The sequence below is a fragment of the Allobosea sp. GW822-FHT03F07 genome (assembly GCF_058801345.1).
On sequence record NZ_JBXAND010000007.1, the window covers coordinates 115344 to 221709 of the forward strand.

Genomic DNA, 106366 nt, shown 5'->3' on the forward strand with positions numbered 1-106366 from the left:
ACGTTCTCCGCAGCCTGGATCGCCTGGGTGACGATGGTACGCAGCTTCTCCAGCATGTTCTCCAGCGAGATGCCCAGCGTGTCCTTGTCCGAGAGGCGCTTGGCCTCGACGGTCAGGTCGCCATTGGCGATCGCATCGGCGACGGTGGCGGTGGCGTTGAGGTTGGCCGTCATGGTGTTGAGCGAGGTCACGAGATCGCCGATCTCGTCATTGCTCTTGACGGCGATGGTCTGGCTGAGATCGCCGATGGCGACCGCGTTGGCGAGGCCGACCGCGCTCGACAGGCCGCGGCTGATGTTGAGCGCGATCCAGGTAGCGGCTGCGATGGCGATCAGCAGCGTGCCGAGGACGATCGAGATCAGCAGGTTGCGGGCGAAGGCGGCGCTATCCGCAGCTTCCTTAGCCGCCTCGGCGGCCGCGCCCTTGATGTAGTCGGTATATTCGTCGAGCAGGGCCATCATCTCGGAAGTGGCAACGGTGCCTTCACCCATCGACAGGTTGGCGGCGCGAATCGAACCGGCCTCCGCCGCGATCTGCGCGACCTTGGTGATCGATTCCAGCGCGCTCGAGAAGGCCGCAAGCGTCCTCTCGGTCGAAGTGCCCGCTTCGGCAATCGGACCGGCGGCCTTGGCGAGCGCGGCACGCACGGTCTGGATCTGGTCCATCGTCGCCTTGCTCAGACGCTGGACGTCCTCGGCGGTCGTGGCGCCGAAGAGCTGGGTCGCGGTGCGGGTCAGGCGCAGCCATTCGAGGCGGGCGTTCTGGAATTCATAGGCGGCAGCGAGCGCCGCCGGCGAGGAGCCCGGCTTGACGAGGTCGGCGAGCATCGCATTCGTCGTGGCCGTGATGTTGGCGATGCGGGCGTTCGTCTCGTTGGTCCAGAGCTCGAAGGCGCGGGCGCTGGAGTTCTGCTTGGCAAATCCGAGGACCTGGTCCTGAACCGAGATAAAGCGCGCGATCTTCGGCGCCATCGCGTCCCAGCGGCGCTTGCCGGCCTCGTCCGCATTGGCCTGGAGCCGGTCGCGAAGCTTCAGGGCCTCGGCGCGCGCATTGGTGGCGGTCTCGATGTTGGTGGCGATGTCCTTGTCGGCCGACGCCATCACCGCGTTCTTCTCGGCCCGGATCGAGCGGTTGAAGAAGGTGCGGATGTCGCCGATCAGGTCGAGCCGGTTGCTCCAGCGGATCAGAGTGCCCTGGGTTTCCGTCATGTTGGACAGCTGCTGGTACGACAACGCACCAGCGACCGTCGACAGGACGATGACGACTCCGAAGGCAGCGGCCAGTTTAGCCTTGATGGTGAAACGCATGACTTGATCCACGATAGGAGAAGATGATCGTCGAGATGTGGAGAGAGGGCGATGCCCCCTCCCGCAGGAAGGGCAGGCGGTCGTCAGGAGGCGCGACGGAACTGGGCGTCGTGCTCGTCTTCCGCCTCGTCGAGATCGAAGGCGAAGCCGCCCGTCTTGCCCTTGGGAGCGCGGGCAGGCGCGGCCTTGGCCTTCTTGGGCGCGGCGGCGGCCTTCATCTGCGCGGCCTTGGCCTTGAGCTTGCCGACGGCCTGGCCGATCCCCGCTTGCGTGTCGTCGATCCGGAAGAAGGCGATGGTGGACTGGAGCTGCTCAGCCTGGGCGGCGAGTTCCTCGGAGGTGGCCGAGACCTGCTCGGAGGCCGCGGCGTTCTGCTGGGTGACCTTGTCGAGCTGCTGGATCGCCTGGTTGATCTGGGTCGAGCCGACATCCTGCTCGCGGCAGGCCGCCGTGATCTCCTCGACCAGTTCGGCGGTCTTCTTGATGTCCGGCACCAGCTTGGCCAGCATCGCGCCGGCCTCCTGCGCGACCTTCACCGTATCGGTCGAAAGCGTGCCGATCTCGGCCGCCGCCGCCTGGCTGCGCTCGGCGAGCTTGCGCACCTCGGAGGCCACCACCGCGAAGCCCTTGCCGTGCTCGCCCGCACGGGCCGCTTCCACCGCCGCGTTCAGCGCCAGCAGATCGGTCTGGCGGGCGATCTCCTGGACGATGTTGATCTTCGCCGCGATCGTCTGCATCGCGTCGACCGCCTTGCCGACCGCAACGCCCGAGGCCTCGGCGTCCTTGGCCGACTGGCCCGCCATCTTCTCGGTCGTCGCCGCGTTCTCGGCGTTCTGCTTCACATTCGCCGCCATCTCCTCCATCGAGGACGAGGCTTCCTCCGTCGAAGAGGCCTGCTCCGTCGAGCCCTGCGACAACTGCTCCGCGCTCGCCGACAACTCCTGCGAACCCGACGAGACGTTCTCCGCAGCCTGGATCGCGTCACCCACGACCTGGCGCAACTTCTCGACCGTGCCGTTCAGCGCCATCATGAGATCGCCGACCTCGTCATTGGTGCTGGGCTTGACGGTGCGGGTCAGGTCGCCGGCAGCGACCGCATTGGCCAGCGAGACGGCGCCGGCAAGGCCCCGGCTGATGCTGAGCGCAATCCAGGTCGCGGCGGCCATGGCGATCAGCAGCGAGGCGCTGACGATAGAGATAAGCAGCGTCTTGGCGAAGGCTGCGGCGGAGAGCGCCGTGTCGCCGATCTCGCTCATGCGCTTCTCGGCGAAGTCGCCATAGGCATCGAAAGCGGCGATGGTTTCGAGCAGCGCCTTGCGACCCTCGCCCTTGCTGAGTTCGACCGCACGGATGTTGCCGCCCTCGCGCGCCATGTCGAGGGCACGCGATGCGATGGCAACAAGCTGCTCGGTGCGCGTTTCCAGCGTCTGCGTCGACAAGCCGAGCGGCCTGAGCGCCGCCGCCGTGCTCGTCAGCGAACGTTTCAGATTCTCGATCTGATTAAGCGCACCGCGACGCCGGCTGTCGAGATCGGCGATCGAGTCGGCCGTCAGCGTTTCGACGACAATGCGCAGCGTCCGCGCCGTCTCATAGCGCATCGTCATGAGCTGCCGGGCGGCTGCGACGCTCGCCAGCGAATCCGGGGTCTTGTCGAGATCAGCGAGCAAGCCGTCGAAGGTGCTGTTCTGGCCGGCGACGGCCGGGACGCCCTCGTTGATCCACAGGCCCTCGGCCCGGTTGCCGGAATTGAGCCTGGCCTGCTTGATCGTCTCGTCCTGAATCTCGTTCAGGGTCTTCATCCTGGCCGAAGCCTGGTCGAGCAGACGCTTGCCCTGCTCGCTGGCCGCGGCATGGATCTCGGACATCATCCGCGAGACGACGGCACGCCGCGTGGCGAGTTCGCCCGCGGCCGCCTCGATGTCCCTGTCGGCGGTCGACAGGATGACGTTCTTCTCCGCCCGGATCTGGGCCTGCAGGTTGTTCTGCAAGTCGCTGAGCTTGGCGACGCGCTGGCCCTGCTCGATGATCGTCTGCTCGGCCTGCGCCATTTCGGAGAGTTCGTAATAGGCGATGCCGCCCGCCGTCATCGACAGGGCGATGATGACACCGAATGTGGAAGCCAGCTTGGCCTTGATGGTGAATCGCATCTTCGTAGCCCCCAAAATAGAACGAGCGATCAGCCCAGGATCCGGGCCATGTCGGGAACGATGACGAATTCGTCGTTCCACTTGGTGATGAAGCGGATGAATTCGGGCCGCCAATGGCTGCCCAGGCGCGGCGTCTGCTGGGCGTGCCGGGTCGAGACCTCGGTAACCTCGTAGACCTTGTCGGCGAGCAGCCCGAGCGTGACGGGATCGCCGTCGATCTCGACCTCGACGACGACGATGCGGGTGTCGGCCGTCTGTTCGGATTTCTGCATGCCGAAGCGGATGCGCAGATCGGCGAGCGGGATGACGTTGCCGCGGACATTGACGAGCGCGGGCAGGAAGGCGCGGGCGCCGGCGACGCGCGTCACCGGGACGGGGTCGATGATCTCGCGGACCATATCGGTCTCGATCGCGAAGATCTCGTTGCCGAGCCCGACCATCAGCACCTGCAGGTCGGCCTCGGTCGCGGGCGACGGCATCGTGGCGGCCTGCCCGGACGTCGCTTGCATCTGAGCCTGGTTCATCACGCGGCCTCCGGCGTTCTGTCGCTCTCCGCCCGGGCCTGGCCGAGGGTGACGAGCTGGGCGACATCCAGGATCAGCGCCGCCGAGCCATCACCGAGGATGGTGGCGCCGGAGAACATGGTGACGTCCGAATGGAGCTTGGACAGCGACTTGATCACCGTCTGGTGGCTGCCGATGATCTGGTCGACGACGAGGCCGACGCGGGTGTCGCCGACCGAGGTCACGATCACCTTCTGGTGCGGATCGGCCTCGCCTTCAGCCTCGAAGAGGTCGCGCAGGCGCAGGAAGGGCACGAGCTCGCCGCGCACGTTCAGGAAGCTGCGTCCCTTGGCGCGGGCCTCGTCGGCCGCCGTCAGCTCGATGCATTCCTCCACCGCCGAGAGCGGGATGATGTAGCGGCCTTCGCCGACACGGATCAAAAGCCCATCGATGATGGCGAGCGTCAGCGGCAGGCGCAGCGTGACGGAGGAGCCATGGCCGGGAATGGTGGTCAGGTCGATGGTGCCGCGCATCGCCTCGATGGTGCGCTTGACCACGTCCATGCCGACGCCGCGGCCCGACAGCGCCGAGATGGTCTTGGCGGTCGAGAAGCCCGGATGGAACAGGAACTGGTGGATGTCGTGTTCGCTCAGATTCGCGCCCGGCTGGATCAAGCCGTTCTCCTCGGCCTTGGCGCGGATGCGGGCGGTGTTGAGGCCGGCGCCGTCATCCTGGACGGTGACCAGCACCTGCGCCCCGACATAACGCGCCGCGAGCTCGATGCGGCCCGTCGCCGATTTCGACGTCTTCGCGCGCTCCTCGGCGCCCTCGATGCCGTGGTCGATGGCGTTGCGGATCAGGTGGACCAGCGGATCGGCGAGGCGCTCGATCATGGTCTTGTCCATCTCGGTGTCCTCGCCGACGGTGACGAAGTCGACCGGCTTGCCGAGATCGCGCGACAGGTCGTGGACGAGGCGGCGGAAGCGGCCGAAGAGCGAGCCCATCGGCACCATGCGGACGCCCATGGTCGAGTCACGCAGGCCCGACGCCAGGCGCTCGATCTCCTCGGCGATCGCCTTGATCGCGAGGTCGGTGCCGGAATGGGCGATCTGGCTGAGACGGGCCTGAGCGATGACGAGTTCGCCGACACGGTCCATCAATTCGTCGAGACGCTCGGCCTGGACGCGAACGGTCGAGGTCTTGTCCTCGGCGCGGCGGTTCAGCTCGGTCTTTTCGGGGGCGGCCGGGGTGGAGGGGCGCTCGGGCACGGCGCGCGGCGCCAGCGTCACCGGCGCGGCGGCGACCGGTTCGAGGGCGACATCGGGCATCGACATGTCGAGTGCGGCGAAAGCCGGCGAAGCCGTCTCGCCCAGAGCCGAAATGACGAGCTTCATCTCGTCGCGGACGAACATGAAGACGTCCTCGATCTCGTCCTTGGAGCAGGCGCTCTGCAGCGTCACCGTCCAGGTGATCAGGCAGCTTTCCGGATCGAGCGCATCGAGCTCGGGGACCTTGTCGAGATCGGCCAGGACCGTGCAGGGGCCGAGCGCCCGCAGATCGTCGAGCAAGACGAGCGGGTTTGTGCCGTTGCGCAGGATGTCGGGCTCGAAGGCGATCTCGATCGTCCAGCCCGCCTGCCGCGGCTCGGGCGGCGTGGGTTCGTCGACGCTCTGGACTCCGGCAGCCGGCGCTTCCGCGCGCGGCGCGGTGGCACCCGCACCGATCAGGCGCTGGAGCTCCTCGACGATGGCATCGCCGATGATCGGATCGGTGGAATCGGGATCCTCGATCAGCGTGCGGATATAGTCCCTGGCCGAGAGCGAGACCGTGACGATGTCGTGGTTCGCATCGATCTTGCCCTTGCGGATCAGGTCGAAGGCGGTCTCGAAATCATGGGTGAAGGCCGCGACCTTGTCGAAGCCGAACATCGCGCCCGAGCCCTTGATCGTGTGCAGCGCCCGGAAGGCGGCGTCGATCAGGTCGCGGTCCCGCGGGGTCTGGCCGAGGTCGAGCAGCACGGTCTCGAGCGAGTCGAGCAGTTCCGAGGCTTCCTGGCGGAAGGTTTCGGTGGGATCGAGTTCCATCAGCTTCTCACCAGCTTGGCGACGACAGCGAGAAGCTGCTCGGGCTTGAACGGCTTGGTGATCCAGCCCGTGGCGCCGGCGGCCTTGGCCTCCTGCTTCACCGCTTCGTCGGATTCGGTGGTGAGGAAGACGATCGGCACGCCCATGAAGCTGGGCAACCCGCGCAGCGCCTTGATCATCTGCATGCCGTTCATCACGGGCATGTTGAGATCGGTGATGACGAGGTCGAAGCTCTGCGCCTTGGCCTTGGCGAGCCCCTCGGAGCCGTCGCCGGCCTCGACGACATTGTGCCCGGCCGGCCCGAGGACGAGCTTGATCATCTGCCTGACGCTCGGGGAATCGTCGACGGTAAGGATGTTGGCCATGATCAGTTCCCGGACTGTGCGAAAGGCGCTGCGCCGGGCAGCGTCACCCCGGCGCGCTCGAAGGCGGAACGGACGCTCTCCGTCACCGCAAGCATGGTGAAGGGCAGGCCACGCGCGGCGAAGCTGCGCTGAGCGCTGACGATGGTCTGGACGAAGGTGATGTCGGCCTGTTCGATTGCGGCACAGTCGATCTCGACGCCGGCACCCGAATTAACCACGCCGACCAATGAAGCCGTCACGAACCTTGAATTTCGAAGCGTACAATCTGACCCTAGGTCAACTTTTGTGACAACTTCAGCGCCCATATTGCTCATATTGACCGCACCAAAACTCGAACAACACAACAATTACGATCTTCCCTCCAAGATATATAAGCATATTCACTTATAATTCACTTAACGCCCAAATCTATCCCATTTAGATATTGTTGATTATCATGCGTACCTGGAGTCGGCCTTGCGCTACGCGAGTCATCGCAGCTGCGCCCGGCAGCACTCCGGTAACCATAACCGGCCGCATTGGTTATTTTGTTGCTGCAGCGCGATAGCCGGGTCGCTCGGCCCGGCTATCAGCGCCTCCGCCGCGTCTGGGAAGGCTGCTCGCCGAAGGCCTGGCGATAGTCGAGGGCGAAATGGCCCCGGTTGACGAAGCCCCAATGCCGCGCGACCGCCTCGATCGGGCGTGCCGAGAGCGGGTCGAGCAGCTCCGCTCGAACTCCGTTCAGCCGCGCCCGCTTGATGTAGTCGTGCGGAGACATCTGCTTGTGGCGGCGAAAGCCCTCCTGCAGCGAGCGCAGGCCGATGCCGATGGCCTCAGCGACGTCCTGCACCGTGAGGGGGCCTGTCGTGTGCCCGTCGATGAAATCCACCGCGCGCCTGACCTGCCAGGGCGCGGGTGCCGCCGGCTGCCGGTCGAACCAGGACGAATAGCGATGCGGCACGCTTTCCAGGATGAGCATGATCAGAGCGTTGCGCAGCATCTTCGCCGCATGCGGCGCCCGCGCCAGCGCAGCATCGCCCTGAAACCCGGCGGCAATGGCCGCCATGATGCCGGCGATCGCCGCGCCCGCGGCCGAGCCGGCATCGAAGGCCGTCGCGACATCGAGCCGCTCGGTCACCGGGCGCTCGAAGGCATCCTGGAGCGTCCGCGCGACCTCCTCGGCATGGAGCGTCACGGTCGAATGGACGCTCCCTTCGGCATATTCGCCGCTCTGGGCCAATGCCGTGTTGAGAATCAGGCCGTGGCCGGGAACCGCAGCCAGCGTCTCGCGGCCGACCGAGTAGAGCGTGCCGCCGGCTCTCACCAGACGAATGGTCAGATTGTCGTGCGGCTCGCCGCGCCGGAGCCTCATGCCGCCGAGGTAGGCGGCCTGGACGAGATGGGCGCAGGCGAAGCCGTGCGCCGTCAGGCGGGCCTCGAAGCCGGCCCCCCCGAGCGGTTCGAGCACGAGGTCGCGGCGCAGCAGATCGATGAGCCAGGCCTGCGTCTGCCCGACATCGCGGCTGACGAAGTCGAGGCCGGCCGGCACCGGGCCAGGCCCGGCCTTGCGCTTCTCGAGGAGCTTCGACGCGGGCCTCTTCATGTAACCATCTGAGGCTCGGCCGTGCGGCCGATCAAGAGGGCTGAGCGACGTGCCGGCCCTCAGGCACCGACATATTTGAAGTGCGAGCCGATGCTGCGATAGGACGCCTCGAGCACATCGACGCCACCGGCCAGCTTCAGCGCCTCGGCCGTCGCCAGGCCGAGTTCGACGGCCTCGGCGCCCGGCCGATCGAGCGTCGCGGTCAGCCGCTTTGCGCCGTCGAAGGATGTGATCTGGCCATGCAGGTGAAGCCGGTCGCCCTGCCAGACCGCGCTCGCCCCGACCGGCAGGCTGCAGCCGGCGCCGAGCGCATGCAGCATCGCCCGCTCGCCATCGACCTCGGCGCGCGCCTTCGGATCCTCGATATCCTTGAGCATGGCGAGGATATGCGCATCTGCCGCGCGGGCCTGAACGCCGAGCGCGCCCTGTCCGATCGCATAGGGGAACAGCATGGGATCGAGCACTTCGGAGGTCGCGCCTTCAAGGCCCAGCCGCTGCAGCCCGGCCTGCGCCAGGATGACGGCGTCGAGCCCGTCATCGCCGTTGATCTTGGCCAGGCGCGGGCCGACATTGCCGCGGATCGGCACGATCTCGACATCGGGCCGCAGGCTCAGCATCTGCGAGCGCCGGCGCAGCGAGCCGGTGCCGACGCGGGCGCCCTGCCGCAGCTCCGCGAGCGTCGCGCCGCAGAGCACGTCGCGCGGATCGGCGCGCTCGGGGACGGCGGCGAGCACGAGCCCCTCGCGCAGCGTCGTCGGCAGGTCCTTCAGCGAATGGACGACGATGTCGACTTCGCCCGAGACGAGCTGCTCCTCATGCTCGGTCGAGAACACGCCGATCATGCCGAACTGATGGAACTCGGACTTCCGGTCCTTGTCGGCGATGGTGGCGATCGTATGCAGCTCGAACGTGGTGTCGGGATGTTTCGCCTTGATCAGCCCGGCGATGTAATTCGTCTGGGCCATCGCCAACGGGCTGCGGCGCGTGCCGATTTTCAGGAGCATCGAAGAACAACCTACCCCGGAGGCCGTGTCGCCTCCTCATTCGCACGGGTCTATATCAGCGGATGGCCCTTGCCGCGAGTGCGGCGTACCACCACTGCGGCGGGACGCCTTGGCCTGGATCAAGGATACATCGTCCATTCGACGGCGGCCGACGCTCTGCGCCGCCGCCGCGAATTGAACACAGCGCCTGCGGCATGGTCGTGCCGCGGCGGGCAGAGGAGATCAGGGATGATACTCGAAGTCGCGGAGAAGCCGCAGCGCATCGTCCCGGTCACGGCGGAGACGGTCGTCGATTTCTGGCGGGATGCCGGCCCCGAGCGCTGGTTCAGGAAGGATGCGGCCTTCGACACGCTGTTCCGCGAGCGCTTCCTGCCGCTTCATTTCGCAGCGGCGCGGCGGGAACACGACGACTGGGCGCAGACGCCGATCGGCTCGCTCGCCTTGATCATCCTGCTCGACCAGTTCCCGCGCAACAGCTTCCGAGGGACGGCGCATATGTATGCGACCGATCCGCTCGCGCGGCATTTCGCCCGGCGGGCGCAGGGATCAGGCCATGGCGAGGCGATCGATGCGGAACTGCGGCTCTTCCTGCACCTGCCCTTCTGCCATTCCGAGGATATCGCGGACCAGGATCTGTCGGTCGCGCTCAGCACGCCGCTCGGCGGGCCGGCGCGCGAGCATGCCGAGGGGCATCGCGAGATCATCCGCCGCTTCGGACGCTTCCCGCATCGCAACGCCCTGCTCGGCCGCGAGACGACGGCGGAGGAGCAGGCCTTCCTGGCCGAGGGCGGCTTCGCCGGCTGAGGTCAGCCTTCGGGCATCAGCGCCGGTCCCTCTCCCGCCTCGAGCGCGGCGTCGCTGTCGTCCTTGAGATCGACGCCGGTCAGCGCGCGGCGGAAGCCCTGGTCGATCAGCCAGGCGAGCTTGAAGGCGGCGTGCTGGAAGCCGAGGCCGCCGGGGCGGATGTTCGAAATGCAGTTGCGCGCGGCGTCGGTCAGGCCGCGCCGCGGGGCGAAGGTCAGATAGGCGCCGAGCGAATCGGGCGAGGACAGGCCGGGGCGCTCGCCGATCAGCACCACGACCATCCGCGCGCCCAGCGCTTCCGCCGCCTCGTCGCCCAGCGCGACGCGCGCCTGCGAGGCGATGACGAGCGGCGCCAGCATCAGCTGCTGGCGCCGCAGGAAGGGCAGCAGCGCCGCGATGAAAGGTACGGCATTCTGCTGCACGGCGGTCGAGGACAGGCCGTCGGCGACGATAATGGCGAGATCGTAGCCACCGCGACGCGCCGCCAACACAGCCCCGCTCTCCGGCGAGAGGCTGCGGCCGAGATCGGGACGGCGCAGATAGTCCTCGCGCGAACGGGCCGCGCTTTCGACCAAGAGCGTCTCGATCCCGAGGCCGGCCAATCCGGCCGCGACCTCCTCGGGATGGAAGGGCGCGTGCACCGCGTCGCGAGCCTGGGCATGGGCGAGGCCGAAGCGCAGCACCTCGCGCATCGGCAGGGAGGAGCCCGAACGGCCGAGCGCGATGCGCGCCGGGGTCAAACGCGCGAGTTCGGCGAAGCGGGTCGCGACCGGGGGCTTGTCCGACGTGCTCATGGGCTTCTCTCTGAAGCCGGATCGATGTGAACGGGCGCCGCGTCATCCCGGACAAGCGGCAAAGCTGCGCCGATCCGGGATCCATCGTAAGGCTCCGGCGCCCTCCGATGGATCCCGGGGCAAGCCCGGGATGACGGCGCGAAACGGCAACTGTTCGAAAAATCGCCTATGCCGCTCATGCCGCGCGGTCCTGCATCGCGGTCAGCAAGGCCTGTCCGCCCTGCCCGGCGCTGAGCCGACCGGCCGCATCGACGATGTCCATCCGCCGGAGCCAGTCCTCGAATTCCGGCGCGCGCTTCAGGCCGAGAACCTCGCGGATATAGAGCTGGTCGTGGAAGGAGGTCGACTGGTAGTTCAGCATCACGTCGTCGGCGCCCGGAACGCCCATGATGAAATTGACGCCGGCCGTGCCCAGCAAGGTGAGCAGCGTGTCCATGTCGTCCTGATCGGCCTCGGCATGGTTGGTGTAGCAGATGTCGCAGCCCATCGGCACGCCCAGCAGCTTGCCGCAGAAATGATCCTCGAGCCCGGCGCGGATGATCTGCTTGCCGTCATAGAGATATTCCGGGCCGATGAAGCCGACGACCGTGTTGACCAGCAGCGGCTGATAGGCCCGGCAGACCGCATAGGCGCGCGCCTCCAGCGTCTGCTGGTCGACGCCGTGATGGGCTCCTGCAGAGAGCGCCGCGCCTTGGCCCGTCTCGAAATACATCAGGTTGTCGCCGACCGTGCCGCGCTTCTGCGAGCGGCCGGCCTCCAGCCCCTCCTGCAAAACGGACAGCGTGACACCGAAGGAAGCATTGGCCGCTTGCGTTCCCGCGACCGACTGGAAGACGAGATCGACCGGCGCGCCCTGCTCGATCAGCGCGATCGAGGAGGTGACATGGGTCAGGATGCAGGCCTGCGTCGGGATCTCGAAGCGAGCGATGACGCCGTCGAGCAGGTGCAACAGTTCGCCGATCCGCTGCGTGCTGTCGGAGGCCGGATTGATGCCGATCACCGCGTCGCCGCAGCCATAGCTCAAACCGTCGATGGTCGAGGCGAGGATGCCGGCGGCATCGTCGGTCGGGTGGTTCGGCTGGATGCGGACGGCAAGGCGGCCGGGCAGGCCCAGCGTATTGCGGAAGCGCGTGACGACCCGGCATTTGCGCGCCACGAGAATAAGGTCCTGGTTGCGCATCAGCTTGGAGACGGCCGCCGCCATCTCCGGCGTGATGCCGGGTGCGAGCCTGGCCAGAGCCTCCGTCGTCGCGACCTCCGAGCAGAGCCAGTCGCGGAACTCGCCAACGGTCAGGGAGGCGACGGGCGCGAAGGCCGCGGCGTCATGCGTGTCGACGATCAGGCGGGTGACCTCGTCCTCCTCGTAGGGCACCAACGCCTCGTGCAGGAAGCTGCGCAGCGGCAGATCGGCCAGTGCGATCCTGGCCGCCATCATCTCCTCCATGCTGCCGGCGGCGAGCCCGGCCAGCCGGTCGCCGGAGCGCAGCGGCGTCGCCTTCGCCATCAGTTCCTTGAGGTCGGCGAAGACGTAAGACTGCCTGCCGACGGCGACGCGATACCCCATCAACCCTCTCCCGGACGCGGGCCCGATACGTCCTGCGCCATATCAACCGCTCGGCGCGGCGCAAGCAAGGCGCGGGCCGATATCGCTTTCGGGGCTCTCCCCTCGCAGAAATTACGCTGTCATCCCGGACGGAGCGAAGCGCAGATCCGGGATCCATGCCGGAGCGCGTGCCGGAAAGGTTCAGGCATGGATCCCGGGTCGCCCTGCGATCGCCCGGGATGACCCGCGCATGATGACGCAGTTCCGAGCCTGATCAGCGCTTGAGAGCGTGAGGGGCCGCGCATACGCCTTTTGCAGCCACGCGGCATTGCCGCCACACCCCGCGCCCCTTATCCCCTAGCTGACGAGAGCGGGGCCACACCCGCCGCCACGAGCAGGGAACGCCATGGCTGAAACAGACGATACCGGACGCCGCACGATCGGCACTTACGACTATGTCGTAATCGGCGCCGGGTCGGCCGGCTGCTTGCTCGCCAATCGGCTCTCCCGCAACCCGAAGAACCGCGTGCTGGTACTGGAAGCCGGCGGGCGCGACGACTGGATCTGGTTCCACATCCCGGTCGGTTATCTCTTCGCCATCGGCAACCCCCGCGCCGACTGGCTGTTCCAGACCGAGCCGCAGGCCGGGCTCGGCGGGCGCGCCCTGCCCTATCCGCGCGGCAAGGTGCTGGGCGGCTCGTCTGCGATCAACGCCATGGTCTATATGCGCGGGCAGGCGGCGGATTATGACGGCTGGCGCCAGCTCGGCCTGACCGGCTGGGGCTGGGACGACGTGCTGCCCTATTTCCTGGCGCATGAGGACCATGTCGGGGCCGGCGACGGCCGCCTGCACAAGGCCGGCGGGGAATGGCGCGTCGAGAATCCGCGCGTGCGCTGGGCCATTCTGGACGCGATCCGCGAGGCGGCCGCGGCAGCGGGCATCGCCAAGATCGACGATTTCAACACCGGCGACAATGAAGGCTCGTCCTATTTCCAGGTGAACCAGCGGCGTGGCCGGCGGCTCAGCACCTTCAACGCCTTCCTGCGGCCGGTGCTGGACAAGCGCGAGGATCATCTGCGGCTCGAGATGGGCGTGCTTGTCGAGCGCGTCGTGGTCGATGGCGGCCGGGCCAAGGCGGTCGAATTCACGCATGGAGGCGAGAAGCTGCGCGTCGAGGTCGCGGGAGAGGTCGTGCTCAGCGCCGGCGCCGTCGGCTCGCCCGCCTTGCTCGAACGCTCCGGGATCGGAGGCGGCGCGCGCCTGCAAGGCCTGGGCATCGCAACCGTGGCGGACCTGCCCGGCGTCGGCGAGAATCTGCAGGACCATCTCCAGATCCGCCCGGTCTACAAGGTCGAGGGCGTGCGCACGCTCAACAGCGACTATGCCAAGCTCTGGCGCCGGCCGCTGATGGCGCTGCAATATGCGGCGCTGCGCAGCGGCCCGCTGACGATGGCGCCCTCCCAGGTCGGCGCCTTCGCGAAGTCATCACCCGAGCAGGCGACCGCGAACCTGCAATATCATTTCCAGCCGCTCTCGCTGGATTCATGGGGCTCCGGCTTGCATCCCTTCGATGCCTTCACAGCCAGCGTCTGCAACCTGCGCCCGACCAGCCGCGGGCATATCCACATCAGGACGCCGCATGCCGCGGACGCGCCGGCGATCTCGCCGAATTATCTCGACACGGAAGCCGACCGACAGGTGGCGATCGACGCGATGAAGCTGACGCGACGGATCGTGTCGCAGGCGCCGCTCGCCCGCTTCCGGCCGCAGGAGCACATGCCCGGCCCGGCAGCGAGCAGCGACGCCGAGCTGCTGGATGCTGCGGCGAAGCTCGGCACGACGATCTTCCACCCGGTCGGCACGGCGAAGATGGGTCGCGCGGACGATGCCCGCGCCGTGCTCGACGAGCGGCTGCGGGTGCGCGGCATCGTGGGCCTGCGGGTCATCGACGCCTCGGTGATGCCGGCGATCACCTCCGGCAACACCGCCAACCCGACGATGATGATCGCGGAGAAGGGCGCGGCGATGATGCTGGAGGACGCACGGAGCCGCTGACGGCCGTCGCGGCGGCCGGCGTGGTCAATGCGATGAAACGAGGCGTCATCCCGGACAAGCTGCGAAGCAGCGCCGCTCCGGGATCCATCGTAAGGCGCCGGAGCCCTTCGACGGATCCCGGGACAAGCCCGGGATAACGGCACAGGGGCGAGAAAATTCCGCGCCTATAGTGCCGGATGGCTGAAGCGGGCGACCTTGGCGCCCTTCATCAGGTTCCGGAAATCCGGTCCGCTGACACGCACCAGCGTCTTGTGATCGCCGCCCTCAAAATAGATGTCGCTGGCGTTGCCGAGGCTCTCGTCCAGGATCACCGGCACGTCATAGGCCGATCCGATCGGCGGGATCGCGCCAAGATCGCAATCGCTGAACAAGGTGCTGACCTCGTCCTCGGAGGCGAGGCCGAGCCGCTTGTTCATGACGTCCTGCAATGCAGAGAGCTCGATCCGGTGCGTGCTCGGCACGACGGCCAGCGCGTATCCGGTCTCATGATGCACGACCACGGATTTGGCCAGGCTGTTGCCGGAGACATGCGCCGCTATCGCCGACTGGTTGCTGGTCCGCGTGCGGTGATGCGAGACGGTATCGTAGGCGATGCCCTCGCCGTCGATATAATCACGAAGTTTCTTTGCAATCGTCATGGTAGGCGCCCCCTCTGCTGGTGGTGACGCATCGACGAGATCATCCTCCTCTCATCATCGGCGAAGTCAACGGCGAAAGGACAGGGTAGAGGTGGAGGAAACCGGACGGGACCCAAGAGCCATGCCGCAACCCTCGCAGCCCAACGGCGATCGAGGCTTCCTCGCCCGCATTCTCTTCGCGATCCTGCGCGGCGTTCTCACGGTGCTGATCGTCATCGACGAGATCGCGCGGCCGCTCTACCGGCCGCTGATCCGCTGGCTGTCGTCATTGCGCATCATCCAGCGCATCGAGATGGCGATCTCGCGGCTGCCGCGCCTCGCCATCCTGATCCTGCTCGCCATCCCCTTCGCCATCGCCGAGCCCTTGAAGCTGCTCGGCCTGTGGATGATGGCCGATGGCCGGGCCCGGACCGGGCTCGTCGTCTTCGCCTTCGCCCATCTGGTCAGCTTCCTGCTGGTCGAGCGCATCTACCATGCCGGCCGCGACAAGCTCCTGACCTATGGCTGGCTCGCCTGGGGCATGGGCTTGCTGGACCGGCTGCGGCGCCGGGCGCTGGACTGGGTCAGGACCAGCGCGGCCTATGCCTTCGCGCTGCGCAGCCGGGACGCGGCGCGGCAATGGTGGCGCTCGCTGCGGGCTTGACGGCGAGAGGAATCAAGCCTGGCACGGAAACGCGTCGTCATCCCGGACGAGCCGCGTAGCGGCGCTGCTCCGGGATGACGGTGCGTCTCGGGTCGACCGTGGAGCCTAAACGACCTGATTGCGCAGGGCATTCTCGCCACGTCCCAATCGGCCGAGATTCTCGACCAGCAGATCGACGACATTGGTCTCGTAGGCTCGCGTCTCGCCGGCGCTGTGCGGGGTGACGATGACCTGCGGCATCGCCCAGAGCGGCGAGCCCGCGGGCATCGGCTCCTCATGGAAGGTGTCGAGCCCGGCGCCGGCGATCCGGCCCTCGCTCAGGGCCGCGATCAAGGCCTGCTCATCGACGACCTTGCCGCGCGCGACATTGATCAGCAGCGCCGTCGGCTTCATCGCGGCGAGCGCCTTGGCGTCGATCAGGTTCTCGGTCTCCGGCGTCAGCGGGCAGGTCAGTGCGACGATGTCGGCCTGCGCCATGACCTCGTGCAACTGGTCGGGCCGCACGATCGCATCGATGCCGGGTTGCGGCTCGGGGCTGCGGCGCACGCCGATGACGCGCAGATCGAAAGCGGCGGCGAGCTTGGCCAAACGCAGGCCGATGCGGCCGAGGCCGACGATGACCAGCGTCTTGCCAGCGAGTTCGTCCTCGCGCCTTGCGCGGTTGCCGATCATCGGGCGCCAGCTCTTCGCCGTCTGGTTGTCGCGGGCGAGGTGGATCTGGCGGGTGAGGCCGAGGATCAGAGCCATGGCGTGCTCGGAGACGGCGCGCTCATTGGCGCCCTGCGCGCTGGCGAGTCGGATGCCGGCCGCGGCGAAGGCCGCCTTGTCGTACTGATCCGTGCCGGCGCTGACCGACTGGACGAAGCGCAGCTTCGGGCTCGATGCGATCAGTTCGTTACGCCAGAGACCGGAGACCACCACCACATCGGCCTCATGGGCGCGGGCCTTGAACTCGTCGAGCGAGCGGACCTCGAAGCTCTTCGCTCCATGTCCCCGCGTCGCAAACTCGGCCTGCAACTGATAGGCGGCATGGGCGAAGCAGATGGTCAGATCGCCTTCCGGCGGCAATGCGGGCATGTCTGTCATTCCCCTTCAGGCAAGGCTCGTTCTATCTCGATTGGTCTCAGGTTAGCGGGCGGCGCCAGAGCTGTCCCGGCATCGCGCGCATGCGGGACCGGCGCGCATGCAAGACTTACGCACTCCGCCAAGGCAAGGCGGCCGACGACAGCGCCGCCTCGAGCCGCTGCCATGCAGCCGCATCGCCTGGCAGCCCGAAGCGCAGCCATGTCGCCTCGTTCCGGAAACGCCGGACATAGATGCCGTGGTGGCCGAGATGGGCGAAGAGTGCCTCTGCGTCGGGCGTGGCGAGCAGGCGAAACAGCGCGGTGCCGCCAACGACCCGGCCGAGCGGCGACAGCAGGGCATCGAGCCGGGCCGCGTCGGCGGCGCGGGCCGCGCCCGCCGCTGCCAGCCATTCGGCATCGGCCAGCGCCTGCGCCCCGATGGCCAGCGCCGGGCCGGCCACGGCCCAGGGGCCCATCGCAGCCTGCAAGGCAGCGATGGGAACAGCCTCGCCGATGGCGAAGCCGAGCCTGAGACCCGCCAGCCCATAGGTCTTGCCGAAGGAACGCAGCACGATCGTCGCAGGCGGCAAGACCGGAAGCAGGCTCGATTCCGGCGTGAAATCGGCGAAGGCCTCGTCGAGGATCAGCATGCCGCCGCGGGCAGCGCAGCGCGCGGCGAGCACGGTGAGATCGGCTGCCGGAAGGCTGCGGCCGTCGGGGTTGTTCGGGTTGACGACCACGATGCTCGCAGCATCCGCCGCTTCGGCGGGCGAGGCCGCCTCCGTGACATCCGCTCCTGCCTTCCGCCAGGCGAGCGCATGCTCGGCATAGGTCGGCCCGAGCACCGCGACGCGGCCGGCCGCGAGGATGGCCGGCAGCACGCGGGGCAGGAGGTCGATCAGGATCTGGGTGCCGGGCGCGGCGACGATTCCCGCCTCGGGCGGCACGCGATAGGCGTTGCGGGCCGCAGCCAGCAGGGCCGCCTCGTCATCGGCGCCGGGCAGGCGCTGCCACAGGCTTAACGGCAGCTCCGGAAGCGGATAGGGGATGGGATTGATCCCGGTGGAGAGATCGATCCAGGGCAGCGGCGTATCCGGAAAGAGCGCCCTTGCCCTGGCGAGATCGCCGCCATGCCAGATGCCCTCAGTCACGCCCCGCCCCGCACGTTTCGCCCCGCCCGCACATCGCCCTGACCATGGCCCTGCCCGACACCTTGCTTCTGTTGCTGGCCGCGCTCGTCGTCGAGGCAGCGGTCGGCTATCCGCAGCGCTTGTATGCGCTGATCGGCCATCCCGTCACCTGGCTCGGCGCCCTGATTTCGTGGCTCGATCGCGCGCTGAATTCGGAAGCCGCGGGATTCGGCGCCCGCAAGGCGGCGGGGATCGCCGTACTCACCATCCTGCTCGCAGTGACGCTGGTCGCCGCGGTCGCCTTGACGTCGCTGTGCGGGATGCTTGGACCGCTCGGCCTGCTGCCACTCGCGCTGCTGTCTTCGACGCTTCTGGCGCAGCGCAGCCTGTTCGAGCATGTCGCGGCCGTCGCCGAAGGGCTGGAGAACGGGGGGCTCGCGGCAGGGCGCAAAGCCGTCTCGATGATCGTCGGGCGCAACCCCGAAAGCCTGGACGAAGCCGGCGTGTCGCGCGCCGCGATCGAGAGCCTGTCCGAGAATTTTTCCGACGGGGTGGTGGCGCCGGCGTTCTGGCTCGGCGTCGCCGGTTTGCCCGGCATCATCATCTACAAGGCGATCAACACAGCCGATTCGATGATCGGCCACAAGACGCCGCGCCACCTCGCCTTCGGCTGGGCCTCGGCGCGCCTCGACGATCTCGTCAACCTGCCGGCCTCGCGGCTGACCGCGCTGCTGCTGATCGCCGCCGCCGCGTTCGACCGCGAGGCCGATGCGGGCGCAGCCTGGCAGGCGGTGCGCCGCGACGCGGGCAAGCACAAATCGCCCAATGCCGGCTGGCCGGAGGCGGCGATGGCAGGCGCGCTCGGCCTGCGGTTGGCGGGGCCGCGGGTCTATGGCGAGGTCGTCGTCGAGGATGGCTGGATGGGCAATGGACGGGCCGAGGCCACGGCACCCGACATCCGGCGCGCACTGCGGCTGTACCGGCGGGCCTGCGGCCTGCTGTGGGGCCTGGCGGCGGCGGGCGTCGCTGCTGGAGTGATGCTCCAGGTATGATTTCAGTCTCTTAAACGTCCAACTCAAGCGCGTCGTCATTCCGGGCGCAGCGAAGCGCAGACCCGGGATCCACTCCGGAACGCTGCTTCTGAAAGGCTCAGGCATGGATCCCGGATCGGCGCCGCTGACGCGGCTTGTCCGGGATGACGGCGTGGGCACGATTAGCCGGACAACCAGCGCCCTTCAGAACTCGATCCCCTGCTGCGCCTTCACCCCCGCCGCGAAATGGTGCTTCACCAGCGTCATCTCCGTCACGAGGTCGGCAGCCTCGATCAGTTCCGGCTTGGCGTTGCGGCCGGTGACGACGATATGCAGGTCCGGACGGCGCGCCGCGAGCGTCGCCACGACCTCGGCCAACGGCAGGTAATCGTAGCGCAGCGCGATGTTGAGTTCATCGAGCACGATCAGGCGGATGCTCTCGTCCGCCATCAATTCCTTCGCCTTGTCGAAGGCGCGGGTCGCGGCGGCGATGTCGCGGGCCTTGTCCTGCGTCTCCCAGGTGAAGCCCTCGCCCATGCTGTGCCAGGAGACCTGGTCGCCGAAGGATTCCAGCGCCTTGCGCTCGCCGGTCTCCCAGGCGCCCTTGATGAACTGCACAACGCCGATGCGCCAGCCGTGGCCGAGCGCGCGCAGAGCCAGCCCGAAGGCCGCCGTCGACTTGCCCTTGCCCGGACCGCTGTTGACGATCAACAGGCCCTTCTCGAGCGTCTTGGAGGCGACCTCGGCGTCCTGCACCGCCTTGCGCTTTTCCATCTTCGCCTTGTGGCGGGCGGCCTCGTCCGGAGTGCTGGTCATACTCGATCTCGCTTCAGGCCTTCATTTCCGGTCTTCACTTCACTTGCATCGGCAGGCCGGCGACCATGAAGACCACGCGGCCGGCACGGGCGGCAATGGCCTGATGCAGGCGGCCGGCCTCGTCACGGAAGCGCCGCGCCAGCGCGTTGTCGGGGACGATGCCGAGGCCGACCTCGTTGGAGACCAGCACGATGGGCCCCGACGCCTGCTCGCAGGCCTCGATCAGGGCGGCGCCCGCCGCAGCCGTATCGCGCTCCGCAAGGATCAGATTGGTCAGCCAGAGCGTCAGGCAGTCGACGAGGATCGGGCGGCCCGGCGGAACACTGCGAATCGCTTCGGGCAGGTCCAGCGGCGCGTCCCACGTAATCCAATTGGCCGGCCGGCGCGCCCGGTGCTCGGCGATCCTTGCGACCATCTCGTCATCCCAGGCCTGCGCCGTCGCGACATAGGTCCAGGGCGGCGGCAGCGCCTCGATCAGCCCCTCGGCATGGCGGCTCTTGCCGGATCGCGCGCCGCCGAGGACCAGGGTGAGGTGGGGAATCGACGATGCCTGCATCGCGACGAATATCTCCGCGTCAGCCCGGCCGGAGCGAAGCGTAGAGCCGGGATCCATGCCTGAGCCTCTGTCGGAAAGGTTCCGGAATGGATCCCGGGTCTCCCTGCGGTCGCCCGGGATGACCCGCGACGACGTTTCGAAGCACGCACTGCATTGCACAGCGCCGCCCGGATGGCTAATGATCTCAGCCGACGGTGCCTCCGCGAGGAGGTGAAAAGGGAACGCGGTGAAAATCCGCGGCTGCCCCCGCAACTGTAAGCGGCGAGTTCTGCGCCATCGGCCACTGGGAGCGATCCCGGGAAGGCGGCGCAGGATGCCTAGACCCGCGAGCCAGGAGACCTGCCGTCGTCCGATCCGCACTTCCAACAGGCCGCCGGCGGGGCGGCCAGGAGACACATGATGACGACGACCTCCGTTTCCAATCAGCAGGCCAGCGTCTCCGAACGCGCCAAGGCCGTCGCTGCCGCGCTCGCGCTGGGCTTCGTTCTGATCTACACGGTGGGCTTTGCCGCCTCGGCCAGTGTGCACAACGCGGCTCACGATACGCGCCACGGCCTCGCTTTTCCCTGCCACTGAGGGAAACAGCACATGGTCAATCGGGTTCTCACGGTCAGTCTTCTGGCCGGGCTTCTGGCTGGGCTCGTCATCGCCGCGCTCCAGCATGTCACCACCACCCCGCTGATCCTCAAGGCCGAGACCTATGAGGCGGCGCTGCGCGCCGTCGCGCCCTCGCAGGCCGCCTTCTCCGGTGAAGCGAAGGTCTTTGGAGAAGCGAAGATCTTGCTCGCCCATGGCGGCGAGGCTCACGCCGACCACGCCGAATGGAAGCCTCAGGACGGCCTCCAGCGCACATTCTTCACCTCGCTCGTGACGATCGCGACCGCGATCGGCTTCGCGGCGCTGCTGCTCGCCGGCATGATCGCCGCCAACGAGACCATCGACGAGAAGCGGGCGCTGAGCTGGGCTGCCTGCGGCTTCCTCGCCTTCGGCCTCGTGCCGGCGACCGGGCTCGCGCCCGAATTGCCCGGCGCCGCATCGGCTGCGCTCGAACAGCGCCAGCTCTGGTGGCTCGTCACCGCGCTCGTCACGGCCGGCGGGCTCTTCGTCTTCCTGCGGATGGAGGCGCCCTGGCTGCGGGCACTGGCGGTGCTCGCGATGCTCGTGCCGCATATCGTCGGCGCGCCGCATCCGGCAGCGCCGGAGAGCAAGGTCCCGGCCGAGGTCGCCGCCCATTTCGCCGCGCTTTCGCTCGCGATCCAGGCGGCGCTCTGGCACGCGACCGGCTTTGCCGTGGGCAGGCTCTGGCCCTGGTTCACGCGCCGCGCGGAAACGCGGTGAGCGTGGACGGGAACACCGGCATCATGTCCGAAGGTGATCTCACCATCCATGTCTGCACGGCCTGCAGGCGCATCCGCGAGGATCTGCCGGATGGTTTCGACCAGCCGGGCAGCGCCCTCGCGGAAGCGCTGTCGCAGCGCCTCGCCGGACAGGCGAACGGCATCACGGTCGTCACGGCCGACTGCCTCGCCGTCTGCAAGCGGCCCTGCACCATCGCGCTCACCGCCGACGGCAAGTGGACCTATCTGATCGGCGACCTCGACACCGACACCCATCTCGACGACATCGTCAGCGCGGCGGAAGCCTATGCCGCAAGCGCCAACGGCATCGTCCCCTGGAAAGAGCGCCCGCCCTGCTTCCGCAAGGGCGTGGTCGCACGCGTGCCGCCTTTGCCGGCGCGCCAGCTAAGGATGACATCATGAACGCCCCGCAGAACCCTTCCCTCGGAAAAATCCCCTGCACCATCGTCACCGGCTTCCTCGGCGCCGGAAAGACGACGCTGGTGCGGCACCTCCTCGAGAACGCGGAAGGAAAGAAGCTCGCCGTGCTCGTCAACGAATTCGGTGATCTCGGCTTCGACGGCGAATTCCTCAAGGGCTGCGGCATTTCCGGCTGCACCGAGGAGGACGTGGTCGAGCTGCCGAATGGCTGCATCTGCTGCACGGTCGCCGACGATTTCGTGCCCGCGCTGGAAAAGCTCCTGAACCGGGCCGATCCGCCCGAGCACATCCTGATCGAGACCTCCGGGCTGGCGCTGCCGAAGCCGCTGGTCCAGGCCTTCAACTGGCCGGCGATCCGCGCTCGCGTCACCGTGGACGGCGTGATCGCCGTGGTCGACGGGCCGGCTGTCGCCGAGGGCCAGTTCGCGGATGATCCCGAGGCGCTCGCGGCGCAGAAGGCGGCCGATCCTAACGTCGACCACGACAACCCGCTAGAGGAGGTGTTCGAGGACCAGATCCTCTGCGCCGACCTCATCCTGCTCAACAAGAGCGATCTGATCGACGAGGCCGGGCGGGCGCGCGTCAGAGCCGAGATCGCCGAGCATCTGCCCAAGGCGATCAAGATCGTCGAGACCAGCCATGGCAAGGTCGAGCCGGCCCTGATCGTGGGCCTGGGCGCCGCCGCCGAGGCCGACCTCGCGGCGCGGCCATCGCATCACGGCGAGGGCGAGCACGATCACGACCATGACGATTTCGACTCGGTCGCGCTGCCGCTGCCGGCCGGCCTGTCGCCGGAAGAGCTGTCCGGCCGCGTCGCCAAGGCCGCCGAGGCCGAGGGCGTGCTGCGGCTGAAGGGTTTCGCTAGCGTTCCCGGCAAGCCGATGCGGCTCGTCGTGCAGGGCGTCGGCCGGCGCGTCGGCCATCATTTCGACCGGGCCTGGGGCGAGAACGAAGCGCGCGACGGGCGCCTCACCGTGATCGGGCTCAAGGGCTTCGACGTGAGCGCCGTGGAGGCCGCGCTGGCGGGCGCCTGAGGCGGGCTGCTTACATTTCGGAACCACTCCGTCATCCCGGGCCTGCCCCGGGATCCATCGGAGGGCTCCGGAGCCTTGGATTCCGGAGCGGTGCCGCTTCGCGGCTTGTCCGGAATGACGGCGCCTCTTTTCAAGGAAGCACGCTTCACGGCGGTGCGTATTGAAGGAACGGCATGCATCTGCTCCCGACCAGCGAGATCAGGCTCGACGACGGCGAGGACGCCGTCGATCTTGGCTTGGCCGCGGGCGACGTGCTGGTGCTGTCCTATGCCGACAGCGATCTCTCGGCGCTGGCGGCGGCTACCGGCACCGAGCTCTCCCTCCGCCTCGCCTCGCTGCGGCGGCTGCGCCATCCGCTTTCGGTCGACCTGCTGATCGAGAAGACGGTCGCGAGCTGCCGTTTCGTGCTGGTGCGCTGCCTCGGCGGCCTGGATTACTGGCGCTATGGCATCGAGCAGCTCAGCGAGGCCTGCCGCGAGCGGGGCATCGCGCTTGCGGTGCTGCCCGGGGACGACAGGGCCGATGATCGGCTCGTGGAATATGGGACGGTCGAGGCCGGCTTTGCGACAGAGCTGCTCGGCTATTTCCATGCCGGCGGCGGGACCGAGAACATGCGGCGGCTGCTCGCCTGCATCGAGGCCAGTCTCGACGGTCACGGCGCCCCCTCATCCGACCCTTCGGGCCACCTTCTCCCGCGAGGGGAGAAGGGCGAGACGGCAGCCGGGCTTCCCTTCCCCCCTCGCGGGAGAAGGTGGCAGCGCGAAGCGCTGACGGATGAGGGGGCGCCGTGCGCGACCCTACTTTCATCGCCGCCGCTCGAGCTTCCACCCTTGTTCGCATTAGCCCCGGACGCGACCCCGCTTCCCTGGCGCGAGGCCCTCGCCGCACTCGCCGCCGACAAACCGCTCATCCCCATCCTCCTCTACCGCTCGGCGGTCAGCGCCGGCGATACGGCGATGGGCGAGGCGATCGCCGCCGCCCTCGCAGCGCGCGGCCATGCGCCGCTCATTCTCGCGCTGACCAGCCTGAAGGACCCGGCGGTGACCGCCGATCTCGCGGCGCTGATCGCGACGCGCAAGCCGGCGCTGATCGTCACCACCACCGCCTTCTCGGCGCGCGAAGGCGCGGATTTCGTGCTCGACGCCGCCGACTGCCCGGTGTTGCAGGCGATGCCGGTCGGCAGCGCTCGCGAGGCCTGGGCTGCCTCGCCGCGCGGGCTCTCGGCCGCCGACCTTGCCATGCAGGTCGCGCTGCCGGAATTCGACGGCCGGCTCGGAGCCATCCCCGTCGCCTTCAAGGCGGAGATCACCGACGCAGCGACCGGGCTCTCGATCCGCCGACTCGTGCCGGACGCGGAGGGTGTCGCCGCGCTAGCCGATCTCGCCACGGGCTGGATTTCGCTCGCCGCAAAGCCTGTCGCCGAGCGGCGGCTGGCGCTGGTGATGTCGGACTATCCCGCGCGTGGAGGCCGAGCGGGATTTGCCGTCGGCCTCGACACGCCGGCGAGCGTCGCGGCGATCCGGGCACTGCTGGAGGAGGCAGGGTATGAGGTCGGACCATTGCCCTCGCCGGTCATCCCGGGCGACCGAAGGGAGACCCGATATCCATTCCGGAACGGATCCGATGAAGGTTCAGCCATGGATTCCGGATCGGCGCCGCTGACGCGGATTGTCCGGAATGACGGCGAGAATTTGATCGACGACACAGTGCTCATGGAGTGCCTGACCAGCGGCCCAGCCGGGTTCGCGCTCTCGCTCGACACCTACCGAGCCTGGCTAACAACTATCCCCGCCGAAGCCCGCGAGGCTCTGCTCGCCGTCCATGGCTCGCCCGAAAACGACCTCGCCTGCAGCGACGGCGCCTTCCGCTTCCGCACCATTCGCGATGGGAATCTCACCATCGCCCTGCAGCCGCCGCGCGATGCGACGCCGGATCGCAAGGCGCGCTATCACGATCCCGATGTGCCGCCCGGACATGGCTATCTCGCTTTCTACCTGGCGCTGCGCGAGACGGCCGGTATCGACGTCCTGATCCATCTCGGCACGCATGGCACGACCGAATGGCTGCCGGGCAAGGCTGTGGCGCTGTCCTCCGCCTGCTGGCCGCGCCTCGTCACGCAGGGGCTGCCGGTGATCTACCCCTATGTCGTCGACGATCCCGGCGAGGCGGCTCCCGCCAAGCGCCGGCTAGCGGCAATCACGCTCGGCCATCTGCCACCGCCGCTGGCGGAGATCGAAGGCGCGGGCGAGGCCGCCCTGCTGCGCGACCTCGTCGAGGAATTCTCGCAGGCGCAGGTGCTCGACCCGCGCCGGGCCGACATCGTCGCCAGCGAAATCCGCTCACGGGCCGAGGCGAGCGGGCTCGCGGCCTCCTGCGGCGTGACGCCGGATCTTTCGATGAGCGAGGCGCTGACACGGCTCGACGCCCATCTCTGCGACATCACGGAAATGCCTTTCCGCGACGGGCTGCACGTCTTCGGGCAATCGGATCCCGACCCCGCCTCGGCCCGAGCCGAGCGCGACGGCCTGCTGCGGGCGTTGAACGGGCGCTTCGTCGCTCCCGGCCCCGCCGGCTCGCCGCATCGCGGCCGGCCGGACGTCCTGCCGACCGGGCGCAATCTCTCGACGCTCGATCCGCGCGCCATCCCGACGCGGGCGGCGGCGCGGCTGGGGGCGCTAGCGGCAAGGGCTGTGATCGACCGGCACCTTCAGGACCATGGCGACTATCCGCGCCGCATCGTGATGGATCTCTGGGCCTCGCCGACCTTGCGTTCCGGCGGCGAGGACATCGCCCATGCACTGACGCTGATGGGCGCCCGGCCGCTCTGGGACGCTGCCTCGACGCGGATGACCGGGTTTGCGATCATTCCGCTGCCGAAGCTCGCCTGCGCGCGGGTCGACGTGACCATGCGCATATCCGGCGCCTTCCGCGACACCTTCCCGCAGCAGGTCGCGCTGCTCGATGGGGCTGCGCGCGCCGTTGCTGCGCTCGACGAGCCCGACGAATGGAACGAACCGGCTGCCGCGCGACGGCGCGGCCAGGCGGGGCCGCGCGTCTATGGCGCCGCGCCCGGGCGCTATGGCGCGGTGATGGCCGACTGGGCGCTCGACGGCGGGTGGACGAGCCGGGCCGAACTCGGCGCCGCCTATCTCGGCGCCTCCGACCATGCCTATGGCGGGCCGGAGGGGACAGGCAGCCTCGACGCCGGCTTCGCCGACAGGATCAGGTCGGCCGATGCCTTCATCCATGTCAGCGACACGGCCGGGCGCGACATCCTCGAGGCGTCGAGCGCGGCCGACGTCATCGGCGGGCTGGCGGCGGCGGCGAAGTCGCTCGGCGTCGAGCCCGCCCTCTACAGCCTCGACAGCTCCAATCCCGAAGCGCCCAAGGCGCGGACCCTCGCGGAGGACATCGCCCGCATCGTCCATGGCCGGCTGACGCATCCGCGCTGGATTTCCTCCCATCTCGCCCATGGCTGGCGGGGCGCGGCCGAGCTGGCCGAGGCCCTCGACACGCTCTTCGTCTTCGCGGCGAGCACGGATGCGGTTTCGGACGGCCTGCTCGACGCGGTGTTTCAGGCCTGGTGCGCCGATACGACCGTCTGGAGCGCGATCGAGGCCGCCAATGCGCCGGCCGCCGCATCGATCCGCTCCCGGCTGGCGGAAGCGGCGCGGCGGGGCCTGTGGACCAGCCGTCGCAATTCGGTCGGGGCTTTCCTCGCCGGTGCACCTGCTGCGCGTGAGGCGGCCGAATGAACGCGCCGTCAAAGGACGAGCTGCGGCGCGGCTGGTGCCCGAGCACGCTGCGGCCAATGGAGACCGGCGATGGCTGGCTGGTGCGGCTGCATCCGCCGGGCGCGAGGCTGACGCCGGCACAGCTCCAACGCATCGCCGCGCTGGCGCGCGAGCACGGCAACGGGCTGATCGAGATCTCGGCGCGGGGCAACATGCAGTTGCGCGGCGTGACGGCGGATAGTCATCCGCGGTTGGTCGCGACGCTGCTGGCCGAGCGCCTCGTCGACGAGCATGACGGCGACGGGCCGCAGCGGCTGACGCTGACCTCTCCGCTGGCGAGTGGCGCCGAAGCGCTGATCGACGCCCTCGCCCACGCCTCGGAGATCGAGACCCTTGCGCGGCACATCCCCAGCCTCCCCGCCAAATTCGCCATTGTCATCGATGATGGTGGAGCTTGCTCGCTCGATGCCCTCGCCGGCGATCTGCGCGTCGTCGGGACCGCACCGGGCATCGCCGTGATCGCTCTGGCGGATCGCATCTGGCTGGGGCCGGTGGCGGCCGAACGGATCGGAGAGGTCGCCGCAGGCGTGCTCCAGCGTTTTGCCGCGCATCGGGCGCAAGCGCCCGACCGCATCCGCCGGCTGCACGATCTCCCGCCGGATGTGCTCGCCGGGCTGAGCGACTTGCCTCAGGCACCATCGCCTGCGCCGCGCACCCACCCTCGCCGGGCCGGGCTGTTCGCGCTCGGCTCCGGGAGCTTCGCGGCGCTGGTTGGCCTGCCGTTCGGGCGCGCGGACGCCAAGACGCTGGACGGGCTCGGCACTGCCGCGGGGGCGCATGGCTGCACCGCGATGCGCCTATCACCCTGGCGCGGGATCGCCTTTCGCGGACTGGCCGAGGCGGGAGCGACCGCGCTGCTCAACGTCGCCAGCTCGCTCGGTCTGATCACTCGTGACGACGATCCGCGCCTGTCCGTCCAGGCCTGCGCCGGCGCGCCGGCCTGCCTGCGTGCGGAGACCCCGGCCATGGCGGATGCGGCGCGGCTGGCGGAAGCGATCGCGCCCCTGTTGGCCGACGGCCTGACGCTGCACGTCTCGGCTTGCGTCAAATCCTGCGCGCGGCCGGGCCCCTCCGACCTGACACTGGTCGGCCACGAGGGACGCTACGGCGTCGTCATCGGCGGCACGGCGCGGGACAGCGCCGTCGCCGAGCTTGACCTTTCCGGGATGATGGCGCGATTGCAGCCCGGACAGGAGATTCACGCCCGCCTGATCGCGGCGGGCCGGCTTTCAGGATCACGGGTTTGAAGACGGCTTACGACTACATCAAGGACGGGGCGGCGATCTATGAGCGCTCCTTCGCGATCATCCGGGCCGAGGCGGATCTCTCCCGCTTCTCGGGCCGGGCGGCGCATGTCGTGGTCAGGATGATCCATGCCTGCGGCATGACCGATCTTCCTCAGGACGTGGAAATGTCGCCCGATTTCGCGGGCGCCGCCGAGGCCGCGCTGAAGGGCGGAGCGCCAATCCTGTGCGACGCCAGGATGGTTTCGAACGGGGTGACACGGGCACGGCTGCCTGCCGGCAACGAGGTCCTCTGCACGCTCGACGATCCCCGCACGCCCGCGCTCGCGGCCGAGATGGGCACGACGCGCTCGGCCGCGGCGATGGAATTGTGGCGGCCGCATCTGGCGGGTGCACTCGTCGTGATCGGCAACGCGCCGACCTCGCTGTTCCGGCTGCTGGAAATGCTCGATGCCGGCGCGCCGAAGCCGGCCGCGGTAATCGGCATCCCCGTCGGCTTCGTCGGGGCGGCGGAATCGAAACAGGCGCTGGCGAGCGACGGGCGCGTGCCTTTCCTCGTGGTGCATGGCCGGCGCGGCGGCTCGGCGATGGCGGCAGCCGCCGTCAACGCGCTGGCGCAAGAGAAGGAATGAGCCGGTGAACAGCGAACCGGCAACCGCCAAGACCCTGCTGTTCGGCGTCGGCCTCGGCCCCGGCGACCCGGACTACATGACCGTGCGGGCCCGCGACCTGATCATGACCGCCGACCGGCTGGTCCATTTCTGCAAGCGCGGCCGGCGCGGCAATGCCCGCGTCACAGCCGACGCGATCGTGCCGCCCGATCCAGGCCGCGAGATCGAGCTCGCCTTCCCGGTGACGATCGAGGTGCCGGTCGAGGACGAGGGCTATAGCGGCCCGATCGCCGCCTTCTATGACGAATCCGCCGCGCGGCTCGCGGCCGAGATGGAGGCCGGACGGACGGTCGCCGTGCTCTGCGACGGCGACCCGTTCTTCTACGGCTCCTTCATGCATCTGTGGCGGAGGCTCAGCCCGCGCTTCCCGACCGAGGTGGTGCCGGGTGTTACGGGCATGGCCGGGGCCTGGACGCGCGCCGCCGCGCCGATCACCTGGGGCGACGACATCATGACCGTGCTGCCCGGCACCCTGCCCGAGGCCGAGCTGACGCGGCGCCTCGTCGACACCGACGCCGCCGTGATCATGAAGCTCGGCCGCAACCTGCCGAAAGTGCGCCGCGCGCTGCGGACGGCGGGGCTGATCCACCGGGCGATCTATGTCGAGCGCGCCACCATGGCCGAGCAGGTCGTGGCGAAGCTCAGCGACAAGGCCGATGACGAGGCACCGTATTTCTCGATGGTGCTGGTGCCCGGCGAGGGGCGGCGGCTGTGAGCGGCTCCCTCACCATCGTCGGCCTCGGCCCCGGCGAGGCGCATTGGCTGACGCCGGCGGCGCAGGCCGCGCTCGATGCCGCCAGCGACCTCGTCGGCTACGGCCCCTATCTCGACCGCATTCCGGCCCGCGAGGGCCGGACGAAGCACGCCTCGGACAACCGCGTCGAGATCGACCGCGCCGGCCATGCGCTGCGGCTGGCGGCCGAGGGCAGACAGGTCGCCGTGGTCTCCGGCGGCGACCCCGGCGTCTTCGCCATGGCGGCAGCCGTGTTCGAGGCACTGGAAGCCGGCGATCCGGCCTGGCTTTCGCTGCCGATCACGGTCGAGCCCGGCATCACCGCGATGCTGGCCTCTGCAGCGAAAGCCGGCGCACCGCTCGGCGGGGATTTCTGCGCGATCTCGCTCTCTGACAATCTCAAGCCCTGGGAGGTCGTCACCCAGCGGTTGGAGGCGGTGCTGCGCGCCGATTTCGTGATCTGCCTGTACAATCCGATCTCGAAGGCCCGGCCCTGGCAGCTTGGCGCTGCGCTGGAACTGGCGGCCCGGCATCGCGATCCTGATACGCCGGTGATCTTCGCGCGGGCCGTTGGGCGCGCGGATGAGAGCCTGCGCATCCTGACCTTGTCGGAGGCGGTCGCTGCGGCGGCGAGCGCCGACATGGCGACGCTGGTGACGATCGGCGCATCGGGCACGCGGCTGATCGTGCGCCCGGACGGAGCAGCGCCTTACGTCTATACGCCGCGCTCGGTGACGAAGAGCCCCTGCGCCACCAGCCAGGGCAGGACCTGATCGACATGGGCGACGGTCTCGACATCGGGCTTGGGCGGGCGCTCTACCATGACCACCGGCAGGCCGAGACGGCGCGCCGCAATGAGCTTGCCGGCTGTGGCGTCGCCGCCGGAATTCTTGCTGACGAGAATGTCGATGCCCTCGCGGCGCATCAGCGCCTCCTCGTCATCGGCCATGAAAGGCCCGCGCTGCAGGATCACCGTGACATGCGGCACGGGCAGGCGGTCGCCGATCGGCTCGATGGCGCGAACGAGGTAGTGATGCTGCGGCGCATCGGCGAATTCCGGCAGGTCGAGCCGGCCGATGGTGAGGAAAACGCGTCGCGGCACGCGCCCGAGCGCCGCGACGGCGGCCTCGATGTCGGGCACGCTCTTCCACTTGTCGCCGGGCTGCGGACGCCAGGACTCGCGGCGGATGGCGAGCAGCGGCACGCCTTCCGCCTTGCAGGCATGCTCGGCATTGAAGGGCATGATCGCCGCGAAAGGATGCGTCGCGTCGATGACGGCGATGATGCCTTCCTCGCGCAGATACTGCCTGAGGCCTTCGATGCCACCGAAGCCGCCGACGCGAACCGGCAGGTTAGACGGACGGGGATCGACTGTATGGCCGGCAAGCGAGATGATGGCGCGAATATCGGGAGCCTGCTCAGCCAGGTGCTGATCAAGCGCCGCCGCTTCACTGGTTCCACCAAGGATGAGCACGGTCATGTCAGTAGTTATGCTTGAAAACGACGGGCTGTCGAGCGGTAGCGAAGCTGCGCCGTCCGGCGCGTACGCCCCCTGGCTCTCCCTGATCGGCCTCGGCGAGGATGGCCCCGCCGGCCTCTGCCCCGAGGCGAAGGCAGCACTCGAGCAAGCCGAGATCGTCTTCGGCGGCGAGCGCCACATCGCGCTGGTGGGAGCCGTTCCCGGCGAACTCCGGCCCTGGCCGCAGCCCTTCCGCAACGCCCTGCCGCAGATCCTCGCCGAGCGCGGCCGCAGGGTCTGCGTACTCGCGACCAGCGACCCGTTCCACTACGGAATCGGCAACAGCCTCGCCCGCGCCATTCCCGCGCAGGAGATGAAGATCATCCCGCAGCTCTCCTCCTTCTCGATGGCCTGCACGCGGATGCGCTGGCCGCAGGAGGAATGCGCGCTGGTCTCGCTGCATGGCCGCACGCTCTATCGGATCGTGCCGCATCTGCAGCCGGGCGCGCGCATCCTCGCCTTGTCCTGGGACGAGACGACGCCGCGGGCCGTGGCCGAACTGATGACGGCGCGCGGCCTCGGCGCCAGCCGCATCGTCGTGATGGAACAGCTCGCGGGACCGGATGAACGTGTCCGCGAGAGCCGCGCCGACGCCTTCGCCTTCGACGACGTCGTGCCGCTGAACCTCATCGCGGTCGAGGTGGCGGCCACCCGCGATTCCCGCATCATGCCGCTGGCGCCGGGCCTCGACGAGGAGTGGTTCGCCCATGACGGGCAGATCACCAAATCGGAAATCCGCGCGATCACGATTTCCGCGCTCGCCCCGCGTGGTGGCGAACTGCTCTGGGATGTCGGCGCGGGCTCGGGCTCGGTCGCGGTCGAATGGTGCCAGCGCCATGTCCGCAACCGCGCCGTCGCCTTCGAGGCCAAGCCCGAGCGGGCGCACCGGATCAGCAGGAACAAGGTCGAGCTCGGCGGCCTCTCGGTCGAGGTCGTCGGCGCGGCGCCGGAAGGCTTCACCGGGCGCCCTGCCCCGGATGCGGTCTTCATCGGCGGCGGGCTGACGGTGGACGGGCTGTTCGACGCCGCCTGGGCGGCGCTGAAGCCGGGCGGGCGGCTCGTCGCCAATGTCGTCACGATCGAGGGCGAGGCGAAGCTCGCCGCGCTGCATGCCGAGCATGGCGGCTCGCTCCGGCGCATCTCGATCGACCGGCTCGCCCCCGTCGGCGGCAAGCATGGCTGGCGCCCGGCGATGCCGGTGACGCAATGGCGGGTCGAGAAGCCTTGAACCCTTCTGCCATCCTGACCGTCATCCCGGACGAGCGGCGAAGCCGCGCCGCTCCGGGATCCATCGTAGAGCGCAGTTCCCTACGATGGATCCCGGAGCTCCGTTTCGCTGCATCCGGGATGACGGCGAGGGTGGGATTAGGGGATTTGCCATGACCGGCCGTCTCGTCGCCGGGCTGGGCCTGCGTCCCGGCACCAGCGAAGCGGACATCCTGGCCTGCCTCGATGAGGCGCTGGCGATCGCGGGGCTCACGGCTGAGATCACGCCGCGCATCGCGACGCTCGCGAGCCGGAGCGGCGAGCCCGGGCTCGCGGCCGCCGTCGCGAGCCGCCGCGCCGAGCTCGTCGCGGTGCCGGACGAGGCGCTGAAGGGATATGAGGCCGCCTGCGCCACGCGCTCGACCCGGATCGCCTCGCTCTACGGCGTCGGCTCGGTGGCGGAGGCGGCGGCGCTCGCGGCGGCCGGGCCGGGCGGGACACTGGTGCAGCCACGGATCGCGACGGCCCGCGTCACCTGCGCGCTGGCCAGAGCAACATCATGAAGTGCACGGCATGACGATCCACTTCATCGGCGCCGGTCCCGGCGCGCCCGACCTCATCACGCTGCGCGGGCGCGACCTCATCGCCGCTTGCCCCGTCTGCCTCTATGCAGGATCACTGATTCCGAAGGCGATGCTCGACTGGTGCCCGCCGGGTGCGCGGATCGTCGATACCGCCCCGCTCGATCTCGATGCCATCGTCGCCGAGATGCAGGCGGCCCATGAGGCCGGGCAGGCCGTGGCCCGGCTGCATTCCGGCGACCTCTCGATCTGGAGTGCCACGGGCGAGCAGATGCGCCGGCTCGATGCGCTCGGCATTCCCTACAGCGTCACGCCGGGCGTCCCGGCCTTCGCGGCCGCCGCCGCCACGCTGAAGCGCGAACTGACGCTGCCAGGCCTTGCGCAATCGCTCGTTCTGACCCGAACCTCGGGACGGGCCTCGGCCATGCCGGAGAAGGAAAGGCTCGCGACCTTCGCGGCCTCCGGCGCGACGCTCGCGGTTCATCTCTCGATCCATGTGATCGAGCAGGTCGTGGCGGAGCTGACGCCGTTCTATCGGGCGGATTGTCCGGTCGCCATCGTCTTCCGCGCCTCCTGGCCGGATGAGCGGGTGCTGCGCGGGACGCTCACGACCATCGCGGAGCAGGTTCGCGAATCCGGAGTGGAGCGAACGGCGCTGATCCTCGTCGGGCCTGCGCTGGCGGCCGAGGATTTCGGCGAAAGCGCGCTCTACTCCACCGGCTATGATCGCCGCTTCCGGCCGGGAGGCGGGGTATGACCGCGCGCGGACTCCTGATCGCGGCGCCACGTTCCGGCTCGGGCAAGACCACGATCACGCTCGGCCTGCAGCGCGCGCTGGCGCGGCGCGGCTTGACCGTGCGCGGGCTGAAATGCGGGCCGGACTATATCGACCCCGCCTTCCATGCCGCGGCGACGGGCGCCCCCAGCGCCAATCTCGATTCCTTCGCCATGCCCGACGCCCTGCTCGGGCAGATCGCGAGCGGTGCCGCTGAAGGCTCCGACATCGTCATCGCCGAAGGCTCGATGGGGCTATTCGATGCCGTGCCCGGCCCTGAAGGCCATACCGGCGCGAGCGCCGATATCGCGGCTCTGCTGGGCTGGCCGGTCGTGCTGGTGATCGACGTTTCCGGCCAGGCGCAATCGGCCGCCGCCATCGCGCTCGGCTGCATGCATTACGATCCGCGCATCCGCATCAGCGGCGTCATCCTCAACAAGGTCGCGAGCGAGCGCCACCGCCGGCTGGTGGTGCAGGGCATGGAGCGCATCGGCCTGGCCGTGCTCGGAGCCCTGCCCCGCGAAGCGAGCCTGATCCTGCCCGAGCGCCATCTCGGGCTGGTGCAGGCCGGCGAGACGGCGGACCTGCATGCGCGGCTCGACGCCCTCGCGGATGCGGTTTCGGCCGCCGTCGATCTCGATGCGGTGGTGGCCGTGGCCGGGCCGACCGTCCTGCCCGAAGGCGCGACATCCGTCACCCCGCTGCCCGCGCCGGGGCGGCGCATCGCCATCGCGCGCGATGGCGCCTTCAGCTTCGTCTATCCGCATGTCGAGGCCGGCTGGCGCGCCGCAGGCGCGGAGCTGGTGCCCTTCTCGCCCTTGGCCGACGAGCCTCCTCCGGACGATTGCGATACCTGCTGGCTGCCCGGCGGCTATCCGGAACTCCATGCCGCGCGGCTGGGGGCGGCGACGTGCTTCATGACGGGGCTACGCGCCTTCGCGGAGGAGCGGCCGGTCCATGGCGAGTGCGGCGGCTACATGGTGCTGGGAAAGACGCTGGTCGATGCCGACGGCGCCTCCCATGCCATGGCCGGGCTGCTCTCGGTCGAGACGAGCTTCGCCAAGCGGAAGATGAATCTCGGCTATCGCCGCGCTGTGCTGGAGGTCGACGGCCCGCTCGGCCAGACCGGTACCGCGCTGACGGGGCATGAGTTCCACTATGCGACGGTGGTCACCCAGGGCGAGGACCCGCCGCTGGCTGTTGTCACCGACCCGCACGGCTCGGCACCGGCTCCCGCCGGCAGCCGGCGCGGGCTGGTCACCGGCTCGTTCTTCCACGCGATCGCGGTGGCGGGGTGAGCGGTTCCCCTCCCCGTTTCAATGAGGCCTTCGCGGCGCAATTCGCGGAGCTTCTGGCCTGGCGGCGCGACGTCCGGCGCTTCAGGCGCGAGGCGTTGCCGGAGGGGCTGCTCCAGCACCTGCTGGCGCAGGCGGAGCTTTCGCCCTCGGTCGGACATTCCCAACCCTGGCGCTGGGTGCGCGTGACCGATGCGGCGCAACGCGAGGCGGCGCGGGAGAGCTTCCAGCGCTGCAATGCCGAGGCACTGGCTGCTTACGAGGGCGAGCGGGCGCGGCTCTATGCCAGCCTGAAACTCGAAGGGATGCGCGAGGCGCCCGAGCAGATCGCCGTGTTCTGCGACCATGGCACCGACCAGGGACATGGGCTCGGCCGCCGGACGATGCCGGAGATGCTGGATTATTCGGTCGTCGCCGCAATCACCCAGTTCTGGCTCGCGGCACGGGTCGCAGGGCTGGGCGTCGGCTGGGTCTCGATCCTCGAGCCGGAGGTCGTACGCGAGGCGCTTGGCGTGCCGCCGGAGTGGAAGCTGATCGCCTGGCTCTGCGTCGGCTGGCCGGAGGAAGAGAGCGACGTGCCGGAACTGGTGCGGGCAGGATGGGAGAAGGGACGGAGGGTTTAGACCAGCAAGCGCGGGGAACCCTCTCCTGTAGGGAGAGGGTTCCCCGCGCCTTCTCGTCGATAGATGCCCGGGTCGAGCCAGAGCATGACGCCGGCTCTTACACCGCCACCTTGAACTCGGCGTCGGTCTTCGCCTTGATCTCGTCAAGGGTGACGCCCTCTGCCAGTTCGATCAGGGTCAGGCCGCCGCCGTTCTCGTCGATTTTGAAGACGCCGAGATCGGTGATCACCATGTCGACGACACCGGCGCCGGTGAGAGGCAGGTCGCAGGCCTTGAGCAGCTTCGGCGATTCCGAGCCGTCCTTGTTCTTGGCGACATGCTCCATCACCACGACGACCTTCTTGACGCCGGCGACGAGGTCCATGGCGCCGCCCATGCCCTTCACCATCTTGCCGGGGATCATCCAGTTGGCGAGGTCGCCGTTCTGGGCCACCTGCATGGCGCCGAGGATGGAGAGGTCGATATGGCCGCCGCGGATCATGCCGAAGGAATCGGCCGAGGAGAAATAGCTCGTGGTCTTCAGCTCGGTGATGGTCTGCTTGCCGGCATTGATCAGGTCGGGATCCTCGTCGCCCTCGAAGGGAAACGGGCCCATGCCGAGCATGCCGTTCTCCGACTGGAGCTGAACGCTGACGCCATCGGGGATGTAATTGGAAACGAGCGTCGGGATGCCGATGCCGAGATTGACGTAGAAGCCGTCCTTCAGCTCCTTGGCGGCGCGGGCGGCGATCTGTTCACGGGTCCAGGGCATGTCGTTCTCCTCAGGCCGCGCGCTTGCGGACGGTGCGCTGCTCGATGCGCTTGACGCTCTGGGGCGTATGCACGATGCGCTTCACGAAGATGCCCGGCGTGTGCATGTGATCGGGGTCGATCTCGCCGGCCTCGACGAGGTTCTCGACCTGCGCGACGGTGAAGCGCGAGGCGCTCGCCATCATCGGATTGAAGTTGCGCGCCGTCTTCCGGTAGACGAGGTTGCCTTCGGTGTCGCCCTTCCAGGCATGGACCAGCGAGACATCGGCGAAGATGCCGCGCTCCATGATGTAGCGCTCGCCGTCGAATTCGCGCTCCTCCTTGCCCTCGGCGACCAGCGTGCCGACGCCGGTCTTGGTGAAGAAGGCCGGGATGCCGGCGCCGCCGGCGCGGATGCGTTCAGCCAGCGTGCCCTGCGGGGTGAATTCGAGCTCGAGCTTGCCGCTGAGATAGAGCTCGGCGAAGAGCTTGTTCTCGCCGACATAAGACGAGATCATCTTCCTGATCTGCCGCGTCTCGAGCAGGATACCGAGGCCGGCGCCATCGACGCCGGCATTGTTGGAGACGAAGGTCAGGTCCTTCGCACCGCTCTCGCGCACCGCCTCGATCAGGACGTCGGGAATGCCGCACAGGCCGAAGCCGCCGGCCATGATCGTCATGCCGTCCTTGATGGCGCCGGCGAGCGCCGCCTTGGCGTCAGGGAAAACCTTCTTCATCGCATCGCCTTTTGCCGAGAAATGATGTCGCCGAAGGGCGCGCTACAGAACTAGCCGAGCGGGCGGCGCGGTGGCAACACGCCATTGTGCCAATAAGAAAGCCGGCCCCTCGCGGGACCGGCTTGCCCTGGGCTCGCTGCCTTGGGCTCGTGTCGCCACGGACCGGCGTCAGCGGCGGAAGCCGCCGCCGAGCACGCCGCCGATGGCGCCACCGACGATCGTGCCGAAGATGGCGGCTCCGGCCGCATCGCCGGAGTTGTTGCCCCGGCCGGCGCGCTCGCGCTCCAGGTCGCGACGGATCACCGGGTCACGCTCGTATTCGGGTCCGCGCGCGACGCCGCGGGTCGAGCCCTGGCCGGCTGGCTCGCGGGCGGTACGGGTACGCGGCGGCGCAGCCTTGGCTTCCTCGGCGAGCGCGCGCTGATAGGCCGGCTCGGTCTGGGCACGCAACGCCTTCAGTTGCACCGGCCCCAGGAAGCCGGTCGAGGCGATACCGCGCGTCGTCTGCCATTCCTTGATGGCGGCGCGCTGACTCGGGAGGAAATTGGCGTTGGGCTTGCCGGGCTTGAAGCCGGCGAGGACCAGGCGCTTCTGCAGTTCGCGGCGATCCTGCCCCGAGAGCTTGAGCGCGGTTTCGGTCGCAGCGCTGCCGACCTCGGCCTTCAACGCGTCCTCGTTCACCGCAGTGGACTGTGCGGTGTCGCGCGACGCGACCGGAGCGACCGGGGCCGCCGGCTCGAGCTTGGCGAGGCGGTTCTTGGCGAAAGCGGCGAACTGGCCGGTCGGGAAGGCGTCGAGATAGGCCTTGTAGTCGCCCGGCGAATTGCCGCGCTCGGCCGTCTCCCACATCCTCACGTCCATCTGGGCACGGTCGAGGCCGACCGGGGCAGGGGTGGCGGGCACCGGCACGGCGCCGTCGATCGCCTTGATCGTCACGGAGGGATCGACCGCGGCGAGCTTCAGCGTCGGGTTCATCTTGAACTCGCCGATGATCGAGGAGTTGGTCCAGGGCTTCTGCTTCTTGCCGGTCGATTCCCAGACATCGGCACGAACGCGGTCCATCACCGTCGTGATCGACACTTCCGGCGTCTCGATATGCTTCAGCAGCGCCGCGGTGAACGGGCTGTTGCCGTCCTTCTCGCCGTCGAGCGCCGTGGCGCGCGGGTCGGTGGCGAAGGCGATCAGGATGCCCGAGGCCGACTGCGTCTCGATCGCGGTCAGGCCGCGCGCGACGGAGCGCGACTTGGCGGCGAGCTGCGTCGCGAAGGGGTTGTCGCGGCAGGCGTCGAGAATGAGGATGTTGACGCGCTCGTCGCGCTGCATCTGGCGCAGCACGAGCTGCACGTTGACGGCCCGGAAGTCGAGATCGGCTTCCGACTTCAGCGAGGCGTCGACCGGGATAAGATAATTCTCGTCTCCGACCGCGATGCCGTGACCGGCATAATAGACAACGCCGGCCTTGGCGCCGTCGAGCTTCTGCGCGAACTCGCGCACGATGCCCGTCATCTGGTCCATCTTGAGGTCGTAGCCCTCGACGACCTCGAAGCCGAGGCGCTTCAGCGAGGCGGAAATCGCCGTCGCGTCGCGCTGCGGGTTCGCCAGCGGCGGAACGGAGGTATAGGCGCTGTTGCCGATCACCAGAGCGACGCGGCGATCGGGAGCGGCCTCGGCCGGAAGCACAGAGGCCAGCACAGCCACACCGAGCACACCGGCGCCGACAGCGCCGAGCACGCCCTTGCCGGCGGCGGCGGCGAAGCGGGCGCGGAACGCCAGACCCAAAGACGCGAAGCTCAAGGTACCCTCCCCTGATCGGTCCGCCGCTTCCTGAAGGCCCGGCCTCGCGCGGGCGGATGCGCGCGACCAGCGAATGCTGCCACAGGAATGCCCAATGATAGCCGAGAAATAGACAGATACATTAGCCGAAACCGCCTCGGGCCGTAAACCGGCTTTTCCCAACGGTCATCAAGCTTCCCTATCGTCGATTCCGACATTTCGAGCGATCCTGCACATCGTAGCAGATACGCCCGGCACCAGACCCTTACGTCATTCATTTGCATGAGGCGGGATCGACCTGAGTCGCGCCTACGACCAAGGTATGAGCAAGCCTTCACAAGGCCGTTTTGAGCAGTTGCGACATTGACTTATGCCATGGGCGCGGTGCAGCATGCCATACAAGGGAGATGAGCAATAACAAGAAAGAACAAGATGACGATCGTAAGTGATCTGCATGCCTGAGGACGTTATTCTATCCACCTCGGGACTAACGAAGGATTTCGGCGGCTTCACGGCCGTCAATGGCGTTGACCTCCAGGTCAGGCGCGGAACGATCCATGCGCTGATCGGCCCCAACGGCGCCGGCAAGACGACCTGCTTCAACCTGCTGACCAAGTTCCTTGCGCCCACCAAGGGCTCGATCGTCTATAACGGCCGCGACATCACCCGCGAGAAGCCGGCCGAGATCGCGCGGCAGGGGCTGGTGCGCTCGTTCCAGATCTCGGCGGTGTTCCCGCAGCTCAGCGTCAAGACCAATGTGCGGATCGCGCTGCAGCGCAAGCGCGGCGACTCGTTCGATTTCTGGCGTTCGGAAGACGTGCTGAAGCCGCTCGACGAGGAGGCCCTGCGGCTGGTCGACGCCGTCGGCCTCTCCGCCTTCGCCGAACTGCCGGCGGTCGAGCTCTCCTATGGTCGCAAGCGCGCTTTGGAGATCGCGACGACGCTGGCGCTCGACCCCGAGATGATGCTGCTCGACGAGCCGATGGCCGGCATGGGGCGCGAGGATGTCGAGCGCATCGAACAGCTGATCCGCAAGGTCTCGCAGAACCGCACCATCCTGATGGTCGAGCACAACCTCTCCGTCGTCGCCTCGCTCTCCGACCGCATCACCGTGCTGGCGCGCGGGCAGGTGCTGGCCGAGGGCGACTATGCCCAGGTCTCGAAGGATCCGCGCGTGATCGAAGCCTATATCGGCTCGGGGGTCGGCCATGCTCACTGAGGCTGCGCCCGCCCCCGCGAAAACCTCCGCCGCCGCGCCCATGCTCAAGGTGCGCGGGCTCGAGGCCTGGTACGGCGAATCGCATGTGCTGCACGGCATCGATTTCGACGTGGCGCCCGGCGAGGTCGTGACGCTGCTCGGCCGCAACGGCGCCGGCAAGACGACGACGCTGAAATCGATCATGGGCGTCATCGGCAAGCGCAAGGGCTCGGTCGTGCTGGAGGGCACCGAGACGATCTCGCTGCCTTCGCGCGCGATCGCCCGGCTCGGCATCGGCTATGTGCCGGAGGAACGCGGCATCTATTCCTCGCTCAGCGTCGAGGAGAACCTGATGCTGCCGCCGAAGATCCGGGACGGCGGCCTGTCGCTGCCGCAGATCTTCGAGCTCTTCCCCAATCTGAAGGAGCGCCTGCGCAGCCAGGGCACCAAGCTATCCGGCGGCGAGCAGCAGATGCTGGCGATCGGGCGCATCCTGCGCACGGGCGCGCATTTCCTGCTGCTCGACGAGCCGACGGAGGGCCTTGCCCCGGTGATCATCGACCAGATCGGCGCGACGATCCGCAAGCTGAAGCAGGAGGGCTACACGACCATCCTGGTCGAGCAGAACTTCCGCTTCGCCGCGACCGTCGCCGACCGGCATTATGTCGTCGAGCAGGGCAAGGTGATCGACATGATCGAAAACGACCAGCTCGATGCCAACATCGACAAGCTCCACGGCTATCTCGGGGTCTGATCCCGCCTCCAGGCGGAATCGAAGGCCCCCAATCCGATCCATATCGGACAACACGTCGAAAACGACACCATTCCAGGGAGAGAGAAGATGAAGCTCAAGACCTTTCTGACGACGACCGCGTTCGCCGCGCTGATGGCCGCGCCGGCGCTCGCCCAGCAGATCAGCGTGAAGGCCGGCGTCCTCAACGACCGCTCCGGCCTCTATGCCGACCTCTCCGGCGAGGGCTCGGTCATCGCCGCGCGCATGGCGGTCGAAGACTTCAAGGCCGCCGACAAGGGCATCAAGGTCGAGATCGTCTCGGCCGACCACCAGAACAAGCCGGATGTCGGCTCGACCATCGCCCGCACCTGGTACGATCAGGACGGCGTCGACATCATCCTCGACGTGCCGACCTCCTCGGTCGCGCTCGCCGTCAACCAGATCACCCGCGAGAAGAACAAGATCCACATCAATTCAGGCGCGGCATCGTCCGACCTGACCGGCAAGGCCTGCTCGCCCAACACGGTGCACTGGACCTACGACACCTATGCGCTGGCCCAGGGCACCGGTGGCGCGATGGTGAAGGCCGGGGGCGACTCATGGTTCTTCATGACCGCCGACTACGCCTTCGGCCATGCGCTGGAGCGCGACACCGCGGCAATCGTCACCAAGAACGGCGGCAAGGTGCTCGGCGTCGTGCGCACCCCGTTCCCGGGCACGGATTTCTCGTCCTTCCTGCTGCAGGCGCAGGCCTCCAAGGCCAAGGTGATCGGGCTGGCGAATGCCGGCGGCGACACCATCAACTCGATCAAGCAGGCGGGCGAATTCGGCATCACCGCCGGCGGCCAGAAGCTCGCAGGCCTCCTCGTCTTCCTCACCGACGTGCATTCGCTCGGGCTGGCGACCGCGCAGGGGCTGGTGCTGACGGAATCCTTCTACTGGAACACCAACGACCAGACCCGGACCTGGTCCGATCGCTTCGCCAAGCTCAATGGCGGCAAGAAGCCGACCATGGTGCAGGCGGGCGTCTATTCCGGCATGCTGCATTATCTGAAGGCGATCGAGGCGGCCAAGAGCAAGGACTCGGCTGCCGTGATGGCCAAGATGAAGGAGCTGCCGACGGACGATCCGCTCTTCGGCAAGGGCTCGGTGCGCGCCGACGGCCGCAAGATGCACGACATGTATCTGTTCGAGGTCAAGAAGCCAGCCGAGTCGAAGGGGCCGTGGGACTACTACAAGCAGATCTCGGTTCTGCCGGCCGAGCAGGCCTTCCGCCCGCTCGCCGACAGCGAGTGCCCGCTCGTCAAGAAGTGAGCCCTTGATGCCCGGCTCGGCCGGGCATCAAATCCTCCGGCGTCATTCCGGACCAGCCGCGAAGCGGCGCCGATCCGGAATCCATCATAGCGCTGTCGCGTCCTACGATGGATTCCGGGTCTCCGCTTCGCTCCGCCCGGAATGACGGTCGAGGTTTAAACGACCCTTCGACGTCCAGAACGATCTGAGCCCCGCATGTTCGAACTTCTCGGCATTCCCCCGCAAGCCCTGTTCGGTCAGGTCCTGCTCGGCCTGATCAACGGCTCGTTCTATGCGATCCTCAGCCTCGGGCTGGCGGTGATCTTCGGGCTGCTCAACATCATCAACTTCACGCATGGCGCGCAGTACATGATGGGCGCCTTCGTCGCCTGGATGGCGCTCAACTATCTCGGCGTGAACTACTGGGTCGCATTGCTGCTGGCGCCGCTCGTCGTCGGCGCCACCGGCGTCGCGATCGAGCGACTGCTGCTGAAGCGCATCGCCCATGTCGACCATCTCTACGGCCTGCTCTTGACCTTCGGCTTGGCGCTGATCATCCAGGGCCTGTTCCGCAACGGCTACGGCTCGTCCGGCCTGCCCTACCAGATCCCGGCGGAACTGCGCGGGGGCGTCAATCTCGGCTTCATGTTCCTGCCCTGGTATCGCGGCTGGGTCGTCGTCGCCTCGCTGGTCGTCTGCCTTTCGACCTGGTTCCTGATCGAGAAGACCAAGCTCGGCGCCTATCTGCGCGCCGCGACCGAGAACCCGACCCTGACCCAGGCCTTCGGCATCAACGTGCCGCTGCTGGTGACGCTGACCTATGGCTTCGGCGTGGCGCTGGCGGGCTTTGCCGGCGTGCTCGCCGCGCCGATCTACTCGGTCAATCCGAACATGGGCGCCGACCTGATCATCGTCGTCTTCGCGGTCGTGGTGATCGGCGGCATGGGCTCGATCCTGGGCGCCATCGTCACCGGCTTCGGTCTCGGCCTGATCGAGGGGCTGACCAAGGTGTTCTATCCGGAGGCGTCCGCCACCGTGATCTTCATCATCATGGTGCTGGTGCTGCTGGTGCGGCCGGCCGGCCTGTTCGGACGGGCCGCGTGATGGCCGCCCGCAACGAGACGAGGATTTGACCATGGCCGACATCGCAGCCTCCGACGCATCCTCCGCGATCCTGCCGGGCGAAACCGACAAGGGCACGCTGCGCCTGCACCGGGCGATCATGATCGGGCTCGCGGTCGCGCTCGCGATCGCGCCCTTCGTGGCCTATCCGGTCTTCGTCATGAAGGTTTTGTGCTTCGCGCTGTTCGCGCTCGCCTTCAACCTGCTGCTTGGGTACGGAGGGCTGCTTTCCTTCGGCCACGCCGCCTATTTCGGCATGGCGAGCTATGTCAGCGCCTATACCGCCAAGCATTGGGGGCTGACGCCGGAGCTGGCGATCCTGTCCGGCACCGCCATCGCCGCGCTGCTCGGCGCCGCCTTCGGCTCGCTCGCCATCCGCCGGCAGGGCATCTACTTCGCCATGATCACGCTGGCGCTGGCGCAGATGGTGTTCTTCTTCTCGCTGCAGACGCCGCGCTTCACCGGCGGCGAGGATGGCATCCAGGCCGTGCCGCGCGGACGGCTCTTCGGCCTGATCGACCTCGCCGACGACCGGACGCTGTACTGGCTGGTGGCCGCGATCTTCATGGCCGGGCTGCTGGCAATGTACCGCATCATCCACTCGCCCTTCGGCCAGGTCTGCAAGGCGATCCGCGACAACGAACCGCGCGCGATCTCGCTCGGCTACCGCGCCAACCAGTACAAGCTCGCGGTCTTCGTGCTCTCGGCGACGCTGGCCGGGCTCGCCGGCTCGACCAAGGCGATCGTGTTCCAGCTGGCTTCGCTGACCGACGTGCACTGGTCGATGTCGGGCGAGGTCGTGCTGATGACGCTGGTCGGCGGCCTCGGCACCGTGTTCGGGCCGATCGCCGGCGCGCTCGTCATCGTCTCCATGCAGAACTACCTCGCCAGCCTCGGCGCATGGGTCACGGTCGTCCAGGGCGTTATCTTCGTCATCTGCGTCATGACCTTCCGCGAAGGCATCGTCGGCGTCATCGCCAAGTGGATCAGGAAGCCGCTGTAGCGCCTCACTTCACCAGCTTCAGCACCTCGCGGAAGCGGGGATGGCGGGCGCTCTTCAGCCATTCGAAAATCACCATCTCGGTGGTGACGATCTCCGCGCCGTGGCTTTCCAGCCGGCGCAGCGCGACTTCCTTCGATTCCTGCAGGCGCGAGCCGGTCGCGTCCTGAACCACCGCGACGCGGCGGCGATGGGCGAGCAACGAGAGTGCAGTCTGCCCGAGGCAGACATGCGCCTCGCAGCCGCAGAGCACGAGCCGGCCATCTCCCGCGAGCGCTTCGAGGAATGCGGATTCCACGCAGGCATCGAAGCTCATCTTGGTGACGACCGGCCCGGCGCCCGCCAGCTCCGCGACCGTGCCGCCGAGGCCGGCCGGGTTCTGCTCGGTCATCAGGACCGGCACCGAAAGCAGGCCGGCCGCGCCGACGAGCCGCTGTGCGTTGGCGACGAGGCGCGGACCGTCATGGATGGCGGGCATCAGCCGCGCCTGGAAATCGATGATCACCAGGGTGGAATGGCCGGCGTTGAGCAAGGGCATGGAGGCTGAGCCTTCCCGAAGCAGGGCGCGAACCGCACGAAATCCTTTATAGGGCTCGCCAGCACCGCACCGAAAGCCCCGTCCGGCCACATGGCCGCGGGGTTTCTGGCGAATGCGTATCCAAGGGGATGCGCGGGGCCTGATGGCGTCGCAGCCGACGGCTGCGTGCCGAATGTCGATGTCGAATGTCGATGTCGAAGCAGCGCCGACAGGCGCCACCCGACCCCGCGCGCGGTTCTCGTCTGGTTTCGCTCGCCGCCATTGAGGTCGGTCACGACCGGGATTGCTGAAGGCCCGGGCGACGAGCGGTCCCTCCGTGAAGCAGGGCCCGCAACGGCCCCGTCCATGAACACCGCAACCCCGCCCGGCCGCACGATGCCTCGCGACAGCCCCCTTGGTCGGGCGGAGCGAGGGCAGATTAGGCAAGGGGCGATGGGGCGGGGATAAGATTTCGCGAGAACCGCGACGCCTCTACCCTTCTCCCGCGAGGGGAGAAGGGTTCGCGCCTTTCGGGCGATGGCATCGACAGCCGGTCCCATCCGGGGAGAGCATGGCCGCCAGACCCTCACTGCTCGCCCCGCCTCTGGCACATGAATTGGCCGCCTTCTAGTCTGAGCCTGGACGACGACGCACAGGCAGGCGCATCAATTCATGGACAAGCGGGTCGACACTCACGCGCAGCACGCGCCGGCGACCCATGCTTCGACGCAGCATGCGCCGCTGAGTCATGAGGACATCCGCAGCATCCTCTTCGGCATCATGCTGGCGATGTTCCTGGCGGCGCTGGACCAGACCATCGTCGCCACCGCCATGCCGACGATCGGGCGCGAGCTCGGCGACGTCACGCATCTCTCCTGGGTGGTGACGTCCTATCTGCTGGCCTCGACCGCCGTGACCCCGCTCTACGGCAAGCTCGCCGACATCCATGGCCGCCGGATCGTGCTGCTCTCGGGGATAGCCGTGTTCATGCTCGGCTCGGTCGCCTGCGCGATCGCGCCGTCGATGTGGCTGCTGGTGGTGGCGCGCTTCGTCCAGGGGCTGGGTGGCGGCGGGCTGATCGCGCTGGCGCAGACGATCGTGGCCGACATGGTCTCGCCGAAAGAGCGCGGGCGTTATCAAGTCTATATCGCCAGCGTCTTCATGGCCTCCTCGCTGCTCGGGCCGGTGCTCGGCGGCGTCATCGCCGAGCGACTGCACTGGTCGGTGATCTTCTGGATCAACCTGCCTCTCGGCATGGCGGCCTATTGGATGACGAGTTCGGCGCTGAAGCGGCTGCCGCGCCATGAGCGGCCGCACAAGCTCGACGTGCTCGGCGCTCTCCTGATCACCGCCGCGACGATGACGCTGCTGCTGGCGTTGTCCTGGGGCGGAACCGCCTATCCCTGGCGCTCGGCGCCGATCGCGGGTCTCGTCGGCCTGTCGCTCCTGCTCTGGATCGCTTTCGCCTGGCGCCTGCGGACGGCGGACGAGCCGCTGATCCCGCTCGACGTCCTCGCCAATCCCGTCGTGCGGATGGGCACGATCGCGGCCGGCTTCGGTATGGGGACCTTCATCGGGCTGACGATCTATCTGCCGATGTATTTCGAGAGCGTCGCAGGCCTGAGCGCCGCCCATTCCGGACTCGGGCTGCTGCCGCTGACCTGCGGCACTGTGGTGGGTGCAACGACGTCGGGGCGAGCGATGACGCGCCTGACGCATTACAAGCGCGTGCCGGTGGTCGGTCTTGCGCTGGCGCTGTGCGGCATGGTGCTGCTGACGATCTATGCCGGGCGGATGCCGCTGGTGCCGTTCTGCGTGCTGCTCGGCCTGATCAGCCTCGGGCTCGGCACGATGCTGCCGGTCGCAACCGTCTCGATCCAGAACGCGGTGCTGCCGCATCAGCTCGGCACGGCGACGGGCACCGCGAACTTCTTTCGCCAGATCGGCGGCGCGCTGATCGTCGCCGTGTTCGGGGCGATCGTGCTCGGCGGCGTCGGCGTCTCCGGCGCGGGGATCTCGCACGAGACGCTGAAGCTCGAAGCCGTCGATCGCGAGACGATGGTCAGGCTGTTCCAATATGTCTTCGCCGCGACCGCGATCGGCTTTGCCTGCGCGCTGTTCTTCCTGCTGCGGATGAAGGAACTGCCGCTGCGCAGCAGCGCTGCCGAGGCAGCGAAGGCATTGGCAGGAGATTGACGCAGGTCAGGACAGCCATCGCGCTTTGGGCTAGCCTGACACAGGGTCGTCGCAGGACGGGCCCCATTCTCTATCTGTGACCTTGCATCGGCTTCTTCCGAAAGCCGCACTCCACTTTTCGGGCCGATGCGCAGCAATAGCAGGAGAACCCCATGTCCGATCTCGTCGTCATCGTCTATCCGACCGAAGCGCGCGCCGAGGAAATGCGCCAGAAACTGTTCGGGCTGCAGAAGGAATATCTGATCGAGATCGGCGATGCCGCTATCGCGGTCATGCATGAGGACGGCAAGGTCAAGCTGAACCAGCTCCTCAACACCACGGCGATGGGCGCGGTCTCCGGCTCGTTCTGGGGGCTGCTGATCGGCGCGATCTTCCTGATGCCGCTGGCCGGCGCGGCGCTGGGCGCGGCCTCGGGCGCACTCGGCGGCGCGCTGACCGATTACGGCGTCGACGACAAGTTCATGAAGGAATTGTCGGCCAGCCTACAGCCGGGCAACGCCGCGCTGTTCGTGCTGGTCAAGCGCGTCACCGGCGACAAGGTGCTCGAGGCCCTCAAGGGCACCGGCGGCACCGTTCTGAAGACCTCGCTCGACCATACCCGCGAGCAGGCGCTGCGCGATGCGCTGGCGGGGGCAACGGCCGCGGCTTCGGACGCCGGCGCGCCGACGCCGGTGGGGTGAGCAAACCCCACAGTCCAAAGTCATTCCGGGCGGAGCGAAGCGGAGACCCGGGATCCATGCCGGAACGGCTCAGGCATGGATCCCGGATCGGCGCCGCTACGCGGCTTGTCCGGGATGACGGCGCGGTTGGATGATCAATCCCGCAGCAGCTCGTTGATGCCGGTCTTGGAGCGGGTCTGGGCGTCGACCGTCTTGACGATGACGGCGCAGGAGAGCGAGGGGCCGGGGGTGCCGTCCGGGAAGGGCTTGCCCGGCAGCGAGCCCGGCACCACCACCGAATAGGGCGGCACCTTGCCGACATGGACGACGCCGGTGGCGCGGTCGACGATCTTGGTCGAGGCCGAGATGAAGACGCCCATCGAGAGCACCGAGCCCTCGCCGACGATGACGCCCTCGACGACCTCGGAGCGGGCGCCGATGAAGCAGTTGTCCTCGATGATGGTCGGGTTGGCCTGGAGCGGCTCGAGCACGCCGCCGATGCCGACGCCACCCGACAGATGGACGTTCTTGCCGATCTGGGCGCAGGAGCCGACCGTCGCCCAGGTGTCGACCATGGTGCCCGAGTCGACATAGGCGCCGATATTGACGAAGGACGGCATCAGCACGACGTTCGGCGCCAGGAACGAGCCCTTGCGCGCGGCAGCCGGCGGCACGACGCGGAAGCCGGCGGCGCGGAACCGGTTCTCGCCCCAGCCCTCGAACTTCGACGGCACCTTGTCCCAGAACACGCCCTCGCCCGGGCCGTTGGCGATGATCATGTTGTCGGTGAGGCGGAAGGAGAGCAGCACCGCCTTCTTGAGCCACTGATGCACGACCCACTCGGCGCCGACCTTCTCGGCGACGCGGGCCTCGCCCGCATCGAGCATCTCGATCGCCCGCTCCACCGCCTCGCGCACCGCGCCCTTGGTGTTGATGCCGATCTCGGAGCGAGCCTCCCAGGCGGCGTCGATGGTGGCGGCGAGATCTGTCAGCGACATGGCGCGGCTCCGGCGTTTACAAAAGCCCGGGAGCGATGGCGGAAGGCAGCGGCGGCGTCAAGCGCGACGCGCGGGACGGGCAGGCGTCCCGCCGCGCCCGGAGGGGGAACGACGGTGCCCACGCCGTGTTAGGGTGGCATCGCGGACGCCGTTTTGCAGGAGGCCACCATGAAGCGTATCGCCCTGTCCCTGATGCTGGTGCTGGCGGCCGGCGAAGCGCTGGCGCAAGCGCGCCCCTCGACGCCCAACCGGACCTGCGCCGCCAACCGCCAGAGCGTGCTCGCCAATGGCGCGATCGTGCTCGGCACCGGCGGCCAAACCTATGACCGCTTCGTCCGCGACCTCGGCTTTTGCGCGCATGGCGAATTCCTCGAGCCGGCCTGGGTACCCAGCCGCGATACGCCGCAATGCTTCGTCGGCTATCGCTGCAAGGTGGACTGGCCCTGGGATTGAGGAGAAGACATGCGGCTGTGGATCAAGAACCCCCTCGGCATCGTCGCCGAGGGCGCGGGCGGCGGCGTGGTCGTCGACGAAGCGTTCATCGTCGAGCTGGTCGCGGCAGGATCCTCACCTGCAGCGCCGGTGGACGGGGTTTTCGACGCCTCGAACCATGTCGTGCTGCCTGGCCTGATCAACACCCATCATCACTTCTACCAGACGCTGACGCGGGCCCATCCGGCCGCGATCGACCGCGAGCTGTTTCCCTGGCTCACCGCGCTCTACCCGCTCTGGGCGCGGCTGATGCCGGAGGATCTGCGCCTGGCGATCAGGGTGGCGCTGACCGAATTGCTGCTGTCTGGCTGCACCACGGCGGCGGACCACCACTATCTCTATCCGAAGGGGCTGGAGAACGCCGTCGACATCGCCGTCGAGGAAGCGCGCACGCTCGGCATCCGCGCGACAATCTCGCGCGGCTCGATGAACCTGTCGCAGAAGGATGGCGGGCTGCCGCCCGACAGCGTCGTGCAGGACGAGGACACCATCCTCGAAGACAGCGAGCGCGTGCTCGGCCTGTTCCATGATCCGACTGAGGGCGCGATGATCCAGATCGCGCTCGCGCCCTGCTCGCCCTTCTCGGTGACGCCGGCGCTGATGCGCAAGAGCGCGGAGCTGGCGGCCCGCTTCGATGCGCCGCTGCACACCCATCTCGCCGAGACGAAGGACGAGGTCGCCTATTGCCTCGAGGTCTATGGCAAGCGCCCGCTCGACCTGCTGGAAGAGACCGGCTGGATGCGGCAGAAGACCTGGTTGGCGCATGGCATCCATTTCTCCTGCGAGGAATGCGAGCGGCTGGGGAAGGCGGGCGTCGGTGTCTGCCATTGCCCGACATCGAATGGCGTGCTCGCCTCCGGCTTCTGCCGCACGCGCGAGCTTGAAGCGGCCGGAGCGCCTGTCGGCCTCGGCGTCGACGGCTCCGCCTCCAATGACGGCTCGAACCTGATGGAGGAACTGCGCCACGCTTTGCTGATCAACCGGCTGCGCTATGGGAGCGCAGCGGCTGTGACGGCGCAGGACGTGATCCGCTGGGCCACGGAAGGTTCGGCACGCTGTCTCGGGCGCTCCGACATCGGCCGCATCGCGCCCGGCCTGCAGGCGGATCTCGCGCTCTACAGGCTGGACGAGCTGCGCTTTTCCGGCGCGCATGATCCGGTCGCGGCTCTCGTGCTGTGCGGCGCCAGCCGCGCCGACAGGGTCATGGTCGCAGGACGCTGGCGCGTCATCGACGGGGCGGTTCCGGGGCTTGATATCGCGGCGCTGCGACGGGCGCATGGCGCGGCGTCGCAGCGCTATGCGTGAAACGCCTTCGCAATCTCGACGCAATTGCGGCATTGTCTCGGGCGGATACGCCGACCAGCCGAAGGATGCCGGAGATGAAGATCGCGCTTTTGGCCGCGCTCGCCCTCACGATCACCGCCGGGGGCTGCATCACCGCGCAGGAGCAGAGGGCGCTCGATGCCGAGAAGTGCCGTGGCTATGGCTTCCGCGCCGGCACGGACCCTTTCGCGCAATGCCTGCAGGCCATCGACCTCAACCGCTCCGCCAACATGCGTGCCTGGGCCTATCGTGACTTCGGCGGCCCCTATGGCGGGTTCGGCTATGGCTATTACGGCTACCGGGGCTGGTGATCTAACTTCCTATTTTAGCATCGGCTTTTCCGAAAGCCGCATTCCACTTTTCGGGCCGATGCCCTAGCCCTCGCCGCCCTCGTCCGGGCGAAAATCGCGCAGTTCCGGCAGCTTGGCATGGAGCCTGCGCAGGAAGTCGGTGAACTGCGCCCGCTCTTCCGGCGTGAAATCCTTCAGCATCATCCGCTCGCGGGCGAGGGCGAGCGCGATCAGCCGGTCGTGCAGGGCGTAGCCGCTTTCGGTCAGCGCCAGGATCTGGCGGCGGGCGTCGCGGCCATCCGCTCCCTCCGTGACATGGCCGGCCGCGACCAGCGCAGCGACGCCGCGGCTGACCGCGCCCTTGTCGAGCCCGATGACCTCGCAGATGCGCTGCGCCGGGATACCGGGCTCGATGGCGAGCTGGGAGATCACGCGCCATTCGGTGACGCCGACGCCGAAGCGTTCCAGATAAAGCCGCGAGGAGCTGCGCGACCAGGTGTTGGAAATCGCCGTCAGGAAATACGGGACATAGCCGCCGAGATCGAGAACCTCCCGCTCGCCGCCGTCCCCGGCAGCCCTGTTGCGCTTCGTCGAAGGCATCGCTCGTCCTGACATCCGTGACCTGCATTTCACATGCGGTGACGGGACGGGGCAAGCCGCCATGTCCCGGCGGCAGCCGGACGCCGCCATTCGCCCGGTGCAGAACGCCTAATATCGGCGTGGCCGCATCGCCGAGGCGAGACAGGCGAGCGAGAGCGTCATGGCAGCGACCGCGATGCCCGCGCAGATCACGCCGGCAGGCGTGATCCTGGCGCTGCCCTGCAAGGTGACGTGCTTGCCCAGCCGCAACTCGAAGGCCGACCTGATTTCCTCGGGATGCGAGGGAGCGGATGTGGGCTCTGCTTCGATGACGGACATGCTCGACCTCCGGCCCGGATGGCCGACATTCGCATGACGACCGGCAGCGCCGCCAGAGAGTCGCGGGCGTCAGCCGCCGACCGCCTCCCGCCGCCGCAGCAGGTAGGTGTCCATGATCCAGCCATGCCTCTGGCGGGCTTCGGCGCGGACCCGCTCGATCTTAGCGGCGACATCGGCGAGGCGACCTGTGATCAGGATTTCATCGGCCGTGCCGAGATAGGCGCCCCACCAGATGTCGAGGCCTTCCGGCGCGATCCGCGCGAAGGTCTGCTCGCCGTCGAGCAGGACGACGACGCTGTCCTGGCCTTCCGGGAAACCCGCCGCGAGCTTGCGGCCGGTCGTGATCATGACCGGCTCGCCGATGCGGTTCAGCGCGATCGCGTGGCGTGCGGCGAGCACCTGGACGCTGCTGATGCCGGGGATGACCTCCCAATCGATGGCGAGGCCGCCCGCGCGCACGCGCTCGACGATGCGCAGCGTGCTGTCATAGAGCGCAGGATCGCCCCAGACGAGCAGGGCGCCATGTTGCCCCTCGGCCAGCTCATCCCTGAACAGGCGTGCGTAGTTGTCGGCGATTCGCGCATGCCAGTCATCGACGACGCCGCGATAATCGGAGCCGGCGGGGGCGCGCTGCGGCGTGCCGACCGTCACCATCCGGCAGGGCTTCTCGATGAAGCGTGCGCAGATCTCCTCGCGCAAATGGCGCAGCGCCGCCTTCTCCTCACCCTTGTCCGGCAGGAAGACGACATCGGCCCGGTTCAGCGCCTTGATCGCCTGGACCGTCATCTGGTCCGGGTCGCCGGCGCCGATGCCGATGATCAGAAGTTTGCGCATCCCCGCCTCGCCACCCGCTCCGGAGCGCGGCATGTAGCATGGCGGCCGGCGCGAAGGGATAGGCTCCAGACTTCAGTGATTTCAGCCAGTCATCAACGCGCGTCATCCCGGGCGACCGCAGGGAGACCCGGGATGACCGCGCAGGAGGCCCAATGGGTGAGCCGACTGACATCATCATGCATGACAGACCGGCCCCTCAAGGCGAGGGCTCACTGTCCCAAACAGCCGCTCAGGCGCGGCCCGCGACCTCGGCGCGGGCGAGGTCGATGCCCGGCGGCGGCACGACGCTCAGCGCCAGGGACGCCTGCAGCGCCGCCAGGTCCTCCGCAGGTGACGGATGCCAGCCGCAAGGACAGGGATGATCACCGAGATGAGCATCCGCGACCTCCCTGTAGACGGAGCCGACGGCCTCGGCCGCGAGTTCCAGAACCGCCATCGGCGACAGCCGCGACCCATGCAGGATGCCGCAGAAGGCGTTCATCATGGCCTGCCGGATTTCGGCGCGGGCCTCGTCGAGCGAGGTCTCCCTATCGGGATCAGGCCGCATGGCGCGACTGTCCATCCCGACGATGGCCCTGACGGCCGGCGCTTCGACCCCGTTGCTGCCGCTCGGGCTCCGGCAGCGCCACCATCAGCAGGTCGACCAGGCGCTGCATCCGTGGCGGCAGCTCGCGCCCGGCTTCGACGCCGAACGGCTGCTTCACCAAGACGAGCGCGCGCCGCAGTTCATGGCGGCTGGCTTCGGTGCGGACGACCTCGCGGATGATGATCTCGTCGATGCGGCCGATCGCGGCGGCGACATCCGCTTCACTCACTCCGCTCATCGGCCATCTCCATCCGCGCTGGTTGAATCGGGGCGAGCGGACAGATAGGCGCGAATGGCAGAGTCATCAAGCCTTTGTTTTTATTGAATAAATAGAACTATTCGAATGTAGGGGGGCGACTCGAGCCGCCACCGGCATCACAACGCCTTGACGATCTCCAGCCTGGCGCCATGGGCCAGAGCGCGGTCGAGGCAGCGATCGGCCGGGCCGAAAAAGGAGATCGCATAAGCGCCCTGCCCGCGCCGGCCGAGATGGCGCGTCAGGCTCTCGCAGGCATCGCTGCGCGCCTCCGTCAGCGACAGCACCTGCCGACCGAGGCGGAATTGTGCAAGGCCGAAGCCGAGGCCGGGCACCGTGCCGCAAGCGACGGGTTCCAGCCCGGTCAGCGCCCGATAGCGCGCGACCGAAGCGGCAAGGTTGCGCACCGCCACCGTGACGCCGGCGACGCCGGTCACGCCATTGGCGTGCTTGCGGGCCTTGCCCTCGGGCACGCGCAGCGCGCGCGGCGTGACATCCTCGCAGATGAAGGGGATGTCGGGCTCGGGCGGGCGGGCCGAGCGCCAAGCGATGCGCGTGCCATCCGGCTGCAGGCGCTCGCCATCGATCGGCCCGTCGATCTCGATGCCCGCAGTGCGGGCGCGGGCGAGATCGACATCGAGCGTATCGGCCGGCAACAGGGCGTAATCGACGAGGCCGCTGCCGGCCTCGTCCAGCACCTTCCACCAGCGGAAGTCCGGGACCGGCCGCGAGAAGGCGATGATCTCGAGATAGGCGCCATCCGCCAGCACGACGAGGGCATTGCGCGAGCCGCGCGGATGCTCGCCTCCCTCAAGCACGGTGAAGCCCAAAGCCTCGTAGTCGCGCAACGCCTGGTCGAGATCGGCGACGGCGATGACGATGTGGTCGATGGACTGCGGCATGAAGGCGGTTCTCCGGAGACAGACGGGACGGGCGGCTCAGGCGCTGGCGGCGATGGCCTCGATCTTGTCGAGACCGCCGAGCCTCGGCGCGAAGGACGTCCAGACCTTGCGGGCGCCGGCCTCCCAGGCGGGACGGTCCTCGGGCTGCGCGATCTTGCCGCCCTCGGCCGCAGCCCTGGCCATCGAGGCCTCCTCGTCGGCGACGATCAGCTCGTCGAAATAGGCCGTGCCTTCGGCGGCGGCGGATGCGAGCGCCGCCTTCTCCTCGGCGGAGAGCCCCTTCCAGAAGGCGGCCGAGACCATGACGACGCCGCTCGCCCAGATATGGCCGGTCTCGATCAGCCAGGGCACGACCTCATATAGCCGGAAGCCGACATAGGCCGATTTGGTCAGGTCCATGCAGTCGACAACGCCCGTCTTCAGCGCATTGTAGGTCTCGGGGATCGGGATTGGCGTCGGATAGGCGCCGAGCCCCGACCAGAGCTCGGTATGGAGCGGGCTCTGGATGACGCGGATACGCTTGCCACGGATCGCGGCCGGCGTGGTCAGCGGCTCCCTGGCGAGGAGATGGCGCGCGCCATAATTGATGAAGCCGAGCACGACGAAGCCCTGCGCCTCGTATTTGCCCTTCAGCTCCGTGCCGAGCGGCCCGTCCAGCACGCGGCGCAGATGCCCGCGGTCGCGGAACAGGAAGGGCAAGTCGAGGAGCTGACCCTCCGGCACCCAGCCCGAGAGCGCCGAGATCGTCGAGAGCGACGCCTGCACCGAGCCGAGCCGCATGCCTTCAGCGACCTCCTTCTCGCCACCGAGCGCGGCATTGCCGACGACGCGCAGGTCGAAGCGGCCAGGCGCCGTCCGTTCGAGCGTCTGCGCCATGCGCCGCCAGATCTTCGTCTCCGGTTTGTCCTCGCCGAAGAGAGAAGCGACCGTCACGGGCCGGCCGGCGGCGCAAGCGCCGCGAGCGGCGAGGAGCGCCGGGGCGGCCAGCAGGCCGGCACCGACCATGCGGCGGCTCGGAAACATCCTTCCAGAACTCCTTTTCGGCGCTGCTTCATGCCTCGGCCGGAATGCGCATTCCCGCAAGACGGGCCGGCGCATCGCCGGAATGTAAGGATGCAGCTTGACGTCAGCCATCCCCAGCCAAAACAGGCGCGAGGGCACCCCAAGGGCAGCGGCGCGAAATCTCGTATTGATACGATTCCCGAAGAGTAGATACGCTGAAATCACTGATTCGCGTTGGCGTTCCCGAAGCTCCTCAGGCGCGATTTTCGAGGCCATCACTTGAACGCCCTCCCGGTTGCCTGTTCGAACGATTGGCTGGGCCCGTCAGCGCGCCTGGAGGAACAGCCCATCGCTGCGGCAGCGCTTCGCCACCCACCATCGCATCTCCCACCGGAAACCGGCCTGATCGCGCCGGATGTCGACCCGACCCAGAGGCTTTCACAGGCACAGCAGGGCTTTCTCGAATTGCGTCTCGAGGCTGCGCTGGGTCGTCTGGCGGCGATGGAGACGCTGCTCGCGGCCGAGCGTCTGCAACTGCGCGAGACGCAGGCCGCACTGGCCATGGCCGAACGCGCCCTGCAGCGACACCGCGAGACGATCGCCGCCTCGGACCTGCGTCGTCAGGACACGGCCGGCGAGATCGAGCGGTTGAAGCAGGGCCTGCATGAAGCCGCGCTCGAAAAGGCCCGGCAGGGACACCAGATCGCCGCGCTCGGCAACACGCTCGCCGGCAAGAGCGCCGAAATCGAACGGCTGAAGGAAGCCGGCGCCGGCATCGAGGCCGAGCTGCGGGCGGCTCGCAGCAAGCAGAACGTCGCATCGGACGCCTTGCAGCGGGAGTGCCTGCGGCTCGAGGAGGCCTTGCAGGGCGAACGTCGCGACAAGGTGCTGCTCCAGCGTGCGCTCGATCTCGCCCGCGCCAACCGGCGCGCGCTGCAGGAGCAGTTGCAGCAGCCGCCAGCCGCCCGGCCGCCGGACCACAGGATCGCGCTTCGCCTGCCGTCCGGCTCCAGCGCCATGCCCTTGCGCATCGAGGGGCCCTTGCGCATCGAGGGGCCCGCACGCGCCGAGGATAACACTTTGCCGGGCATCGCATTGCCTGCGACCGCATTCTTGCCTGCCGCCGTCCTGCCTGCTGCCCCATCCCTCGTCCAAACCATCGAACAGGAAGGGCCGATCCAGCCATCCTGTCCGGCGCTCACGGAGCACCTCCATGCAGCCTGCCATTAGCGACCTCGCCACCGTCACCAGCCTGCGCCAGAGCGGCCCGGCCTCGGAGCCGTTCCCGGGCGCCTCGGACAAGATCACGGCGTTTCCGGCGGCGCCCGCCCAGCAGGACGCGGCGCGGCCCGTCGCGGTGCCCGTGCCCGTGCCGGCGCCTGCTCCCGCCAGCCAGCAGCGCGACTGGCCGTCGGCGCTGGCGCTGATCGAGGAAACCAGCGAGGCGATCCGGATCAGCGACCTGCGCTATGCGCAGCTCGAGGAAAGGCTGCAGCAGACGATCTCGCAGGCGGCGGTCAATATGCGCGAGCTGGAAGCGCAGATCGCCACCGCCAACGAGATGCTGTGGCGCTCCGAGGAGCGGGCCCGGCAGGCCGAGGCGCGCGCCATGGAGGCGGAAGCCTGGCTCGCCCGCCTGCACGACGCCGTGACCACCTCCTTCTCGCAGGCCAACCGCCCGCAGTCGCGCGGCTGACCGTGACGCAGGAGGCTCCCAGTCTCAGCCGCGCCATGCTCCGGTCGCCGGGCTGGAGAGAGGCTGCCGAGCGGACCGAGGCTGGTCCGGCGCCCGCGCCGCAGCGCGCCCCTGCGCGCCGCAACGCCGGCAGGCCGGATCCCCGGGAGACGCTGGCGCTGGTGGAGAGCGCGGGCGCAGCCTTCGAGACGCTGCAGTTGCAGGTGCTGGGCGTCCTGCAGAAGGCGAAGGGTTCGCTTCAGGATGCGGATCGGGAGAAGGCCCAGCTTCAGGACGAGATCGAAGCCCTGGCGCGCGAGAAGGACGACTGGAGCCAGCGCGCCCAGAAGGCCGAGGCGACGCTCGACCGCGCCAACCAGGTGCTTCAGACCCAGCAGAGCGTTCTGGAGAAGGCTCTGCTGCGCGAGCGCGAGGCGGTGCAGCGCGCCTATATGCTCGAACTGAAGCTACGCCAGACGGGGGCAGGCGGGCGGCCGGGCTGACCTCCGCATCGATGCGGGGCGCGTCGTCACGCGCCTGCAGCAATTCCGGCCTTCCCGAGCAAAAGAAGTTGTTCGCAACTCTTCAAAGCCGATCTTCGGATGTTGCCAGGAATCACCGCGCGCCCTCTGCTGGCAGAGCGTTTCCAGCGCGGTCCTGAACATGTCAGCCGGGCTGCCGGCAGCGGCTACGTCCCGCGTCGATGGGGGGCAAGGTGGGGTGGCTTCGATGATCGGTGCAAGTCTGAGGCGCCTGATGGGCGGGCGGAGCGAGGAGCCGGAGCTGCGGCTGCCCAAGACCCTCGACGCGCCTGCCTTCGACGCGCCCGCGCTCTCCGCCAACGAGCCCGGCGAGCCGCCGGCGCCAGTTCCCGCGCCTGTGCACGAAACTCCGCCGAAGCCCGGCAGCTCTCACGAAGTCGGCCAGTTGATGGCCGCGATCAGCGACCAGTCCAACGAGCTCCAGACCGAATTCGCCAAGATCTCGAACTGGTCCGTCCAGCTCGACCTGCTGATGACGCGCACCGCGACCATGCAGCAGATCCTGCCCAAGTTCATCCAGACCTCGCAGGACCAGGCGGCCCAGATCGAGGAACTGACCGGACTCTGCAACCGGCAGGACCGCGAGATCAACGGCCTGCAGTTGGAGCTGGGCCACTACCGGCCGCTGGCGATGCGCTATGAGGAAGAGCTGCACCGCAGCCGCGCGGCGCTCGACCAGACGCAGAACTCGCTGTCCATGCTCGAAATCGAGCACGCCAAATTGCAGGGCGAGATCAACGGATTGCTGCAGCGGCTCTCCAGCACCGATTCGCGGGTGCAGCGCCTCTCGGAGGAGCGCCAGGTCGTCGAGCAGAAGCTGCTCGAGAAATCAGCCGCGGCGCAGAACCTGTCGCGCGAGGTCGCGATGCTGCGCTCCGATCTCGTGGCCTCCAGCGGCGAGAACCAGCGCCTGCAGCGCGACATCGCCGCGCTGACCGAGAAGATGAGCGGCGAGCGCGAAGCCTCGAACGAGGCGGCGAGCCAGGCCCAGGCGCGCATCACCGCCGCCCTGCAGACGATCAAGGAACTCGAAGCCCAGGCCGCGGCGGCAGCTGAGCGCGAGCGCAAGCTGGTCGACGACATCGCGCAGCGCGACAAGAGCGTCTACGACCTCGACATCAAGCTCTCGGCGCTGCAGTCGAAGGCCGACTTCCTGACCGGAGTGAACCACCAGCTCCGCAACGATCTGCGGCACCATATCGACCATGTCGGGACGCTGGAGCACTCGAACCGCCAGCTCATCGAGGCGATGTCGCGCAACCGCCAGGCGACCGAGGCCATCGGGCCGGACGGCTACGACGTGCCCCCGATGAAGGCCGCCAGCGGCGAGTGAGGCCGGGCCAAGGTTCGGGCCTGCCGCCTATTCGAGGAACCTCTGGGTCATCCCGGACAAGCCGCACAGCGGCGCAGCTCCGGGATCCATCGTAGAGCGCAGTTCCCTACGATGGATCCCGGAGTTCCGCTGCGCTCCATCCGGGATCACGGCGGAGGATGATGCGATCAGCCCGCTCACCCAGCCGCAAACGCCGCGTTGATGATCGCCTGTGCGTCTTCCTGGATGCGGCGCAGATGGGCGTCGTCGCGGAAGCTCTCGGCGTAGATCTTGTAGACCTCCTCCGTGCCCGAGGGGCGGGCGCAGAACCAGCCTTCAGCCGTCACGACCTTGACGCCGCCGATCGCAGCGCCGTTGCCGGGCGCTTCGTTGAGGACGGCCGTGATCGGCTCGCCGGCGAGCGTGTCGGTCGCGACCTGCGCGCGCGACAGCGTCTTGAGCACGGCCTTCTGCTCGCGGGTGGCAGGCGCATCGACGCGGGCATAGAGCGGCGCTCCCAGCTCCTTCGTCAGCGCGATATAGCGCTCGCCAGGGTCGGAGCCGGTGACGGCGGCGATCTCGGCCGCGAGCAGGCCAAGGATCAGGCCGTCCTTGTCGGTCGACCAGCTCGTGCCGTCGCGGCGCAGGAAGGAGGCGCCGGCGCTCTCCTCGCCGCCGAAGCCGAAGCTGCCGTCCGAGAGCCCGTCGACGAACCATTTGAAGCCGACGGGAACCTCGACCAGCCGGCGCCCGAGCCTGGCCGCGACGCGGTCGATCATCGCGCTGCTGACGATCGTCTTGCCGATGCCGGTATCGCTGCGCCAGCCGGGACGGTGCGTGAAGAGATAGTCGATCGAGACCGCGAGGTAGTGGTTGGGATTCATCAGCCCGCCGCTGCGGGTCACGATGCCGTGCCGGTCGGCGTCGGTGTCGTTGGCGAAGGCAACGTCGAAACGGTCCTTCATGCCGATCAGGCTGGCCATCGCATAGGGCGAGGAGCAGTCCATGCGGATCTTGCCGTCCCAGTCGGCGGGCATGAAGGCGAAGGTCGGATCCAGAGTCGTGTCGACGACGGTCGCGTTCAGGCCGTAGCGCTCGATGATCGGCGCGTAGTAGTCGAGCCCGGCGCCGCCAAGCGGATCGATGCCGATGCTGACGCCGGAGGCGCGAATCCTGTCCATATCGACGACCGTGGCGAGGTCTTCGACATAGGCCGGGAGATAGGCGTGTCGCCGGACGAAGTCCGAGGCCAGCGCCTTCGCATAGGGCATGCGCCTGATCTCGGCGAGCCCGCCCGCCATCAGCTCATTGGCCTTGCGCTCGATCCAGCCGGTCGCGTCGGTATCGGCCGGGCCGCCATGAGGCGGATTGTATTTGAAGCCGCCATCGGCCGGCGGGTTGTGCGAGGGCGAGATCACCACGCCATCGGCGAGACCCGTGCCGCGGCCGCGGTTATGCGTGATGATCGCATGCGAGACGACCGGGGTCGGCGTGAAGCGCAGCTTCTCGTCGACCAGCGTGGTCACGCCATTGGCGGCGAAGACCTCGAGCGCACTCTCGAAGGCCGGGCGCGACAGCGCATGGGTGTCGATACCCATGAAGAGCGGGCCGTCGATCCCCTTCTCCTTGCGGTAGAGGCAGATCGCCTGGGCGATCGCCAGGATATGCGCCTCGTTGAAGGAGAGCAGGAAGGAGGAGCCGCGATGGCCCGAGGTGCCGAAGGCGACGCGCTGCGCCGCCTGCGCCGGATCGGGCCGGTCGAAATAGGCTTTGGTCAGCTTGGCGACATCCACGAGGAGGCTGGGATCGAGCGGCTTCCCGGCGAGCGGGCTCACGGTGGACGTCATCAGGTTTCCTCGGCAACGAAACGAAAAGCTCGGTTCACGACGTCCGGATGAAGCCTGTGTTCCCATCCGTCAATCATGTCCGCCGCCTCCGGCCGCAAAACCCGGGCCAGACGCGGCGACGTGCGCTCACTGGCTCAGCAGAGCGTCGATCTTGTGACGCAGAAAAGCCCGGTCGGCGGCAATGTGGATCGGGTTGCCGGCCCGGTGGCCGTAGATCGACGGGATCGGGCTGAGCTCGGCCGAGCGTGCATTGACCAGCAAGGGCAGCTCGGCCTCGTTGTCGGCAACCTGAAAATAGCTGTCCGTCCGGCCCGGCAGCAGCAGGACCCGCGCGGTGACGGCGGAAAGCGCAGCCGCGAGATCCCCGCCAAACGCGGCGCAGCGGCTGACATCGCCGTCCTGCCAGGTCACGATCTGGGCGAGAAGGTCGTTGGCGTCGCGCCGCGCGAAGGCGCCGTCCCAGGATCGCGCCAAGAAATCCTCCAGCGTTTCGAAACCGAGGCCGCGCCACGCCTCCTCGCGATAGAAGCCGTGCGACAACGCCCAGCCTGCATAGACCCGGCCCATCGCCCGCATCCCTGCGACCGGCGACGCGAGGAAGCGGCCGTTCTGAAAGGCGGGATCGGCGGTCAGCGCCGCCTTCACCCCTTCGAGGAAGACATGATTGAACGGCGCGCAGCGGGCACTGCCGCAAACCACCGCCGCGCGCTCGACCATGTCCGGATACAGCGCCGCCCAGTGATAGGCCTGCATGCCGCCCATCGACCAGCCATAGACCAGTGCGAGCCTGTCGATGCCGAGTTCCTCGAGCAGCAGGCGATGCTGGACCGCGACGGCATCATGGTAGCTGACCAGCGGGAAACGGCCATCGATCCAGGCCGCCGGCGCGTTCGAGGGCGAGGAGGACAGGCCGTTGCCGAAGAGGTTGGGGATGACGATGAAGTAACGCTCGGGATCGAGAACGCCATCGCGCGAGACCAGCCACTGCGTATCATGGTGCTGTGCGCTGAAGGAGGTCGGATAGAGGATGACGTTGTCGCGCGCGGCGTTCAGCCGGCCGAAGGTCTTGTAAGCCAGCTTCATGTCCGGAAAGACGATGCCGGACTGAAGGGTGACATCGCCAGCCGCGAAAACCGCGTGATCTTCGGTATCAATCATGCTCGCTGCTCCGGCCACTTGTACCTGCCCAGGGCTCGATCAACCCGTACGATCGGCGCGGGCGATGATGGCGTGCAGCAGAACGTTCGTCCCGGCCGCCGCATCCTCGCGCCGGCAATCCTCGAACTCGCTATGCGAGATGCCGTCCTTGCAGGGCACGAAGATCATCTGCGTCGGACAATAGGGCGCCATCCGGATGGCGTCATGGCCGGCTCGCGAGCGCAGGCGCATCGTGCTGAAGCCCTGTTGCGCGGCGATCTCCTCGATCAGCCCGGCGAGAGCGGGATCGAAATCGACCGCCTCGCGATCCGGCGACGCCTCGACCTCGATCGCGATACCCGTGCGCCGGGCGATCGCGGCGGCGGCCCCGGCGATCTCGCGCCGCATCGCGGCCATGCCGGCACGGTCAGGATGCGTGCCGGAATAGGTAAAGACGACGCGGTGGGGGATGTTGATCCGGTTGTTGGGCCAGAGCCGCAGAGAAGCGACGCCGGCCGATCCGACCGGCGCATTGCGATGGCCGATCGCCTCGATCGCCGTGATCAGCTCCGCCGCGGCGGCGAGCGGATTGCGGCGCTGGCCCATCGGCGTCGCCTGCGCATGGGCGTTGTCGCCGAGCAGGGTCACGTCCGCGAAGCAGTTGAACTCGCCGCCCTCGACCACGCCGATGACGTGCCCGGCCTCCTGCAGGCGGTCGCCCTGCTCGATATGCAGCTCGAAATAGCTGTCGACCGGCCGCTGCAGCGGCGCATCACCGAGTTGGCGGATACGTGCCAGCGCCTCGGCGACGGAAACGCCGGAAGGGTCCTTCGCGGCATGGGCCGCAGCCAGCGGAAGCTGGCCGGTGAACACCGCCGAGCCCATCAGGCCGGGCGCGAAGCGGGCGCCCTCCTCGTTCGTCCAGTTGACGATCTCGATGGGATGGCGGGTCCGCAGGCCCACCTCGTCCAGGGCGCGGATGCAGGCCAAGCCCGCCACGACGCCGAGCACGCCGTCGAACTTGCCGCCCGGCGACTGCGTGTCGAGATGGCTGCCGACGAAGACCGGCGGCAGGCGGGGTTGCGTTCCCTCGCGCCTCCCGAAGACATTGCCGATCGGATCGACCGAGACGCTCAAGCCCGCCTGCTCGAACCAGTAGCGCAACAGGCTGCGAGCGGCGCCATCGGCTTCCGTCAAAGCCAGGCGGTCGCAGCCTCCGGCCGGCAAAGCGCCGATCTGCGCGAGCGTCATGATGTCGGACCACAGGCGCTCGTCGTCGACGGCAAGGCTGGGCAAAGGCTTTTCTCCGTGTCGGGCGCCGCTTGGTCGGGCGGGCCAGCCTGCCCCGTCGAACGCAGAGTATGCAACGCTCAATGCATCATGGCCGAGCCGACCGCGACGCGCCTCCTGTGCAGATGATCAGCCGAGCAGGCTGCGGACGATCAACATGAAAACGGCCCCCCCGAGGTCGATCAGGGCATCGGGAAGATCGAAATCGGACCTGTGCCGATGGGGCGAGTTTCCCGCTGGCGCCATGCTTCTCCCGCCATGCCCCCCGGATGCGAGTGAAGTGCGGCGCAAAACTTCGTTAAGACAGCGCCTGTAGAGCTCTTAACCATCGGATCGGATCACAGAACCGGAACGTCGCCCGGCCCGGATCGCGGGCTAAGCGATCCAAACCGGTCGGGGCGGCCAGCGCCCCATGAAGCGACGATGGGGAAACGGCCGACCGCCTGCCTTCGACGCAAGATCGAACCGAGCCTGTCCCGCCGTTCCGCAACGCCCCACCGCCGAAAGCTGACCTGCCATGCTGAAGCACGCCTCCATCGTGTCGAAATCCATCGGCGTCGTCGCCGTGATGAGCGTCGTCGCCATCGTCATCGCGCTCGTCGGCTGGACCGGGCTGACCCAACTCAAGCGCTCGATGCTCGATGTCGAGCAGACCGGCGGTATCGCGCGCGAGGCGATGGATCTGCGCATCGACATCATCGCGATCAGCCGGATGACCTACCAGCTCGCGCGCCAGCCCGAGAAGCACGCGGATTTCGCGACCGAATCCGAGCGGCGCATGAAGGAGATGCTGGCGAGGCTGCCGATCCTGGAAGCGATGGCCGATGCCGAGGAGAAGCGGCTGATCGGCGATGTCCGCGCCAAGCTCGGCAGCTATTTCGACAAGATCCGCGCGATGGTGGCGGCGTCCCGGAGCGCGACCGGCGATCGCTCGGCGGTCGAGGCCGCGCTCGCCGCCTGTCTCGACGGCCAGAAGGCCGTGACCGACGCGGTCAAGGCCTACACCACCTATTCCGGCAAGGCGATCGAGGCGACACGCGACAGCGCCTTCGCCGCAGCCGATCGCTTCCTCATGGTGCAGGTCGTCGTCGCCGTCATCGGCATCCTCGGCGGGCTTCTGCTGAGCCTGTTCGTGGCGCGCCGCGGCATCCTGCTGCCGCTGCGCGGCCTCAACGGCACGATGCACCGTATCGCCGACGGCGATCTCGACAGCGCCGTCGAGGGCACAGACCGGCGCGACGAGATCGGCCAGATGGCCGCCTCGCTGCAGATCCTGCGCGACAATCTGCAGAAGATGCGCGCGCTCGAGCAGCAGGAGCGCGAGGCGTCCGCACGCCGCCTGCGCGCGGCGGAGAGCATGGCCCTGGTCGTGACGGATGTCGGCGCGGTCGTGTCTGCTGCGGCAGCGGGTGATTTCTCGGCGCGTCTGCAGATCGAGCAGGCCGACGAGCAGATGCAGAAGCTGGTCGCCGGGATCAACGAGATCAACGCCGTGGTCGATTCGGCGACGAGCGAATTCGCCAGGGCGCTGTCGGCGGTCGCCGGGGGCGATCTCACCGTACGGGTCGATTCGGCCTATCGCGGCAAGTTCGCCGAGCTCAAGGGCGCGATCAACGAGACCGTCGACCGGCTGTCCTCGACGGTGCGCACGATCCAGGTGACCTCGGCCGATGTCGGCCTCGCCGCCCGCGAGATCAACATGGGCGCCGACGACCTGTCGAAGCGCACCGAGGAGCAGGCGTCGAGCCTGGAAGAGACCGCCGCCACGACCGAGGAGCTCGCCGCTTCCGTCAAGGCCTCGGCCCAGGCCTCGAAGGATGCAGCCGCCATCGCCACCGAGGCGATGCAGGCAGCTCAAAGCGGCGGCGCCATCGCCGGCCAGGCGGTCGAGGCCATGGCCCGGATCGAGAGCGCCTCGCAGAAGATCTCCGACATCATCCGGGTGATCGACGACATCGCCTTCCAGACCAACCTGCTGGCGCTGAACGCCGCGGTGGAAGCGGCGCGCGCGGGCGATGCCGGCAAGGGCTTCGCCGTCGTCGCCTCGGAGGTGCGCACCCTGGCACAGCGCTCCAGCGCCGCCGCCAAGGACATCTCCGGCCTGATCTCGTCCTCGAACCTGGAGGTCGGCGAGGGCGTCAAGCTGGTGCGCCAGGCCGGCGAGCAGCTCGACCAGATCCTGGCCTCCTCGAAGAAGGTCGCCGCCACCATCGCCGACATCTCGGCCGCCGCCGGCGAACAGGCCAACGGCATCGACGAGATGAGCCAGGCCGTCGCCCATCTCGACGAGATGACGCAAGCGAACGCCGCGTTGTCAGAGCAAAGCGCCGCATCCGCCGCCTCCCTCTCCTCCCGCATCGGACAGCTCAACGACCTCGTCGCAGCCTTCAGGACAGGGCAGGAGGGCGCCGCCGCCCACCACCAGCCGGCAGCGCCCGCCGCCTCCGAGCCCGAGCGCCTGCGCAAGCTCGCCGAGGCCGCCTTCGTGCAGGCCAAGGCGGCCGCGCCCCGCACGCCTGCCGCCGCGCCTGCCCCGCGCGCGCCGGTCAAAAAGGTGGCCAACGGCCGCGCTGGCGATGCCGGATGGGAAGAGTTCTGAGCCGGCGCAGCCAGCTGAAACGAGCCCGAACATTTCGAGGCCAGCACCACGTATTCGAGTGCGCGTCATCCTGGACGGAGCAAAGCCCAGATCCGGGATCCATGCCTGAAGCTTGATCAGGAACATTCCGGCATGGATCCCGGGTCAAGCCCGGGATGACACCGCGTGGGTCCGCGCACACTCAGCTTGCGCTATCCGGGCTTCCCGAGGATCGTCGCAACCTCCTCCGCATCGATCCGCCGCCGCTCGGACAGTACCCCGGCGATCTTCTTCTGCGCCGCGATCATGCGGGGCGCATAGAGGATGGCGGTGGCGGCCCTGGCGCAACGGTCCCGAAAGGCCGCCTCGTCCGGCGGGCGTAGGAAGGCGATATAGGGCAGCATCTGCTCGATATCGTCGGCGTGGGACTGGATCGCGCCGGGATACCATTTCACGCCCTCGCCCTGGTTCCAGTAGATCATCTCGCCGCAATATCCGGCAGAGAGGATCACGACTTCCGCCTCGGCACGGGCGGCATCCTCCGACCGCCCGGCGCGAAAACCGCGCTCATAGGGCAGGAAGCAGGTTTCACCGGTGACGCCATAGGGCGGCCGCAGCCAGGCATGGCTGATGAAGCGCCGGTGATGCCAGCCGACGACGATATGGCCGGCCTCGTGGAAGGCGCAGGCGGCGCGGCGGATGTCGACGGGGATGGCGCTCAGGTCGACGCGCGGTCTCATGCTTTCTCCTGCTCGCGCGCTACGTCGTCATCGCACCCGCCATGCCCAGCCCCGCCAGCTTCCCGATGGGCCGTCATCAAGCCAGCACGTCGGCTCAGTCGGTTCGGAACGAGATTTACGGCGGCACGAGCCAATTGCGAAGGCGGGAGCTTTGCGGTGCCGGATTGGAGAGTGGCCCGCGATGGTATAAGAACAATGAGAAAGACTGCGCGGCTCCGTCGCCGGTCTGCCGGAAAGATCGCCTCCAGATGAGAGGGGAGATATCCGATGGCGCGTTGGACCGTACTCGCCCTGTCGCTGCTCGCGGCATGGCCCCCTTCAGCCCGAGCGGCCGGCGACCCTGCCGCGGGCGAGAAGGTCTTCCTGAAATGCCGCGCCTGCCACCAGATCGGCGAGACGGCGAAGAACGCCGTCGGACCGAAGCTGAACGGGCTCCTCGGCCGGCCGGCCGGATCGATCGAAGGCTACAGCTATTCTCCTGCCAACAAGAACTCCGGCCTCGTCTGGGACGAAGCGACCTTCCGCGACTACATCAAGGCGCCGCCGGCGAAAATCCCCGGCACCAAGATGGTGTTCCCGGGCCTCAAATCGGAGACCGAAACCGACGACATCGTCGCCTTCCTCAAGCAATTCGACGCAGACGGAAAGAAAAAATAACCGGATCGCCGCGCGATTTCAGATCGCACGCGGCCTGACGCGGCCCGGCATCAATTGACAAGGATCGCGAGCGGGACGACAACATTCGACGACTATGGCTGCCGGGCCTGAATGCCTCGCGGCGAGTGCACGTGCTTCGGGCCAGGATTGGCCCTCCAGGCGAGCCGAGGTTCGGCGATGGCTAGGAGAAAGCAACGTTCCAAACCCGCGGGCGCGCTCCGCCGAGCATGCGCCCCACGGCCTCCATGTGCCGCGCCTCCCTTCGCCGTTTCCCAACTTTTCGCCGGCGAGTTCCGCTGCCGGCCGTGCCGTTTCAGCGTTTTCATACCGAGCAGGAGTTCGTCTTCGTAGCGTCGCGATGCGGCCCTCGCGCCGCGACGGCTCCTGGATGCTGTTCATCGTTGCCCGGCAAGGGATGACAGGGGATGGCTATCGCGATCGCACTGGCTCTGGTGGTCATAGGCTCGGTGGTGTTCCACTTCGTGAGCCCGTGGTGGTGGACGCCGATCGCCTCCAATTGGGGCTATATCGACGACACCCTGATCATCACCTTCTGGATCACCGGCGTCGTCTTCGCCGCGGTCGTGCTGTTCATGGCCTATTGCGTCCTGCGCTTCCGCCATCGCGAGGGCCAGCGCGCCGCCTATGAGCCCGAGAACAAACGTCTCGAATGGTGGCTCGCGATCGGCACCGGCATCGGCGTCATCGCCATGCTCGCACCGGGCCTCGTTGTCTGGAAGCAGTTCGTCACGGTGCCCGCCGATGCCGCGACCGTCGAGATCGTCGGCCAGCAATGGCAGTGGAGCTACCGTCTGCCGGGCGCGGACGGCCGGCTCGGCGCGACCGATGTCGCGCATGTCACCCCGGAGAACCCGTTGGGTCTCGCCCCGAACGACCCGCACGGGCAGGACGACGTCATCATCCAGGGCGACCAGCTCCATCTGCCGCTCGGCAAGCCGGTGAAGCTCCTGCTGCGCTCGCTCGACGTCCTGCACAATTTCTACGTGCCGGAATTCCGCGCCAAGATGGACATGATCCCGGGCGTCGTCACCTATTACTGGCTGACCCCGACCCGGACCGGCACGTTCGAAGCGCTCTGCGCCGAACTCTGCAGCACCGGCCACGCCTTCATGCGTGGCGGCGTCGTGGTCGAGCCGGGCAGCAACTACCAGGCCTGGCTGCAGCAACAGAAGACCTTCGCCCAATTGCAAGCGCCGTTCAGGGCGCAGGCGAGGAACTAGGGAAGAACGAGGAGCGGATCCGGGACGAGCCCCGAGACGGGCCGTCGGATCCGGCAGGGAGCGGAAGGGTGTCCTGATGGCGGACGTGACGCATGGCATTGGAGGAAAGGCTGGCGTGGCAGGCCCGGCTTCCGTGGTGGGGCACGACGATGTCGAGCTCTACCATCCGAAGAGCTGGGTCACGAAATACGTCTTCTCGCAGGACGCCAAGGTCATCGCCATCCAGTACTCGCTGACCGCACTGGCGATCGGGCTGGTCGCACTGGTGCTGTCCTGGCTGATGCGGATGCAGCTCGCCTTCCCCGGCTTCCTCGCCTTCATCGACGCGGATTTCTACTACCAGCTCATCACCATGCACGGGATGATCATGGTGATCTACCTGCTGACGGCGCTCTTCCTCGGCGGCTTCGGCAACTATCTGATCCCGCTGATGCTCGGCGCGCGGGACATGGTCTTTCCTTACGTGAACATGCTGAGCTTCTGGATCTATTTCCTCGCGGTCATGGTCCTCGTCGGCGGCTTCTTCGTTCCGGGCGGGCCGACCGGCGCGGGCTGGACCCTCTACCCGCCGCAGGCGATCCTCGCCAATACGCCCGGCCAGCAATGGGGCATCGTGATCATGCTGGCCTCGCTGATGCTGTTCATCATCGGCTTCACCATGGGCGGGCTGAACTATGTCGTGACCGTGCTGCAGGGACGCTGCCGGGGCATGACCCTGATGCGCATGCCGCTGACGATCTGGGGCATCTTCACCGCCACCGTCATGGCGCTGCTCGCCTTCCCGGCGCTCTTCGTCGGCGCGGTGATGATGACGCTGGATCGGCTCATCGGCACGAGCTTCTTCATGCCCTCGATCGTCGCGATGGGCGAGCGGCTGGCCTATCGCGGCGGCAGCCCGATCCTGTTCCAGCACCTGTTCTGGTTCTTCGGCCACCCGGAGGTCTACATCGTCGCGCTGCCGGCCTTCGGCATCGTCTCCGACCTGATCAGCACCCATGCCCGCAAGAACATCTTTGGCTATCGCATGATGGTCTGGGCGCTGGTCGCGATCGGGGCGCTCAGCTTCGTGGTCTGGGCGCACCACATGTATGTCAGCGGCATGCATCCGGCCTTCGGCTTCTTCTTCGCGACGACGACGCTGATCATCGCCATCCCGACCGCGATCAAGGTCTACAACTGGGTTCTGACGCTCTGGCGCGGCGACATCCACCTGACCGTGCCAATGCTGTTCGCGCTCGGCTTCATCGTCACCTTCGTCAATGGCGGGCTGACCGGGCTCTTCCTCGGCAATGTCGTCGTCGACGTGCCGCTCTCCGACACGATGTTCGTCGTCGCGCATTTCCACATGGTGATGGGGGTCGCGCCGATCCTCGTCGTCTTCGGCGCGATCTATCACTGGTATCCGAAGATCACCGGGCGCATGCTCAATGACGCGCTCGGCAAGCTGCATTTCTGGGTCACTTTCCTGGGCGCCTACGCGATCTTCTTCCCGATGCACTATATCGGGCTGATGGGCGTGCCGCGGCGCTATCACGAGATGGGTGCGATGAGCTTCGTGCCGCCCTCGACCGTGGACCTCAACATCTTCATCACCGTGGTCGCGCTGATCGTCGGCGCGGCGCAGCTCGTCTTCCTGTTCAACCTGTTCTGGAGCCTGAAGCGCGGCCAGCCCTCGGGCGGCAATCCCTGGCGCGCGACGACGCTCGAATGGCAGACGCCGCAGACGCCGCCCGCCCATGGCAACTGGGGCAAGGAACTGCCGGTGGTCTATCGCTGGGCCTATGACTACAGCGTGCCCGGCGCCGCGCAGGACTTCCTGCCGCAGAACCAGCCGCCCGAGCCGGGCGTCACGGAGGGAGCGCGGGCATGATCGTGATCGTCACCTTCATGGTCGTCCTGGCGGGCTTCGCGGGCTGGTGGCTGCTGCGCCAGGGGCTCGCCAGCAAGCCCTGGCTCGAGGTCGGCGTCTCCGGCGAGGCCGCATGGACCGGGCCGGCGCCCAGGCCCACGGCGAGGCTCGGCCTCATGGCTTTCCTCACCGTCGCCGGCTCGCTCTTCGCGCTGCTCGTCAGCGCCTATTTCATGCGCATGGGCATGGCCGACTGGCGCGCGCTGCCGATGCCGATCGTGCTGTGGTTCAGCACGGGCCTGCTGATGCTGAGCAGTCTCGCGCTGCAGACCACGGTCACCGCCGCGCGCCGCGCCGAACTCGACGGCATTCGCTCCGGCCTGCTCGCCGCGGGGGTGTCGGCGCTGGCCTTCCTCGCCGGCCAGTTGCTGGCCTGGCGCGAGTTGGCCGATGCGGGCTATTTCGCCGCCTCGAACCCGGCCGGCGCCTTCTTTGGCCTGGTCACCGCGATCCACGGCCTGCACATGCTCGGCGGTCTCGTGGCGCTGTGGCGCGTCACGGCGAAAGCCTTCGCCATTCCGATGGGCAGCACGCCCCAGGCGATCGGCGCCTTGCGGCTCAGCGTCGAGCTCTGCGCCACCTACTGGCACTTCCTGCTCGCGGTCTGGCTCGTGCTGTTCGCCCTGCTGATGCGGTGGGCGGACGAGTTGATCGAGATCTGCCGTGCATTGGTGACCTAGAGCCAAGGATCGAGAGCATGATGTCGTCCGAAATCCGGCTCCCACTTTTCGGCATCATGCTCCAGCGAGGTTGCGAGCGATGAACGAGGTCCTGCCATCGACGGCTCATTCCGAGGCCGCCCCATCCGCCGGACTGCCCGGCCTCGTCTCGGACTGGTCGTCTGACCGGCGGGCGTTCAAGGACGTCTCCTGGGGGAAGGCCATGATGTGGGTCTTCCTGCTCAGCGACACCTTCGTCTTCGCCACCTTCCTGATCTCCTACATGACGGCGAGGATGTCGACGACCGTGCCCTGGCCCAACCCGAGCGAGGTCTTCGCGCTCGAGATCGCCGGGCACCACCTGCCGCTCATCCTGATCGCGATCATGACCTTCGTCCTGATCAGCAGCAGCGGCACGATGGCGATGGCGGTGAACTTCGGCTACCGGCGCGACCGCAGGAAGACGGCGATCCTGATGCTGGCGACCGCCCTGCTCGGCGCGACCTTCGTCGGCATGCAGGCCTTCGAATGGTCCAAGCTGATCTCGGAGGGCGTGCGTCCCTGGGGCAATCCCTGGGGCGCGGAGCAGTTCGGCGCGAGCTTCTTCATGATCACCGGCTTCCACGGCACGCATGTCACAATCGGCGTGATCTTCCTCCTGATCATCGCCCGCAAGGTCTGGCGCGGCGACTTCGACAGCGGCCGGCGCGGCTTTTTCACCAGCCGCAGGGGCCAATACGAGATCGTCGAGATCACCGGGCTCTACTGGCACTTCGTCGATCTCGTCTGGGTCTTCATCTTCGCGCTGTTCTATCTCTGGTGAGAGGGGCCGCCATGTCGCACACCACCGGCCACGCCGAAATCCAGCCCGCGACGCAGAGCGAGGGACAGCACCATCCGATCCGGCTCTATCTCGTCGTCTGGGTCTGGCTGTTCGTCCTCAGCGCCTGCTCCTACATGGTCGATCTCTTCCACCTCACCGGCTATCTGCGCTGGTCGCTGATCCTGCTCTTCATGGCGTTGAAGGCCGGGCTGATCATCGCCGTCTTCATGCACATGGCCTGGGAGCGCCTGGCGCTGAGCTACGCGATCCTGCTCCCGCCGACGCTGCTGCTGGTCTTCGTGGGGATCATGATCCTGGAATCCGACTACACGCTGCTGTCCCGGGCGACCTTCTTCACGGGCGGCTCGTGAGCCGGCGATGTTCTGGAGACGGGCATGACTTCCCGGCTCGCCATGCGGGCCGCACGATCATGCCCCGCAAGCTTGCGACCGTCAGAGGAGGGTCCGACCCATGGCTGCCAAGGAGCTGAAATTCTCGTCGGAAGCGCGCGACAAGATGCTGCGCGGCGTCGACATCCTCGCCAATGCCGTCAAGGTCACGCTGGGGCCGAAGGGTCGGAACGTCGTGATCGAGAAGAGCTTCGGTGCGCCACGCATCACCAAGGACGGCGTCGCGGTCGCCAGGGAGATCGAACTCCCCGACAAGTTCGAGAACATGGGCGCGCAGTTGGTGCGCGAGGTCGCCTCGAAGCAGCATGATGCCGCCGGCGACGGCACCACGACCGCGACCGTGCTCGCCCATGCCATCGTCCGGGAAGGCGCCAAGGCGGTCGCCGCCGGCATGAACCCGATGGACCTGAAGCGCGGCATCGACATGGCGGTCGACGCCGTGGTCGCCGATTTCAGGAAGAACGCCAAGACGGTGACGGCCAACAGCGAGATCGCCCAGATCGGCACGATCTCGGCCAATGGCGACGGCGAAATCGGCCGGATGATCGCCGCGGCGATGAAGAAGGTCGGCAATGAGGGCGTCATCACCGTCGAGGAGGCCAAGACCGCCGAGACCGAGCTCGACATCGTCGAGGGCATGCAGTTCGACCGGGGCTACATCTCGCCCTACTTCATCACCGATCCCGAGAAGCTGCGCGTCGAGCTTGAGGACGCCTATGTCCTGATCCACGAGAAGAAGCTCTCCTCCCTGCAGGCCCTGCTGCCGCTGCTCGAGGCGACGATGCAGTCCGGCAAGCCGCTGCTGATCATTGCCGAGGATGTCGAGGGCGAGGCGCTGGCGACGCTCGTTGTCAACAAGCTGCGGGCCGGCTTGCGGATCGCAGCCGTCAAGGCACCGGGCTTCGGCGATCGCCGCAAGGCGATGCTGGAGGACATCGCGATCCTGACCGCCGGGCAGATGATCTCGGAGGATCTCGGCATCAAGCTCGAGACCGTCACGCTGCAAATGCTCGGCCGCGCCAAGAAGATCACGATCGAGAAGGAGACCACGACGATCATCGACGGCGCCGGCAAGAAGAAGGACATCGCGGACCGGGTCGCCCAGATCAAGGCGCAGATCGAGGAGACCACCTCCGACTACGATCGCGAGAAGCTGCAGGAGCGCCTCGCAAAGCTCTCCGGCGGCGTCGCGGTGATCCGCGTCGGCGGCGCGACCGAGGTCGAGGTCAAGGAGAAGAAGGACCGCGTCGACGACGCCATGCATGCGACCCGCGCGGCGGTCGAGGAAGGCATCCTGCCGGGCGGCGGCGTGCCGCTCCTGCGGGCGCTCAAGGCGCTCGGCGGCCTCAAGCCGGTCAATGGCGACCAGAAGACCGGGGTCGACATCGTGCGCCGCGCCCTGCAGGCCCCGGCGCGCCAGATCATCGAAAATGCCGGCGCGGACGGCGCGGTCGTGGTCGGCAAGCTGCTCGAGGCGAACGACTACAACTGGGGCTATAATTCCGCGACGGGCGAATATCAGGACCTGGTGGCGAATGGCGTGATCGACCCGGCCAAGGTCGTGCGCACGGCGCTGGAGGACGCCGCCTCGATCGCCTCGCTGCTGATCACCACCGAGGCGCTGGTCGCCGAACTGCCGAAGAAAGAAGCGCCGCCGGCCATGCCGGGCGGCATGGATTTCTAGGCGACGATCATCGCAGGTCGATCGTCGTCTCGACGACGTGCCGCAGCGCCGGTGCGTCCTCCGAGGTCAGCGTCATGCGAAGCCGCAGGCTGTGTCCCGGCAGCGCGCCTTCCCGCGCCGTGCGTTCGATCTCGCGTTGCGAGGTCACCCCGACCTCCTTCAGGAACTTGCGGACGGCCATGTTGAAGCGGTCCTCGTCCATGATCGACCTCCAGAGTTGCCGGCAGGGCTTCCGACGGCGCTGTCAGGCGGAGCGCCGGAGCCGTGCGGCGATGTCGGGGCGATGCCGATTGAGCCAGGCGGTCGCGGCGGCGCCGTCGACGCGACACTCGAACGTCGCCCAGGACGGGTCCTCCCGCGTCTCGATCTCCAGCCGGTCGCGGGCGTAGCGGATCAGTTCGTGCAGCGCCTCATAGCCGGGGCGCGCCTCCAGCCCATCGGCGACCCAGGGCACCGACCAGTCCTTGCCGGCGAGCAGGATGATCACGCGGGCGTCGGCAACCTCGAACCAGGGCGTGGCGTCGAACGCGACCCGCATCGCCTCATCGGCCGTGTGGCACTGTGCCTGGATCATGATCCGCTCCTGCCGACCGGACAGCGCCCCGCATGATAGCGCAAAGCGAGCGGCGATGCGCGCGCCATGTGACCACCCCCGCCCGCAAAATGCCGCAATGCAGCATAATGATAAGCCTGCTTATAATAAGGACACTTCCCTTGGCCCCGCGTCCGCCACGCCGCGAATTGATCTTCCAGCTCGTCGAGACGGCGCGGCTCATGCGCGGCCATGTCGACCGGCGCGCCCGGGAACGCGGGACGACGCGGGCGCAATGGGGCGTGCTCACGCGGCTGCGCCGCAACGAAGGCATGCGGCAGGCCGAACTCGCCGAACTGCTCGACATCCAGCCGATCTCTGTGACACGCATGATCGACAGGCTGGAACAGCAGAATCTGGTCGAGCGTCGGCCCGACCTGAGCGACCGCCGCGCCTATCGCCTTTTCCTGACGAGCGACGGGCATGCGCTCGTGGACGAACTGGACCCGTTGCGTCAGGACATCGCCGATCACCTGCTCGCCATGGTCGACGACGCCACGATCACCGTCATGCTCACCGCACTGGCCAGCATCCGCGAGCAGGCCCGGCCAGCGGACGCGGAAACCACCCCCGCCATCGAAACAGCCGCGTGACGAAGAAGCCCATGAAGACCTCGAAACTCCTGCTCATTTCCTGTGTTGTCGCGGCAATCGCGGGCGGCATCTGGTTCGGCCGTTCGCACGGGGCGGTCGAGCCCTCGCCGCGCCAGGTTCGCGGCGCCGAAGGCTTTCCGGTGGCCGTGGTCACCGCGGCGGCCGAGGCGGGCGACATGCCCGTCGTGAAGCGCTCCATCGGCTTCGTCGAAACGCCGGCGAGCGTCGTGATCCGCTCCCGCATCGACAGCCAGATCGTCGAGCAGCACATCGCCGACGGCCAGTTCGTCAAAAAGGGCGACCTGCTCTTCACGCTCGATGACCGCGACATCAAGGCCCAGATCGCCAAGGACGAGGCGGCGGTCGCGCGCGACGAGGCCCTGCACACGCGCAGCGAGGGCGATCTCTCCCGTTATCGGCAGCTTCTCGCCCGCAATGCCGGCACACAGGCGCAACTCGACCAGGCGACGGCCGACGAGCGCTCGAGCGCGGCCACGATCCAGTCCGACAAGGCGACGCTCGAGGCGGACCGGCTGAAGCTCGGCTATACGCGCATCCTCGCGCCGATCGACGGCCGGGCCGGCGCCGTGCAGGTCACGCCCGGCAACCTTGTCTCCGCCAATGCCTCCGGCACCGCCCTGGTCACGCTGACGCAGATGAAGCCGCTGCGCGTCAGCTTCACCCTGCCCGAACGCGATCTTCCGGCCCTGCAGGCCGCGCTTGCCCGCGGCGCGCCGGTGCCCGTGCTCGCGCGCCTTCCCGACGCGGACAGGGCGGTCGCCCGAGGCGTTCTGAACTTCGTCGACTCCGTCGTCGACACGGCCTCGGGCACGATCAACGCCAAGGCCGCCTTCGCCAATGACGATCTCTCGCTCTGGCCGGGGCAATATGTCGAGGTCGAGGTCGATGTCGACATGCTCAGGAACGTCGCGCAGATCGCCACCGTCGCGGTGCAGCCCGGCCAGAAGAGCCCTTACGTCTACGTCGCCAAGGATGACGGGACCGTCTCGCTGCGGCCGGTCAAAATCGCACTGAGCGATGGCGGGCGCACCGCGCTGAGCGAGGGCGTGAAGCCCGGCGAGCGCGTCGTCGTCGACGGGCAAATGCGGCTGAAGGACGGCGCGAGGTTCCGCGAGCACGACCCGCAGCAGCCCGCCGTGCCCCCCGTCGCCGCAGCCGTTGCCGAAAGAAGCGCGCCATGAACGTCTCGGCCTTCTGCATCCGGCACCCGGTCGCAACGATCCTCATGTCGGTCGCGCTTGTGCTCGCCGGCGCCTTCGCCTATCGCGTCCTGCCCGTCGCGGCGCTGCCCCGCGCCGAGTTCCCGGTGGTCAACGTCTCGGCGCAACTGCCCGGCGCATCGCCCGACACGATGGCGACCTCCGTCGCGACGCCGCTGATCAAGCAATTCGCGACGATCGCCGGCATCGACAGCATCTCGACGACGAACTCTCAGGGCGCGACCTCGATCGCGATCCAGTTCGTGCTGAGCCGCAACATCGACGCGGCCGCAGCGGATGTTCAGGCCGCGATCGCCCGCGCCCAGCGGCAATTGCCGCAGGAGATGACGACCGCGCCGAGCTATCGGAAGGTCAACCCTGCCGATGCCCCGATCATCCTGATGGCGCTGAAGAGCGACGTCATCCCGCTCTCGCAGCTCGACGCCTTTGCCCAGCAGGTGATCTCGCCGGCGCTCTCGACCGTCGACGGCGTGGCGCAGGTGCTGATCTTCGGCAGCCAGAAATATGCGGTGCGCATCCAGATCGACCCGGTGGCGCTCGCCTCGCGCGGCATCGGCGTCGACGAGCTGCAGGCCGCGATCACGGCGAGCAACGCCAATACGCCGGTCGGCACGCTGCAGAACAGCGCGCAGCAGCTGACGATCCAGGCCCGCACGCAGCTCGCCGACGCGCAGCAATTCGCGAACGTCATCATCGCCACCCGCAACGGCAAGCCGGTGCGGCTCGGCGACGTCGCCAAGGTGATCGATTCCGTCGAGAACGCGCAGACATCGAGCGCCTATGACGGCACGCCCGCGATCGTGCTCGCCGTGCAGCGCCAGCCCGACGCCAACACCGTCGAGGTGGTCGATCGCGTCAAGGCGATGCTGCCCTCCTTCAGCGACCAGATGCCGGCGGCAGCCTCGATCTCGTTCCTGAACGACCGCTCGACCTCGATCCGCGCCGCCGTCGAGGACGTGCAGTTCACGCTGGCGCTGACCATCGGGCTCGTGGTGATGGTCATCTTCGTCTTCCTGCGCCGGCTCGCCGCGACGTTCATCCCCGCCATCGCCGTGCCGATCTCGGTCGTGGCGACGCTGGCCGCGATGTATCTCTTCGGCTTCGCCATCGACAACATCTCGCTGCTGGGCCTGACGCTCTCGGTCGGCCTCGTCGTCGACGATGCGATCGTGATGCTCGAGAACATCGTGCGGCATATGGAAGAGGATGGGCTTTCGGCTTTCGACGCAGCCCTGAAGGGCTCCTCGGAGATCGGCTTCACCATCGTCTCGATCTCGCTGTCGCTCGTCGCCGTGTTCATCCCGGTGCTGCTGATGGGTGGTGTGATCGGCCGAATCTTCAACGAATTCGCCGTCGTGGTGACGGTCTCGATCCTGGCCTCGGCCTTCGTCTCGCTGACGCTGACGCCGATGCTGTGCGCGCGCCTGCTCTCGGGATATGGCGCGCATCACCGGGAAAACGCGGTCGGGCGCGCGCTGGAACGCGGCTTCTCGGCGCTGGTCGCCGGCTACGACCGGACGCTCGGCTGGTGCCTGCGGGTCAAGCCGCTGATGCTCCTGTGCTTCTTCGCCACCATGGCGGGATCGGTCTGGCTGGTGCAGACCGCGCCCAAGGGCTTCTTCCCGCAGGAGGATATCGGCCAGCTCCAGGTTACGACCGAGGCGCGCCAGGACATTTCCTTCGGCGCGATGAAGGAGCTGCAATCCAGGGTCGCCGAGATCTTCCGCAAGTCGCCTTTTGTGGCCCATGTCGTCCAGAGCGTCGGCGGCAGCGGGGCTGCTTCCTCCGCGCTCAATTCGGGCCGCCTCTTCGTCGAGCTCAAGCCGAAGGAGGAGCGGCCGGCCCTGCCCAGGGTTCTCGCCGATCTGCGCCGCGAACTCGCAGGGGTCGCCGGCATCACCGCCTTCATGACGCCGGTGCAGAACCTCAATATCGGCGCGCGCTCCTCCAAGAGCCAGTACCAGCTCGTCGTGCAGGGGCTCGACCAGGCGCTGATGAACGAGTGGGCCGTGAAGCTCGCCGACGCGATGGGCCAGGACCGCGCCCATTTCATCGATGTGGCCACGGATCTGCAGAACAGCGCCTCCGAGGCGACGCTGGTGGTCGACCGCGACAAGGCGAACCAGCTCCGGATCGGCGCCGACGTCCTGCGCTCGACGCTTTATTCCGGCTTCGGCGTGCGCCAGGTCTCGACGATCTATACCGCCGGCGACAGCTACCAGGTCATCGTCGAGTTCGATCCGCGCCATGGCTGGTCGCCGGACAAGCTCGACCAGATCCGCATCCGCGCCGGCAACGGGCAATTGGTGCCGCTGGGCGCCTTCGCCAGCGTCCAGCGCACCGTCGGGCAGCTTACGGTCAACCAGCTCGGCCAGATCCCGGCCGCGACGGTCTCCTACAACCTGCCGGCCGGCGTTGCGCTCGGCGACAGCGTCTCGCGCATCGATGCGCTCAAGAGCTCGCTCGGCTTCCCGGCCACGCTCTCGACGACGCTCGCCGGAACAGCCAAGACCTTCCAGGATTCGCTCGGCAACCAGGGCATCCTGATCGCGGGCGCGATCCTGACAATCTACATCGTGCTCGGCATGCTCTATGAGAGCTTCATCCACCCGCTGACGATCCTGACCGGCCTGCCCTCGGCCGCGATCGGGGCCCTCGGCGCGCTCCGGCTCTTCGACCTCGACCTCTCGGTCATCGCGATGATCGGGCTCCTGATGCTGATCGGCATCGTCAAGAAAAACGCGATCATGATGATCGACGTCGCGCTCGTGCTGCAGCGCGAGGGCGCGAGCGCGCAGGACGCGATCCACCGCGCCTGCGTGATGCGGTTCCGGCCGATCCTGATGACGACGCTGGCTGCGCTGATGGGCACGCTGCCGATCGCGCTGGGCGCCGGCGCCAGCGCGGAACTGCGCCAGCCGCTCGGCATCGCCGTGGTCGGCGGCCTGCTGATCAGCCAGGTGCTGACGCTCTACATCACGCCGGTGCTGTTCCTCTATCTGGACAAGCTGGGCGGGCGGCTCTCCGGCAAGCGGGCGAGGACGCCGGCTCCCTTCCCCGCCCCGGCGGAATGACGAGCGGTTCGAGCGCCGAGCATGCGCGACCTCGGCCCCTCGGCAGATGTGGGCGCGCCGCAGAAGGCCGTTGATCGCGATCAAAGCGGTCGCGGACGGATTTGGCCTATATTAGGCGCGTGTCGCGCAGGTGGAAGCCCACATCCTGACGCAGCGGCCTTCTCCAACGAGGGAGCACGGCAACGATGACGGCGATCGGGATCAGACGGCGGAAGCGAGCACTTGCGTTTCGCCGCGGGCTGGGGCTGCTCGCCCTCGAGGCCGCCCTGCTCGCGTCGGGGGCCGGCCGGGCGCAGGGTGTCGGCGATGCGCGCGCAGGCCGGGAGGTCGCAACGTCGCTTTGCATCCAGTGCCATCAGATCGACGGCGCCGGTCGCGATCCCAGCCGAGTTCCGCCCGGCTTTGGCGCGATCGCCGACATGGCCTCTCAGACAGCCCTTTCGCTGCGCGTCTTCCTGCAGACGCCGCACGGCAACATGCCGCGCTACCAGCTCACGAGGGACGAGACCGACGACGTCATCGCCTATATTCTGAGCCTCAGAGCGCGCTGAGTGACGACAGGAGCGACGACGTCGCCCGAACGCCGCACTATGGGCTGCGGCCGGCGCCCCTTCAGGCGGCGTCGACGACACGCCACACGGGCGGCGCGTCCGAGACGTATCGGGCCTGTGGTCTTTCGCCCGCCGCGCCCTTTGCCGCGTCGCGAAATCCCGCATTGCCGAAGCAGCGGCAATCAGCTATCCAGCCTGCACGGTTAGCGCCCGTAGCTCAGCTGGATAGAGCGTTGCCCTCCGAAGGCAAAGGTCACACGTTCGAATCGTGTCGGGCGCGCCATATTTTTCAATAGCTTACGGCGACCGGCCGCCGTCTAGTGAAATATCCGTCAAATAAACCGTCTGTGGAGGTTTGCGGACGCTCGAGGATGCGGGCGGACCTACAACGGGGTATACAGCACATCAACGTGCCATTGTGCTGCGCGCCCATCCGACGAGAGGATTTTATGTCGCTTCGTCCGTCGCCCGTGGGCTTTATTAGTGTCCTTGATGCTCTCGTTAGGCTCCTGAAGATCCAATTCAGCAAGCAGCTTGAAAATTTGCACCGAAAGCAAAAATCTACAATCGATATAAGCATAGCGCGCTTAGGTCGCAAATTTCCCGACGGTTTCGTTGAATATGCACTGCGCGATCCTCGATTTGATGATCATGAAAATTTTGCACCGATCGAACTTCTTCCGGAATTCAGAGAGTTGTGCTCTTACGCGTGCTTTACATTCCAAAATTTAGTTGTTGAAGGAAAATTTAATATAGATGGAGATTCTATTATAGATCAATTATTATATAGAATTACAAATAAAGAATTTCGTAGATTAATTCCTCATGAATTCTGTCACGAATATATCGCGACGCGCGGATTCATAACAAATTTTCGAGTGAGTGAATCAGAATTTTCTGAAGCAGCTAAAATTTATACAGAAGTTTTTATTTCTGATCGTGCTAAATTTTCTTCACTGCGGCCAATGGGAACTGTCAAGGTACGGGGACGCCCTCCCGAAAAAACCAACGGAGTGAAGGCGCGTCTCCGCAAACTGCCGATTGAGGAATTTGTCGTTTTGCAAACCAGGACGGAAGAAGCGTCCGCCAGCGAATACGGGGTATCGAGAGCCACTTTCAGGCGGGCATATGCCGAGGTTGAACGGGAAAGGAATTCCTCGGAGGCAATTTCCGACAATTCCTGACTTTATGGAAATGCGGGAGATTAATTTCGGACAAGGAACAAATAGCGACCGCTCAAAGAATCGATTTGAACTTGTTCGGTGGCCTACCAACGTCACTGGACAAGGAAAGCAGATCATGACCGAGAAAGTCGCCTTTCGAATTCAAGAGTTAGTAAAATCCGGACCGTTGAGCCGATCAGCGCTATACGATCTAATTAAGACGGGCCACCTTCCAGCAAGGAAATGCGGGCGCAGCACAATCATCTTGGCCGCGGATTGGAACAACTTTCTTGCGAGCCTGCCGATGCGCATAAGCGCCGACGTGAATGTCGAGCCCCCGGAAGTCGACGCCCCTTATGCGTCCGACGCCGCCTGATTCCAGCGGCTTTCGGCCAGTACCCGTCGCGCAACTGCGCGCACTCATGAAAATTTGCTCCACTCATGCCGATCCTGGCGGCCTTCGAAGGATCGAGCTCGGAAAACCTCGATAGCAGGAGGGGCCTTCCCCGGCCAAATGACGACCTATGTCGAAAATCAGCTTGAATCACTGCCGCTCCAAACATGAGCCGCTGATAAGAGCGTGCGCGCAAATGCTGTACGACACCATTGGCCGCGGCAAAGCTCACCCGTATTTCCTGACTCTGACATTCGACCGTTACGACGACCGTTACCACGTTGGCGGCGGATGCCACACGGCACCCAGCAGGGCAGAGGTTCTTGGCGGTCTCACACGGAAGATGCCGCCTTCAGCAGCTCTTGATCGGCGCCAAGCGGATATCCGACGCTTCTATGTCCGGCTCTGCCGCCCGCTCTTGGGGCGCGACTGGAGCGCAATGGGCGACCTGCAACCGCGTGGGATTGGCTGGCTCGACCGCCCTGCCTACAAGGGCGCCAAGAACAGGAGCCCTCTTGCACGCCAGCCTGGTGACGTCTTCCAGCATGCTCACATTGTGCTCGCAGTTCCGACGCTGACGCCGTTGGGGCGCGACACCGCGATCAATCATCGTTTCGAAAAGTTGTACGCCAACGGGATCCTGGGATTGATCTGGCACAACTTCCAGAGAGAGGGGGAGGTTCACGTCAAGCCCAGTTGGGACCCACACGGCGCCCTCGACTACATCGCAAAGAGCGCGAAGAGGGACGGCAGCTTCGAAGACGACATGATCATTCTCCCTGCTCGATAGGCCCCCTACCCCTCGTGCACGTGCACGTGCGCGCGTGCAAGGGGGGTGCCAAGGTGAAGGCTGGCGAAATCGGGCCGCTCTCGGTGCTTTGCTCTCGCAAAAATAGGACGCGGTGGGGGAGGACCTCCCTCACATGAGCTGGCATAGCGCGGGGGAGGGACGCTGCGGTTCGGCTGCAGCCATTCGCCACGGGTCACAGCGGGGTCAAACGGGGCACGATTTTCTGTGAACCGGTCTCAGAATATCAGATACTTAGCGAAGATCATGCTCCAATGCTGAAGCGCAAAAGGGGTCTTCAGACGTATCAATTCATTGGCAGCTTCCTGTCGCTAATAGCCGATCGCAGCGTTAGTTCGATTGTAGATAACCCCGCTTTCGCGGCATTCCGTGCGAACTTCGGCGGAACTGGGATGACGGACGCAATCAAAAGCTGCCCGGGCTCGGCTGCTGCAACTGCATCGTCCTCTGACTGCGCCGTTGCGCCAGTGCCGCCTCGTACTGCGCATCAACGAGTTGCTGCGCTTGCGCCCGACGTGTCACTTGCGCGGTCAAGTCAGCATTGACCTTGGCGAACTCGAGTTCGGCCTCGGCCTCGGTCATCTGTTTGCGGTCCGTCTTCTCGGCAATGACCAAGCGCGATTGCATACGCACCGCTGCCAGGTCGGCGCCCCAAACCTCACCAAGGCGCCCCTCAGCGGCGTTATGGCATCGTGCCCTTTCGACGTTGCTCTTGAAGGTCTGCTGCCGACAGGCACCGCGCTTTGACTCGATATCTGCAGCGACCCGATCGGCGGCGCGGATGCAGCCGCCTAGTGTCAGAACCAACCTCATCGCGGCGGCAAGATGCCCGCACCCGCGCGCCTGCCGCCTGCCGCCTGCCGCCTGCTAGCCAGCCACGTTTCGATCAGCGAATCATGCGAGCCATCAGTGAGGCGGACGCCAGCTGTCATCGACATTGAGAAGACCCCGACAATAGGAAGGGAAAGAACTCGGTTCACGATCAACTGACAGAGAACTCCCGCTCCATGGCATCGGCACGCGGCGCAGGCGCGCGGTCGCTATTGTTCGAGAGGGGCATCCGATCGGAAGCGATGGCTTTGCGCAGCCCCCACCGCGACATCAGCGCGGTGAGATATCCACCGAGCATCCAGCTTCCAAAAAATCCGGTGAGGTATCCTAGGTCTCCGAATCCGACGGCTCCCACAAACAGCGGTGTGGCTTTCCGCCAACCGAACAGGACGTCGCCGGCGAGAATAATTGCCCCGAGCAAAATCGAACCCGTCAGCCAGTTCGGCACGATCCGAGCCGCTGCGGAAGATGCGTTCAGCGCGAACGGCCCCATCAGGCTATAGCGCGCCCAAACCCCACAAAGCCCCCCGACGACTGCGGAGCCAAGCGCAACGAGTATCAGCCCTACGAGCATAAAGTTTGCGAAGGCGGTATCGCCTGTTGGCATCAGCGCGATGGCCGAAGGTGCCGCCAGCAATCCTCCCCCGACTGCGGCATTGCGCGCCCATCGATGTGGGATGCGCTCAAGCCAAGCTTCCGCATGGCTTTGGTAAGTAGCCTCGGATCGTATCGATGATGGCGATGCTCGCGAGCAACTTGGCTCCGAGGGCTCGACTTTCACAGTAGGGGCACTGAAGCCCCTCGCAACCCAGAACACCGCGGAAATGATAAGCCCGATGAACATGCCGGGGCCAAAGAGGATCGCCAAAAAGCGCGGCATGTTGAGATGGCGCGGGTACGACGGGGCGTTGGTCCGGGGAATATCGTCGAAGAGCGGAGCGAGTCCCGTCGTAACCCGCGTTCTGGGAAAAAGGCCGCAGTCGCGGTTCCATCTACGCGTTCCGAAGGAGTCGAGCGCATAAACAGGTTCTGCGCAGGTAACAAGTCCGTCGTCATGCTCCCCCTGGCTGCCGTGATACTCGAGCACAGCGAAGCTAATGACACCGACCGTCCATGCGACGGCCATGACGATCGAGAGCCGCTGCCATCCATTCAACACCGACCTAACCTCCTCATCGACACGGCCACGCCCGATCGCAGCTGACGCCCGGAAGACGCAGCTCTCGACCGCTCGCAAACACGAGTTCCTCGCCGAGCTGAATAGCACGAGAAACAATGAATCGGAATGATCGTTCCTGGATCGATCGTTCTTGTTCCCCGCCTTTGGCGTGCATGGATCTCAAGGATGTCCTGGCTACCAATCTTCGCCGCCTTCGCCGCGAGCGAGGACTGACGCAAGAAGATCTCGCTGAACATGCCGGGATCAGCAGTCGCTATGTTGGAGCCGTCGAGCGCGGAGACGTCGCCGCCAGTGTTACCGTTCTGGGACAGCTTGCGGCTGCGCTCTCAATCGAGCCGAGTGAGCTCCTGGCGGCAAAACAGGCCACTTCGCGCGACACATAGCGGCAAGGACCGAATGAACCTGTTTGGCCGATACCGTTGAAAAAGTCGCTGTTGCTGGGGGCATCAAGTCCTGATTCAGTCTTCCTCGGCGGAGGGTGGCGCGATGATGTGCGAACTGCGGGTGGCGCAAGAGGCGCTGTTCTACGAGTTCAGCCTGGAGCGGCATGTGCCAGCCGGTCACTGGGTGCGCGCCATCGATCGCTTCGTCGATCTCTCGAATATCCGCGCGCATCTGCGACCGTTCTACAGCGAGATGGGGCGGCCCTCGATCGATCCGGAGCTGATGATCCGGATGCTGCTCATCGGCTATTGCTTCGGCATCCGCTCGGAGCGGCGCCTTTGCGAGGAAGTGCATCTCAACCTGGCCTATCGCTGGTTCTGCCGGCTCGGGCTCGAAGGCGACGTCCCGGACCACTCGACCTTTTCGAAGAACCGGCATGGCCGCTTCCGCGAGAGCGATCTCCTGAGGGAGCTATTCGAGACGACCGTCCGGCGCTGCATCGCGGAGGGGCTCGTCAGCGGCGAAGGCTTTGCAGTCGATGCCAGCCTGATCAAGGCCGACGCCAACAAGCAACGTTCGGCGGAGGCTTCTGAGCCGGTCGACTGGGACGATCTCGCTCGGACACGGCGCTCGGTGCGCGAGTATCTAGACACGCTCGACGAGGCCGCCTGGGGCGCAGCCAGCGAGGCCAAGCCGAAGTTCGTCTCCCGCTCCGATCCGGCGGCGCAGTGGACGGGAGCCCTGAAGGGCCATGCCTTCTTCGCCTATGCGACCAACTATCTGATCGACCTCGACCACGCCGTCATCGTCGATGTCGAGGCCAGCCGCGCGATCCGGCAGGCCGAGGTCGGATCGGCCCGCACCATGCTCGACCGGACGCAGGAGCGCTTTGGGCTCTGGCCGGCCCGGCTCGCCGCCGATAGCGCCTACGGCTCGGCCGAGAACCTCGCCTGGCTGGTCCACGAACGCGGGATCGAGCCGCATATCCCGGTCTTCGACAAATCCCAGCGCAGCGACGGCACTTTCAGCCGCTCCGACTTTGCCTACGATCACGGCCGCGATCTCTACATCTGCCCGGGTGGGAAGGAGCTGAGGCAGCGCCAGAAGGCCTATCGAACGGAGCGGCCGCTCGTCGATGACGAGGGCATGATGCGCTACCGCGCCAGCAAGTTCGACTGCGACGCCTGCCTGCTGAAGCCGCAATGCTCACCCAACATACCCGCTCGCAAAATCCTACGCTCGATCCACGAGGGCGCCCGCGACATGGCCAGGCACATCGCGCAGACCGACGCCTATGTCGTCTCACGGCGCGAGCGGAAGAAGGTCGAAATGCTCTTCGCCCATCTCAAGCGCATCCTCAGGCTCGACCGGTTGCGACTCCGCGGCCCCAATGGTGCCAGAGACGAGTTCCACCTCGCGGCAGCAGCCCAGAACCTCAGGAAGCTCGCGAAACTCCTGCCGAACGGACCTCAGATCAGGCCGGCATGAGAGGCCGAGCCTCGATCGGCCAAATTCCCTACGCGGCAGCTGCGCTCAGATGGCCGACTTTTTCAACGGTATCGGTGGGAAGCGGCCCTTTAGCCCACGCCCCGGCCCTCGCCTCCAACGAGCGCCCTTGTGCAGAGGCGTCGCTAGGTAGAGATTGATCGCGCCGTCGCATCCAGCCCGGGCGCATCCTGAGACCCGGCCGGGTCGAGTCGACCGCAGAAGCGGGAGATGACGTCATGAAGTACATGATCAGCTGGTGGGAACGTCCACAAGGTTCAGCCATTGAGTACGAGAATGCGCAAAAGCGTATACTTGAGGTTTTTCGTCAGTGGAAGGCACCTGAAAACTTCAAGATTGAGCTGTTCGTAGTACGAGTAGGAGACTGGGGAGGTTACATGTTGGCGGACTGCGACGATCCACTGACCGTCCATAAGTTCTGTTCTATGCTCCCCGCTTTCGAATTCCAGGCGAGACCCGTTATTCCGGTCGAGGACGCCGTGCGCGGTGAACTCGAGGTCATTGCCTGGCGCGAGGGTTTGACGAGCGCCTGAACGCAGGAATCCTCTCGTCCGGTTCCTCCAATGTCGGTTCAGATGTCTGTTTGGGGCTGCCCGAGTGGTCGGGCCGCACAGTCATTTCAAAGGCGCAACGGCCTCGGCCAAGCTCTTCGACTGATGGATTCCGGTCAGCCGGGGATGCCTAGCAACAAAATTCTTCAGGCTAAGTTGAGCATTTTGCTCTCTCCCGCGTTTAGCTGGCGGGAGGAGGAAAGACCGATGCGACACGATCTTACAAATCACGCATTTGCGGCCGTCCTTGCCTTGATCGCGACCTCGCCAGGCTGGGCACAGGATCAACGCCCTGCCGGATCAAGCCAGTCGCTCACGTGCAAATTCAGCCGCGATCATGAGGAATCGCGGATCATCCTGAATGGAAGCTGCTCTGGCGCGCTTGACTTCAGCATCTCCGTCCGGGTCGAGACCCGGTCCGCTTCGCGGACGGGGGGGTATGAAAGAACTTTCCGCGATGGCACAGGCCCCGTTGCCGATCTGTAGGGCTCCCGTCAGGGCCAGACGCATTCGTGAGCAAGATGTCGGTCGGCTGCTCAAGGCTCAGTGAGCAGGCCGTTGGTCTGCTCTAGCATACGCGCGATTGCCGCCACGTCCTGCCCGAGGGCGGTCAGTTCGAATTTCTGCTCAGGGTGGGAAGCGGTCATTGTCTTCCAAGACGAGCATGTCGGCTATGCCGCAACTTGCCCGGGCGAGCGGCTGGTGGTTTTGGCCCATTCCGGACGCTCGGAACGTCCGCTCGCTGGCTCGTTAGCTAAACAGCTGGCGATAGGACCGGAGTCGACCCATTATTCACGACGGACAGGCCGCCTTGCTCAGGTCGGCGAAGGGGCGCGATCTAGTTGTCGGAACTGTTGCTTAAGCAAGATCACTGCCTCCGGCCCTCCGGCATTCCTATGTTCTGACTTCGTGTGTTTCGACCGTCGGTGTAGGTAGCCCGGCAATCCGTGCGCAGCAAAAAGGAGACTCGATGTTCCTCCGCGCCAGAGACAGAAATCGTGGCGCTGTCGCGGCCTTCGCTTCCGACTGCAGCAAGCGTTTGTGCCAAGCGCATCGCGGCGCATGATCATTCTTCGGCCCCTTCTCCCCCACATTGAGGTCGTGGTGCTCGTCGCGGCGGCCACGGCACTCGCGGGTGTCATCGTTTGGCTCACACCACTCGACAGCGTGTCTGCGATCTACATGCTGCCGGTGCTGATCGCGGGGGTACGACACGGCACCGGCTCAGCCGTCTTCGCCGCCCTGCTCGGCGCCTTCATGACGTCGCTGTTTTATCCGCCGCTTTTCAGCCCGCTGGTCTTCCAGCCGTCCCAACTCATCGACCTCGTCACCTCTCTCGCCGTCGCGTTGACGGTCGGCCCGCTCGTAGGCCGGTTGCGACTCCAGTCGCGCATTCTCGACGAGCACCGGTTGCGGGAGCGTACCGACGAACTACGAGACATTCTGGTCGAGTCGGTTTCCCATGAACTGCGCACGCCGCTCGCCGGGATCATGGGCGCGGCGAGCGTGCTCACCAGTGCTCCCGAACTCGCTGGGCGCGAGCCGTTGCTTTCCCTGACAACTGGCATCGAGCAGGAGGCCGGCCGGCTCGACCGGCTGATCCAGGACGTGCTCGATCTCGGCCGCATCCGCGCCGGCGCCCTGCAGCCGCATCTCGACACGCTCGACCCCTGGGACATCGTCAACGACGCGCTCGCCACCGCGCAGGACCGCCTGCGAGCCAATGACGTGCGGCTGGAACCCGCCCACTCGCTGCCGCTGGTGCGAGTCGACCCGGCGCTGACCGCCCAGGCCCTGGTCAATGTCCTGGAGAATGCCGCGAAATACACGCCATCCGGCGGTTCCATCCATGTCTCGGCGAAGGCCGCGCCAGGCTCGGTCGCTATCGCGGTGCGAGACGAGGGTGCCGGCCTTGAGGCCGGGGAGGACTGGCTGATCTTCGAACGCTTCCACCGCGGCGAGCGCCATGCCGACATCGCCGGCGGCAGCGGGCTGGGCTTGACGATCGCCCGGGTTTTCGTGGAGGCCAGCGGCGGGCGCATCGTGGCGCTCAGCGCGGGACCGGACCGGGGCACAACCCTGCGCCTGATCCTGCCCGTCGCGGAAGCCAGGGAGGGCGATCATGACGACGACTGAGGCCGCTTCCGGCGCGACAGTCAACGAACCGCTCGTGCTCGTCGTGGACGACGAGGCCGCAATTCGCCGCTTCCTACGGACGGGGCTGGAGATGCACGGCTTCCGCGTCGTCGAGGCCGAGACGGCCCGGCAGGCGAAGGAGCTCGCCGTGATGCGCCAGCCGGACCTCGTCGTGCTCGACCTCGGCCTGCCCGATGCCGACGGCGCCACCGTGGTCGAGGCGCTGCGCGGCTGGTCGCATGCCCCGATCATCGTGCTCTCCGTGCGCAAGTCGGAAGCGGAGAAGGTCAGGCTGCTGGAGGGCGGCGCCGACGACTATATCGTCAAGCCCTTCGGCATGGCGGAGCTCCTGGCCCGCGCCCGCGTCGTGCTGCGCCGCGCCGTGCGGCAGGAGACTCCCGAGCCTGTCATCCAGGTCGGCGGGCTTTCGATCGATCTCGCACGCCGCCTCGTCAGCCGCGACGGCAGCGCGATCATACTTTCGCCCAAGCAATTCGCGCTGCTGCGCATTCTGGCGGTTCACCACGGCAGCGTCATGACCCACCGACAACTGATGCGGGAACTCTGGCCGCAGGAGCCGGACGAGGATGTGCAGTATCTGCGTATCCTGGTGAAAAAGCTGCGTAATCGCATCGAACCCAACCCTGCGCGGCCGATCTATGTGGTGACCGAGCTCGCCGTCGGCTACCGCCTGCGCACCCAGGAGCAACTCGACGCCTCTGGTTATGCCGCGGCTATGCAGTAAGCCGACCCACATCATGGAACGGATAAGAGCGTAGCTGCTAACGGCGGCGTTCGGGGAAACGTCGCTGTCGCGCGGGGATTCATGTTCAAGCTCTGGCTGGCGGTCGCCACCATCGGCGTCATGGCGGGCGTCGTGGCGATCGCCTGGTTCTTCTGCCGTCAGCTCATGCCGCTGGCGCGCTTCATCGATCGCATCAGCAGCGTACTCGGCGTCATCGCGAGCTGGCTCGTGCTGCTGGCCTGCCTCATCAGCGCCGGCAACGCCACGATCCGCTACCTCTTCTCCTACAGTTCGAATGCCTGGCTCGAACTGCAGTGGTACATGTTCGCCGGCATGGTGCTGCTCGGCTCGGCCTATACGCTGCGGGTCAACGAGCATGTCCGCGTCGACCTGCTCTACGGCGCCGTCTCCGACCGCGTCCGCCACTGGATCGACCTTCTCGGCGGCGCGATCTTCCTGCTGCCGATGTGCCTCGTGATGATCTGGTTCACCTGGCCGTGGTTCGTCCAGTCCTGGACGCTGAACGAAGCCTCGAACAATGCCGGCGGCCTGATCCGCTGGCCGGTCATCCTGCTGCTGCCGGTCGGCTTCGTGCTGATCCTGCTCCAGGGCATCTCCGAGATGATCAAGCGCGCCGCAGCGCTGCGCGGCTTCCACCAGCACGAATACGCTTACGAGAAGCCGCTGCAATGATCGACACGATCCGCGACAACCTCGGCCCCATGATGTTCGGGGGCGTCGTCCTCTTTTTGCTCATCGGCTACCCGGCGGCCTTCTCGCTCGCGGCGGTCGGCCTGTTCTTCGGCTTCATCGCGATCGAGATGGGGGTGATCGCGCCCCAGTACATGGGCAACCTCACCTTCCAGCTCTATTCGATCATCTCGAACGACCTGCTGCTCTCGATCCCGTTCTTCACCTTCATGGGTGCGATCCTGGAGCGCTGCGGTCTGGCCGAGGACCTGCTCGACTCGATCGGCCAGCTGTTCGGCAGCATCCGCGGCGGCCTCTCCTATGCGGTCATCTTCGTCGGCGCGATCCTCGGCGCCATCACCGGCACGGTCGCAGCCTCCGTCATCGCCATGGCGGTGATCTCGCTGCCGGTCATGATGCGCTACGGCTACGACATGAAGCACGCCACCGGCGTCATCGCCGCGTCCGGCACCATCACCCAGCTCATTCCGCCCTCGCTGGTGCTGGTCGTGCTCGCCGACGTCATGGGCCGCTCGGTCGGTGACATGTATGCCGGCGCCATCGGCCCCAGCATCGTCCAGGTCGCGCTCTTCTGCATCTGGGTGGCGATCCTCAGCATCATCAACCCGGCCGCCGTGCCGGCCCTGCCGCCGGAGGCGCGCACGCTGAAGGGTTGGGCGCTGGCGTGGAAATGCGTCCGCGGCATCGTTCCCTCCGCGGTGCTGATCTTCCTCGTGCTCGGCACGATCTTCATGGGGTTGGCGACGCCGACCGAAGCGGGCGCGATGGGCGCCGTCGGCGCCCTGGCGCTGGCGGCGATGTACCGCACGCTGACCTGGAAGCTGACCTATCAGGCGATGTCCTCGACCATGCGCATCACCGCCATGGTCACGATGATCCTGATCGGCGCGCGCGTGTTCAGCCTCGTCTTCCAGGGCGTTGGCGGCGGCAAGTGGATCGAGCACATGCTCACCGGCTTGCCGGGCGGTCAGGTCGGCTTCCTGACCTTCACGATGATCTTCATCTTCTTCATCGCGTTCTTCCTCGATTTCTTCGAGATCGCCTTCATCATCATCCCGCTGCTGACGCCGGCAGCCGAGAAGCTCGACATCAACCTGATCTGGTTCGCGCTGCTGATCTGCGCCAACATCCAGACTTCGTTCATGCATCCACCCTTCGGCTTCGCGCTGTTCTACCTGCGCGGCATCGCGCCACCGACGGTGAAGAGCCGCGACATCTATCTCGGCTCGATCCCCTGGATCGTGCTGCAGCTGATCCTGGTCGCGATCATGATCGTCTTCCCGCAGATCGTGACCTACTGGCTGGACAAGCCGGTGACGCTCGATCCGGCGGCGCTGGAGAAGCAGCTCAATTCGATGCCCTCCTTCGGCACGATCGAACTCAACGGCCTGACACCGCCCCAGCCTTGACGTAGGCGGTCAGTCGCCTTTTTGGCACTTCACTAGAGCATATCCATTGATCGTTGAATCGATTGTGAAGTGACCGGAGCCGCGGTGTCTGATTCAACCTGCCGCGCAAGGGAGGTAGGCAATGGCGCGGGCTCTAAGTGACGATCTTCGTGTGCGTGTCGTGAAAGCTTCGACGGCTGGTTGATCCGAGCCCTTAAAGCTGGATCGCTTTGAGCTAGAGTTTTCCGCGTCGTGTCCCTTGGGCTGGGAGGAGCGGAAGACGATGAAGGATTCGAAGTTCTCGGACGCGCAGAAGGCGTTCATCCTGAAGCAGGGGAGACCCAATGACCGCTTCTCGTGACCTCTCGCGCCATCCTCGTTGGCCGGCTTCGGGATTATGGCGGGGCGCTCCGCTTGCCGCCGTGGCATTGGTCGTCGCGGTCCCCTCTCGCCGCTTGCGCCGAACCGCACTCGGAACGTCGCCGCGGGCGGCAATGGCCTGCTCCGCATGACGGCCGCCCAGCAACGGCCAACGCTTAAGCTGATGCTCGGCGCGACCGGTGTGGTGTTCGGCGACATCGGCACCAGCCCTCTCTATGCGTTCCGCGAGAGCTTCGTCGGCCACCACCGGCTGCCGCTCGACAGCTTCCACGTGCTCGGTGTGCTGTCCATGCTCGTCTGGGCACTGATCCTCGTCGTGACGGTCAAATATGTGTTCGTGACGATGCGCGCGGACAACCGCGGCGAGGGTGGTAGCTTCGCTCTGCTTGCACTGGTCGAGCGCGTCGCGAAGACATCCCCCGCCTTGCCCTGGGTCGCAGCCGCCGCGCTGCTCGCCACCGCGCTCTTCTACGGCGATGCCGTGATCACGCCGGCGATCTCGATACTTTCGGCGGTCGAGGGCCTGTCGCTCCTGAACCCGAGCTTCAGCGAGCTTGTGATCCCGTTGACGCTCACGATCATCGTCGCGCTGTTCGCGATCCAGCGTTATGGCACGGGAGTCGTAGGCGGTCTGTTCGGGCCGGTGATGGCACTCTGGTTCCTGACGATCGGCGTGCTCGGGACCGTTCAGATCGCAGCCAACCCGGCGGTGCTCGCAGCGGTGAATCCGTCCTATGCCGTCAGCTTCCTCCTCGCCGATCCGGTGGGTGCCTTCTTCACCCTCGGCACGGTGGTGTTGGCGGTGACCGGTGCCGAGGCCCTCTATGCCGACATGGGGCACTTCGGTCGCGGCGTGATCGCGCGTGCTTGGCTCTGGCTGGCGCTGCCGGCGCTGCTGCTCTGCTATGCGGGGCAAGCGGCATTGGTTCTGTCCGACCCTTCGGCGATCCGCTCACCCTTCTATCTGATGGCACCCGATGGGCTGCTCGCGCCGTTGCTGCTGCTCGCTGCCGCCGCGACGGTGATCGCCAGCCAGTCGATCATCAGCGGCGCCTTCTCGGTCACGCAGCAGGCTATCCAGCTCGGCTATCTGCCGCGCGTGAGGATTACGCACACATCGAGCGAAGCGCGCGGACAGATCTTCGCTCCGACCGTCAACATCCTGCTGTTCCTGGCGGTCGTGGCGCTGGTGCTCGGCTTCAAGAGCTCAAGCGCGCTTGCGGCGGCGTTCGGGCTCGCTGTCACGACGACGATGGTGCTGACGACATTGATGATCGGCTTTGTCGTCTTCCGGATCTGGCGCTGGAGTCCCGTCTGGGCGGTGCCGGCCTATGCTGTGCTGCTTCTGCTCGACCTTGGCCTGTTCGCGGCTTCCGCGACCAAGTTCTTCGATGGCGGCTGGCTGCCGGTGACGATTGCCGCGGTCCTGGTGCTGGTCTTCGACACCTGGCGAAGGGGGCGGGCATTGCTCAACCGCCGGCTCGCCGAGGAGACGATGCCGTTCGAGACGTTCCTGCAATCGGCCGCCAAGGTCCAGCGTGTGCCGGCGACCGCGATCTATCTGACCAGCAGCAAATCGGGCATGCCGCCGGCGCTCCTTCACAACCTCAAGCACAACCTCGTCCTTCATGAGCACGTGTTGATCGTCACGGTCGAGACGGCGCTGATGCCGCGTGTCTCCGAGGAAAACCGGCTGGAAGTCGAGCCGCTCGGCCATGGCTTCACGCGCGTGACCATTCGCTATGGCTTCGCCGAACACCCGGACGTTCCGCAGGCGCTCGCGCCGGTCATGAAGCGCGAAGGCTGCAACCCGATCACATCCGGCTATTTCCTCAGTCGCCAGACACTGGTGCCCACCCGCCGGCCCGGCATGGCGCTGTGGCGCGAGCATCTGTTCGCGGCAATGGCACGCAATGCCGAGACGCCGATGACCTTCTTCCGGTTACCGGTGAACCAGGTGGTCGAACTGGGCAGCCAGATCGAGATCTAGGCAATCGCGTTTGTGGTGTCGTGCGCATCGAGAGCAATCCCGGAGCGCGGTCCTCAACGTCGAAGCGGTGGTGCCGTGGCCCGGACGATACCAACGTATAGCGGCGCTACGCCATGGTCCGATTGATCCGCCAGCCGGTAGTGAGCAGAAGCGTCATGTCTTCGCCGCGTCAGCGGATCGACGGCACCAGCGCAATAACCGGCCGAACAAGGCAAATGGACAGCGACCGACCTAGCTGCCCGGCAATGGCGTCGAGCCACGGCCGAGCGGCCCTGCGATCAATCTGGACCACTCCCGGCGCAGCCTGCCGGGCGAGCGCGGCGCGGGCTTAGTCCCGCCGGCTCGCCTCCCGGGCCGCCTTGGGCGGTTCGAGGAGGTGAACCATGAGCAACGTCATCCTGTTTCGCGGCAGAGCCGCACCCGAGTTCGACCGCGCTGGATGGACCGCCTTTCGGGCGGATGCGGCTGGGGCGTTTCGGCTGCGTCCGGCGCCTAGCCCGGTCCTCGTCGCGGTTTGGCATCGCAACCGCTCCAACGGACGGCTGGAATGCCGTTGGATCAGCGAAGGCAGCATAGGTCTCGACGCGTGTGAAAGTCGCCCCGCCGGCGCCGCCTGGGCCACCTGAGCTGGCCCTCCATTTCATACGGCCGCGGGCGCGATCTGGCGATCTGGTCGCGCCCGCCGATGCCCACCGCAGCGTCCCCCACCACCTTGAGGTGCACCATGGTGCTTCTATCCAACGACCGCCGGGGACACAGCGCCTTGGCCGCGCTGACGCTGAACCGCGTCCTGCCCAATATCTACGACCTGACCGCATTCGCGCTCCTAGCCGCCCTGGCCGTGCTCGTGCTCCACGGCGCGGCCGGGATGCGCCTGCCGCTGGAAGGCCTCGCCGCCGCGCCGGTCGCGCTCGATCCTGCGCTGCTGCCCGAATACGCCCTGCGCACGACGATGCGGATGTTCGCGGCGATCATCGCCTCGCTGCTCTTCACCTTCGTCATCGCGACGCTCGCGGCCAAGAGCCGCCGCGCCGAAATGGTCATCATCCCTGCGCTCGACATCCTGCAATCGGTCCCGGTGCTCGGCTTCCTGACCTTCACCGTCACCTTCTTCATGGGCCTGTTCCCCGGCAGCCAGCTCGGCGCCGAATGCGCCTCGATCTTCGCGATCTTCACCAGCCAGGCCTGGAACATGGCCTTCTCCTTTTACCAGTCGCTCAGGACCGTGCCGCGCGACCTCGACGAGGTCAGCCGAGGCTTCGGGCTCTCGCCCTGGCAGCGCTTCTGGCGGCTGGAGGCTCCGTTCGCGGCGCCCGGACTGGTCTGGAACACGATGATGTCGATGTCGGGCGGCTGGTTCTTCGTCGTCGCCTCCGAGGCGATCACCGTCGGCGACACCACCGTGCAATTGCCCGGCCTCGGCTCCTGGCTGGCGCTCGCCATCAGCAAGCAGGACTTCGCCGCAGTCGCTTGGGCCGTGCTCGCCATGGCGGTCGTGATCGGCCTCTATGACCAGCTCCTGTTCCGGCCGATCGTTGCCTGGGCCGACAAGTTCCGCTTCGAGCAGACGGCCGGGCAGCAGAAGCCGCGCTCCTGGGTCTATGGGCTGATCCGGCGCACGCGGCTCCTGAGGCGTGTGATCGCCCCCTTCGCCTGGCTGTGGAACAGGCTCCTGCTGGTCAGGCTGTCGAAGGCGCCGCTGGCCGCGCCGGCCCCGCGGCGGGCCACGCAGGTAGCCACACGGGCCATCGACTATGCCTGGTTCGGTCTGATCATCGCCGCCGGCGCCTGGGCGGCCTGGACGGCGGTGTCCTATCTCGGCCAGAGCCTGTCCTGGAGCGATGTCGGGGAGCCGCTTGGTCGCGGCTTGGTCACCTTGCTGCGTGTGCTCGTGCTCATCGCCATCGCCAGCCTGATCTGGGTGCCGGTCGGCGTCTGGATCGGCTTGCGGCCTGCGGTCGCCGAGCGCGTCCAGCCGGTCGCGCAGTTCCTGGCGGCCTTTCCTGCCAATGTGCTGTTTCCCTTCGCGGTCGTTGCGATCGTCGCGACCGGGGCGAGCCCGGACGTCTGGCTCTCGCCGCTGATGGTGCTCGGCACGCAGTGGTACATCCTGTTCAACGTCATCGCCGGCGCCAGCGCGTTCCCGACCGACCTGCGCGAGGCTGCTTCAGTCTATCAGCTCCGCTCCTGGACCTGGTGGCGGCGCGTCATGCTCCCGGGGATCTTCCCCTATTACGTCACCGGCGCGCTGACCGCCTCCGGCGGCTCGTGGAACGCCAGCATCGTCGCCGAAGTCGCGAGCTGGGGTGACACCAAGCTGGAGGCCTATGGTCTCGGCTCCTACATCGCCAACGCCACGGTGGCGGGCGATTTCCCCCGCGTCATCCTCGGCATCGCCGTGATGTCGCTCTTCGTCACGCTCTTCAACCGCACGCTCTGGCGCCCGCTCTATGTCTTCGCGGAACGTCGCCTGCGTCTCGACTGACCCATCCCCGTTGGAGGATCGACCATGGATGCCACCATCACCGCTCGGAAGACCGGGGCTGCTCCGCTCGTCGCGGCCAGGCAGGTCTGCCAGACCTACGACAAGGGCGCCTCGGGATCGCTCGTGGTGCTCGACAATGTCGACGTGGAACTGCGGCCCGCCGAAATCGTCGGCCTGCTCGGCCGGTCCGGCTCCGGCAAGTCGACCTTGCTGCGCGCCATCGCCGGCCTGATCCGGCCGAGCAAGGGCGCGATCACCTTCCAGGGCGAGCCGGTGACCGGGCCGACCTCGGGCGTGGCCGTCGTCTTCCAGAGCTTCGCGCTGTTTCCCTGGCTGACGGTCCTGGAGAATGTCGAGCTCGGACTGGAGGCCCAGGGCGTCGTACCGGCCGAGCGGCGCAAGCGGGCACTGGCGGCGATCGACCTGATCGGTCTCGACGGGTTCGAGAGCGCCTATCCGAAGGAGCTCTCTGGCGGCATGCGCCAGCGCGTCGGCCTGGCGCGGGCCTTGGTCGTTCATCCCAAGGTGCTGCTGATGGACGAGCCGTTCTCGGCGCTCGACGTGCTTACCGCCGAGACGCTGCGCACCGACCTGCTCGACTTGTGGTGCGAAGGGCGGATGCCGATCGAGGCCATCCTGATGGTGACGCACAATATCGAGGAGGCGGTGCTGATGTGCGACCGCATCCTGATCTTCGGGTCCAACCCCGGCCGGGTCATCGCCGAGATCCGCGTCGACATGCCCCAGCCGCGCAATCGGCTCGATCCGGCCTTCCGCACGCTGGTCGAGGATATTTATGCGCGCATGACCGCCAGGGCGGGCGCACCGGTGCGCGACGGCCTCTTCCCCGGCACCGGCATCGCGATGTCGCTGCCCCGCGTCTCGACCAATCTGATGGCCGGCCTGATCGAGGCCGTCGCGGCCGAACCCTATCGCGGCGAGGCCGATCTGCCGCCCTTGGCGGCGGAGCTTCACCTCGAGATCGACGATCTCTTCCCGATCGCGGAAACGCTGCAGCTCCTGCGCTTCGCCGACCTGGAGGGCGGCGACATCAAGCTGACGGCGCCGGGCCTGCGCTTCGCCGACAGCGATGTCGACGAGCGCAAGCGCCTCTTCGCGCAGCACCTTGCGAGCTATGTGCCGCTCGCGGCGCATGTCCGGCGCGTGCTCGACGAGCGGCCGACCCACAGGGCGCCGGCGCGCCGCTTCCGCGACGAGCTCGAGGATCACATGTCGGAAGACTATGCCGCCACGACCTTGAAGGCGGTCACGAACTGGGCCCGCTACGGCGAATACTTCGCCTATGACGAATCCGCCGACCTGTTCACGCTCGAAAACCCGAGTTGAGAGGGCCCACCATGCCCCGGGGAAGCCACAGACGCTCGGCTGACCATTTCGATGCATCGCCGTCGACACGAGGACGCTCACCGGCAAGCAGGTGCTGCCATGAACAAGAACGACGACCTCCTAGGCCAATGGCTGGAGCAGCGCAGGCTTCACGGTGGAGCCAAGCTGGACCGGCCGCGCCAGGAAGCGGGCCGGCCAAAGCTTCTGATCCGTCTGTTGGTTAGGACGGGGGCTGTTCTGGCCCACCGTGAACGTTTTGCTGTGGGCGTCCGAATGGCAGCTCCGCCTGATCTCAAGACTACATTTCCTCGGGCTGCTGCCTCCGGGCTGGACCCGCCGGCTCCTGCGGCTGTCGGACCATCCCGCACGCTGTGGTCTGGCGCTGATGCGCAGCAGGCACCGGGGGCAACGCTTGTTCGTCGGGAAGCGTGGTGATGATGATCGGATTTGAACAGGCCGCGCTCAATCTCGGGACCGCCTTCACGCTGGGCGCCGTGATCGGCTTCGAGCGGCAATGGCGGCAGCGGCTTGCCGGCCTGCGCACCAACACGCTCGTGGCCCTGGGGTCGGCCATCTTCGTGATGTTCGCGAGCCTCATTCCCGGCGATGCCAGCCCGACGCGAGTTGCTGCCCAGGTCGTCTCGGGCATCGGCTTCCTCGGCGCCGGCGTCATCTTCAAGGAAGGCCTCAACGTCCGCGGCCTCAACACCGCCGCGACCCTGTGGTGCTCGGCCGCGATCGGGCTCGTCGCGGACGCCGGCTTCCCGCTTCACGCCCTGCTCGCCACGGGCTTCGTCATCCTGGTCAACCTCGCCCTGCGCCCGCTGATCCGGCTGATCGCCCGTCAGTCGATGGCAACAACGGAGCTCGTCGTCTGCTATACCGTGACGGCGGTCTGCCGCGGCGAAGGCGAGGCCCATGTCCGGGCGCTGATGCTCCAGGGCTTCGGCTCGGCCCGGCTGCATCTCCACCAGCTCGACAGCAGCAATATCGAGGATACCGATCGGGTCGAGGTGGCGGCGACCGTGACGGCCGACCACCGGGAGGATGCCGCCCTGGAGCAGATCGTCGGCCGCCTGAGCCTCGAGCCGGTCGTCACCGCCGCGCGCTGGCGGGCCGAGGCGATGGTGGAATGAGATATCGCCGCAAGATGCTGGACAACGCACCGGGACGCGCTGTCTTCTCGGCCATGCCTGCTGGTGAAGGCCGGCCTGCCGGGGGTGACGCATGATGCTCAATTGGGGGCGTTTCAGGATCGGGGCGCCCCTGCTTTGGCCGGGCCTGTTTGGGCTCGTGGCCGCGATCTTCATCGCCGACACCGTCACCAACCTGGAGATCGCGGTCGCCGTCCTTTACGTCGCCGTGATCCTGATCTCGGTCGGGTCCGGCCGGCCGAGTGCGGTGGTCTTCGTCGGCGCGGGCAGCGCGGCTCTCACGGTGCTGAGCTACACCCTGACCCCGCACGGCGTCCCTGAGTCAGGTTTCGTCAACTGCGCCCTGAGCCTGCTGGCCATCGGCTCGGCGACCTATCTCGCGACCAGGATCGGGGCGGCTGAAGCACGGGCAAGGCAGGCGCAGGCCGATCTCGCCCATATGTCGCGGGTCACGACCATGGGAGAGTTGACCGCCTCGATCGCCCATGAGGTGAGCCAGCCGCTCGCCGGCATCGTCGCCAACGCCCATGCCGCCATCCGTTGGCTCGCCGCATCGCCACCCAACCCGGATGAGGCGCGGCGCGCGCTCGACCGGGTCGTCACCGATGCCGATCGCGCGGGCGAGGTGATCGGCCGGGTGCGGCGCCTCGTCACCAAGGCGCCGCCATCGCGCGAGAGGATCGATCTGGTCGAACTGATCGAAGAGGCGCTGCTGTTGGCCCGCAGCGAAATCCGCCGGAACCGGGTCGTGCTGCGCACCGACCTCGGAACCGATCTTCCCCCGCCGCTGGGTGACCGGGTCCAGCTCCAGCAGGTCGTCCTCAACCTGGTCGTCAACGCAGCCGAGGCGATGGGGGGCCTGGAGACCGGACCGCGGGACATGCTGGTCAGCGCGGCGGCGGACGGCAGCAAGATCACGGTCAGCGTCCGCGATACCGGGGTGAGCCTCGCTCCTGACGCGATCGACAAGGTGTTCGAGGCTTTCTACACGACGAAGCCCGGCGGCATGGGCATGGGTCTGGCGATCAGCCGCTCGATCGTCGAAGCCCATGGCGGCACGATCTATGCAGCCGCCAACCACCCGCGCGGCATGGTGTTCGGCTTTACCGTGCCGCTGAACGTGCCGGTGAACAAGAGTGCGGCGAGTTAGAGCCGTGGACCAGGACACGCCAACCGTCTTCGTCGTCGACGATGATCCGTCCGTACGCGACGGGCTGGACAGCCTGTTCCGCTCGGTCGGCTATGCGGTGTCGTGCTTCGGCTCGGTCCAGGAGTTTGCGCTGTTCCGGCGACCGGACGAGCCGTCCTGCCTCGTGCTCGATGTCAGGATGCCCGGGCCGAGCGGCATGGATTTCCAGGCGGAGCTCGCGACGATCTGTGATCCCCTGCCGATCATCTTCCTGACCGGCCATGGCGACGTGCCTATGGCGGTCCGCGCCATGAAGGCGGGAGCGGTGGAGTTCCTGCTCAAGCCCTTCCGCGAGCAGGACCTGCTCGACGCCGTCCGCTCCGCCATAGACCTCGACCGGACCCGGCGCCAAGGCCAAGCGGCAGTCGCCGAGATCAAGGCTTGCTTCGCGACGCTCTCGGCGCGCGAGAAGGAGGTCATGGCGCTCGTCGTAGCCGGGCGCCTCAACAAGCAGATCGCGGCGACACTCAACTTGAGCGAGATCACGGTGAAGGTTCACCGCGGCCAGGTCATGCGCAAGATGGGGGCCTCGACACTTGCGGATTTGATCAGGATGGCGGACCGCCTGGCCGCTGCTGCCGAATGAACGCGCGAGGGTCCTTGCCTGAAGGGCCTCTCTGGCATGTTCAACGCCCGGTTTCGGGCAACCCGTCAACGTCAGCTCCTGGCGCATCTCGTCCGGGCAGACGGCTGGCGATTTTGGCCCGTTGCAGACATCCCGCACGTCTGCTTTCAGGCACTGCGATGAGGTTGGCAGCGATGCAGCGGGCGTTGATGCGCAGCCAACTCTCGGAGCATCCGACTTCGGGCCGCAAGTGGAGCAACGGCTTTCGAGCGCAGACTTCAGAAGCCGGTTTGTCGCTTTCGCGCTCGCTGTTAGTCTGCGCTGTGGGGGGATGCCGTGTACATCGCAGAAATTCGAATCGAGAACTTTCGCCTGTTTGGCGCAGGTGATCAGGCCTTCATTCTCCCTCTGACGCCGGGACTTACCGCACTGGTTGGCGAGAATGACGCCGGCAAGACTGCGGTAATTGATGCATTGCGGCTGGTGCTCGGCACGCGCGACCAGGATATGCTGCGCGTCGATCCGATTGACTTCCATCAGGCGACACTCGGCGGCGCGCACGCCGACCAAATCGTCATTCGGCTGACCTTCCGCGGCCTGACCGCCGCCGACCGCGGCGCTTTTGCCGAGTTCCTGACCTATGAGACGATCGCAGGCGCCACCGACACTGCACTGATCGTGACCTGGGTGGCGAAGCGAAATGCCAAGGAAGGCAGCTCGCGCCGGGTTCTGCCGCCCGAATGGCGTACCGGCGCCAAGGGCGACGGGCCGTTGCTCGACCTGGGGGCACGATCGCTGCTGACCGCGACCTATTTGCGGCCCCTGCGCGACGCCGAGCGGGCGATGAGCGCCGGGCGAGGATCACGGCTGTCGCAAATCCTCCAGCACACCAAGGAAATCCGCGACACCGGAAGCCCGTTCAACAAGCTTGCCGACCCGCCGGACGACCCGAAGATGTTGAGCGTGCTGGGCTTGGGCGATTATGCCAGCCACTTATTCGGGGAGAGCGAAGGCATTAAGCAGGCGCGCAAGCGACTCAACGACGAGTATCTGAAGCCGCTCTCATTCGCCAATGACCTGCTGCACGCTCGGATTGGCGTGGCCGGCGCACAGGACGACAGCCTCAGATTGCGCCAGCTGCTCGAGAAGCTCGAACTCGCACTCACCGCTTCGGTCGATGCTACGAGCGCGCATACCCGCGGGCTCGGCTCTAACAACCTGCTGTTTATGGCGTGCGAGCTGCTGCTGCTCGCGGCTGAAAGCGACGGTTTCCCGCTCCTGCTTATCGAAGAGCCCGAGGCGCATCTCCACCCGCAGCGCCAGCTGCGGCTGATGTCGTTCTTGCAGGAACAGGCGGAGAAGAAGCGCGCCGACGGACAGCGCATCCAAATCATCACGACGACGCACAGTCCCAACCTCGCCTCCGACCTAAAGCTCGGCAATCTCGCCCTGATCGAGGGCGGGCGGGCATTCCCACTGTGCGAGGGTGCGACCAAGCTTAGCGCATCGGACTATCGCTTCCTCGAACGCTTCCTTGATGTGACCAAATCAAACCTGTTCTTCGCCCGGGCGGTGATGATCGTTGAAGGCGATGCCGAGAATATCCTGCTGCCAGTGATTGCCAGGCTGCTCGGCCGCGACTTCCACCATCATGGTGTGTCCGTGGTCAATGTCGGCGGGGTCGGTCTCGGACGTTATGCGCGGGTGTTCATGCGCGAGGATGAGGCTAAAGACGGTGCCATCAATATCCCTGTCGCTTGCATCACCGACATGGACGTGATGCCCAACAACGCGCCCTGGATCGTCGGCAAGCTTGAGGCAGGCCAGCCAATCCCGGCCCGCCCGCCGTCCAAGCGGCAATGGCGGATTAAAGCCGATTTCCCAGGCGACGAGCTGGAGCAGCGTCGGGCCGAACGCAAAGCCAAGGCGTCCGGCCAGAAGGTCGAGACATTCGTTGCCGACGAGTGGACGCTCGAATACGACCTCGCCTTTCATGGGCTCGGCAAGCATGTCTACCGCGCGGCTTCGCTGACTCTCGCTGATGGCGGGCTCAACGCTGGTACCATCAACCAAGCCGTCGTTCTCGCCGCCGCAGACGCTGCCTATCAGGCGCTCGTCGATGCCGCTCACGATCGGCCAACGCTCGCCTCGCATGTGTATGCGCTGTTCGAGGCCGACGGCGCCTCCAAGGCGATCAGCGCGCAATATCTCGCCGAGCTGCTCGAGAAGGAGATCGCGGACGGCACGCTCGATGCTGAGGGCCTTCGCGAGCGGCTTCCGCCCTATGTCGTCGCCGCGATCGCGCACGTCACCGGGCCGTTCGTGCCACCGGCTGCCGGGGGCGCGGCAGCCGAACCGGACCCGCCCGTAGCCGCCCCCAACCCGGCCGCCTGAGTGATGCTCGACAATCTAATCCGCGAAGAGGACGTCGCCTGGGCGGCAGCACTGATGGGGCTGGGTCCGAATGGGTTCGCGCCGGTCGATGGCGATGACAGCCGGCTTCAGGCGATGCTCCGGCTCGACACAGTCGATTTCGAGGCATGCCCCGGCAGCGGCAAGACTACCTTGCTGGTCGCCAAACTGGCGGTGCTGGCGATGCGCTGGCCGCACCGGCAGCAAGGCATCTGCGTGTTGTCGCACACTAATGCCGCGCGCAACGAAATCAACGCGAAGCTCAGCAATACCGCGGCGGGCATCGCGCTCACGCGCTACCCCCATTTTGTCGGCACGATCCACTCGTTCGTAAATGAGTATCTGGCGCTGCCCTGGCTCCGGTCGAAGGGCATCGAGGTGCGCTGCGTTGATACGCAGATTGCGCTTGCAAAGCGCTGGGCTCTTCTGCCGGGCAATAGCCGCTGGGCGTTGCAGCGAGCCAATCGAGCGGAATCCTGCCTGATCTACAGTCAGCCAGATTACGGCGGCGGCAAGACCGGCAACTTTGGGCCGCAGACGCCGACATACCAGGCGATCATAGCCGCACGTCGCTCTTCTAGCGAACAGGGCTATTTCTGTTTCGACGAGATGTTCATCTGGGCAAACCAGCTGCTCGACCAACACCCGGAGACGATGTCCACGCTTCGACGGCGCTTCCCCCTCGTTTTCATCGACGAGGCGCAGGACAATAGCGAAGCGCAATCGGCGCTGCTGCACCGCATTTTCTGCGATGGCGACGCGCCATCGCGCCGACAGCGGTTCGGCGACTCTAATCAGGCCATCTATGCGAGTTCCAACCACAGCGGCGCCACGACTGATCTCTTTCCGGGCGAAGCGGTACACCAGATGCCACGCAGCTATCGCTTCGGTCAGGATCTCGCGGATCATGTAAAGGGCCTAGGCGTCGCGCCGCAGTCTCTGGTCGGCGCGGGGCCCTCCAATCACCTTGGCAGCGATCCCAAAGCGCCTGTGATTGTCCTGTTTGACGATGGGTCGGTGCAGGTGGTGCTGGCGCGCTATGGTCAGCACCTTCTGGACAGCTTCGACGGAGCCACACTCGAGAACGGCGTATTCACCGCGGTTGCTGGGGTGCACGAGCTCGGCGAGAACGATCGCATCCCGCGAGCGATGGGGCATTACGTGCCTAGCTACGACCCGACGTGCGCGAGGAAAGAATCTGCCCCGAACAGTTTCGCGCAACACCTCGCGCGAGCACGGTTCGAGACGGCGGGCAGTGGCAGCGCCAACAAGCTGGTCAACGCGACGGCGGCAGCGCTGCTCGCCGCGAGCGAGCTTGCCGGCGGCACGCACGTCCGAATTTCGCGAAAGTCCCCACATCGTCGGGTCGTGGAGACGCTCGGCGATAGCGATGCGCGGGCCAACTATCTCGCGCTGCAAGAGATCGTCCTGACGAACCAAGGCGATATCACCTCTGCGAGCTGGGAAGCGGATGCAATGGCCCACATCGAGGCGGTGGTGCGGCAACTAAGCGGTGTCGCTGCGTTAGATGGCGATGTCGTCACGTTCTTGGCGGTACCTCAGGCGCAGGCCATAGCCGCGGGCGAAGCTGCCATCGTTGCGCGCACCGATAACCTATTCGCTTATCCCCCGGACGCGCCGCGGGTACGCATTCGTCTGGGTTCGATCCATTCGGTAAAGGGCGAAACGCACACAGCGACACTGGTGCTCGACAGCTTCTTCCACAACCACCACCTGAGCGAACTCAAGCCTTGGTTGCTGGGGACGAAATCGGGCGGTTCCTCGACAAACCGTAGGGGCAGGCAAGTCTTCGAAGGTCCCCGCATCCTTGCGCGGCTCAAGCTCCATTATGTCGCGATGACCCGTCCGACCCACCTGCTGTGCCTCGCGATGCGTAAGGATGCATTCGGCAACGGGGAGCTCGACACGCTGGCGGGTCGCGGCTGGACGATCATCGACTGCTGCGCACCCGCTCAAATTATAGGCGCTGCCCCTTCCGTGTGAGACTCTGGACCGGCGACTGCCGCCCACTCTTACGACGACACGCTGTTGAGACAACCGCGCATGCTCAAACAGAACGCATCGGCAAAGGATCTGTGGAGACAGTTGCTGGAGCAACTTTCGAGAGACCCGTACGCGACGTTGCAGGATTTCAACTACGATCCCACAGAAGACGACGAGAAGTTCCAGGCCGCCATGCGCCAGGCGGGCTGGTCGGAAGAGCAGATCGCCCTGAGAGCGAACATCCATAGGGAGCAGGCTGAAAGCGCTCCGACGACAAGTCCAGGCGTGAACCCGCACGCGGAGTATATCTTCGGCAAGTTGTGCGACGACGTTGAAGCGGCCATGGACCGCCTCGGGATGAGCTCGCACACTCAGGTGGCACGCGGGCTAGAGCCGCGGCTGGGGCCCTATGCGGCCAAGACAAACGTTATAATGACGGACGAAAGCATCATCACGGTCGGCACACAGCTGTTCCGGTTCTGTGGCTTGGTCGCGCGCGCTTTCATCCGGACCCTGCAGCTAGACGCGGAGTTCTGGGATTCGGATCGCTACACCAAGGAAGCTGCAATTCGACTGATCCGCAGTCGAGGTGACCTGTTAGTCTACTGGACACGCATCTACATGTCATATGCGCTGACCGGCATGCACATTCTCGTGCCCTTCAAACCCGCGAGCATCTTCGAGCTTTCATTCGAACACGTGGCCAGGGCTATGGAGATGTTTGCGGTGGCCCACGAGTATGGCCATCATCATCACAATCACGGTCGTCAGATTGATCCGCAAGCCGAGAAGGCGGAGGAATTCGAAGCCGACCAGTTTGCTTTGAAAATCTGCTACGAAGCCGACCGTTTTCCGGATGCACTCGGGTACAATCCCTACCTGACATCCGGCGCCGGCGGATTTATCCTTCTGCGGGCGTTGCGTACATTGCGGACAGTCGAGACCCGGCTGAACGGGGTTCAAATCCGCAGAACCGACAGCCATCCAGACGCCGACGAGCGAGCTGCTCGGTTCGAGACGATCGCCGTGCTCCGGCCGGTAGAATTTGCGACGCTGCTGCACTTCAGAACAGCCTCGGCGCGCATCTTGGACGCCGTCGACACCGAGATTGCGCGTTGGCTGAACGGGCTAACGCCGGCGACAATGCGTCAGATCGATCGCTGGAGATCGCTGCCTAATATCTGAAGTGTCAGCGACGCCGCCATACCTCAGAAACCTCAACCTCACCTCGCATGATCACTACACGCCTGACAAAATCGCTGACGTTGGGAACACCGGACGTGACTGCGAGCTCAACCACTGGCTCTCTGCGGTGCGTCCTGAGGCGCGCAGCGTAGTTGTAGTCGGCGATGCTGACGATAGTCGATCGCCCCCTCGGCGCCGGCATCGGCTTTGTCGCGCCGGTATTGATGGGAGCCAGGGTGATTTGCTGCTTGTAGGCGGCCACCAGCGGAGCGGTGTCGATCTCAAGTACATCGTGCTCGGCTTCTGCGTAGGCACGGGCGGTGAGGAGACGCAGAAGCCTACTTCTCTGTCCGGCGTCAGCGCTCTTGAGACCATTTAGGGGTTTTCGGGAAGGGAGGATTTCTGGATCATCGCAGCCATTATG

The 106366-nt window shown here is 66.8% G+C and carries 101 protein-coding genes, 1 tRNA gene and 1 riboswitch (1 of these 103 running past the window's edge); of the genes, 65 read left to right on the top strand and 37 right to left on the bottom strand.

Going from position 1 to position 106366, the window contains the following annotated elements; genetic code table 11:
• From AC1RMY_RS19670 to hemC, 8 genes are all read right to left on the bottom strand, one after another.
• Positions 1-1307 carry the 5' portion of a HAMP domain-containing methyl-accepting chemotaxis protein gene (locus AC1RMY_RS19670; protein ID WP_492867376.1) on the bottom strand. 889 nt of this gene lie to the left of the window's left edge, so the window shows 1307 of its 2196 coding nt (coding positions 1-1307); the start codon lies at positions 1305-1307; its stop codon lies beyond the left edge, outside the window.
• A gap of 83 nt (positions 1308-1390) precedes the next feature.
• Positions 1391-3454, bottom strand: a complete 2064-nt coding sequence (locus AC1RMY_RS19675) for a HAMP domain-containing methyl-accepting chemotaxis protein (protein ID WP_492867378.1) — start codon at positions 3452-3454, stop codon at positions 1391-1393.
• Between the two features lie 29 nt (positions 3455-3483).
• Positions 3484-3933, bottom strand: coding sequence for a chemotaxis protein CheW (locus tag AC1RMY_RS19680; RefSeq protein ID WP_492867545.1), 450 nt, complete (start codon positions 3931-3933; stop codon positions 3484-3486).
• Between the two features lie 44 nt (positions 3934-3977).
• Entirely contained in the window at positions 3978-6044 is a 2067-nt protein-coding gene (locus AC1RMY_RS19685) for a chemotaxis protein CheA (protein WP_492867546.1), read from the bottom strand.
• Positions 6041-6406 (bottom strand): response regulator, encoded by a 366-nt coding sequence (locus tag AC1RMY_RS19690; RefSeq protein WP_327525161.1) that lies wholly within the window; start codon positions 6404-6406, stop codon positions 6041-6043. Before AC1RMY_RS19690 ends, AC1RMY_RS19685 begins: the two co-directional genes overlap by 4 nt.
• A gap of 2 nt (positions 6407-6408) precedes the next feature.
• On the bottom strand, positions 6409-6720 hold the full coding sequence (locus AC1RMY_RS19695; protein WP_492867379.1) for an STAS domain-containing protein: 312 nt from the start codon (positions 6718-6720) through the stop codon (positions 6409-6411).
• Positions 6721-6974: 254 nt separating this feature from the next.
• Complete coding sequence (locus AC1RMY_RS19700; protein WP_492867381.1) at positions 6975-7988, bottom strand: helix-turn-helix transcriptional regulator; 1014 nt, start codon at positions 7986-7988, stop codon at positions 6975-6977.
• Positions 7989-8047: 59 nt separating this feature from the next.
• Complete coding sequence (gene hemC, locus AC1RMY_RS19705; protein WP_492867383.1) at positions 8048-8992, bottom strand: hydroxymethylbilane synthase; 945 nt, start codon at positions 8990-8992, stop codon at positions 8048-8050.
• Positions 8993-9220: 228 nt separating this feature from the next.
• Between hemC and AC1RMY_RS19710 the strand changes: the two genes are divergently transcribed.
• Positions 9221-9796: a DUF924 family protein gene (locus tag AC1RMY_RS19710; RefSeq protein WP_492867385.1), complete on the top strand. Its 576-nt coding sequence runs from the start codon at positions 9221-9223 to the stop codon at positions 9794-9796.
• A 2-nt stretch (positions 9797-9798) separates the two neighbouring features.
• On the opposite strand, the gene eutC is transcribed toward AC1RMY_RS19710, so the two are convergent.
• Positions 9799-10590: an ethanolamine ammonia-lyase subunit EutC gene (gene eutC / locus AC1RMY_RS19715; protein WP_492867387.1), complete on the bottom strand. Its 792-nt coding sequence runs from the start codon at positions 10588-10590 to the stop codon at positions 9799-9801.
• Positions 10591-10765: 175 nt separating this feature from the next.
• Positions 10766-12154 carry an ethanolamine ammonia-lyase subunit EutB gene (locus tag AC1RMY_RS19720; RefSeq protein WP_492867389.1) on the bottom strand — a complete coding sequence of 463 codons (1389 nt, stop codon included), beginning with the start codon at positions 12152-12154 and terminating at the stop codon, positions 10766-10768.
• 385 nt (positions 12155-12539) lie between these two features.
• On the opposite strand from AC1RMY_RS19720, the gene AC1RMY_RS19725 reads away from it, so the two are divergent.
• Entirely contained in the window at positions 12540-14189 is a 1650-nt protein-coding gene (locus AC1RMY_RS19725) for a GMC family oxidoreductase (RefSeq protein ID WP_492867391.1), read from the top strand.
• Between the two features lie 164 nt (positions 14190-14353).
• Here the strand turns inward: AC1RMY_RS19725 and AC1RMY_RS19730 are convergent, their stop codons facing one another.
• Complete coding sequence (locus tag AC1RMY_RS19730; protein ID WP_492867392.1) at positions 14354-14827, bottom strand: aminoacyl-tRNA deacylase; 474 nt, start codon at positions 14825-14827, stop codon at positions 14354-14356.
• Between the two features lie 121 nt (positions 14828-14948).
• Here AC1RMY_RS19730 and AC1RMY_RS19735 point away from each other — a divergent pair, with 121 nt between their 5' ends.
• Complete coding sequence (locus tag AC1RMY_RS19735) at positions 14949-15470, top strand: hypothetical protein (protein ID WP_492867393.1); 522 nt, start codon at positions 14949-14951, stop codon at positions 15468-15470.
• Between the two features lie 105 nt (positions 15471-15575).
• Here AC1RMY_RS19735 and AC1RMY_RS19740 read toward each other — a convergent pair whose 3' ends face one another.
• Entirely contained in the window at positions 15576-16547 is a 972-nt protein-coding gene (locus AC1RMY_RS19740) for a D-2-hydroxyacid dehydrogenase (protein ID WP_492867395.1), read from the bottom strand.
• 115 nt (positions 16548-16662) lie between these two features.
• Positions 16663-17685, bottom strand: coding sequence for a threonine-phosphate decarboxylase CobD (gene cobD / locus AC1RMY_RS19745; protein ID WP_492867397.1), 1023 nt, complete (start codon positions 17683-17685; stop codon positions 16663-16665).
• Positions 17686-17729: 44 nt separating this feature from the next.
• On the opposite strand from cobD, the gene cbiB reads away from it, so the two are divergent.
• Entirely contained in the window at positions 17730-18716 is a 987-nt protein-coding gene (gene cbiB / locus AC1RMY_RS19750) for an adenosylcobinamide-phosphate synthase CbiB (protein WP_492867399.1), read from the top strand.
• Positions 18717-18899: 183 nt separating this feature from the next.
• Here cbiB and cobO read toward each other — a convergent pair whose 3' ends face one another.
• Both cobO and cobU read right to left on the bottom strand, forming a co-directional pair.
• Entirely contained in the window at positions 18900-19511 is a 612-nt protein-coding gene (gene cobO, locus AC1RMY_RS19755) for a cob(I)yrinic acid a,c-diamide adenosyltransferase (protein ID WP_492867401.1), read from the bottom strand.
• Positions 19512-19545: 34 nt separating this feature from the next.
• Complete coding sequence (gene cobU, locus AC1RMY_RS19760) at positions 19546-20067, bottom strand: bifunctional adenosylcobinamide kinase/adenosylcobinamide-phosphate guanylyltransferase (RefSeq protein WP_492867402.1); 522 nt, start codon at positions 20065-20067, stop codon at positions 19546-19548.
• Positions 20068-20242: 175 nt separating this feature from the next.
• Positions 20243-20428, top strand: a riboswitch (cobalamin riboswitch).
• A 38-nt stretch (positions 20429-20466) separates the two neighbouring features.
• Here cobU and AC1RMY_RS19765 point away from each other — a divergent pair.
• From AC1RMY_RS19765 to cobJ, 9 genes are all read left to right on the top strand, one after another.
• Positions 20467-20643, top strand: a complete 177-nt coding sequence (locus tag AC1RMY_RS19765) for a CbtB domain-containing protein (protein ID WP_492867404.1) — start codon at positions 20467-20469, stop codon at positions 20641-20643.
• Positions 20644-20655: 12 nt separating this feature from the next.
• Positions 20656-21405 carry a CbtA family protein gene (locus AC1RMY_RS19770; protein ID WP_492867405.1) on the top strand — a complete coding sequence of 250 codons (750 nt, stop codon included), beginning with the start codon at positions 20656-20658 and terminating at the stop codon, positions 21403-21405.
• Complete coding sequence (locus tag AC1RMY_RS19775) at positions 21402-21827, top strand: DUF1636 family protein (protein ID WP_492867406.1); 426 nt, start codon at positions 21402-21404, stop codon at positions 21825-21827. Before AC1RMY_RS19770 ends, AC1RMY_RS19775 begins: the two co-directional genes overlap by 4 nt.
• Positions 21824-22879: a cobalamin biosynthesis protein CobW gene (cobW, locus tag AC1RMY_RS19780; protein ID WP_492867408.1), complete on the top strand. Its 1056-nt coding sequence runs from the start codon at positions 21824-21826 to the stop codon at positions 22877-22879. Before AC1RMY_RS19775 ends, cobW begins: the two co-directional genes overlap by 4 nt.
• A gap of 173 nt (positions 22880-23052) precedes the next feature.
• Entirely contained in the window at positions 23053-26634 is a 3582-nt protein-coding gene (gene cobN, locus AC1RMY_RS19785) for a cobaltochelatase subunit CobN (RefSeq protein ID WP_492867409.1), read from the top strand.
• Positions 26631-27920, top strand: a complete 1290-nt coding sequence (gene cobG / locus AC1RMY_RS19790) for a precorrin-3B synthase (RefSeq protein WP_492867410.1) — start codon at positions 26631-26633, stop codon at positions 27918-27920. Before cobN ends, cobG begins: the two co-directional genes overlap by 4 nt.
• The gene (locus tag AC1RMY_RS19795; protein ID WP_492867411.1) at positions 27917-28549 is read left to right on the top strand and encodes a precorrin-8X methylmutase; all 633 of its coding nucleotides are present in this window, start codon (positions 27917-27919) and stop codon (positions 28547-28549) included. The genes cobG and AC1RMY_RS19795 overlap by 4 nt, the downstream gene beginning before the upstream one ends.
• Positions 28482-29303, top strand: a complete 822-nt coding sequence (locus AC1RMY_RS19800; RefSeq protein ID WP_492867412.1) for a precorrin-2 C(20)-methyltransferase — start codon at positions 28482-28484, stop codon at positions 29301-29303. The genes AC1RMY_RS19795 and AC1RMY_RS19800 overlap by 68 nt, the downstream gene beginning before the upstream one ends.
• Complete coding sequence (cobJ, locus tag AC1RMY_RS19805; protein WP_492867414.1) at positions 29300-30094, top strand: precorrin-3B C(17)-methyltransferase; 795 nt, start codon at positions 29300-29302, stop codon at positions 30092-30094. The genes AC1RMY_RS19800 and cobJ overlap by 4 nt, the downstream gene beginning before the upstream one ends.
• Here cobJ and AC1RMY_RS19810 read toward each other — a convergent pair.
• A complete protein-coding gene (locus AC1RMY_RS19810; RefSeq protein ID WP_492867416.1) occupies positions 30037-30801 on the bottom strand; it encodes a cobalt-precorrin-6A reductase in 765 nt (254 codons plus the stop codon). The two genes, cobJ and AC1RMY_RS19810, sit on opposite strands and share 58 nt — an antisense overlap.
• 10 nt (positions 30802-30811) lie before the next feature.
• Here AC1RMY_RS19810 and cbiE point away from each other — a divergent pair, with 10 nt between their 5' ends.
• From cbiE to bluB, 5 genes are all read left to right on the top strand, one after another.
• Positions 30812-32068: a precorrin-6y C5,15-methyltransferase (decarboxylating) subunit CbiE gene (gene cbiE, locus AC1RMY_RS19815; protein WP_492867547.1), complete on the top strand. Its 1257-nt coding sequence runs from the start codon at positions 30812-30814 to the stop codon at positions 32066-32068.
• A 151-nt stretch (positions 32069-32219) separates the two neighbouring features.
• Positions 32220-32609 carry a cobalamin biosynthesis protein gene (locus tag AC1RMY_RS19820; RefSeq protein ID WP_492867418.1) on the top strand — a complete coding sequence of 130 codons (390 nt, stop codon included), beginning with the start codon at positions 32220-32222 and terminating at the stop codon, positions 32607-32609.
• Between the two features lie 10 nt (positions 32610-32619).
• Positions 32620-33384, top strand: a complete 765-nt coding sequence (cobM, locus tag AC1RMY_RS19825) for a precorrin-4 C(11)-methyltransferase (RefSeq protein ID WP_492867420.1) — start codon at positions 32620-32622, stop codon at positions 33382-33384.
• Positions 33381-34700: a cobyrinic acid a,c-diamide synthase CobB gene (locus AC1RMY_RS19830; RefSeq protein WP_492867421.1), complete on the top strand. Its 1320-nt coding sequence runs from the start codon at positions 33381-33383 to the stop codon at positions 34698-34700. Before cobM ends, AC1RMY_RS19830 begins: the two co-directional genes overlap by 4 nt.
• Entirely contained in the window at positions 34697-35320 is a 624-nt protein-coding gene (bluB, locus tag AC1RMY_RS19835) for a 5,6-dimethylbenzimidazole synthase (protein ID WP_492867423.1), read from the top strand. Before AC1RMY_RS19830 ends, bluB begins: the two co-directional genes overlap by 4 nt.
• A 97-nt stretch (positions 35321-35417) precedes the next feature.
• On the opposite strand, the gene AC1RMY_RS19840 is transcribed toward bluB, so the two are convergent.
• The 3 genes from AC1RMY_RS19840 to AC1RMY_RS19850 all read right to left on the bottom strand — a co-directional run bounded on the left by AC1RMY_RS19840 (position 35418) and on the right by AC1RMY_RS19850 (position 38580).
• Complete coding sequence (locus tag AC1RMY_RS19840; RefSeq protein ID WP_492867425.1) at positions 35418-36071, bottom strand: 3-oxoacid CoA-transferase subunit B; 654 nt, start codon at positions 36069-36071, stop codon at positions 35418-35420.
• 10 nt (positions 36072-36081) lie between these two features.
• On the bottom strand, positions 36082-36786 hold the full coding sequence (locus tag AC1RMY_RS19845) for a CoA transferase subunit A (protein WP_492867427.1): 705 nt from the start codon (positions 36784-36786) through the stop codon (positions 36082-36084).
• Between the two features lie 168 nt (positions 36787-36954).
• Positions 36955-38580 (bottom strand): caspase family protein, encoded by a 1626-nt coding sequence (locus AC1RMY_RS19850; RefSeq protein WP_492867428.1) that lies wholly within the window; start codon positions 38578-38580, stop codon positions 36955-36957.
• 433 nt (positions 38581-39013) lie between these two features.
• Between AC1RMY_RS19850 and AC1RMY_RS19855 the strand changes: the two genes are divergently transcribed.
• From AC1RMY_RS19855 to AC1RMY_RS19875, 5 genes are all read left to right on the top strand, one after another.
• Positions 39014-39778, top strand: a complete 765-nt coding sequence (locus tag AC1RMY_RS19855; RefSeq protein WP_492867430.1) for an ABC transporter ATP-binding protein — start codon at positions 39014-39016, stop codon at positions 39776-39778.
• Positions 39768-40511: an ABC transporter ATP-binding protein gene (locus AC1RMY_RS19860; RefSeq protein ID WP_492867432.1), complete on the top strand. Its 744-nt coding sequence runs from the start codon at positions 39768-39770 to the stop codon at positions 40509-40511. Before AC1RMY_RS19855 ends, AC1RMY_RS19860 begins: the two co-directional genes overlap by 11 nt.
• A gap of 87 nt (positions 40512-40598) precedes the next feature.
• Positions 40599-41804: an ABC transporter substrate-binding protein gene (locus AC1RMY_RS19865; protein WP_492867434.1), complete on the top strand. Its 1206-nt coding sequence runs from the start codon at positions 40599-40601 to the stop codon at positions 41802-41804.
• Between the two features lie 195 nt (positions 41805-41999).
• Entirely contained in the window at positions 42000-42887 is an 888-nt protein-coding gene (locus AC1RMY_RS19870) for a branched-chain amino acid ABC transporter permease (protein WP_492867436.1), read from the top strand.
• A gap of 31 nt (positions 42888-42918) precedes the next feature.
• Complete coding sequence (locus AC1RMY_RS19875; protein ID WP_492867438.1) at positions 42919-43908, top strand: branched-chain amino acid ABC transporter permease; 990 nt, start codon at positions 42919-42921, stop codon at positions 43906-43908.
• Positions 43909-43912: 4 nt separating this feature from the next.
• Here AC1RMY_RS19875 and AC1RMY_RS19880 read toward each other — a convergent pair whose 3' ends face one another.
• Positions 43913-44443: an isochorismatase family protein gene (locus AC1RMY_RS19880; RefSeq protein ID WP_492867440.1), complete on the bottom strand. Its 531-nt coding sequence runs from the start codon at positions 44441-44443 to the stop codon at positions 43913-43915.
• Between the two features lie 651 nt (positions 44444-45094).
• Between AC1RMY_RS19880 and AC1RMY_RS19885 the strand changes: the two genes are divergently transcribed.
• Both AC1RMY_RS19885 and AC1RMY_RS19890 read left to right on the top strand, forming a co-directional pair.
• Positions 45095-46618, top strand: coding sequence for an MDR family MFS transporter (locus AC1RMY_RS19885; protein ID WP_492867442.1), 1524 nt, complete (start codon positions 45095-45097; stop codon positions 46616-46618).
• A gap of 152 nt (positions 46619-46770) precedes the next feature.
• The gene (locus AC1RMY_RS19890) at positions 46771-47298 is read left to right on the top strand and encodes a DUF1269 domain-containing protein (protein ID WP_492867444.1); all 528 of its coding nucleotides are present in this window, start codon (positions 46771-46773) and stop codon (positions 47296-47298) included.
• Positions 47299-47432: 134 nt separating this feature from the next.
• Here the strand turns inward: AC1RMY_RS19890 and dapD are convergent, their stop codons facing one another.
• Positions 47433-48275, bottom strand: a complete 843-nt coding sequence (dapD, locus tag AC1RMY_RS19895; protein ID WP_492867446.1) for a 2,3,4,5-tetrahydropyridine-2,6-dicarboxylate N-succinyltransferase — start codon at positions 48273-48275, stop codon at positions 47433-47435.
• A 168-nt stretch (positions 48276-48443) separates the two neighbouring features.
• Between dapD and AC1RMY_RS19900 the strand changes: the two genes are divergently transcribed.
• From AC1RMY_RS19900 to AC1RMY_RS19910, 3 genes are all read left to right on the top strand, one after another.
• Positions 48444-48728, top strand: coding sequence for a hypothetical protein (locus AC1RMY_RS19900; protein ID WP_492867447.1), 285 nt, complete (start codon positions 48444-48446; stop codon positions 48726-48728).
• A gap of 9 nt (positions 48729-48737) precedes the next feature.
• Positions 48738-50072 carry an 8-oxoguanine deaminase gene (locus AC1RMY_RS19905; RefSeq protein ID WP_492867449.1) on the top strand — a complete coding sequence of 445 codons (1335 nt, stop codon included), beginning with the start codon at positions 48738-48740 and terminating at the stop codon, positions 50070-50072.
• A gap of 74 nt (positions 50073-50146) precedes the next feature.
• Positions 50147-50401: a hypothetical protein gene (locus tag AC1RMY_RS19910; RefSeq protein ID WP_492867451.1), complete on the top strand. Its 255-nt coding sequence runs from the start codon at positions 50147-50149 to the stop codon at positions 50399-50401.
• A gap of 63 nt (positions 50402-50464) precedes the next feature.
• Here the strand turns inward: AC1RMY_RS19910 and AC1RMY_RS19915 are convergent, their stop codons facing one another.
• The 7 genes from AC1RMY_RS19915 to AC1RMY_RS19945 all read right to left on the bottom strand — a co-directional run bounded on the left by AC1RMY_RS19915 (position 50465) and on the right by AC1RMY_RS19945 (position 54899).
• Positions 50465-50980 (bottom strand): MarR family winged helix-turn-helix transcriptional regulator, encoded by a 516-nt coding sequence (locus AC1RMY_RS19915; RefSeq protein WP_492867452.1) that lies wholly within the window; start codon positions 50978-50980, stop codon positions 50465-50467.
• 108 nt (positions 50981-51088) lie between these two features.
• On the bottom strand, positions 51089-51298 hold the full coding sequence (locus AC1RMY_RS19920; RefSeq protein ID WP_492867453.1) for a hypothetical protein: 210 nt from the start codon (positions 51296-51298) through the stop codon (positions 51089-51091).
• A 69-nt stretch (positions 51299-51367) separates the two neighbouring features.
• Positions 51368-52132, bottom strand: coding sequence for a precorrin-6A synthase (deacetylating) (gene cobF, locus AC1RMY_RS19925; RefSeq protein WP_492867455.1), 765 nt, complete (start codon positions 52130-52132; stop codon positions 51368-51370).
• Positions 52133-52361: 229 nt separating this feature from the next.
• On the bottom strand, positions 52362-52679 hold the full coding sequence (locus AC1RMY_RS19930) for a hypothetical protein (protein ID WP_492867456.1): 318 nt from the start codon (positions 52677-52679) through the stop codon (positions 52362-52364).
• Positions 52669-52956 carry a hypothetical protein gene (locus AC1RMY_RS19935; RefSeq protein ID WP_492867458.1) on the bottom strand — a complete coding sequence of 96 codons (288 nt, stop codon included), beginning with the start codon at positions 52954-52956 and terminating at the stop codon, positions 52669-52671. Before AC1RMY_RS19935 ends, AC1RMY_RS19930 begins: the two co-directional genes overlap by 11 nt.
• Before the next feature lie 137 nt (positions 52957-53093).
• Entirely contained in the window at positions 53094-53876 is a 783-nt protein-coding gene (locus AC1RMY_RS19940; protein ID WP_492867460.1) for a VOC family protein, read from the bottom strand.
• A 36-nt stretch (positions 53877-53912) separates the two neighbouring features.
• A complete protein-coding gene (locus AC1RMY_RS19945) occupies positions 53913-54899 on the bottom strand; it encodes a TRAP transporter substrate-binding protein (RefSeq protein WP_492867462.1) in 987 nt (328 codons plus the stop codon).
• Between the two features lie 258 nt (positions 54900-55157).
• Here AC1RMY_RS19945 and AC1RMY_RS19950 point away from each other — a divergent pair, with 258 nt between their 5' ends.
• The 4 genes from AC1RMY_RS19950 (at position 55158) to AC1RMY_RS19965 (ending at position 58428) form a co-directional block, all read left to right on the top strand.
• The gene (locus tag AC1RMY_RS19950; protein WP_492867463.1) at positions 55158-56108 is read left to right on the top strand and encodes a hypothetical protein; all 951 of its coding nucleotides are present in this window, start codon (positions 55158-55160) and stop codon (positions 56106-56108) included.
• Positions 56092-56574, top strand: coding sequence for a hypothetical protein (locus AC1RMY_RS19955; protein WP_492867465.1), 483 nt, complete (start codon positions 56092-56094; stop codon positions 56572-56574). Before AC1RMY_RS19950 ends, AC1RMY_RS19955 begins: the two co-directional genes overlap by 17 nt.
• 35 nt (positions 56575-56609) lie before the next feature.
• Entirely contained in the window at positions 56610-57056 is a 447-nt protein-coding gene (locus AC1RMY_RS19960) for a hypothetical protein (protein WP_492867467.1), read from the top strand.
• A 226-nt stretch (positions 57057-57282) separates the two neighbouring features.
• Complete coding sequence (locus tag AC1RMY_RS19965; protein WP_492867469.1) at positions 57283-58428, top strand: hypothetical protein; 1146 nt, start codon at positions 57283-57285, stop codon at positions 58426-58428.
• Positions 58429-58604: 176 nt separating this feature from the next.
• On the opposite strand, the gene pgm is transcribed toward AC1RMY_RS19965, so the two are convergent.
• The 3 genes from pgm to AC1RMY_RS19980 all read right to left on the bottom strand — a co-directional run bounded on the left by pgm (position 58605) and on the right by AC1RMY_RS19980 (position 62687).
• Positions 58605-60254: a phosphoglucomutase (alpha-D-glucose-1,6-bisphosphate-dependent) gene (pgm, locus tag AC1RMY_RS19970; RefSeq protein WP_492867471.1), complete on the bottom strand. Its 1650-nt coding sequence runs from the start codon at positions 60252-60254 to the stop codon at positions 58605-58607.
• A 126-nt stretch (positions 60255-60380) separates the two neighbouring features.
• The gene (locus AC1RMY_RS19975; RefSeq protein WP_492867473.1) at positions 60381-61412 is read right to left on the bottom strand and encodes an alpha/beta fold hydrolase; all 1032 of its coding nucleotides are present in this window, start codon (positions 61410-61412) and stop codon (positions 60381-60383) included.
• A gap of 39 nt (positions 61413-61451) precedes the next feature.
• Positions 61452-62687, bottom strand: a complete 1236-nt coding sequence (locus AC1RMY_RS19980) for an allantoate amidohydrolase (RefSeq protein WP_492867475.1) — start codon at positions 62685-62687, stop codon at positions 61452-61454.
• A 511-nt stretch (positions 62688-63198) separates the two neighbouring features.
• Between AC1RMY_RS19980 and AC1RMY_RS19985 the strand changes: the two genes are divergently transcribed.
• Complete coding sequence (locus AC1RMY_RS19985; RefSeq protein ID WP_492867477.1) at positions 63199-65280, top strand: HAMP domain-containing methyl-accepting chemotaxis protein; 2082 nt, start codon at positions 63199-63201, stop codon at positions 65278-65280.
• 191 nt (positions 65281-65471) lie between these two features.
• Here AC1RMY_RS19985 and AC1RMY_RS19990 read toward each other — a convergent pair whose 3' ends face one another.
• Positions 65472-65999 carry a hypothetical protein gene (locus AC1RMY_RS19990; RefSeq protein ID WP_492867479.1) on the bottom strand — a complete coding sequence of 176 codons (528 nt, stop codon included), beginning with the start codon at positions 65997-65999 and terminating at the stop codon, positions 65472-65474.
• 267 nt (positions 66000-66266) lie between these two features.
• Between AC1RMY_RS19990 and AC1RMY_RS19995 the strand changes: the two genes are divergently transcribed.
• The 7 genes from AC1RMY_RS19995 to groL all read left to right on the top strand — a co-directional run bounded on the left by AC1RMY_RS19995 (position 66267) and on the right by groL (position 73382).
• Positions 66267-66656 (top strand): c-type cytochrome, encoded by a 390-nt coding sequence (locus tag AC1RMY_RS19995; RefSeq protein ID WP_492867481.1) that lies wholly within the window; start codon positions 66267-66269, stop codon positions 66654-66656.
• Between the two features lie 425 nt (positions 66657-67081).
• On the top strand, positions 67082-67897 hold the full coding sequence (locus AC1RMY_RS20000; RefSeq protein WP_492867483.1) for a cytochrome c oxidase subunit II: 816 nt from the start codon (positions 67082-67084) through the stop codon (positions 67895-67897).
• 76 nt (positions 67898-67973) lie between these two features.
• Positions 67974-69767 (top strand): cbb3-type cytochrome c oxidase subunit I, encoded by a 1794-nt coding sequence (locus AC1RMY_RS20005; protein WP_492867485.1) that lies wholly within the window; start codon positions 67974-67976, stop codon positions 69765-69767.
• Positions 69764-70486 (top strand): cytochrome c oxidase subunit 3, encoded by a 723-nt coding sequence (locus tag AC1RMY_RS20010; RefSeq protein WP_492867487.1) that lies wholly within the window; start codon positions 69764-69766, stop codon positions 70484-70486. Before AC1RMY_RS20005 ends, AC1RMY_RS20010 begins: the two co-directional genes overlap by 4 nt.
• Positions 70487-70565: 79 nt before the next feature.
• A complete protein-coding gene (locus AC1RMY_RS20015; RefSeq protein WP_492867489.1) occupies positions 70566-71288 on the top strand; it encodes a heme-copper oxidase subunit III family protein in 723 nt (240 codons plus the stop codon).
• Between the two features lie 11 nt (positions 71289-71299).
• Positions 71300-71659: a cytochrome C oxidase subunit IV family protein gene (locus AC1RMY_RS20020; protein WP_492867491.1), complete on the top strand. Its 360-nt coding sequence runs from the start codon at positions 71300-71302 to the stop codon at positions 71657-71659.
• Between the two features lie 100 nt (positions 71660-71759).
• Positions 71760-73382 (top strand): chaperonin GroEL, encoded by a 1623-nt coding sequence (groL, locus tag AC1RMY_RS20025; RefSeq protein ID WP_492867493.1) that lies wholly within the window; start codon positions 71760-71762, stop codon positions 73380-73382.
• Positions 73383-73389: 7 nt separating this feature from the next.
• Here groL and AC1RMY_RS20030 read toward each other — a convergent pair whose 3' ends face one another.
• A complete protein-coding gene (locus AC1RMY_RS20030; protein ID WP_492867495.1) occupies positions 73390-73584 on the bottom strand; it encodes a DUF6494 family protein in 195 nt (64 codons plus the stop codon).
• A gap of 42 nt (positions 73585-73626) precedes the next feature.
• Positions 73627-73956 carry a hypothetical protein gene (locus AC1RMY_RS20035; RefSeq protein WP_492867497.1) on the bottom strand — a complete coding sequence of 110 codons (330 nt, stop codon included), beginning with the start codon at positions 73954-73956 and terminating at the stop codon, positions 73627-73629.
• Positions 73957-74123: 167 nt separating this feature from the next.
• Here AC1RMY_RS20035 and AC1RMY_RS20040 point away from each other — a divergent pair, with 167 nt between their 5' ends.
• From AC1RMY_RS20040 to AC1RMY_RS20075, 8 genes are all read left to right on the top strand, one after another.
• A complete protein-coding gene (locus AC1RMY_RS20040; protein ID WP_492867499.1) occupies positions 74124-74567 on the top strand; it encodes a MarR family winged helix-turn-helix transcriptional regulator in 444 nt (147 codons plus the stop codon).
• On the top strand, positions 74564-75769 hold the full coding sequence (locus AC1RMY_RS20045) for an efflux RND transporter periplasmic adaptor subunit (RefSeq protein WP_492867501.1): 1206 nt from the start codon (positions 74564-74566) through the stop codon (positions 75767-75769). Before AC1RMY_RS20040 ends, AC1RMY_RS20045 begins: the two co-directional genes overlap by 4 nt.
• Positions 75766-78882 carry an efflux RND transporter permease subunit gene (locus AC1RMY_RS20050; protein ID WP_492867503.1) on the top strand — a complete coding sequence of 1039 codons (3117 nt, stop codon included), beginning with the start codon at positions 75766-75768 and terminating at the stop codon, positions 78880-78882. The genes AC1RMY_RS20045 and AC1RMY_RS20050 overlap by 4 nt, the downstream gene beginning before the upstream one ends.
• 185 nt (positions 78883-79067) lie before the next feature.
• Positions 79068-79433, top strand: a complete 366-nt coding sequence (locus AC1RMY_RS20055; RefSeq protein WP_492867505.1) for a c-type cytochrome — start codon at positions 79068-79070, stop codon at positions 79431-79433.
• Between the two features lie 206 nt (positions 79434-79639).
• Positions 79640-79716, top strand: a tRNA-Arg gene (locus AC1RMY_RS20060).
• A gap of 166 nt (positions 79717-79882) precedes the next feature.
• On the top strand, positions 79883-80617 hold the full coding sequence (locus tag AC1RMY_RS20065; RefSeq protein ID WP_492867507.1) for a hypothetical protein: 735 nt from the start codon (positions 79883-79885) through the stop codon (positions 80615-80617).
• A 115-nt stretch (positions 80618-80732) separates the two neighbouring features.
• Entirely contained in the window at positions 80733-80972 is a 240-nt protein-coding gene (locus AC1RMY_RS20070) for a helix-turn-helix domain-containing protein (RefSeq protein ID WP_492867509.1), read from the top strand.
• 214 nt (positions 80973-81186) lie between these two features.
• Positions 81187-81780 (top strand): hypothetical protein, encoded by a 594-nt coding sequence (locus AC1RMY_RS20075; protein WP_492867510.1) that lies wholly within the window; start codon positions 81187-81189, stop codon positions 81778-81780.
• 423 nt (positions 81781-82203) lie between these two features.
• On the opposite strand, the gene AC1RMY_RS20080 is transcribed toward AC1RMY_RS20075, so the two are convergent.
• Together AC1RMY_RS20080 and AC1RMY_RS20085 are read right to left on the bottom strand one after the other, a co-directional pair.
• On the bottom strand, positions 82204-82611 hold the full coding sequence (locus tag AC1RMY_RS20080) for a hypothetical protein (RefSeq protein WP_492867511.1): 408 nt from the start codon (positions 82609-82611) through the stop codon (positions 82204-82206).
• A 169-nt stretch (positions 82612-82780) separates the two neighbouring features.
• A complete protein-coding gene (locus tag AC1RMY_RS20085) occupies positions 82781-83788 on the bottom strand; it encodes a hypothetical protein (protein ID WP_492867512.1) in 1008 nt (335 codons plus the stop codon).
• A 173-nt stretch (positions 83789-83961) separates the two neighbouring features.
• On the opposite strand from AC1RMY_RS20085, the gene AC1RMY_RS20090 reads away from it, so the two are divergent.
• From AC1RMY_RS20090 to AC1RMY_RS20170, 17 genes are all read left to right on the top strand, one after another.
• Entirely contained in the window at positions 83962-84192 is a 231-nt protein-coding gene (locus AC1RMY_RS20090; protein ID WP_492867513.1) for a helix-turn-helix domain-containing protein, read from the top strand.
• 103 nt (positions 84193-84295) lie between these two features.
• Positions 84296-85681, top strand: a complete 1386-nt coding sequence (locus AC1RMY_RS20095) for an IS1182 family transposase (RefSeq protein ID WP_492867514.1) — start codon at positions 84296-84298, stop codon at positions 85679-85681.
• A 236-nt stretch (positions 85682-85917) separates the two neighbouring features.
• On the top strand, positions 85918-86232 hold the full coding sequence (locus tag AC1RMY_RS20100) for a DUF3303 domain-containing protein (protein ID WP_492867516.1): 315 nt from the start codon (positions 85918-85920) through the stop codon (positions 86230-86232).
• Positions 86233-87312: 1080 nt separating this feature from the next.
• Positions 87313-88386, top strand: a complete 1074-nt coding sequence (locus AC1RMY_RS20105) for a sensor histidine kinase (RefSeq protein WP_492867518.1) — start codon at positions 87313-87315, stop codon at positions 88384-88386.
• Positions 88373-89131, top strand: a complete 759-nt coding sequence (locus tag AC1RMY_RS20110) for a response regulator (RefSeq protein ID WP_492867520.1) — start codon at positions 88373-88375, stop codon at positions 89129-89131. Before AC1RMY_RS20105 ends, AC1RMY_RS20110 begins: the two co-directional genes overlap by 14 nt.
• 120 nt (positions 89132-89251) lie before the next feature.
• Positions 89252-89824, top strand: a complete 573-nt coding sequence (locus tag AC1RMY_RS20115; protein WP_492867548.1) for a TRAP transporter small permease subunit — start codon at positions 89252-89254, stop codon at positions 89822-89824.
• On the top strand, positions 89821-91251 hold the full coding sequence (locus tag AC1RMY_RS20120) for a TRAP transporter large permease (RefSeq protein WP_492867522.1): 1431 nt from the start codon (positions 89821-89823) through the stop codon (positions 91249-91251). Before AC1RMY_RS20115 ends, AC1RMY_RS20120 begins: the two co-directional genes overlap by 4 nt.
• Positions 91252-91738: 487 nt before the next feature.
• Positions 91739-93601, top strand: coding sequence for a potassium transporter Kup (locus tag AC1RMY_RS20125; protein WP_492867523.1), 1863 nt, complete (start codon positions 91739-91741; stop codon positions 93599-93601).
• A 383-nt stretch (positions 93602-93984) separates the two neighbouring features.
• Entirely contained in the window at positions 93985-94227 is a 243-nt protein-coding gene (locus tag AC1RMY_RS20130; protein WP_492867525.1) for a hypothetical protein, read from the top strand.
• 98 nt (positions 94228-94325) lie between these two features.
• On the top strand, positions 94326-96086 hold the full coding sequence (locus AC1RMY_RS20135) for an ABC transporter permease (RefSeq protein ID WP_492867527.1): 1761 nt from the start codon (positions 94326-94328) through the stop codon (positions 96084-96086).
• Positions 96087-96110: 24 nt separating this feature from the next.
• Positions 96111-97433 carry an ABC transporter ATP-binding protein gene (locus tag AC1RMY_RS20140; protein WP_492867529.1) on the top strand — a complete coding sequence of 441 codons (1323 nt, stop codon included), beginning with the start codon at positions 96111-96113 and terminating at the stop codon, positions 97431-97433.
• Between the two features lie 437 nt (positions 97434-97870).
• On the top strand, positions 97871-98569 hold the full coding sequence (locus AC1RMY_RS20145) for an MgtC/SapB family protein (protein WP_492867550.1): 699 nt from the start codon (positions 97871-97873) through the stop codon (positions 98567-98569).
• Positions 98570-98660: 91 nt separating this feature from the next.
• A complete protein-coding gene (locus tag AC1RMY_RS20150; protein ID WP_492867531.1) occupies positions 98661-99737 on the top strand; it encodes a sensor histidine kinase in 1077 nt (358 codons plus the stop codon).
• 4 nt (positions 99738-99741) lie between these two features.
• Positions 99742-100362 (top strand): response regulator transcription factor, encoded by a 621-nt coding sequence (locus AC1RMY_RS20155; protein WP_492867532.1) that lies wholly within the window; start codon positions 99742-99744, stop codon positions 100360-100362.
• 315 nt (positions 100363-100677) lie between these two features.
• On the top strand, positions 100678-102735 hold the full coding sequence (locus tag AC1RMY_RS20160; protein ID WP_492867534.1) for an ATP-dependent nuclease: 2058 nt from the start codon (positions 100678-100680) through the stop codon (positions 102733-102735).
• A gap of 3 nt (positions 102736-102738) precedes the next feature.
• Complete coding sequence (locus tag AC1RMY_RS20165) at positions 102739-104757, top strand: UvrD-helicase domain-containing protein (RefSeq protein WP_492867536.1); 2019 nt, start codon at positions 102739-102741, stop codon at positions 104755-104757.
• A gap of 60 nt (positions 104758-104817) precedes the next feature.
• Positions 104818-105942, top strand: a complete 1125-nt coding sequence (locus AC1RMY_RS20170; protein WP_492867537.1) for a M48 family metalloprotease — start codon at positions 104818-104820, stop codon at positions 105940-105942.
• Positions 105943-105946: 4 nt separating this feature from the next.
• Here the strand turns inward: AC1RMY_RS20170 and AC1RMY_RS20175 are convergent.
• On the bottom strand, positions 105947-106366 hold a 420-nt coding region (locus tag AC1RMY_RS20175), incomplete at its 5' end, for a DUF7002 family protein (protein WP_492867539.1).

Bases quoted from the DNA above. Each gene is read 5' to 3' on its own strand.
- AC1RMY_RS19675 (WP_492867378.1), bottom strand. From the start codon at position 3,454: ATGCGATTCACCATCAAGGCCAAGCTGGCTTCCACATTCGGTGTCATC.
- AC1RMY_RS19680 (WP_492867545.1), bottom strand. From the start codon at position 3,933: ATGCCGTCGCCCGCGACCGAGGCCGACCTGCAGGTGCTGATGGTCGGG.
- AC1RMY_RS19690 (WP_327525161.1), bottom strand. From the start codon at position 6,406: ATGGCCAACATCCTTACCGTCGACGATTCCCCGAGCGTCAGGCAGATG.
- AC1RMY_RS19695 (WP_492867379.1), bottom strand. From the start codon at position 6,720: ATGAGCAATATGGGCGCTGAAGTTGTCACAAAAGTTGACCTAGGGTCA.
- AC1RMY_RS19700 (WP_492867381.1), bottom strand. From the start codon at position 7,988: ATGAAGAGGCCCGCGTCGAAGCTCCTCGAGAAGCGCAAGGCCGGGCCT.
- hemC (WP_492867383.1), bottom strand. From the start codon at position 8,992: ATGCTCCTGAAAATCGGCACGCGCCGCAGCCCGTTGGCGATGGCCCAG.
- AC1RMY_RS19710 (WP_492867385.1), top strand. From the start codon at position 9,221: ATGATACTCGAAGTCGCGGAGAAGCCGCAGCGCATCGTCCCGGTCACG.
- eutC (WP_492867387.1), bottom strand. From the start codon at position 10,590: ATGAGCACGTCGGACAAGCCCCCGGTCGCGACCCGCTTCGCCGAACTC.
- AC1RMY_RS19720 (WP_492867389.1), bottom strand. From the start codon at position 12,154: ATGGGGTATCGCGTCGCCGTCGGCAGGCAGTCTTACGTCTTCGCCGAC.
- AC1RMY_RS19725 (WP_492867391.1), top strand. From the start codon at position 12,540: ATGGCTGAAACAGACGATACCGGACGCCGCACGATCGGCACTTACGAC.
- AC1RMY_RS19730 (WP_492867392.1), bottom strand. From the start codon at position 14,827: ATGACGATTGCAAAGAAACTTCGTGATTATATCGACGGCGAGGGCATC.
- AC1RMY_RS19735 (WP_492867393.1), top strand. From the start codon at position 14,949: ATGCCGCAACCCTCGCAGCCCAACGGCGATCGAGGCTTCCTCGCCCGC.
- AC1RMY_RS19740 (WP_492867395.1), bottom strand. From the start codon at position 16,547: ATGCCCGCATTGCCGCCGGAAGGCGATCTGACCATCTGCTTCGCCCAT.
- cbiB (WP_492867399.1), top strand. From the start codon at position 17,730: ATGGCCCTGCCCGACACCTTGCTTCTGTTGCTGGCCGCGCTCGTCGTC.
- cobO (WP_492867401.1), bottom strand. From the start codon at position 19,511: ATGACCAGCACTCCGGACGAGGCCGCCCGCCACAAGGCGAAGATGGAA.
- cobU (WP_492867402.1), bottom strand. From the start codon at position 20,067: ATGCAGGCATCGTCGATTCCCCACCTCACCCTGGTCCTCGGCGGCGCG.
- AC1RMY_RS19765 (WP_492867404.1), top strand. From the start codon at position 20,467: ATGACGACGACCTCCGTTTCCAATCAGCAGGCCAGCGTCTCCGAACGC.
- AC1RMY_RS19770 (WP_492867405.1), top strand. From the start codon at position 20,656: ATGGTCAATCGGGTTCTCACGGTCAGTCTTCTGGCCGGGCTTCTGGCT.
- cobW (WP_492867408.1), top strand. From the start codon at position 21,824: ATGAACGCCCCGCAGAACCCTTCCCTCGGAAAAATCCCCTGCACCATC.
- cobN (WP_492867409.1), top strand. From the start codon at position 23,053: ATGCATCTGCTCCCGACCAGCGAGATCAGGCTCGACGACGGCGAGGAC.
- cobG (WP_492867410.1), top strand. From the start codon at position 26,631: ATGAACGCGCCGTCAAAGGACGAGCTGCGGCGCGGCTGGTGCCCGAGC.
- AC1RMY_RS19800 (WP_492867412.1), top strand. From the start codon at position 28,482: ATGGCCGGCGCGGCGGCTCGGCGATGGCGGCAGCCGCCGTCAACGCGC.
- AC1RMY_RS19810 (WP_492867416.1), bottom strand. From the start codon at position 30,801: ATGACCGTGCTCATCCTTGGTGGAACCAGTGAAGCGGCGGCGCTTGAT.
- cbiE (WP_492867547.1), top strand. From the start codon at position 30,812: ATGCTTGAAAACGACGGGCTGTCGAGCGGTAGCGAAGCTGCGCCGTCC.
- AC1RMY_RS19820 (WP_492867418.1), top strand. From the start codon at position 32,220: ATGACCGGCCGTCTCGTCGCCGGGCTGGGCCTGCGTCCCGGCACCAGC.
- cobM (WP_492867420.1), top strand. From the start codon at position 32,620: ATGACGATCCACTTCATCGGCGCCGGTCCCGGCGCGCCCGACCTCATC.
- AC1RMY_RS19830 (WP_492867421.1), top strand. From the start codon at position 33,381: ATGACCGCGCGCGGACTCCTGATCGCGGCGCCACGTTCCGGCTCGGGC.
- AC1RMY_RS19840 (WP_492867425.1), bottom strand. From the start codon at position 36,071: ATGCCCTGGACCCGTGAACAGATCGCCGCCCGCGCCGCCAAGGAGCTG.
- AC1RMY_RS19845 (WP_492867427.1), bottom strand. From the start codon at position 36,786: ATGAAGAAGGTTTTCCCTGACGCCAAGGCGGCGCTCGCCGGCGCCATC.
- AC1RMY_RS19855 (WP_492867430.1), top strand. From the start codon at position 39,014: ATGCCTGAGGACGTTATTCTATCCACCTCGGGACTAACGAAGGATTTC.
- AC1RMY_RS19860 (WP_492867432.1), top strand. From the start codon at position 39,768: ATGCTCACTGAGGCTGCGCCCGCCCCCGCGAAAACCTCCGCCGCCGCG.
- AC1RMY_RS19865 (WP_492867434.1), top strand. From the start codon at position 40,599: ATGAAGCTCAAGACCTTTCTGACGACGACCGCGTTCGCCGCGCTGATG.
- AC1RMY_RS19870 (WP_492867436.1), top strand. From the start codon at position 42,000: ATGTTCGAACTTCTCGGCATTCCCCCGCAAGCCCTGTTCGGTCAGGTC.
- AC1RMY_RS19875 (WP_492867438.1), top strand. From the start codon at position 42,919: ATGGCCGACATCGCAGCCTCCGACGCATCCTCCGCGATCCTGCCGGGC.
- AC1RMY_RS19880 (WP_492867440.1), bottom strand. From the start codon at position 44,443: ATGCCCTTGCTCAACGCCGGCCATTCCACCCTGGTGATCATCGATTTC.
- AC1RMY_RS19885 (WP_492867442.1), top strand. From the start codon at position 45,095: ATGGACAAGCGGGTCGACACTCACGCGCAGCACGCGCCGGCGACCCAT.
- AC1RMY_RS19890 (WP_492867444.1), top strand. From the start codon at position 46,771: ATGTCCGATCTCGTCGTCATCGTCTATCCGACCGAAGCGCGCGCCGAG.
- dapD (WP_492867446.1), bottom strand. From the start codon at position 48,275: ATGTCGCTGACAGATCTCGCCGCCACCATCGACGCCGCCTGGGAGGCT.
- AC1RMY_RS19900 (WP_492867447.1), top strand. From the start codon at position 48,444: ATGAAGCGTATCGCCCTGTCCCTGATGCTGGTGCTGGCGGCCGGCGAA.
- AC1RMY_RS19905 (WP_492867449.1), top strand. From the start codon at position 48,738: ATGCGGCTGTGGATCAAGAACCCCCTCGGCATCGTCGCCGAGGGCGCG.
- AC1RMY_RS19910 (WP_492867451.1), top strand. From the start codon at position 50,147: ATGAAGATCGCGCTTTTGGCCGCGCTCGCCCTCACGATCACCGCCGGG.
- AC1RMY_RS19915 (WP_492867452.1), bottom strand. From the start codon at position 50,980: ATGCCTTCGACGAAGCGCAACAGGGCTGCCGGGGACGGCGGCGAGCGG.
- AC1RMY_RS19920 (WP_492867453.1), bottom strand. From the start codon at position 51,298: ATGTCCGTCATCGAAGCAGAGCCCACATCCGCTCCCTCGCATCCCGAG.
- cobF (WP_492867455.1), bottom strand. From the start codon at position 52,132: ATGCGCAAACTTCTGATCATCGGCATCGGCGCCGGCGACCCGGACCAG.
- AC1RMY_RS19930 (WP_492867456.1), bottom strand. From the start codon at position 52,679: ATGCGGCCTGATCCCGATAGGGAGACCTCGCTCGACGAGGCCCGCGCC.
- AC1RMY_RS19935 (WP_492867458.1), bottom strand. From the start codon at position 52,956: ATGAGCGGAGTGAGTGAAGCGGATGTCGCCGCCGCGATCGGCCGCATC.
- AC1RMY_RS19940 (WP_492867460.1), bottom strand. From the start codon at position 53,876: ATGCCGCAGTCCATCGACCACATCGTCATCGCCGTCGCCGATCTCGAC.
- AC1RMY_RS19945 (WP_492867462.1), bottom strand. From the start codon at position 54,899: ATGTTTCCGAGCCGCCGCATGGTCGGTGCCGGCCTGCTGGCCGCCCCG.
- AC1RMY_RS19955 (WP_492867465.1), top strand. From the start codon at position 56,092: ATGCAGCCTGCCATTAGCGACCTCGCCACCGTCACCAGCCTGCGCCAG.
- AC1RMY_RS19960 (WP_492867467.1), top strand. From the start codon at position 56,610: ATGCTCCGGTCGCCGGGCTGGAGAGAGGCTGCCGAGCGGACCGAGGCT.
- AC1RMY_RS19965 (WP_492867469.1), top strand. From the start codon at position 57,283: ATGATCGGTGCAAGTCTGAGGCGCCTGATGGGCGGGCGGAGCGAGGAG.
- pgm (WP_492867471.1), bottom strand. From the start codon at position 60,254: ATGACGTCCACCGTGAGCCCGCTCGCCGGGAAGCCGCTCGATCCCAGC.
- AC1RMY_RS19975 (WP_492867473.1), bottom strand. From the start codon at position 61,412: ATGATTGATACCGAAGATCACGCGGTTTTCGCGGCTGGCGATGTCACC.
- AC1RMY_RS19985 (WP_492867477.1), top strand. From the start codon at position 63,199: ATGCTGAAGCACGCCTCCATCGTGTCGAAATCCATCGGCGTCGTCGCC.
- AC1RMY_RS19990 (WP_492867479.1), bottom strand. From the start codon at position 65,999: ATGAGACCGCGCGTCGACCTGAGCGCCATCCCCGTCGACATCCGCCGC.
- AC1RMY_RS19995 (WP_492867481.1), top strand. From the start codon at position 66,267: ATGGCGCGTTGGACCGTACTCGCCCTGTCGCTGCTCGCGGCATGGCCC.
- AC1RMY_RS20000 (WP_492867483.1), top strand. From the start codon at position 67,082: ATGGCTATCGCGATCGCACTGGCTCTGGTGGTCATAGGCTCGGTGGTG.
- AC1RMY_RS20005 (WP_492867485.1), top strand. From the start codon at position 67,974: ATGGCGGACGTGACGCATGGCATTGGAGGAAAGGCTGGCGTGGCAGGC.
- AC1RMY_RS20010 (WP_492867487.1), top strand. From the start codon at position 69,764: ATGATCGTGATCGTCACCTTCATGGTCGTCCTGGCGGGCTTCGCGGGC.
- AC1RMY_RS20015 (WP_492867489.1), top strand. From the start codon at position 70,566: ATGAACGAGGTCCTGCCATCGACGGCTCATTCCGAGGCCGCCCCATCC.
- AC1RMY_RS20020 (WP_492867491.1), top strand. From the start codon at position 71,300: ATGTCGCACACCACCGGCCACGCCGAAATCCAGCCCGCGACGCAGAGC.
- groL (WP_492867493.1), top strand. From the start codon at position 71,760: ATGGCTGCCAAGGAGCTGAAATTCTCGTCGGAAGCGCGCGACAAGATG.
- AC1RMY_RS20030 (WP_492867495.1), bottom strand. From the start codon at position 73,584: ATGGACGAGGACCGCTTCAACATGGCCGTCCGCAAGTTCCTGAAGGAG.
- AC1RMY_RS20035 (WP_492867497.1), bottom strand. From the start codon at position 73,956: ATGATCCAGGCACAGTGCCACACGGCCGATGAGGCGATGCGGGTCGCG.
- AC1RMY_RS20050 (WP_492867503.1), top strand. From the start codon at position 75,766: ATGAACGTCTCGGCCTTCTGCATCCGGCACCCGGTCGCAACGATCCTC.
- AC1RMY_RS20055 (WP_492867505.1), top strand. From the start codon at position 79,068: ATGACGGCGATCGGGATCAGACGGCGGAAGCGAGCACTTGCGTTTCGC.
- AC1RMY_RS20065 (WP_492867507.1), top strand. From the start codon at position 79,883: ATGTCGCTTCGTCCGTCGCCCGTGGGCTTTATTAGTGTCCTTGATGCT.
- AC1RMY_RS20070 (WP_492867509.1), top strand. From the start codon at position 80,733: ATGACCGAGAAAGTCGCCTTTCGAATTCAAGAGTTAGTAAAATCCGGA.
- AC1RMY_RS20075 (WP_492867510.1), top strand. From the start codon at position 81,187: ATGCTGTACGACACCATTGGCCGCGGCAAAGCTCACCCGTATTTCCTG.
- AC1RMY_RS20080 (WP_492867511.1), bottom strand. From the start codon at position 82,611: ATGAGGTTGGTTCTGACACTAGGCGGCTGCATCCGCGCCGCCGATCGG.
- AC1RMY_RS20090 (WP_492867513.1), top strand. From the start codon at position 83,962: ATGGATCTCAAGGATGTCCTGGCTACCAATCTTCGCCGCCTTCGCCGC.
- AC1RMY_RS20095 (WP_492867514.1), top strand. From the start codon at position 84,296: ATGATGTGCGAACTGCGGGTGGCGCAAGAGGCGCTGTTCTACGAGTTC.
- AC1RMY_RS20100 (WP_492867516.1), top strand. From the start codon at position 85,918: ATGAAGTACATGATCAGCTGGTGGGAACGTCCACAAGGTTCAGCCATT.
- AC1RMY_RS20105 (WP_492867518.1), top strand. From the start codon at position 87,313: ATGATCATTCTTCGGCCCCTTCTCCCCCACATTGAGGTCGTGGTGCTC.
- AC1RMY_RS20110 (WP_492867520.1), top strand. From the start codon at position 88,373: ATGACGACGACTGAGGCCGCTTCCGGCGCGACAGTCAACGAACCGCTC.
- AC1RMY_RS20115 (WP_492867548.1), top strand. From the start codon at position 89,252: ATGGCGGGCGTCGTGGCGATCGCCTGGTTCTTCTGCCGTCAGCTCATG.
- AC1RMY_RS20120 (WP_492867522.1), top strand. From the start codon at position 89,821: ATGATCGACACGATCCGCGACAACCTCGGCCCCATGATGTTCGGGGGC.
- AC1RMY_RS20125 (WP_492867523.1), top strand. From the start codon at position 91,739: ATGACGGCCGCCCAGCAACGGCCAACGCTTAAGCTGATGCTCGGCGCG.
- AC1RMY_RS20130 (WP_492867525.1), top strand. From the start codon at position 93,985: ATGAGCAACGTCATCCTGTTTCGCGGCAGAGCCGCACCCGAGTTCGAC.
- AC1RMY_RS20135 (WP_492867527.1), top strand. From the start codon at position 94,326: ATGGTGCTTCTATCCAACGACCGCCGGGGACACAGCGCCTTGGCCGCG.
- AC1RMY_RS20140 (WP_492867529.1), top strand. From the start codon at position 96,111: ATGGATGCCACCATCACCGCTCGGAAGACCGGGGCTGCTCCGCTCGTC.
- AC1RMY_RS20145 (WP_492867550.1), top strand. From the start codon at position 97,871: ATGATCGGATTTGAACAGGCCGCGCTCAATCTCGGGACCGCCTTCACG.
- AC1RMY_RS20150 (WP_492867531.1), top strand. From the start codon at position 98,661: ATGATGCTCAATTGGGGGCGTTTCAGGATCGGGGCGCCCCTGCTTTGG.
- AC1RMY_RS20165 (WP_492867536.1), top strand. From the start codon at position 102,739: ATGCTCGACAATCTAATCCGCGAAGAGGACGTCGCCTGGGCGGCAGCA.
- AC1RMY_RS20170 (WP_492867537.1), top strand. From the start codon at position 104,818: ATGCTCAAACAGAACGCATCGGCAAAGGATCTGTGGAGACAGTTGCTG.